This is a genomic window from Halobacteriovorax sp. JY17, from assembly GCF_002753895.1.
GTDB lineage: Bacteria > Bdellovibrionota > Bacteriovoracia > Bacteriovoracales > Bacteriovoracaceae > Halobacteriovorax.
In genome coordinates this window covers 1,672,471-1,772,297 of record NZ_NJER01000001.1, presented here as the reverse complement: position 1 = coordinate 1,772,297, position 99,827 = coordinate 1,672,471, and the positions used below count along the sequence as shown (strand labels likewise).

Below are 99,827 nucleotides of genomic sequence, written 5' to 3'. Positions count from 1 at the left end.
CCGATAGTTAGATTAATAAAGGAAGAATTTTATCATTTAGGAATGGTCTAAGCATAATCTTGATCGAAGGTTTTGAGCTCTTTCCACTGCCGCCCGAGGATAACCCATACACTTAAGTATGCTGGTAAAACAGTAGGACTTACTTGCACTACAGGAATTGAAATCGATGGTACTTCTATTCTTGCGGGTGATTATAGCGGACCTGAAGGTGCGGGGATTGTCATTAGAGAAGCTACAATTGATCATGTCGTGTTGGAAGTTGCTAGAGGTGGCATACAAAGAAGAGGACTTGGAGTTGAAAAGGTTGATATCGGAGTCTTACTAAATATCGGAAATGATCACCTAGGAACTGATTGGATTGAAACACAGCACGATTTGAATCTTGTTAAATCAACGGTGGTAGAAGCTGTTAAGGAATCTGGAACGTCCGTTTTAAATGCTGATGATTTAGAAACGATGAAAGTTCTAGACCGAGCTCGCGGAAATATTATTCTGTTTTCTCTTAATTCTAAAAATAAAATTATAAAAGAGCATATTTCTAATAAAAATAGCGTTGTAATAATAGAAGATAGGAATGTCATCATTAGAAGTCTGGGAATGGATATTACTATTTGTACTCTTGAGGAAATCCCCATCACTTTTGGTGGACGAGTTGAATTTAATATTTCCAATGCACTTGCTGGAATCGCCGCACTTCATGGATTGGGTCTTACAAAAGAACAAATACGTAATGGAGTTATGACATTCTATCCTTCTCCAAATCAAAATCCTGGAAGGATGAATTTATTTGATTTTCAAGGTTACAAAGTATTACTTGATTACGGTCATAATGCAGACTCAGCTCGTGCATTTTCCAAACTTCTCCCCAAACTTTCTCCTGGACGCAAGATCGCTTTATGTCACGGAACTGGAAGCCGAACAAATGATCAGATAATTGAATATGGTCATGCCCTCGCTGACGTATACGACTTTATTGTATTAACTGACTTTGATCCCCGCGGCCGTCCAGCGGGAGAAACCATAAAACTCATGCAGCAAGGATTGCTTAAAGCTGGCTTTGATGAAGATCAAATAGAAATATCGAACCAATCAGAAAATGCTGTTGACCATATCTTTTCAAAAGTTAATTCTGGAGATTTACTTGTAATTCATCCAGATTCACTTGAACCCACTATGTCTCAAGTAATAAACCGGTATAGAGAAACATTATTGATAAATTAAAGTCTTAGATATGTAGTTCTTATGCCCGCCTAGGGGTATGAAAAAGAATGAAACACTCGAACCACGTAACTGTTTGATAAAATAAAAAAAGCCACTCCGAAAAGTGGCTTTTTATCGTCTTCAAAAGAATGGTGCCCCGAAGTGGGCGATTATCGAACTGCTATATTAAATTTCAAAAGTCCTTGATCCACCTACAGATCAAGAGAATTTTTCAATCCCCTGTCAACTTGGCTAAGCTCTACTGAAGTTATAGTAGATAAAAGACTTCTTAAATTTTTTTTTAAAGTTGTGTATATTGCAGCAGTTTGTATAACACTTGGATTTTTCAACTGAACAATAACATCATAGTATTGATTTACATACCTCTGACTTCCATCAGACTTCATCAAGCTTGTCACCTTCACTACTACAATATCTTGCCCATTACTTTTATTGATTGCATCGTTACTCACAATAAGTAATGGTCTGGTCTTTCCTGATCTATCGTTAGGGTAAACACCCCACCAGATTTCTCCCCGCAACATCCCTAAAACCAACCTTCTGGAATATCATCGTCTTCATCTTGCTTATGAAATCCTGTGGCAATTACCTGACCATCACTTTCACGCTCATTCCAATCAGACTGACTCATACTAGCTGCTTGTTTATTACATTCAAGAAGCATCTTTTCCTTTTTCTCCATTTCTAATGCCTTTTTCAGTAGTTCATTTAACCTCTCCGACCGCTGTCGCTGAGGGATTCTTTCCAGCTCGTCTACAACAACTGGCTCCTTCACATAAAATAAACATCTTTCTGATTTCATGGTATACTCCTTCTCCTATATTAACACGTGTCGGCATAAAAGTACACCACTTTGAGAACTAACTTGTACACAAGACTTAAATTCCCTATAACATACTGATTTTAAATAACATGAGTGAGCTTAGTTCGATAATGGGAAAAAAGAGTATAAAAAAAGCCCTGTAATTAGTTAAAACTACAGAGCTTTTTAAATGGTGCCCCGACGCGGATTCGAACCACGGACACAAGGATTTTCAGTCCTTTGCTCTACCGACTGAGCTATCAGGGCATAAATTCGTTTGAGTGAGATTAAAAATAAAGGAATGTGGCTATTTCGTCAAATTAAATCTTAAATTAATTTGAATAATTTAGTATGTTAATTCCATGACAATAAAGATAACTAAATCCAAAATAACTTATTTAGATCAAGAACTTAACGCAATGATCTTTCTTCCTGATGAAAATACCAGGCCAGCAAAGGCCCTCGCTATTTTTACTCATGGATACACCTCTCACAAATCGAGTATTCTTAGCTGGGCCACACGCTTGGCCGAGGAAGGTATTCCCGCAATGATTTTTGACCAACCAGGTCATTATTTAGGAACATTTAGTGAAGTTGAAAGCTTTGAACAATATAAGAAGCATGCTCCAGAGCTCTTTAAACAGGCCTATGAGAAACTCAAAGATATTTCTACTAATAAGGATTACAAAAATCTGAGAGTTATCCTAGGAGGTCACTCTCTAGGCGCTCTACTCTCTCTTCTCGCTCTTGAGTCCGACGATTTTATAGGACTCGACACCATGTCCCTATGTGTTGGACTTGGAATGCCACCAAAGGGAGTAACGCATATTTTTGATACGCCTTTTTATAAATCAACTTTGAATGTAAGGAGACAACTCGTCTCTCCAGCGATTTCTCCCGATGTGATTTTTCCTTGGATAAAGGAGCGCAAAGAACAATTGGAACTTGAAGGAAAAAGAGTTCATTTTATAACTGGTGCTGACGACGCTGTTGTTGGAAAAGATGGTACACAAATAATGGTTGATTATCTGAGTGAAAGAAATCAAGTGAGCTATGATCGTCCAACCAAACTTCCTCATCACATGCCAGAGATGGCCGCTCCTCATATTAAGAAGTTTTTAAAAGACGAAGGAATTATATAGAACTAATCACTTCTAATAATTCTTCCATATTTATTGGTTTTAAAAGTACTTCTTCAATATTATATGAAGAGATATCATTTTCAGATAGAACTTTTTCCTCATGTCCAGTTAGAAGAATAATAGGACACTGTCCCCCATTATCCGTATAGGCCTTAGCAAACTCAAAGCCAGTCATCTCAGGCATTGATAAGTCAGTTAAAATAACATCAACTTCCAATCCTTGTTTTAAGGCCCCTAGTGCAGCCGATGGGGAAATATAACAGAAAACTTCTGCCCCTTGCTCTTCAATAAAGTCTTTATGCATATTCGCAATAATCTCTTCATCATCTAAAATAAGAACTCTCTTTCCATGAAGGCTTATTTCACCAAGTCTCTGTAATGGATCATAGTTCATAGCGATGAGGTCTTCTCCTTCTGTATAAACAGGAAGAAAAATAATAAACTTCGCCCCTTCTCCTATCTCACTAATTAATTCAATTCTTCCATTCATTTGTTCAATAATTGAATGAATAATTGAAAGCCCCATTCCTGTACCTTTATTAATAGGCTTAGTCGAAAAGTAAGGTTCGTAAATTTTGGCCTTTACTTCTTCAGGAATACCTACTCCATTATCAGAGATAATTAATTGAACTTCATTCTTTATATGATTCACTTGAGACTTTACTTTAATATGTCCACTCTTCTTTCCAATTGAGTCTCTAGAGTTAGTACAGAAGTTCATAATGATTTGTTGCATTTGTGTAATGTCGCCTAAGATATCTACTTCTTGATCAAAGCTAAAATCAATTTCAATATTAGCAGGAAGAGTAGAGCGCATCATTTCTAAACTGCTCTTAATAACATCAATCAAATTAGTTTTAGCATACTCAACTTTCTTTTGATGAGTGTAAGTAAGAATTTGGCGAATGAGCTTATCACCACGATCAGCAAACTCTACAATATTTCCAAGATACTTCTTTATCTTATCCTGCTTATTGCTCTCTAAGTAATAAAGACACTGCTCAGCTGACCCTGAAATTAAGTGAAGAATATTATTAAAATCGTGGGCAATTCCACCAGACAATCTCCCTAGTGCTTCCATTTTTTGAGATTGATTTAATTTAACAATGAGTTCTTCTTTCTCTTCCCTATCTGTTTCCATTCTCTCAATATCGTGAATCAAGTTACTCTTCATTTTATTCACTGAATAGAGAACGATATCAAGCTCATCAATAGTATCACTTGGCTTTCTATTTAAATTAATATCTTCTTTGTCCAAATTATCGAGATTAAAATCTTTTAACTTTGTAGACAAGAGATTAAGAGGAATCATCACATGACCGCGAAGAATGTAAATCATCACAAAGGCCACAATAAATGTCTTAATAAAGTTTGCTGTTAAAATAAATAGTGCAGTATTAAGAACATGTTCAATATAAGGCTCTAAATCTGTTACAACTCTTAATGTTCCAAGCTCTCTCTCTTCACCTTTATAAGAGTACATCAGAGGCCAAGTTTTTTCTTTCTTTTGAATAAACTCATCATCTTTTCCTGAGATCAAAGTTTTTCCATCATAATTAATTTCAACGTAAGTAAACTCACCCGTTGATGAAAGAGAGTGGAGTTGCATCTTCAGAGCTTTAACATCTAAGTGCCAAAGGTTATAGGAAAGTTCTGGAACAATTAAATTTGAAACACGCTTAATATCATTATCAACTTTAGAGACATTTTGAGAGTAATCTCTATATAGTTGAATACCTGTTGAGATCACTGTAACGAGTGAGCTTATCGCTATAATTTTTAATATGATTATTTTACTAAGTGATGAAAATGATTTCTTTTCATTACTATGTTGATTATTCTCATTCATGTAAATTACCCTATCTATTGCATCTACACATTATATCGCCATTTAAAAAAATAAAGAAATTAAGTTTGTGGTGTTACCTTTTTCCCGAGAAAAAGCGTATGTTTTTCAGAAGCCCTACTCTCCCCGTTCTCTCTATCGGAGTACTTTTGAATAATCTCTGAAATCCTCTATTTGATAACGATTTCAAATCACTTAAAACCTCTAAAATAGGACGTTCAAGAAAGAAGCTTCTTATTTGAAGCTCTCTCTCACTTATTAAGGTTTCGTTAAGGTCTACTTTACCGACTCTTAAGAGACGCTTATTCCAAGGGCAAACTTCTTGGCAAATATCACAGCCAAATATTTCACCGTTTGAATTTTCCATCCCCTCAGGGGCCTCTCCTAAATCTTTAAAGAGCTCAATCGTATAAGTACTTATACACTTATTTGATATTAGAGTTCTACTTTCTAAGTCTATGGCATCGGTTGGACAGGCATCAGCACATCTCGTGCATTGTCCACAATGATCCGTTTCAGGTTCTTTCTCCGCAAGTGAATAATTCTTTGAAAGAAGAAGCGATCCTAAAATAAAGAAGCTTCCCTCCTTCTTACTTATGAACATACTATTCTTACCAAACCATCCAAGTCCCGCTCTATAGGCAAGATCTCTTTCTAAGATAGGTTGTGTGTCTAATGATAATTTAAATTGAAGAGCTGGGTCGAGCTCTCTTAATTGTTCACCAATTGAATCTAAAGCATCTCTGAGCTTAAAATGATAGTCCACCCCATCAAAGCCAAGAACATAACTCGCGATTTTCAGACCATTACTCTTTTCGCTTTCATAGAATTTATCGAGTTCAAACTTCTTTTTGGCATAGGAAAACTGAAAGACAATAGCAGATTCAAACTCAGGAAAGTAATTCCTTATATCTTCTCTCTTATCTCTTCTCTCACCTTCTAGATATTTTAAGATTCCATTTAGCCCTTTATTTACCCAATCAAAGTAATACTTCCAAGTAATAGGCCTTGGGTCAGAGGTTACTCCCCAGTCAACGATTCCAAACTTCTTTAAGTTTTCTGAGTTTAAAACTTTTTCTAAAATCTCTTCTTTCATTTGCTAAAATTAGGAATTATTTCAATTGCGCCCGTTGGACACACCTTAATACATTGAAGGTCCATATTACAGTAGTGAATCTGATCTTTATTTAAGTAGGTATCTTTTGTTATTGGATTAATTTTCCAAATAGCGTGTGGACAAATCTCCACACACCTTTGACAGCTAGCGCAGATATTATGGTCTAGAAGGATTTTTTTTTTATCATCAGAAGCTTCTTCTAATGTATCTCCCCCACTTCCAAGAACTTTTGGAACGTCTTTTATTATATCGACCTTCACCGAGTTTGAACTACCCGCTCTGAAGAACTTTCCATCTCCTCTTGTTATGACAAGTTTATCACCATTAACAAGTTTTAATTTCTTCTTCACTTTATTGATGACATGATATTGAAAGTTGAATGAATCTTCTCTGTAGTTCTTTAAAAGAAATGGTTCAATCCCCCAATACAAACACATTCTTCGAGCTGTTCTCTCTGTTGTTGTTACACCTAAACATGGAGTTGTTGGTCTAAATTTAGCAAGTTTTAAACAAGAAATTCCAGATTCTGTAACAGCAAGAATTCTCTTTGCGTAGACTTTCTCTCCAATGAGTGATGCTGCCACCATCACAGAGGCCTGAACACTTGAAAGATCCACATGCCTAAGGAGCGGTCTCTCTTTTGGAGTCTGCTCTGCATCTTCAATAATTTTTACCATTGTTTTAACAGTTTCTATTGGGTAATCCCCGGAGGCAGTTTCGCCAGAAAGCATTACAGCATCAGTCCCATCCCAAATAGCATTGGCCACATCACTGGCCTCTGCTCTTGTAGGCGTTGGATTATGAGTCATGCTCTCAAGCATTTGAGTTGCCGTAATAACAGGTATTCCTCTTTCATTACAAAGTTTAATCAACTTCTTTTGGATTGAAGGTACTAAGTGGTTTCCAACTTCAACACCCATATCTCCTCTCGCAACCATAATCACATCAGTAACGTCTAAGATACTTTCGATATTATCGATAGCTTGAGGTTTTTCAATTTTTGAAATGATAGGAATATCAACTTTTAAATCATGAAGAAGAACTTTTACTTGTTGAATGTCTTCACCTTTTCTAACAAATGAAAGGGCGATATAGTCAATGTTTTGAGTCAGAGCAAACATTAAGTCTTCTCTGTCTTTATCTGTAAAGCTTGGTGCTGAAACATCACAGTCAGGAAGGTTGATTCCCTTGTTGGACTTTAAAATTCCACCCACGTTAACTTTTATTTTATAAACATCTCTATCTCTTTTTACTGACTCCGCAAGTATTAGACCATCATCAAAGAGAATACGTGCACCATCGAAGCAATCATCTACGAGATTTTCATAGATTGTTGGAATATACTTTCCTTCATACTCTGGATACTCTCCCATTAATTTAGAAGGACCAATAACCCATTCTTCATTTTCTTTTAGTATTAAATTTTCAGGTAATTTATCAACACGAATCTTAGGACCTTGAAGATCTGCTAGAATCGCAACTTGTTTATCAACATTAACAGAAGCCTGTCTTATATTTGCAATAAGCTCTTTATGAGACTCATGTGTTCCATGGCTCATATTCACTCTACAAACATTCATTCCTGCTTGAATTAATTTTGAAATTTGTTCGACTGTATTAGATGATGGGCCAAGGGTGGCCACTATTTTTGCCCTTCTCATTCAAGTGCGTCCTATGTATAAATTGTGATTTATACTAGTATAGCACTTGCTTTGAAGCGGCGACAAACTGTATTTTATGCTAACGAGTTTTTCTCTCTAGACATCTCATCTAATTGCATTTGATTGACCTTCTGCATCTCTTCAATTCTTCGCTCAAATTGATTTCTGATAAGGTCTTTCTCTAACTCACTCTGATCGGCAAGTCTTTGATAGTTAGATTCGAGTTCCTTAATTTTAGTCTTAAAATTCCTTCTGGTCTCGTTTCTTTCCATATCAAGTTGAGTTTCATATTTTTGAACGACTTCATTAAGCTTCACATCACTCTTATGTTTTTCATTCAAAAATTTTCTATCAAGCTCATCTTTTAGGGCCACTTTTTCTTTTGTAAATGAATCTGACATAGTTCTCATCTGCCTTTTAAATTCTCTAGTATCTTCAATTCTACGCTCTTCTTCAAAGCTCTTAATTTTAGATATTTCCGCTTGAGACTCATTTTCAAGTTTAGTCAATTTTTCTTCATATCTAGTAATCGTTTGATCTAGTTCTTTATTCTTCATATCAAGTCTTTGATTAAGACTTCCTTCCCTCTTTGAAAGACGAGTATTGAAATCATCTTTCAAGTTTTCAACTTCATTATGATGGGCCATTCGCGAGTCATTAATAAACTTAGTTTTCTCTGTAGCATGTTCATCTTGAAGTTCAGAAATTGCTTCTAAGTTCATCTCACTCATCTGATTTACTACTCGACCAAATTCTTGACGTTGATTTTGAATTCTATTGTTAGAAACTTGACGATCTTTCATCGCCCTTTGTTCATTATCTAGTTCAGATTTAGTTAATCTAGACTTATAGTCTCCAATAACCTTATCCGTTCTCTCGAGATTTTCTTTCATTGTTTTATTTTTAAAATCGCGGGATTCTTTCTCAAGGTTATCAATCTGCTTTGCTTGAGCTAGATTTCTCTCTTTTGTACTATTTTGAAATTGCGTGGCCATTCTCTCTTTATCGAGTTGGTCTTTGTATCTCATATTATCAATATTCTCATTAATATTTTTTAACTTAGTATCAAACTTCTGAGTCAGCTGAGCAGACTTTAACTCATCTTTATCAAGATCAGAGCCACCCTTAAGCTTCTCTTGCATCTCTCTCTTATTTTGATAATTAGTCTGAGCATATTGTCTTTCAAGCTCTGAGATACGATCTCTACTAACCTTGGCCATCTGCTCATTATTATTTGTATTTCTATCATTAATGTCATCAGTTAATTTTCTAAAACTTGAAGACATTTCTTCTGCTTCATTATTTTTCTGAGCATAGATTGAGTTAATAGTCTTTGCGTGGTGATCACCTCTATTTCGAAGTTCATCAGCCTGAGTATTCCTTAGATTTTGAAGATCTCTTTGTTGCTTATCAACCATCTTCGCTCTCGAAGAATTTCCACTTTCAACAAAGTCTGCTATTTCATTCTTATGTCTAAGCTCTTGTGATTTCTTTTCAATATCTAAATCAATTTTTTGACTTCTAACCGCTTCTTTTGTTGAGTCATCAATCTTAGTGATTTTATTTTGAAAATCCTTTGTGGCTGAGTCAATTCTCTCGTCGTATCTCTTCTCCGTTGATTCAGAGCGAGCATTATAATTTTGTTCTCTTGATGAAATATCTTTATTATATGAATCTTTCAGGTAATTTAATCTATCGTCAAAGCCTCTTTTTATATCTTCTCTGTCGTGTTCAAAACCTTCTTGCTGAGCTGCAGTTTGATTTCTAAACTGCTCAGTCCTCTGCATCATTGTTTCTTTAACTTCTTTATTCTTATTTTCAATGGTAGCTGCAACATCTTGTTCAAAGTTGGCCTTACTCTTATCGTAAATATTTCTTTGTTTCTCTTGAACTGCTTCGTGATTTTTTGAAAGATCATCCACTTCAGTGTTGTAATGATCTTTTAATTCATCCGCAGCATCTCTAAAGTTGCTTCTTGCCTGTGAAAGTCTTGTACTATAGTCGTTGATATCCATTGAGCCTCTACCTTCCTGGTTTTTTGGCGGTGAACGTGACCTTAATATTATACATGATAAAAGAAAATAAAAAGGCCTAGAAACATTTTTCCAGGCCTTTTATATCTAAAGATTATTTTTTATAAAATTAACTACTTAGCGAGTTCTTGATCAATAAGCTCAGAGAAAACTTCCACAGGATGAGCTCCATTAATCATCATTCCGTTAACAAAGAAAGTCGGAGTTGATTTTACACCTATAGTTTTCCCCTCTTCCATAGTTGATTCAACTTTCGCAGTGAATTTTCCAGAGTCTAAACATTTAGTAAATTTATCAACATCAATTTTTAAAGCTTTAGCAGAATTTACTAACCCTTCACGGTCAAGCTTTGTTTGATCTGCAAACATCGCATCGTGCATAGTCCAGAACTTTGCCTTATCTTGCTCATGTACGCAAAGTCCTGCCTCTGCAGCTTTCTTAGCGTGGTTGTGAAACGGAAGAGGAAAGTTCTTAAAAACAACTTTAACTTTATTTCCATACTTCTTCTTAAGATCGTGAACGACTCCCGCCCCTTTTGAACAGAATGGACACTGAAAATCAGAGAATTCTACAATTTCAACTTTAGCATCTGCAGCTCCCATAAATGGTGCATCACCAGCAGTTACATTGAACATTGGACGAGTTGGTTCTTTGAAGTAAATTTCAACAGGTGTCTTCTTTGTTTTCTTAGCTAGCCAAGTATCGATTGCAATTTTCTTCTCTTCTATCAGAAGGTATTGCTGGATTCTCTGCTTCATTTGATCGTTTAAATGTTCCTTAGGAATGTTTTTCTCTTTAACAAAAGCATCTATCTTTTCTTTTGAAATTTTAATTCCTGAAGTTATATATTTTTCAAGGTATTGATCATTTGTAAGATCTTTCTTATTTGTGTCTTGCTCCATGAACACTTCTAGAACTCTTGCTTTCATTTTATTCATTTTGAGTTCAAAGACTTTCATTTCAGCTTCATATAATTCACTCTCAATCCCTTTAAAGAGATCATCTTTTGAAATTACTTTATCGCCAATTTTTACCCCTGCACTCATATCTGGAGCAGCTTTAAATAAAAATGTTGGCTTAGACTCTACTGATTTTGTACAAGAGTAAAATAGGACCCCTGCTAAGACTGCAATAGATACAGTTGTAAAAATATTTCTCTTCATTATGCGCTCCTTGCACTTATGTATTTACGATAAATATTCTATCTCAGTTAAGCTAATGGCTCAACTCATTCAAAAACTCTTTATAAATTTCGCACCCACTCAACAAGCTCTCATGGGTTCCAGAGGAAACTAAATTTCCTTTGTCTAAGACAAGAATCTTATTAGACTCAATGACGGTCTCTAGCCTATGGGCCACGATAAACGTCAAAGACTGCTCTTGAATAAGAAGAATCACCTTCCTAAGCGCCATTTCAAGTCTAGAATCTAGCCCTGAAGAAACTTCATCAAAGAGAACAATTGGCTTCTTTAAGTAGCAAGACCTAATTGCTGCAAGGAGTTGTTTTTGTCCGATAGAAATTGATTTCTGATCCAATTTCGTTTCGGGACTTACTCCCCAAATTTCAGAAATATAAGGAATTCTATCTTCCACCCACTTCCAGAAAGTATAGAAGCTTTCAGGAATTTCTTCACTTAGACAAATATTGAACGCAACACTTTCTGAGAAAATATGAGAATCCTGTGACACAATTCCAACCAACTCCCTGTAGCGAGTAACATCTTTAAATGATTCTCCAGGGAAAATCACTCTTTCACCGTCACTACCTGAGACAATAATCTCAGCTTTTTGAGGAATTAAATTACCACTTAGAATTTTTAGGAGCGTTGATTTTCCACAACCTGAAATCCCCACAATTCCAACTAACTCTCCTCTAGAGGCGCTGAATGAAATTTGATTTAAAGCAAAGGCAGGCTCCCCCTCTCTTCTTATTGGATAAGAAAACTCTTCAATCTCAATCGAAACTTGATCTAAACTCTCTTCTCTCTTTGTATGGCTTCTTGGTGAAGAGATCGTTTGGTCAAGGTCATACATAAATTCACTAATTCTATCTACTCCACTGGCCGCTCTTTGCACGTTAGCAATTTTTCCTGCAATATCTTTCACTGGTCCAATGGACCTTTGAATTAAATCTACAATAACGAGAATCACTGCCGCTTGAGTAATATGACTATACGGAAAAATAAGAACGACAAGAGCAAGGAGAAGTGGATAGAGAGATTCAGCAATTGAATAATAACCAGAGTCCCAAACATTAGATTTTAAAATTTTCCCTAGGTAATCATCGAAGACCATCTCAGATTTCTTTGAAGCATAATTTTCATGATTAGTGAAATAGGTCTCTCCTACTCCCCCTACAAGATTAGCAACCGTTTTATAAACGTTCCCTCTTGAATGCCTCACAGACAAGAAGATCTTTCTCATATACTTACTTCCGTAAATGAGTAGAGATGCTGCTAAGACTTCCGCTACAACAAGAGTAACACCCGTAACAGTATTAATTGTAATAAAGCTCAACATACAAGAAACAACAAAGAAGAGGTCAATGAAGATTCCAAATGTTCCAGAAGTCACAAGTTCTCTAATACTCTCCGTATCGTTTACAATCCGAGAGAGAACTTCCCCTTGAGGATATTTCTCTTCGTGTCCAGTATCGCCTTCTTGAATTTCATAACTTAGTATCCACTTTTCAAAGCACCAGCTTCTAACATTTTGAACTAAGTACTTCACATACTTATTAATGCATAATTGATAAAGTGCTCTATTTACGTAGACACCCATGAAGAGATAGAGAAGATTTCTAATACTATTATAGAAAATATCTTCGTTATTATAACTCTCCGCAAGCTTTGCAACGAGCTTTGGAACCAATGCCCCAAGTCCCGATGAAAGAATTAAGCAAATAATAATTAAGACTACATATCTTGAAGAGCCTTTAAAAAAGAATATGCTAGACCATTTGATTTTCGAAGTATTCATAAGTTTTTGTCTCTTTAGCTAGTAATATACTCTGCTCACCGTATTCCATTAATCCGTGATCTTTATCTAAGTAGAGTATGTAATCTGAAAGTTTAACTGTTGTTAATCTGTGAGAACTAAGAATAAATGTTCTCCCCACTGCAAATTCACTTTCTTTTAATTTATTAAATATTTGTTTTTCTAGAATGAGATCCACTGATGAAAATGGGTCGTCCCAAATAATGATTTCCCCATTAGAGAGTAAACTTCTAATCAAACATAGCCTCTTGCATTGTCCGCCAGATAGTCGCTTTCCGTTCTCACCAACTTCAAGTTCCAAGAGTTTTTCCATACTTGTTTCAAGATAATCTAGACCAAATAACCTTAAGAGATCATGGGCCTTCTTTATTCTCTCAGGGGTAATATCAGTTCCAAGAAAAATATTTGCACTGATCGTATCGTTATACAGATAAGGCTCCTGTGCAACGTAAGAAATTTTCTTACCTTTATTTAGAAGAACATTGGCCATTTGCTTAATGACTTCAGTTTTTCCACAGCCAGTGGTTCCAATTAACACATTCCACTTATCTTTTACGACTTCAAGGTCAATCTTCTCATCCCAGAGTTTGACTTTAAAAAATCCTTCTTCATCAATACAATGATTATCTTCTCGTAACTCAATCTCCTCAGGGCACTCATCTTTAATTGCAACGATTAATTCTTTAATTCTTGCCCAAGCACCAGCTGAACGAGCAAAGACCACACCAATCCATGAAAGAAACATCATCGGTTCTAAAAATAGAAAAACAAATCCAGAAAATAAAACAAGTGATGAAGCTCCAAGTTGCTCTACACGAATAATGTGAGCTCCCCAAAGAAGTGAAACCCCTACACCAAATGGAACGAGGGGAATAGAGAGCGCAATATTATTTCCTGCTTTGTAGAAGTTATAAAGCTCTGCCATCGAATGCTTCTTAAAGAGATTTATAAATGAATCTTCTACGTGATAGTTCTTTATTGTTTTCTTACCTGCATATGATTCCATAATGAAATTTTGAACTTCACCTTGCAGGTCCTGAGTCTTACGGTAGTACTTCTTATTTCGACTCACAATTATAGTGAATATAACAAAACCAACAAAGACTGGCGTGAGGGCCAAAAGAAGTCTTGGACTAAAACCAGATAATTTTGGGATAAGAACACTCATGGCAATAACAATATTAGCGACCTGTAAGAGTGCAAAACCTATAAGGGCCCTAACCTCTTCGAGATCATTTCCTACCACTTGAAAAAGTTGTCCCGCAGAAAATTTCTTGTACCTAATTGGATTAGAACTCTCAATTCTCTCTATGGCCTCTACTCTTAAATACTTTTGAAGAATTCTTGCAGGATAAAAGAATAAGAGTCTCGATGAAGTTCTAAAGACGATGATACCAAGCGCAAGGTAGGCAAACTTAATCGTATTAAAATCGTGAGTTTCACTTATTACAAAGTCAGCAAGCTCCTTTGCCATAAAAGGAAGCTCACTTTGAATATAATGGGTACAGTATAGAGCAATAAAGGCTCCAATATACCAAGGAAAGAATTCAATAAACTGATTTTTCAACAGTTGAAACAGGGTGACATCTAAACGTTTTTTCATAGAGATATTTATAGCTTATTTAATACTTATGGATAAGTTATATTCTTAATTTTCTAGAATATAATCAACTACTCGCCGCTACGCAAGGTAATCATAGATTGACACTTTTTTAAATCTCTCCTATATTTTTTGAACAATTCCACGCACCCGTAGCTCAGTGGGAGAGCATTCCGTTGACATCGGAAAGGTCACAAGTTCAATCCTTGTCGGGTGCACCATTTATCAGTACAATCTCCAAATGAATTTATTTATTACGCTAATTTTTGCAATCCTACTTAATCTCTCTTGCTACGCAACCTCTGAGCTTCAATTCTATAAAAGTGAAAATCTTCTTAAGTCTTTAAGCTTTGAAGAATTAAAGAGCTCTTTCAAGATTCATAAAGTAACCGTTTTCAATCCCTATACTTTAAAGCCAGAAACCTATAATGCCTTTTCTATGCGAAGGATTCTCCAAAGTATTTACAAAGACGAATGGAAGGATCAATTCGCCCTCACAGTAAGAACAAAAGACCGCTACACCCCTATTGTTGAAACTTATAAATTTAAAGAGCGTGAAGCTTATCTAGCCTTTTCTCGCGCAGACAATAAGAAGTTTGTCTCTCTAACCATGTATAAAGAAAAAGTCGTTGACCTCTCCCCTTATTACTTAATTTGGGAGGAGGACAAGAATAAAGTTCCTTCTAGAAGAAAAACTCACTGGCCCTATAAAGTAACTGGGTTTGAGTTGGTTTCAAAAATTCCAACCTTTATTATTCCTCCAGAAAAAGATCAGAAACTCAACTGGGGATATGAGAATGTGAGAAAGAATTGTCTCTCATGTCATACTGTCTATGGTTACGGCTCTACTAAAGTAAGTGAGCTAATCACAAATGGTACCACCAAGAGATATAGTGATAAGAAGCTGGCGAAATTTATTCACAACCCTAGAGGTATTAACCCTAAGAGTAAGATGCCGATGTTTTCTCCAAAAATAGATAAGAGAATTGATAGAATAAAGAATATCGTTCTCTATCTACGATATCTTGAAGATAAGAAGAAAATTAAGAGAGAGAAGTCGACAAAAAATCTCATTAAGACAATTGAAAAGCAGATGGATTAGAAAGATCCACCTATGCTAAACTTCATTTCCTTGGTTCCAATATCATTTGAAAGAGATGACATACCGAATGAAACTCTATCAATTATATATAACTTCTTTTCATCAAAGTAATATCCAAAACCATAAGATAGAGTGTTCGCATTTTCAGCTTCTTCGTGATTCCATTTCTGTAATCCAAGACCAAGCTCAAAGAAAATATTTGTGAATTTATAAACACCAAAAAGACCCAAGTCATAAATAAGAAATGACTCCGATGCTACGAGCTCTGTTTCTGGTGTTGAATAAGAATGAAAACCAATATTCCCTCTCACTCCAAAGTGACTAGAAAACCATAAGTGTGGAGTCCAGCTTAATCCAAACGTAGAAAGAGAAGTCTCTTCATCGTCTGAAATCATAATATAACTCAAGTCAAAGCTGGCCCACTGTGTTTTTAGATTAGACTTAGATTCTTTTTTCTTTTCTTTCTTTATTTCTGAGAAATCAATCTTGTCATCTTTGGCCACACTTTCTGACTCTATTGGCGCAGAGACTTCTTCTTCCTCAATTAATTCTTCTTGCTTAATTAACTTATCAACTTCATCATCTTTTAAAAAAGCAATCTCTTCAAGCTCACGCTCAGACACACTCTTCTTTTTAGTTGGTACAACAGATTTTTTCAATGGAGCTTTTTGAACTCTAGTCCCTCTTACTTTCTTTTTGCGACTTACACTCTTTGAAGCAGCTAACTTTTGAGGAGCAAAGGGAGCGGGCATTTTCTTTATGGAGCGACTCATCTGAGCGGCTCCTCCCAACTCTTCTAAAACTTCTTTCTTGTCTTTATAGAAAAGTGATATTGAATACTTTGTTTTTAAATGAGGAATGTCTTTTAATTTTGCTCTAAGTCTTCGCGATTCACTAAGTCTATTAAATTTCTTATTCACAAAGTGGCACTTATATTCCAAAACGCAGTGACTAAGTCTTGGAGCCGTATTCTTACAACTCCACTCCCCAATCGCCTTCGGCATCTTTGAGCCACGACAAAACTTCGTACTTCTTGCCATTGTTAATTCGGATCGAGCTTTAATGTAATTCAGTCCGCTTCTATTACCTTCAACAACAACACTAAAGCTTTCTTTTGCATTTTGAGCAAAAGTAGAAAGAGACAAACCAAGTGAGAAAACTATAATTTTAAATAACATATGAGATAATTTTACATCCAAATTTCAAGAGTTTATAGACCCTACAAAATTACCCTCCTATATTTAAACTACTAATATTATTAGAAAATATTCCAACTTTCCTCTAACTTTTAACTTAGCGCTTCATTACGTTTGGAACATTTGATGCTATAGTGCCAAAAATTCACACTATCAAGGTAGATTATATATGACTTTAAATGTAGATCCGAAGGCACTAGAAGCCCTTAATAATTTCAAACTCCCTGAAGATATCGGTTTTGGAAGAACTATGGTTCCAATTATGGCCGTTTGTGATTTTGAAAATGGAAAATGGGGAGAGCTTCAACTTCTTCCTTACGGACCTCTAGAGCTTGATCCTACAGCAAAAGTTCTCCACTACGGACAAGAGATTTTTGAAGGAATGAAGGCCTACCACTATGAAGGGCACGGTCCATATCTTTTCAGGGCCGATCAAAATGCGAAGAGATTTAACGAGTCGGCCAAGAGAATGGCCATGGCTGAAGTGCCAGAAGAAATTTATCTAGAAGCAGTCAGAGCTATCGTTGGCTATTCAAATGACTTCATCCCTGTACAATCGGGAGAATCCCTTTATATAAGACCATTTATGATTTCTACTGAAGAACATCTAGGGATAAAGCCAAGTGAGAAATTTAAATTTCTCGTTATCGCCTCCCCTTCAGGAGCCTACTTCTCGACAGGATTTTTAAAAGTATTGATTGAAAGAGAATTCATTAGAGCATGTCCAGGGGGAATGGGAGCAGCAAAGACAGGTGGAAATTACGCCGGAAGTTTAATTTCTGCACAAAAAGCAAAATCACTTGGTTTCCAACAAACTCTTTGGCTAGATGCACTTGAAAAAACTTATATTGAAGAAATGTCAGGAATGAATTTCTTCTCTGTAATCAATGGAAAACTTCACACACCAGAAATTCAAGACACAATACTTGATGGAATAACGAGGAACTCTCTTATTCAACTGGCGAAAGACCTTGGATATGAAGTTGTTGAAGAAAAAATGAATATTAATGATCTGCTTACTGCCATAGAAAATGGATCATGTAGTGAATGCTTTGCTTGCGGTACTGCCGCTATTATTACACCTATTGGAATGCTTGGTGATGCTGGGGGAAATGAATGGAATATAAAAAACCCTGAAGGACCTATCGCTAAAGAACTAAGAGAAACACTACTCTCTCTTCAAGAGGGAAGAATCGAAGATATCCATGGCTGGAGAGAAACTGTTAAAGTTATTTGTCACTAATAATAAAGGCCGCTTTTGCGGCCTCTATCTTTTCTAAATTTTAAAGTATTTTCTAATGCCCAGAACTCATTATAATTGAAGGGAATAATTCTAAACAGGCCATAGCAATTAGCGTTGGGCCAATCGCCGCAAGTAAAAGACCTAGAGGCTTAATACCGTCTTGACCAAATGAACCTTTAAGAATTCCAAAACCTGCTGGGTTTGGAGCATTGGCAATAACAGTAAGACCACCACCTGCGACGGCACCAGCAACAAGGTTATATTTAGCTGAATCAGTAAGCTCTACTAATGAACCTAAGTAAGTAAGTGCAGCATTATCAGTAATGGCAGTTAGAGCTGTCGCCCCAAAGAATAATGCTAGATCATCCATCTTTCCTAAAACTGGTTGTAACCACCAAGCTTGTTGTGCTCCAAGAGTAACAAGACCAGCTAGGAAGAAGCCAACAAGAAGTGACTCTTTTAATTTAATTTCGTCTTGATACTCTTTAGTAACTGTCGCAAATCCTAAGAAGAATAAGAATAGTCCAAGAAAGAAAACCATATGGTGAGCAGTGTAAACAACTAACCCCATAAAGATTAAGTGAGCAAGAGTCATCCACCAAGTAGGAACCATTTCATTATCATGTGCTTGTTTAACTTTTAACTTACCTGACAATTCATTCTTAAACATGAAGACAATAATCAAAGTCGAGATAATAATTGCAATTGCTGACTTATAACCAAAATGTGTAATCATATGCATGAATCCCCAATGCCACTTACCTGCAACCATTAAAACAGGAGGTGCTGCAAAGTGAGAAAGAGTTCCACCAATTGAAATGTTTACAAATAGAAGACCTAGAGTTGCATACTTAAATTTACTACTCATATTTTCATCTGAGTAGAAGTAATCAAGAAGGATTAGTGCTGTAACAGTCATTGCTGCAGGTTCAGTAATAAAAGAACCAAGAAGCGGACCAATAACTAGAGCTGAAAAATAAAATGCCATCTTACCAGGAAGTGGGATTAATTTTGAAAGGGCCAAAATTATTTTTTCTGCAAATAGAATCACAGGTCTTGTCCCCGCCATACACATAATGACAAAAACAAATGCTGGTTCAGTAAAATTTAACCCTTCGAGGTACTTCATTGCACCACCAACAACAGTGTGCCCATCTTCACCAAAAACCATTAGCCCCTGAGTAGACGCCATATAACCAATAAGAATAGCTGCCCACATTCCAAAAACGGCTTCAACTTCCCCTAGGAAGTGAAAAATATTTTCGCCGATAGATCCTTTTGGATATTTATGAGCGAGGTGCTCAAATTTTGAAACAAGAAAAGTGTGGAGAACAGCGCACACGAAAAGTATTGTCCCCACTAATTGAACGTTAGTTGGATTCACTTAACACTCCTAGTTGTTAAACCGAGTTCCAAACTCGGAGAATTGGATAAAAAAAATGATAACTAGCTAAATTTTAACCCAGTATCCAAAACTTAGAAATGTATTTTTTCAGAAAGATTGGGCCAAGAAATTTGGCCCAGAGAATTATTTAACCGTCATTTCCAATTGATGCTACTGGACAAGCTTCCATCTGCTCAACACAGAGTTCAACTTCTTCATCAGTAGTTGGTTGCTTCATTATATAAGCATTACCATCTTCATCTTCAGCAAAGAATTCTGGAGCGCCCGTATAACACACATTACATGCAATACACCCTTCTCCGTTATCATCATCTGGATCTGTACAATACCAAGCACCAGCAATATTCTTTTCGTGCTTCATGTCCTTATTGGCCATCTCGTTCTCCTTAATCTTTTCAGTTTACTAACTATTATATCAATATTTAGTGAAAGACTATACTTAGTAGGTCTAAAATATAGCTAAAGTCTTAATCATTTCAAGTATATGCTATACGTCATTCTTGTCACTTTTCTTTAATAATGGCAAAATGCACCTTCGACTTGAAGTGAACCCAATGGCAAATGGAGACCAAAATGGAGCAGAATGCACTAGAGAGAGCTAAGGCTTGGGCAGAGAATTCATACTTTGATGAAGAATTTAGAAAAGAGATACAGAATCTTATTGATATTGGTGACGAAAAAGAAATTATTGAGAGATTCTACAAAGACCTCGAATTTGGAACTGGTGGAATGAGAAGCATCATTGGTGCCGGAACAAATAGAATTAATACATACACAATTAGAAAGGCCACTCAAGCGCTGGCTAATGAAATAATTAGATCAGGCAAAGAAGAAGGTCTATCTGAATTAAAAATAGCCATCTCTTATGACAATAGAAGATTCTCTTTTGAATTTGCAAAAGAAGTCGCTAGTGTCATGGCCGCAAATAATGTCCACGCTTATATTTATAAGAGATTAAATCCAGTCCCTCTTCTAAGCTTTAGTGTTAGACATCATAAAGCTCAAGCAGGAGTTATGGTAACAGCTTCTCATAATCCTCCAGAGTATAATGGATATAAAGTATTTTGGAATGATGGAGCTCAGGTTACTCCACCAAATGATTCAAATATTATTAACAACTATAATTCAATGACTGATTTCTCTAACGTTAAAACAATGAACTTTGAAGATGGTCTTGAAAAAAATCTTATTCACTGGGTTGGTGAAGATGTTGAGAATTTATACTTTGAAGCGATTAACTCAAAAGCTGTTAATGCCAAAATGTGTAAAGAAGAAGGAAGTAAATTAAAAATAGTTTATACACCAATTCACGGAACAGGATTTATTCCTTGCTCAACCGCCCTAAAGAATCTTGGATTCACAAATGTTCAAATTGTAGAAGAGCAAAAACTTCCAGATGAGGATTTCCCGACTGTAAGTTCTCCTAATCCAGAAAACCCAGAAGCCCTCGCTCTCGCGGTAAAGCTAATGGAAGAGACAAATGCTGATGTGGCCTTTGGTACAGACCCCGACACTGACCGAGTAGGTATTGCTTTCAAGAAAAATGGTGAAATCATTTATTTAAATGGAAATCAAATTGGTGTTCTTATGGTTCACTATATGATGAGTGGACTTAAGAAATCTGGAGCGATGCCAAGTAACCCATACTTTGTAAAAACAATTGTTACGACGCCATTACAAGATTTAATAGCTGAGAGCTTTGGAGTAGAAACATTCAACACTCTTACAGGATTTAAGTGGATTTGTGGGAAAATGAATCAACTCGAAAAAACAAATCCAGAAAAGAATTTCGTCTTTGCAACTGAAGAGTCTTTTGGATATCTCAATCATGAATTCGTAAGAGATAAAGATGGAGTAAGTTCAATTACCCTACTTAGTGAGATTTGCTTACACCATAAATTACAGGGAATGGATTTAGTAGACGCTCTCGATAAAATTTACGAAGAGTATGGGTTCTCATCAGAGACACTTCTCAATTTAAATTATTTTGGAAAAGAAGGTTCCGAGAAAATAGCTCGGATCATGGAAAACTTTAGAGCCTATTCAGACAAGACTTTTTGCGGCGAAGAAATCAGCTACTTAGAAGATTACTCTACTGGTGAGTCTAAATCTTTTACAGAGTCTAAGCTATCGAAACTTGACCTACCTACTAGTAATGTTCTAGGTTTCAATTTTACAAATGGAACTAAAGTTTACATGAGACCATCTGGAACTGAACCTAAGATTAAGTTCTATATAATGATTCAGGAAAAAGAAGGCTCACTAGACGAAAAGAAGAAAAAGGCCCTTGCTAAGACTGATGAGTTCTTAAGCTACATCAAGGAGCAAGCTGATAAGGCCTAAATAGAGGTTAGAAATGTCGAATAAGTCCAAAGAATTAGCAGTAGTTTTAGTTAGCGGTGGAATGGACTCTCTCGTAACAGCGGCTATGGCCAATGAAGAACATGAGAATATGGCATTTCTCCACTTAAACTACGGACAGAAGACTCAAGACCGTGAGCTTGAGTGTTTTACAAAAATTGCAGACTTTTATAATGTTCCAAAATCTCTTAGAAAAATAATTGATATAAGCTTCCTCACTCAAATTGGAGGAAGCTCACTTACAGATGATTCAATTGACGTAAAGAACTATCAAGGCGAGAGCGAAGAGATCCCTGATAGCTACGTTCCTTTTAGAAATACTCATATCGTTGCCATGGCCGTTTCATGGTCAGAAGTTGTCGGTGGAAAGAAAATTTATATTGGAGCAGTTTACGAAGATTCATCAGGATACCCAGATTGTAGACCTTCATACTATAAGGCCTTAAATAACCTTATAAAAGAAGGTACGAAAGATGGGGATATCGAAGTTGTCACTCCTGTTATTCACATGAAGAAAGAAGAAATTGTTAAAAAGGCCATTTCTCTAAACGCTCCTCTATCTTCTTCGTACTCATGCTATGCTCGCGGCGATAAGGCCTGTGGGATCTGTGACTCTTGCGCTCTAAGGCTTAGAGGCTTTCAAATTGCTGGACTTGAAGACCCTATTGAGTACGACCAAAGACCAAATTACCTTTAGTCTTTTGCAAGCCTTCTTGTCACAATTGTTAAAGCGTGTTGAGCTTGATTGATAAGCTCTAGGTCTCCACTAATAATTCGAATCTCAAGAGCATCAGTTAGCAATTCCTCGGCCTTAGAAATACTATGTTGCTCAAACTTACACTTTCCATAATACTCAAGAATAGTCACTTCAAATTTTTGAACTTTTTTTTCATTTGAACTTCTGCAAACTTCTAAGGCGTGATGAAAGAAACTATCTGCCTTAGCAAACTTCCCCATCCATTGATAAGTTACAGCAAGTCTAATCTTTACAGAGAAAGCGGAGAGCTTCTTCTTATGCTTTTCATAGAGAGCAATAGACTGCTCGTAGAAGTCATGTGACTGATTAAGTTCAAATACAATTCTTGAATAGAATCCAATGTGAGAGAAAATCTTTGCTTTAATAAGTTCTTCACTTTCTTCACTAGCAGCTTCTTTTAAAAAATTTATTCCTCGGTGCATTTGATCTGTATCAACTGGCACTTCCCTAAGGTCGTCCGCAATTTCAATATTCATATTAAATGGAATTTCAGAAATATCCATAGACTAGTGACAATCCTTAATATTCTTAAACAACTCTTCAAGATTATTTAAATCATTCACTTTCAATTTCTCATCAATGCCAGACTTAATATCTTGAAGAACACTCGGCCCCTGAAAAATAAAAGATGAATAAATCTGACAGGCCTTTCCACCACTCTTCCAAAAATCCCAAACATCTGAAAAATTTGAAATTCCACCGACTCCAATAAAATCTAGCTCAGGAGTGTCTTTCATAATTTCTAGAAGTCTTTCTCTAACAAGACGCCCCTTCTCAGTTAAGAGCTTACCAGAAACTCCACCAATACCTCTATCTTCCATAATTGTTGTATTAGTTGCAATAATTCCACTTAGCTTAAACTCGCTAGCAAGACTCACAATCCCCTCTAGAGAATCCAGAGGAAGGTCTGGTGAAATTTTAATAAAAAGTGGTGTTCTACAAGTCTTTCTCTCGTCTTCTAATGACTCAAAGATTTCTCTCATGCTCTCATGTCTTTGAAGATCTCTAAGACCTGGAGTATTTGGAGAAGAAACATTAATTACGAGATAGTCGCAGTGGTCTTTAAAGGTTTTAAATAATTTTAGGTAATCGAGATGAGCTTCCTCTGCACTGGTGGTCTTATTCTTACCAAGGTTAACCCCTAGAATTTTTCCTACTCGGTCACTCGCTTGTATATTTCGAAGTATCTTCTCTGCTCCGTCATTATTGAACCCCATGCAATTTCTTAGAGATTCTTCTTCAATATATCGAAATAATCTAGGTCTATCATTTCCTATTTGAGCAAGGGGTGTAACCGTTCCAACTTCTACAGCACCAAAAGGAATCCTCGAAAAGAAGTTTATGGCCTTCGCATTCTTATCAAGTCCTGCAGCAAGCCCTACCGGGAAGCTCCAATTCATAGAATTAAGCTTCACTTGATACTTCTTTAAGTCTTCGATGTCTCCGCCAAAGGCATCGGCCATGGCCAAAGGAAAATTTGAGAGTGCTTTTATTGAAAGTTCATGGGCCTTTTCAGCATCCATCTTGAAGGCCATAAACTTAAAGAAATCATAAAGCATTACTTATGCCTTTAGTAGAGTTGAACAAAGTCATTCTCGTGAACAGAGCCTCCGGAGTGCAAGACAGCAATTGAGCCGTCGGCACCAAAGTAATCGATGACTTCAATTGTTCCTTTAACCGTTCCCTTAGAAACACCTATTAAAGCGCCTGTTTCAGGATCAAAAATTTCCTCTCCCTCCGACATGACTTTTAGAATATCTCCAATATTAAGTCCTGAATTTCTTCCTGCATTTATATAGATTTTAGTTCCAACAATTTTAGCCACTCTTCCAACCCAGTCGAGTTTTGAAGAGACTGCTAGAATTCTAGGGATTGCTTTTCTTACCGCTATCTTTACAACATAGCGAAGAAGATCTCTTCTATACTGAAGCTTCGTCTCTCTATCTCCCTGAAAGAATCTGAAACTACTATCATCAGCAAAACCTCTAAGAGTTTCTGAGTAAATTTCTTTATTACCATTTACATCAAAGATCCGAACTTCAACTTTAGACTCTGTATAAGACTTTGTTTCACGAACAACACCAATCTCATCAACTTTCTCTCTAATTCTGGCGTCGATAATTCTTCCAAAGAGAACAAAGTTTAATCCTGCAACTTTTGCTTTTCGAGATAGCTGAACTAGCTTTACCCCACCACCGGCGTAAATTTCTTTAGAAGAGCCAAATAATTTCTTCGCCATTGGGTCTACGACAAATTGTCCTGTTCTTGATAATTCTCTTCTAAACTCTTCCGTGGCAGTAACACCTAAGTCTTCTCCACCATAAGGAGATTCATTAAAGAAAGTAAGGAGAGCAACTCTCTTTTTAACCCCGTTAAAAAAAGTTCGAGGCTCCGTTCGAGGTCTATTCCCATGCGCGCTTCTATCAATTGTTCCAAAGCTACATGAAGTTAAAATTAAAGATATACTTATTAGAGAAACAACTTTCTTATTCAAGTCTTTCACTGGATTACCCCTGACCATTTTCTTTCTTCTCTGGCGTTGATATTTCTTTATCTACTAGATTAATTGTAAATGGACTTTCTTCATTTTGAAAAAATATTTTCTTCTGCCCATCTACTTCTAAATTCTTCGTTCTTAGAAGTGTTCCCTTTAGGTCATCAATTGTTCCCTTAAAGAAAATTCTAAGTTGTGCTCTATCTCTATTGAAAGATTCTACTTTAACTTTCAAGCTATGAGTTAGCCCCATAGATGAGAGATACTTATCCACTTCATCAATCTGCTTAACTGAGTTAGCTCCTATGACATCAATTCTAAAACTCTTTCTTCCAAGAGGAAAGTGAGAGATATCTCTAATAAGGCTCTCCCACTTCGCCACAGGTAGACGATAAACAAGGCTTGCAGAATTACTAGAAAGGTCTTTAGCTGTAGAGAATGTTGCCTCTTCACTTATGAAGTCATAATGAGAAGCTAGGCGATTAGACTTCAGATCAAAGAGTAAGTACTCACCACCAAAGAGAAATGTTCTCTTTTTAAAAGTTTCATCTTCTGCAACTTTTTGAACGTTCACTTTTACTTTCATCCAAAGAGAATCTTTTAGCTGATCATCCACAGAGATGAGTGCATTTTGTTGCTCTTTTGCAAGATCATTTTCAATACTTGAAATTTGATTGAGAGATGAACTTGCCTCTGAGAGCATTTTTAAATGTGAATCAAGCTTCTCTTCTTCATATGAAGTTGTAACGATAACATTATTTACTTTTCCTTGAAATTTATCTTCAAACCATCTCTTCCAATGCTCTTTTAAAACACTAGTGAAATCATTTTCAAGCTCTACTCCAAGATCTTGCCAAGACATTTCTCGCATTGAAAACTCAACAGTGACAAATAGATTCTTATATATTCTCTTTTCTCCACCTCGAGTGTAGCCGTAGAACATATCATTTAATAACTTTCGATTAACCTTCGCTTGAATATTCATGTAGCGACTATTTGGAAATTGAGGAGAACGAGACATTTTTTTTACGGAATACGAGGCGAGAATTTTTTGAAGTTTTCCATATCTTGCTTTAAGAGTTAGCTTCTTTGATCTAAGAGAATCCTCATACTGCTCTTTCTTTCTTCCACTAAGCTTTGTCTCGGAAGATGTTATTCCGTAAGACTTATCGAGGTTTTCTTTTATAGGAGAAAAGTATGAATCAAACTTTTCATTATACTTTGCCCAGAAAACCTCCGAGCTATGACCCATTTTTGAAAGCTCTTTAGTAATTATATCCTTAACGGCAGCATAAAGTAATTGCTTCTTAACAAATGTGAGAGAGTCTCCATCTCTAGAAACAAACCTTCCTTCACCATTTGTTAGGTCGTCTTTTGCACTAACATTAACTGTTAGTACTAAAGCTAGTACTAACGTGATCATTCCCTTCATCACTTATTCTCCATCCTTGAAGTCTATTGCATTGCTGGATCTTCAACTCTCCCATCAACAATAAACTGAACTGAATTACCATTAAAAAGTTCATTCACACGCGCGGCCATTTGTGGTGTTGGATTAACTAGAAACTCTTCTCCTAGTGGCAATCTTGCCCGTCCATCATTTGCACTAAAAATAACATGCGCAGGAACACTTCCTCTATAGCTCAAGAGTACCTGCTTGAATCGATCAAGTTTAGTCTCCGAAAGCTCTTCCATTTTAACATTAATTCGAATTGAAGTAACCCTATCCTCGGCCTGATCTTTCAATAATTTCACATTATTAGGAAAAAACTTGCGTGGCTCTTCCGCTAAATTCACATTTCCACTTATAAGTACTGGCTCATCACCACTTAGCAGTTCTCCGAATTCGGCAAAAACTTTCGGAAAGACAATACATTCAATCTTTCCAGAGAGGTCTTCAAGCTGAGCGAAGCACATTTTATCGCCCTTTTTGGTCATGATATCTCTCTTTTCAGAGATCAATCCAGCGAGCATCATATCTCTCTTATCACCACCAGTAATATCATGAGCAGTTGCTATATTCATTGATGCAAGTTTATCCATAATATCGCTATAGCGATCTAGTGGATGACCTGAAACATAGATTCCCATCAACTGAGCCTCGTAAGCAAGCTTCTCTCTATCATCAAAGTCATTCGTGATTTGAATATCTAACATCTTCATTGGATCGTTAGAGTCGTCATCTTCTTCAACAGGGGCCATATCGAAAAGACTAACCTGTCCAAGTTCTTTAGCGTGCTGAAGTTTCTTAGCGTAAGTAATAATCAGCTCTGCATTTTCAAGCATAGTCTTTCTATTGAGCTTTTGCTCGCTCTCATCAAAAGCCCCTACCTTAATTAACGATTCAATAACTCTACCGTTAACAATTTTTAAAGAAACTCTAGTACAGAAGTCGATGAATCCTTTAAATGGACCATTTTCAGATCGCTCTCTAATTAATTCTTCAACAGCATTCTCACCAACATTCTTAATTGCTCCCATACCAAAGCGAATATTTTCCCCAATGACGTTAAAGAGCCAAAGAGACTCGTTCACATCAGGAGGGAGAACTTCAACGCCATGGTTTTTAGCATCGTTAATGTAGATAGTAACTTTATCAGTATTAGAAAGTTCAGTCGAAAGAAGTCCCGCAAAGAAACATGATGGATAGTAGTACTTTAAGAAAGCAGTTTGGAATGAGATGTATGAATAAGCAACAGCGTGAGATTTGTTAAAACCATATTCCGCAAAACTTGCCATTAACTGATAGAGATCTCCGGCCTTTTCAACATCGAACCCTCTCTCAGCTGCACCTTTTAGAAAGATCTCCCTATGTTCTTCAATAAGAGAAATCTTTTTCTTTCCCATCGCCTTTCTAAGAATATCTGCTTGCCCTAGAGTATAGCCAGCCAGAACTCTGGCAATATTCATCACCTGTTCCTGATAAACAATAATTCCATAAGTATCTTTTAGCAGTGGTCTTAGCTCTTCAAATGGATAATGCTCTTTCTGCCTACCATGCTTGATTTCCACAAATTGATCATGCATCCCAGACCCCATAGGACCTGGTCTGTAGAGAGCATTAATCGCCGTAATATCATCAATACTATCAGGCATAATTCTCTTACAAAGGTCAATCATCCCTGATGATTCAAGCTGGAATACACCAATAGTATTCCCATCACCAATGAAGTCATAAACTTTAGAATCTTCATAATCAATTTCTTCAATATCAAAATCTTTAACATGATCTCTTTGAACAAATTTAGAAGCATGATCAATTACTGTGAGAGTTTTAAGTCCAAGAAAGTCGAATTTAACAAGACCAATTTCTTCTGAAAAGTCCTTATCAAATTGAACAACCTTCTCGCCCTTGGCACCTTTAAAAAGAGGGCAATACTCAACAAGGGGCTTACTCGTAATAATTACACCAGCGGCGTGAATCCCCGCGTGACGATATAAACCTTCAAGTCTTCTAGAGATGGTAAAGATCTGTCTAATCTTTGGATCGGTATCGATGAGTTCTTGAATCTTAGGCTCCATCTCAATGGCCTTCTCAAGATTTATTCCAAGTTCATCTGGAATAAGTTTAGACAACATATTCGCTTCTGCAAAAGATAGATCAAAAACTCTTGAAACATCTTTCACAACCGCTTTCGCCTGCAGTTTACCAAAAGTAATAATCTGCCCTACTTTATCTTCTCCATATTTTTCAGTTACATATTCAATAACTCTTTGACGACCAGCTTGACAAAAATCAACGTCAAAATCGGGCATGGAAATACGTTCAGGATTTATAAATCTTTCAAAGAGAAGGTTATATGGAAGTGGATCAATATTTGTAATCGTCATCGCGTAAGCCGCAAGAGAGCCCGCACCAGAACCACGTCCAGGACCTACAGGGATTCCATTATTCTTTGACCATTGAATAAAGTCAGCAACAATTAGGAAGTAACCAGGAAATCCCATCTCGATAATCATATCGACTTCATATTTAAGTCTGTCCCAATACTTAGGCTCTTCTTCAGTCTTCCAATTATCTTGAGCGACTAATTTAGTAAAGTGGGGACCTCTAAACCTTTCTTCAAGTCCTTCCTTACAAGATCTTCTAAAATATTCATCAGGAGTTTCACCCGTATCAATTGGATAGTCAGGAAGATGATAAATTTGATTTCCCTTCTCATCTGTCCAAGAAAGTTCAACATTACACTTATCCGCAATTTCTAAAGTGGCATCGCACGCCTCAGGGGCGTAGTGAAATTGTTCACGCATTTTCTCAGGAGATTTGTAATAAAACTCCTGAGAAGTCATCTTCATTCTATTTTCATCAGCAAAAGACTTCCCTGTCTGAATACAAAGAAGAACTTCTTGTGCTGTCGCATCTTCAGGAGTCATGTAGTGAGCATCATTTGTTGCTACAACTTTTACTTTATTGTTCTTGGCATATTCCAAAACTTTTCTATTAACATCGGCCTGTTCTGGAATTCCATTTTCCTGAATTTCTAAGTAGAAGTCTTCATAACCAAAAACTTCTTGTAATTTCTCAATTGCTCTAACGGCCTTATCATCTTGCCCTGTAAAGAAGTTATAACCTACTTCTCCCTTTAAACAGGCCGTCGTACAAATTAGACCTTCGGAATATTCTTTTAAAAGTTCTACGTCGGCCCTTGGCTTATAATAGAAACCTTCTAGGTATGCTCTCGAGAGAAGCTTACAAAGATTTTGATAACCAGTATTATTCTTTGCGAGTAGTATAAGGTGATGAATGTGGTGATTTGATTCCTCTTCATCTTGATTGGAAACACGGGCCGATCTTCTTGCAGATTTTCGATCAAATCTCGAACCAGGAGTGAAATAAATTTCAGATCCTAGAATCGGCTTGATACCTTCGCTCTTACAACGCTTATAAAAATCAATTGCTCCGAACATATTTCCATGATCAGTTTGAGCAATAGCAGGAACACCCATTTCTTTAGCAGCAGGAATTAAATCCTTTAATCTAATTGCACCATCTAGCAGTGAATACTGCGTATGCAAGTGAAGATGAACAAAGCTATTTGGATGTGTCTCTAGAAGCGATGAAGATTCGTTTTCACTCATATTGAATGCCTCGTGATTCATGCGTCGTGTGTGTGGTGTCGCATATATTTTCTATACTCAGATTAAAGCAAATTAAGCACAAAATGTCAGTCGATTTCCCTCATACTGCACTCTCCCATTCGGCTGAATAGTTCATGAATACATATTACGGCGCAACGCAGCAATTCAAGACTTTCTCTTGCCCAATTTTATATTTTAGTTATTATAGGAACTTACAAATGTTTAAAATATCACTTATAACTCTATTCATCTCATTTCAATGCTTTGGAAATCTTGTAGAATTCCCAAAACTCTACACGCGCGCGGAAATGAAGCGCTTATCAAAGACAGAATTCAAACAAATCCTAGATGAAGCGGGCGCTGCACTTCCACTAAAACAGAACTATCCTCCTCAAAAACCGGGGGAAGTCGCTTTTATTCATCATGAATGGAAGGATGCTGGAGCAGCTCTTCATGAAATAGCTCAAATTATAAAGATAAATAAGTCTCACACCTCAAAGGGTCTAGCTTTCCTAAAGAGGTGCGCCATGAATAAAAACATTCTCACTGAGTTTGCGGCCATCTGCCTCACTCACTACAGTGTATTTTACAAAGTCTATAAAAAGGTTAAAATTAATAAGAGAGATTTCCCACAGGAAGTGATTAACCTCTCCTCTTTCATCGTCGATTAACTGAGAAATAATCCACACACAAATTGATCTAGTAGTATTTTTAATTAGTTGGCACAATTTCCACTAGTTAAATATTACATACTCACTTGATTACACTAGGTAAATGGATATAGGTTAAATCACCATGGCTAAAAGAAAGAAGAAAATCCCATTAAGTACCTCTCAACTAGAGCTCTTTGCAGATCGGCCAGTTGAAATGGACAGAAATTTTCACTTAGGTGGTAAGAGTTTCTACTTCTTCGACTTCGATGACAATGTTGCAACACTCGCAACAACAATAATCATTTTCCATAAGAAAACAGGACAAGAGCTTCAACTCTCGAGTGCGGCCTTTGCTGGTCACCATAGAGAAATTGGAATCACTGGCCTCTATCAAGATTACTTTATTGATTTCAATGATGAAAAAGGAAGTTTTAGAAACTTCCGCGATCAAAAATATTCTTTAAAAGACAAGAAGCAAAGATTCATTGAAGATGTTGAAGAAGCTCTTTCAAAGAAAGACTTTAATTGGAAAGCTCCTTCTTGGAATTGCTTTTTCCACGCAGCTCATAACCAGAGACCTGTATCAGTTATTACAGCAAGAGGTCACGAACCAGAAACAATTAAGAAAGGAATCGATCTTCTCGTACAAGACGGACATCTTACAAAATCACCTAATTACTTAAGTATTTACCCTGTAAGTAACCCTGAAGTTAGGGATCATCTTTCAGGTGGTCAAGAAGCTGCCTCTATTGCTGATTTAAAAAGAGGGGCCATCAGAGAGTCTGTTGAGATGGCCATAGAAAAATATGGTTATAGTGATCACCACAGATTTGGAATGAGTGACGATGACCCTCATAATGTTGAACTCATCACTGAAGAGATGAAGTCTCTTAAACAAGATTACCCGCAAATGAGTTTCTTTGTAATTCAAACCTTTAGCGATTCCTTCACCAAGACCGAAGTTCTTCAGCATAGAACTCGAGATATTATTACTCAGAAAGAGTCTATTGCTGATCAAATGCACTTATTTCTTTAGAGTAATTACCGTATCTTATGGCCGTCTACTTTATTGACGGCCCTTGAAAATCCTACAATCATCCTCATTCATCTCTACTTAGAATATATAATTACCTCAATTTAATTCAATTGAGAAAGAGGTTACTATGCTTAAGTCACTACTAATACTTCCAATACTATTAGCTTCCATGAGCTCATTTGCAAACTCAACAGACGAAGTAAAGCTAGACGATTGGATGTTTAATCCTCTTTCTAGATTTGTCACTGAAAAAGAATGGAATAAAATTACAGATGATATGCACGACGAGCGTGTAAAGAAAGAAAAACAAGCTCGAATGTTTGGAGAAGGAAAGATAATAACAGTTGATACAAGAAATCAAGTAGAGTGTAAGTCCCTTCAAGCAACACTTATAAGAAATACTGCCGCTCCTGTTGATCAACTAGAGAGCATTTGTATTCAAAATGAAGAAAAACCATTTACATCATTTGTAGTCGTTGGTGATCAATATAGAACTCCAATTTCATTTAATAATCTTTCTGAAAGACAAAAGAAACTAGCGAAACAAACTCGAAACTTCACAGCTCTTGGAGCTGCTGCGATTGGCCTACTATGGGTAATGCCAGAATCGGTTACGAAGTGGGATAAAGAAGAAATTTCAGGAGCAGGATTAGGAAATAAGTGGAAGGAAAATGTAAAAGAAGGTCCAGTAGTAGATAAAGATGATTGGATGATTAACTATATAGGACACCCTATTTCGGGAGCAGCTTATTACACTGTAGCTCGTCACGCAGGTTTTAATAAAATGGAATCATTCGGATACAGTGTTGTTATGTCTACATTCTTTTGGGAATACGGATTTGAAGCTTTTGCTGAAACTCCTTCAATTCAAGACTTACTTATTACTCCGATTATTGGTTCACTAATGGGAGAAGCTATGTTTACGATGGAGCAAAAGATTAAAGATAATGGTGGAAAATTATTTGGCTCTGAAAAAGTTGGTGGATTTGCAATGGCATTAATGAATCCTGCCGGAGCAATGCTTGATGGTATTAATGGATTTTTTGAAAATGATATTATTAAAAGCTCTAGAACATACCTTTATACTCAAGGTTCTACTACACATCAATTTGGATCAAGTGAAGTTGAAATTCAAGACTCGGTTATTGGGATTGGAATTGAGTTAAAATTCTAAAAATAAAAAGGAAGACGTTTGTCTTCCTTTTCTTTATTCCCACTCAATTGTTCCTGGTGGCTTAGAAGTTATATCGTAGACGACTCTTGTCACCCCACGCACTTCATTTGTAATTCGACTTGAAACCTTTGTTAGAAAATCTCTCGGCATTTCAGACCATGTGGCGGTCATACCATCAGAGCTATTAACCATTCTTAAACAAATAACTTCTTCGTAGGCCCTTGCATCTCCCTTCACTCCGACAGTTTTAATAGGAAGAAGAACAGTTAAGGCCTGCCAGGTTGCTTCATATAATCCAGAGCGATGAAGTTCTTCAAAGAGAATTTGATCAGACTCCTGGACCTTTCGAATAGATTCTGGAAAAATTTCTCCAAGAATTCTAATTCCTAATCCAGGACCAGGAAAAGGATGTCTATAAACCCAATCGTGATTTAAACTAAGTTCCTCTCCAAGTCGTCTAACTTCATCTTTAAATAAATGTCTCAATGGTTCAAGTAATTTAAGTTTCATTCTCTCAGGTAACCCACCCACATTATGATGAGACTTAATCGTTGCAGATTTTCCATCTTCTAAATGTGGTGAAAAAGATTCAATCACATCAGGATAGAGAGTTCCTTGCAGGAGATAATCAAATTTAATTCCTTTCTTATCTTCAAACTCATGAACTTTCTCTTCAAAAACTTCAATGAAAGTATTACCAATCATCTTTCTCTTCTCTTCAGGATCAGAAAGACCTTTTAATTTAGAAAGAAATAATTCTTTTACATCTATGATTTCGATATTAAGAGGAAGCTTCTCTTGAAGTAACTTTATGTGTCCTAAGTCTTGCGGACGAAGAAGTCCATGATCAACGAAGAAGCAATATAGATTCTCTCCTAGAACGTGATGTGATAACATCGCTGCAACGAGAGAGTCGACACCACCAGAGAATGCGCAGAGAACTTTCTTATCTCCAATGGCCTTCACCATTGCTGTCGCTTCTTTTAACATTTCACTCGCTGACCAATCAGGCTCAAGTTCTGCAATATTTTTAAAGAAGTGATTTAGAATATCTTTGCCATGATCGCTATGCTCAACTTCAGGATGAAACTGAAGCCCTAGAATTTTTCTCGACTTATGAACAATCCCTGCAATCAATCCATTTCCACTTTTAATAGCAAGTTCAAAGTCATTTGGAAGTTTTGATATATGATCAGAATGACTCATCCATACGCTAATATTACTTGGGCAATTCTCAAACTTTTGAGACCCAGAGAATTCAATGGTCGCATGTCCATACTCCCCAATTGTTCCTCTCTCTACATTTCCACCAAAGTATTTTCCAAGAATTTGCATTCCATAACAAATCCCAAGAATTGGAAGATCTTCATTATCAAAAATAAAGGAATAATCATACGTATCTTCAAATACTGACTGAGGGCCACCACTTAGAACAAGCGCATCTGGTCTTTCATTCTTATCAAAGAGTTCTCTACATTCTTTTAATGTAATGATCTCACTTGAATAACCAAGCTCCCGAGACTTTCTTGTTATTAATTGTGTGTATTGAGAACCGAAGTCAACGATCCAAATTTTTCTATCTACTAACTTTTCGCTTTTCATAATATTCCTAAGACTTTTGATAATTAGGTGCTTCTTTAGTAATCATCACATCATGAGGATGTGACTCCTTTAATGAAGCTTGTGTAATTTGAATAAACTCTGCTTTCTCTTGAAGTGCAGAAATATTTTCGGCGCCAACATAACCCATCCCAGCTCTAAGTCCTCCGAGCATCTGATAAATATTAGAAGCAAGTGATCCTCTATAAGGAACTTGTCCTTCAATTCCCTCTGGAACAAGTTTTTGGATTTCATCAACTTCCGCTTGTCCATAACGGTCTTTTGAACCAAGTGCCATAGCACCAAGTGAGCCCATTCCTCGGTAAACTTTATAATGTCTTCCCTGATAGAGAATCATCTCACCTGGAGATTCGTCACAACCAGCAAAGAGAGAACCTAGCATCACACAACTTGCTCCTGCAGCAATTGCTTTTACAATATCTCCAGAGTATTTAATTCCCCCATCAGCGATCATTGGAATATTTAGCTTCTTACAAGCAATCCCGCACTCAAAAATTGCTCCCAGCTGTGGAACTCCAATTCCTGCGACAACTCTCGTAGTACAAATTGACCCGGGACCAATTCCAACCTTTACTCCATCAGCTCCGGCCTTCGCTAAATCTTCACAGGCCTTCGCAGTAGCAACATTACCTGCAATAATATCAACCTCAGCAAAAGTTTCTTTTAATTTCTTTACCATATTCAAAACACCTTTTGAGTGTCCATGAGCTGTATCGACAACAAGAGCATCGATACCTGCCTCAACAAGTCTAATGGCCCTATCAAACTCCTTATCACCTACCCCCATAGCTCCGGCGACTCGAAGTCTTCCAAATCTATCTTTATTGGAGTTTGGAAAGTCATTTTTCTTCATAATATCTTTGATCGTAATAAGGCCAGCAAGTCTTCCTTTCTCATCTAGAACTGGAAGCTTTTCAATACGATGCTTATGTAAGAGAGATTGAGCTTCTCCTGGGTCAATCCCTTTCTTTGCTGTAACTAAATTATCACCTGTAGTCATAATATCCTTAACTTTTACAGAGAGATCTGTTTCAAATTGAGTATCTCGACTTGTGATAATTCCAACACAGAGATTATCTCTATCGACGACTGGCATCCCTGTAACTTTTCTCTCTCTAGAAAGTGCAAATACATCTGAAAGAGTGGCCTCTGGAGAAACTGTAACAGGATCTAAAACCATACCTGCTTCAAACTTCTTAACCTTTCGAACTTCATTCGCCTGTTCTTCAGGAGACATATTCTTATGGATGACTCCTATTCCCCCTTGCTGAGCAAGAACAATTGCAGCTCTCCCCTCAGTGACAGTATCCATTGCTGCGGAGACAATTGGAACATTCAATTCAATATTCTTTGAGAATCTAGATTTCAAAATTGCATCTGCGGGTAGAATTTCAGAGTAACCGGGTTTGAGTAAAACATCGTCGTAAGTCAAAGCAAGCTTTGGAGTTAAATTGCTCATGATTTTCCTCTTTCATAATTTATTTAAGATGTTGAAATTATAACTTAAATGTCTATAGAAAACGATGAGGAAGCTATTTCACATAGCTATTTTAGAGAAGCTAATCAGCGTTTATCTGAGATAAACGCTAGACTAATAAATGTTTTTTTTGGAATTAATAAGATTGCTTATAGTCTTGATCGTAACTTTTCAATTCATTAATAAGTGAGTTCACTTCTTTATCATGTCTAAGTTGTTTCTTATACTCTCGAGTAAGTGAAGATTCAAAAGCGTCTTTCTTAATTCTAACTACTGGCTCCATACCAATTGAAGCGGGCTTTCTTGTCGATTTAACAGAGGCAATTGATCTCTCTTTTTTGCTCTTTTGACCAAAAATATAGACCTTTACTCCCGACTTCTTAACATAGCTTGGGCTAAACTTCTTCTTCGTTTTTGTAGCCTTCATGTTAGATAACTTCTTTTCATAGTAGTTAGTCAGAACAGTATCTAGAGATTCGTCTCTCTTGTGTTTCTTTCTATAAATAATTTCAGCATCGCTCTTACTATCAAGCTCTACTATTGATGCAATCGACCTCTTTTTAGGAGTTTCTTTCACAAGCATTCTAGTATCTTGAGCAGTTAATATATCAGCAACAGGAGTAATCTCTCTTTGCTCAACACTTGATCTATCAAATAATGCCTGAAGTTTAGAAAATGTATTCTTCCCCACAGGGGTTGGATTTCTTGGTGCTCCATTTTCATAGTCTTTTGAAATAAATGAAAACTTTCCAGAAGTTACATCTAAATTTAAGTAATTTTCAAATAAATTTGAAAACGAAAATTGACCATTTAAAACAAGAAGCTGAGTTTTAACAATATTATTATCAAAATCTATGATGGCCTCACCTTCACTAAATGAAATAATACTATTTGGTGTTTGAATTTTATAAATCTGAGATTTTTTTTCATGAGACTGAACCCATAAGTATCCATTCTGTAACTCTAAGAAATTCTTTAAAACTTTGGCACTACTTCCACCTGAGAAGTGGAAGACTTGATCTTTAAAATTCTTTGTTGTTAGTTGTCCACCAACTTCAGTGAAGATTTCTTGAAAATCATAAATATGATCGCCAGGCTTCAAGGTTACAGTCTTTCCCTTACTAACAAGGAAAGCATTACCTTTAACAGAGGTAACCATCATCTCCGGCGAGTTTGCCAGAGATAGGTTCATAAAGAAGAATGTGAAAAAGAAAGAGATTAAACTAATTCTTTTTGTGTCTTTGAACGATTTTTTCATAGTGAGTACTCAGTATTTTCCATTCAGGAGTGTTTCTATATTTCTTTCTAAACTCTTCAGCAGCTATAAAGAACTCTTCTTCATTACCCACTTTTAGATTAGCTAAGGCCATCCATAGTTTAGAACCTCTATAAAATTTTGAAGTTGGATAAGCTTCTACTAACTTTGAAAAATTAGTAATTGCCCAGTCATAGTGTTTTCCAGATTCAAAGGATGCAACACCTGCTTGAAAGAGAAATTGATCATCCATTTTCTTATCACCAGGAAATTGCTTCTTGTATGTGTAAAAAAATTGTGCGGACTTTTCAAAATTCTTAGCAGAGAATTCCTTCTTCGCCACAGCTAATACTTGATCAGGCTTCCACTTATAAACATCAAACTTCACAAGATCAGTTGCATCTTCTAGTGGAGCTACAGAGGCAATACCTCTCGCTCTTGCAGGGCTTTCCCCCATTGATTCTTTTAACTGAACAGTGAGATATTGATTCTTAGTTTCTAGAGCTGCAATTTCAGTTTTCAATTTTGAAATTTGATACTGCAAATCTCTCGTCTCTTTAGATAATTGTAAAATCGTATCTTCTTGATGGTTGATCTGTGCAGATCTCTCTTCAATATGATTTACGAATCCACAAGAAACAAAACTTGTTAAGAACGTTGTTAGTAGTGTTAATTTAATGGCCTTCTGCATAGGTTAATCCTCTTAAAAACCTTAATCTTCTCTTACCTAATCGGACAAATTGCTAAAATATTTAGCAGACTCTTTGAAAAAGCATGATTAAAATGAATTTTTATTTAGGTTTGCTGATAATTCTCAAAGATTTCGAGAAGTTGATCAATTCCAGAGACTATTGGAGCGGGCCCTGGCTGAAGAAATATAGCAGGATCAAGCTCGAATACCTGAGAATTTTTGACGGCAGGAAGACTAGAGAACCCTGCTCTTTCATAGATATGATTAAAGACAACTTTCTTTCCACACCAACAAGCAAGTATTATATCAGGACAAGCCGCTACAATTTCTTCATTTGTCACAATTCTTCCTGTAGCAAGTGATGATAGGCTCTTCTCTTTATGTATAATCTCACCTCCACAAATTTCGACGATTTCAGAAAACCACTGAATTCCACATATAAGAGGATTATCCCACTCCTCCACATAGACCTTTGGTCTTATCTTGAAAGTCTTAGCTTTAGATTTAGCGTAAGATATTTTCTCTTCTAGTTCTTGAATATATGAGGAAGCCTTCTCATTCTCACCAACTAGGTTACCAAGCATTTGGATATAATTTAAGATGCCTTCGATACTTCTATGATTAGCAATAAAGACATTTAATCCCTCTGCGATTAAGTCTTTTGCAATGTCTTTTTGAATATCTGAAAAACCTAGGACTAAATCAGGCTTCATTTCAATAATTCTCTTTAAATTAGCGTGAGTAAAAGCAGAAATAGTTCTCTTCTTCTTCGCTTCAGGTGGACGCTCAACATATGCAGAGACTCCTACAATCAATTCACTTCTTCCGAGAGCGTAGAGAACCTCTACACTTTCTTCAGTCATGCAAATAATAGATTTTGGAAATCTTTTCATTATCGAGCCTCTTATATTCGTCAATTTTTAAATCATATCACTTTATTTGTTAACTTTTGGTAATTTTTCAGTCAGATCCCTCAACTTTAATAGGCATATAACGATAATTTGATAATATATAATATCTATAGAAGATAGAAAAGTTCACATGGAGCCTCCTAAAATGAGTAAGAATACTCTTTTGTTCATTATCACAGTATTACTCACCCTTTCTATAAACTCAGGCGCGAGTAATGGCAAAGAAGAAAAAGTTCCAGATATACCTGTGAAATTTACAGCGTCAACTCTAAGCACTGAAACTGATCACTTCCTTGTTTTGAATTATCAGAACCATCCCCATTGGCACACCTACTGGAAAAATCCAGGAGATGCAGGTCTTCCAATAAAATATGAATTTGAAATTAACGGAAAGAGCACCGTCCTTGAAGAACTTGAATGGCCAGAGCCTCAAAAGTATATTGAAGAGGGGGATATGCTCGCCTTTGGGTATGAGAATGATTATTCTCTATTCTTTAAACTTCCTACCTCTGCTGCAAACGCTCATTTCAATATAAAGTCCAATTGGCTAGTTTGTAAGAATATCTGTATTCCAGGAAAGGGAGAAGTTAGCGGAGAATTAAAGAATTACTCCATAACAAGTATTGTTGGAAATACACTTGAAGTATCTCCAGAAAGTACTCAAGACATTTTTAAAAAATTACCTCGAGCGATCGAATTTCCAAATCAACTTGATCTTGTCCTAGCGAAAGCTCCTGGAAATGAAGATAATAAACTAACCCTCTACTACAACCTTACGTCACTACAGGGGAAGGAAGTAGATTTAAAGAAGAATATTTTAACGCCCTTTCCTCATGAGCCTTTTAACTTTATCAGAGAAAAGCTTTTCAAAGACAAGAAAGGTAACTTCTATGCGAAGTATACGATTGAATGGGACGGCGAGTACATGGATCCTGAACTTCCTCTTCCAAAAGATGGAAAGTTTGAATCCCCTTATGAGTTAAAATTTCTCTATGCCGACCCTGTTTCAGGAGAAACAAATACCATTAAGAAATCTTTTCACACATACTCTCTAACTGCCGCAGAAAGATTTGAAAAATTCACGGAGCTTCTCACTCCTGTGATCACCAATGAAAAGTCCAAAGTCGCAGCGAAAGAAAATCAGACACAAACAGACTCCTCAGAAAATTCATTCTTTACCTACCTCTTTCTAGCTTTTATCGGCGGTCTCATTTTAAATTTCATGCCGTGTGTACTGCCTGTAATCTCTATAAAACTCTTTGGTCTCATTCAGCATAGAGCTGAAAGTAAGAAGAGAATTTTAAAACATAACCTAAGTTATACTCTTGGTATCTTAACGACCTTCTCTCTATTAACGCTAGCTATTGTTCTTCTAAAACAGGCCGGCGAACAAGTGGGATGGGGATTTCAACTTCAATCTCCTTTATTTGTACTTGCAATGATTTTTGTACTCTTCATCTTCGCTCTAAATCTATTCGGACTTTTTGAGTTTAGAACTCCTGGAGGAACGAAGTTAGGGGGCCTAGAAACAAATGATAGCTTCTTTGGTGATTTCACATCAGGGGTACTCGCAACAATTCTATCAACTCCATGTTCTGCCCCCTTTTTAGGAACAGCACTTACTTTTGCTTTTACATCTTCTAATCTAACTATTTTAGCTATTTTTCTATCTGTAGGAATTGGGTTAGCATTTCCATTTCTAGTAACGGGAATTTTTCCTGCTACGATTTCATTTCTCCCTAAGCCTGGAATGTGGATGGAGAATTTAAAGAAATTCCTAGGATTAACACTACTTCTTACAACTATTTGGTTAATAGATGTCTATTCTTCTCTAACTGATAATATGGCCGGTGTAATGATTAAACTCAACACTGCTCTTCTTCTTTGTTTCTTTGCTTTCTACTTATCAAAGAAGATTACTAAATCTAAAGTTTGGAGAATAACTTTTCATCTTCTCTATATAGCCCTAGTAGTAAATATTATTTCAGCTCCAGTAGGAACATCTACAACGGTAAATGGATCTATGTTACTAAAAGAGAAGAATGCAAAAGGACTGCAGTGGGAAAAATGGTCAGAAGAGAAAATGAATTCTTACTCTAAAGAAGGAAAGAAGGTCTTTATCGATTTTACTGCGAAGTGGTGCTTTACCTGTAAAGTAAACGAAAGACTAGTTATTGAAACTGACTCTTTTAGAGACCTTGTTGAGCAAGAGAATATTCATCTGCTTCTTGCTGATTGGACAAAGAGAGATGAAGTTATTGGAAGCTGGCTTAGAAAGAATGGTTTTGTTGGTGTTCCTGCCTACTTTGTTATCAACAAGGATGGAAAATTAATAAATCTTGGAGAAACTATTTCAATAAATGAAATTAAAGAGAGCTTGAATTAATCAAGCTCAAATTTACTGGGTTGTTTCATTAATTTCTTTAGTACTTCTCCAGGAATAGCTTCTTCATAGAGAACTTGATAAACGCCTTGGAAAATATTTGCGCGAATTCCATATTTTTCACAGATTAAATGAACAGCTTTTGCTGTTTTAAATCCTTCAACAACGGTTCTTTGTGAATTAATGATTTCAAGAGCGCTTCTTCCCTTTGCTATTTCTAACCCAAAAGTTTTATTTCTTGAAAGCTCCCCAGTAGTCGTAAGAATTAAATCACCCATTCCACTTAGACCATAGAATGTCTCAGGTCTTGCATTAAAAACTTTTCCAAAGCGGAGCATTTCAGCAATTCCTCTAGTAATCATGGCGGCCCTAGTATTATGGTTATACCCTAGTCCCTCAATAATTCCCCCAGCAATGGCCAAAATATTCTTAAGAGCTCCACCTAAAAGAACTCCTTTCACATCGTAACTTGGTAAAACTTTAAAATATGATGTATCAAGCATGGAAGAAACACTTTCTAAAACATGCTTTGATCTCCCTGCAGCAGTCACAAGAGTTACCTGCTCCTCTAAAATTTCTTTCGCAAAACTTGGCCCCGACAAGAAAGTAAATAACTCTTTATGCTCATTCCAAAGATCAAAAAATAGATCATCGGCCATTTCTAATGTTATTGGATCAATCCCTTTAGAGAGGGAAACAAGGGGTACACCAGCTTCAAAATACTTTGAAAAACGATCACGGTTTTCTTTAAAGAAGTCACTTATTCCTGCAGTAGGAAGCCCTGAAACAATAATTTCAATTTTTCCACTTGTCTTACTATCGACTTCTTCCCAAGTGAGTGCAGGTACAATATTATCGGCCAGCTCAATGCCTGGAAGATAAACTTCATTGGTTCCTCTTAAGAGGCTTTCATAAACATCTTCAGATCTAACCTTTAAAATAACTTTCTTAAAATTATTTGCGAGAACAGATGCTATAGAAGTCCCAAAGGCTCCAGCGCCCACAACAAGTGCGTAATCATATTTCATTTCTTCTCCTAAAATTAAACTACTAATAGTTTACTACAGAGATAGAATTCCTGGAATTGCAGAAACCTTTGCATACATATCCAGAACTTCTTTAGAGGAATTACAGAGTTTAGTGAAGCTTACAGCAATATATTTTCCATGCTTTGATGGCTTTTCTGTTATTTGATTCCCTTCAACTAAGGACTCCAGAGTCTCTAACTCTGTTTTAGGGACAATGAACTTGAATAAGTAGGGAGCTGGCCAAGTATACTCCTCATCTAAAAGGGCCTGAAATTTATCTAATTCTGACATTCTTAATCCTAAACTCTGAATATTACCTCTCATAATTAAAACAACCTAGAGCTTGAGTCAAGTTTTAGAGAAGAACTTTAGTAAAATCAAGCTCTTCCGATAAGTAGTTATATTTAAAGGATATAAATTGAAGATTATATGCGCTGCTCTATTATTGGTTATCTCTTTTACTACATCATCGGATGAGTATTGGCATTATCAAGATTATTTAAATAAATATCCTCACCAGATTAGTATTCTAAGAAGTTTTAAAGAATTAGTCGAAAACGCTGCTCAAGAAATTTCAATTAAACAAGTGAAGAAAACAAAAATTGTGATGATCTATCCAGAAGATCAAGTATCTGATTACTGGAGGAGAAATATAATGGCGCTCAAAAAGAGACTTATTGAAAGTAAAGTTGCTTTTGAGCTTGAAGTTATTCCTACTCCTACAGGTGGAAATATTAAGAAAGAATCTGCAAAAATACTAGAGGCAATAAAGAAGAAGCCTGATTACCTAATTTTCACTCTAAACGTCAAAGAGCATTCAAAGTTGATTAATCAAACTCTCGCCTACTCTCCTATTAAGTTAATTTTACTAAATATAACAACACCTTTGAAGTCTTGGGAAAAGAACCAACCCTTCTTTTATGTGGGTTTTGATCATGAAGAAGGAACACAGAAACTAATTGAAGAAGTAGGAAGAAGACTACCTAACGGTGGAAGCTACGCTGTGCTTTATCACTCTAAGGGCTATGTTAGTAAAATGCGGGGAGATTACGCTATAAAGGAACTCTCAAAAGATAGAAAATGGAAACTTGTAAGCAGATATTATACAGATGCAAACCCAAAGAAAGTGGAAATTGCACTTAAGGACCTTTTTAGTCGCAATAAGAAAATAGATTTAATCATATCTTGTGCTACAGACATAAGTCTTAAGGCGCAAATGTTTAAGGCTGACCATAAATTTCTCTTAAATGGCTGGGGAGGAGGAAGTGCTGAAATAGATAGCCTTCTAAGAACTAAAAATGGAATTGATTTCTCTGTCATGCGTATGAATGACGATAGTGCCATTGCTATAGCAGAAGCGATAAAACTAGACCTCCAAGGTAATGCGAAGAAAGTACCTCAAATTTTCTCAGGCAGTATGACTCTCATAACTAAAGAAACAAGTAGCCCAGAAATAAGCTCACTTATAGAAAAAGCTTTTAGGTATTCAAATGAAAGAAACTAAAGACTATAAGATTTCAGTACTCCTTGGAATGATTATTATCATCATTGTCATTCTTGTCACGATCCCTCTCTTTTATAATCAGTTTAATTCATCAATGCTACTTCTTAGAGACAAGACTATTGATGATTTTAAAGACGAAGAAAAGATCACTCAAATTTTCATAAACTCACAGTTAAATATAAGAAGTAACAAACTGTCTCAATACGTAAATAATTCATCTCTAATTCAAAGTCTAGAAAGAGGAGATAAAAAAGAAATAGAAAATACATTATATAAAGGCATACATGAATCATTAGATGCTGATTTTCTTTTTCTAACCTATGATGGTGAAGAAAGTATTATTGATGTCAGCCTCAACATACTTAATAGTAGAGAGATAGTAAGAAACTACATTACAAACAACCCTCTGCCAAAAGAACTAAACCTATATATTACCGAGAATAAAAATGTCATTATCTTTGCAAAAGAAGAAATTATCTCAAAAGTCACTGGCCGTGTTTTAGCAACAATACATAGTGGTTATATAATTAATAATAAAAATAAATTCATTAGTGGACTCTCTGAAAAGATAAATAATCACAACGTTTTCTTTCTTGTAAATAATACTTTCGTATCTGGAACTCAGGAACTCAGTCAAGAAGAGATTCACAAGATAAGTACTGCAGATTTTAATCAGCTTATACAAGTGAAGAGTAAACTATTTTTCATAGGGAGTATTCCCATTGATGGAAACAATCGGCTCAAAGTTGTTCTTCAAACAAGCTCCGACTATATTAAAAATCTAAAGAGTTCATATATTATAAATTTTATTTTAACTCTCTTCATATCTATTTTTCTATGTATCCTCACAATATATCTTGCCAATAGAACTATAACACCTCCCCTTGAAGGATTGCTAAGTACCATTAATCTTCTGATGATTCGAAATATACCAACTGTTCCAAGAAAAAGTATCATTCGAGAGTTTAATGTCATTGAAGAAAACTTCATTGAAGTTTTTAATAACTTTCAAAAGAAGAAATCTCAGCTAGCGAAGTTCATTGACTCCTCACCTATTTCACTTTTAATACTAGACTATAAGGGAAATATTATTCAAACAAATAAAGCCGCAATAGAGCTTTTTCAAATTAAACAGAAAAATGGAAATATTCTACTTGATACTGTGTTAACAGAAAATTCACAATTTAATAAGGTTTTCACCTCATTAAAAGAAAGATCCGAGCATTTTGAACTGGAGATGAACTTTAAAAGTACTGAAGTATGGAAGAATACCATCTGGACCTTTATACAAGATAAGAAAGAAGATTATATCTTCATACAATGTATAGATAATACAGAGAAAGTAGAAACCCAGGCTCAAATAGAAGCAGAGAGATCAAAGTCAATTCACAATCAAAAGCTAGCTGCAATTGGTGAGGTAGCAAGTAGTATTGCACATGAAATCAACAACCCAATGGGTATCATTTCACTCTCTCTAACAATGTTAGAACACGAGCTCAGCTTCATTGAAATACAAAGCGAAGAAAAGAAAAACAAGATTTCTACAACCATGAGAAATATTGAAAGCTCAGTAAATAGAACTTCAAAGATTATTTCGAATCTCTTAGATTTCTCAAGGGAAGGAAGTAAAGATAAACTTGAATCAAAGAATTTGAACACTATTCTTTCTAAAACTCTTATCTTTATTGAAGAAAAAATGAAGAAGAATAAAATCAAATTAGATATTTCTTCTCTTGATACAACTCTTAATATTATAACGAAAGAAACTCAATTCTCCCAAGTCCTTGTAAACTTAATTAACAATTCAATTGATGCTTTAAAAGATTCAAGTATTAAAGAAATTAAAATTTCAACAGAAGTCAAAGAAGATATATGTGTTATACACTTCATCGACTCAGGCCCAGGAATTCCTAAAGTAATAGAAGAAGAAGTATTCTCTCCTTTTTATACAACAAAGGGAATGGGGAGTGGAACAGGACTTGGTCTAAGCATTTCCAGACAGCTCATGAGAGAGATGTCTGGTGATTTAATTTTAGTAAGTGAAGCACAAGAAAGTGGTGCTCACTTCGAAGTAAGCATCCCTATTGGAAAACCTACTCAAAGTTAATAATATTACCGTCTAAGTCTAAAACTTCAGGGTAAAGCCCATGAGCATACCTTAAAATATCGATAACTTCTCTGGCAGAACCAATTCCTGAAACAGAAGTGACATAGTCAGCTTTTCTTCGAACTTCTTCAGAAGCAACAGGAACTGTTGCTGAAAATCCACTTGCAATCATCAGTGGAACATCGAAGAACTCATCCCCGACATAGAGAATTTCATCCTGGCGATACCCTTCTGCAAGAAGTAATTTGTAAGACTCTCTCTTGTCTTCATTTCCGTAGTAAACAAAATCAAGACCTAGATTTTCTTTGAATCTCTTAATCACACTAAGAGAATCTCCCCCAGTAATTATTCCAACTTTAAAACCAAAGTTCTTTAGCATCTTGAGACCGTAACCATCACGCGTATCTGTAAAACGATTCCATCCCATCTCATCGCCACTATACCAAACTCTGCCATCAGTTAATATTCCATCAACATCAAACGCGACAACTTTAATTTTTAAAAGCTTATCTTTAAATTTTTCTGCAACATCTCTTAGGTTAACTTGCATTAACAACGTCCTTGATCTGAATTAATTTCCTGACGATTTCTTTAACTTTTTCAATTTGCAGAGCAGTTGCCGAATCAGATAGAGCTTTTTCAGGATTTGGATGACACTCCATAAAAATACCATCTGCACCTGCTGCAACAGCGGCCTTTGCTAGAGTAAAGATCTGTTCTCTTTTTCCACCAGTAATTGTTCCAAGACCTCCAGGTCTTTGAACACAGTGAGTGGCATCGTGAATAGTTCTAACTCCAAAACTCTTCATGATCTGAAAGCTGGCCATATCAACGACGAGGTTATTATAACCAAAGCTCGTCCCACGCTCAGTTAATAGAATTTGATCCTTAGTTAAGAAGTTTAAGGCCTTATCCACTATATTCTTAGTTTCTTCAGGACTTAAAAATTGTCCCTTCTTAACTTTTAATTGACCACTATACTTAGCACACGCCTCGGCTCCAGCTAAAATCATATCAGTCTGACGGCAGAGAAAAGCCGGAACCTGTAATGTCTTAACCACTGATGCTATCTGCTCGGCCTGTTCAGGGTGATGAAAGTCAGTAATAGTAGGTAGAGAGTAAGTCTTTCCTACTTTTTCTAAAATCTTAAGACCTGCTTCAATTCCGGGGCCTCTATAGGAATCAATCGATGACCTATTGGCCTTATCAAAACTTCCTTTGAAATGTAATTGAATCTTATCTTCAAACTCTTTTAGATCTTCAACTAATTTGCCTGCAATATCCATTGCAAGCGTTTCACTTTCTAAAACACAAGGACCTATAAAAAAGTCCATTTTCTTATTTTCCATATTGATCTGCCTTTTCTATAAATGATTTAAATAATGGGTGTGGAGTATACGGACGAGATTTAAATTCAGGATGATACTGGCAAGCAATAAAGTGAGGATGATCTGAAAGCTCTACAACTTCAACTAAATCAAGTTCTTTATTCACTCCAGAAATAATCATTCCAGCATCACTAATTTTCGACGTATATAAATTATTAACTTCAAGCCTATGTCTATGTCTCTCACTAATTTTAGTGCTTCCATAAATTTTCTTCGCGTACGATTTATCAGCAAGGTCACACTCGTAGGCACCAAGCCTCATGGAACCACCTTTAGTTCCCTCTTGACTCTGACCTTCCATAAAGTGAACGACCAGGTCCCCTGCACTGCCAAATTCTTCACTCGTTGCTTGCTCTAGACCTACTATATTTCTAGCAAACTCAATCATAGCAAGCTGCATTCCAAGACAAATTCCAAAGAATGGAATTTTATTTTCTCTTGCAAATTTTATTGCCTGAATTTTTCCTTCCGTCCCTCTTTGACCAAAACCACCAGGAACGAGAATACCTTGAACCTCTGAAAGAATTGAATCCTTTCCTTTTTCCAAGTCTTCCGCGTCTATATAAACAGGGTCTAGCTCTAGCTGACATGAATTGGCCGCATGATTTAAGGCTTCGTCCAATGACTTATAAGATTCTACAAGCTCAGTATATTTTCCAACTATTCCAATTTTTACTTTTCTAAGAGGATGCTTAAAGTTGTAAACAACTTTCTCAAGATCATCAATTTTTGGAGCTGCGGCCCAGATACCAAGAAGATTTGCAATTCTCTGATCAAGACCTTGGGCATGTAAACTCAGTGGTACTTGATAAATTGTATCGACATCAATAGATTGGAAAACATTTTCCTTTTGCACATTACAAAATAGAGAAATTTTATCAATTAGAGACTGTTCAATTTCTCTATCCGATCTACAAATAACAATGTGAGGAAAAAGCCCCATCGATCTAAGTTCTTTCACTGAATGTTGCGCCGGCTTTGTTTTCAACTCACCTGCCGCACCAAGATACGGAACAAGCACTAAGTGAACAAAAAGTACATTTTCAGGGCCAACATCTTGAGCAAGTTGTCTAATGGATTCAACAAAAGGCTGTGACTCAATGTCTCCTACTGTTCCACCAATCTCACCAAGAAGAACTTCAGTATCTTCAGCAGCTATATGAATTCTTCTCTTTATTTCTTCTGTGATATGGGGAACAACTTGAACAGTTTTTCCAAGATACTTTCCCTCTCTCTCATTCTCAATGACTTGTAAATAAACCTGACCTGTTGTGAAATTACTTGTTCGGCTCAAAGTCAGCGAAGTAAATCTCTCGTAGTGACCTAAATCTAAATCTGTTTCAGCACCATCGTCAGTCACAAAAACTTCTCCGTGCTGAGTTGGGCTCATCGTTCCTGGATCAACATTTATATAAGGATCCATTTTAAGCATATTAACTTTGAGTCCTCTTCTTTCTAGAAGACCTGCAATACTTGCAGCAGCAAGGCCTTTCCCTAAAGAACTTGCCACTCCTCCAGTAATAAAAATAAATTTCTTAGGACTCGATTTCCCTTTCACGGAGTACTCCTTCAAGTTTTTTAATATCATCAGGGACATCTACGCCCATTAATGTCATTTCTGTTTTTATGGCGCCAATAGTATAACCATTCTCTAGCGCTCTTAATTGTTCTAATTTTTCTATATTCTCATAGTGCGAGAGCGGAAGCTTACAAAAAGCTTTTAGAATATTTGGTTTAAATGAATAAATTCCAATATGAAGAAACCAATCCTGCGCTTCTACTTGATCTCTATAATATGGAAGACGCGCTCTTGAAAAATAGAGGCATTGTCCGCGTACAGGACTGTAAATTGCTTTTACTTTATTTACATCTGAATGCTCACCTTCATTTCCAGAAAATGGTTTTACGACAGTGGCCATATCAAAGTCACTTTCAGAATGATACTTAGCAAGCCTCGACAGAAGATCGCTCTCAATAAGTGGCTCATCTCCTTGTACATTGATCACAAAGTCCCATTCTCTATCTGAATAAAACCTCTCAAGGGCAAGTGCGATTCGTTCTGAGCCAGAAGCTACATCATCATCTACACGAACAACTTCACCACCAAAGCTCTTAATATGATCTTCGATTCTTGAATCGTCTGTAACAACACTAACAACTGAGTTTTTAAGTTGGTTTTTTATTCCCAAACAATTTTCATAAACTCTTTGGATCATTGATTTTTTAGAGATTTTTGCCAGAGGTTTGCCAGGAAACCTCGACGACGCATAGCGAGCAGGAATGAGTACGAGAACTCTTAATTCATTCAAAAATCGACTCCGTGATCTTAAGGGTAGAATTTAACACTTTAGATTAAATCTTCCAAGCTATGTTATTATAATTAATGAAAATGATAACTAGAAAATTACTTTTTATTATATTTACGCTTTGCTTCCTGTTCGAACTCTCTTCGATTCAGGCCCAAGACTATGAAAATACTGTTATTACTGATCCGAGTATCTCTAGAAGATGCGAAGAGTTATTAGACAAGAGAAACCAGAAGGTTGCTCATAAGCAAAAACTCATGGAATTAATCACTAGAAACAGAAAGCTTCTAAAGTATGTTCCCAAAGAAAAGAAAACGGTAAAGGTTAAGTTAATAGAAAATTACGGTAAATTAAAAAATGAACTTCGCCTCTCTCTCATTAAAATTACTCACCTTGAAGAAAGTATTGTTCGTACCGGCTGCCCCGGACTCACACTATAAATAATCTTTAAAAACTTCCCTTTTCAGGCCCTGTTTTTTTTCGTATCATTTCTTACACACACACGAAAAAAGAGACATTTAAATGAACGGATTCATTAAGAAAACAGGGATAGCAGTGACTGCACTTCTTGCAGGAGCCACTTTTGCTCAACCCACACCAAAACAATTAAACTCCGAGAGTTACATTCAAACAATTGATGAGACGTCTCAGGACAGACTCAATGTTAAGGCCTTACACTTAAATGATGTAATTGAACAAGGTCTAAGAAAGAACCACGGTCAACAAATCAGAAAATATAGCTCTCAAATTCTAGATTTGCAGTGGGACGATACTTGGGAAGATTTCTGGATTCCCAGAGTCAACATAACTCTTATTAGTCCTGAACACCGCCTTGGTACAGTTAAGAGTGGAAGTAATAACTCTATTCCTAGAAATAAGAGACCCGATGGAGCTCTGGCCCTAAACTTTGGAGACTATACTCTCTTCAACTGGGGAAAAGACTATCTTCCTTATCTAAATACTAAAGCAGATATAAAGAGATCTAAGGAAAATATTAGTGAGGCGACGAGAGAGTTAAAGCACGACTTAATTATTTCTTATTTCAAGCTCTATTTTCTAAATGAGAAGGAAAGAATTAAGAGAGATCAACTTCGTCACGCTTCTTTTATTTATAGATTAAATAGAGAGAAAATTTCTTTAAAGAAAATCACAAAACAAGACTACTATCTAGCAAGATCCGAATATCTTAGGGCACAGAACGAATTTCAAGAAGCTAGAAACGAAGTTCAACTACAAAATGAAACAATAGCTAATCTAATAAATGATGAAGTGGGTACAAAGTACATTCTTCAGCAGAGTCTGAAGTATGAACTCTTAACAACTCCATTAAGTGAAATTCTAAGTCTAGCAGCAAAGAATAATCCAGATACGCTCGATGCTCTAAAAGACGTGGAGAATGCCAAGAGAAGTTACGAACTAGCACTTAAGAATAATCTTCCTCTACCAAAAATCAGTATGAAGCTAGGTGCTTACGACTACCGCTTTAGTCCAAATACAAATAGAACGACCTATTCAACTGGAGAAGGAAATTCAAATATTGATATTGTGGCTTCAATCAATGCAACGTGGACACTCACCGGAACAGGTGGACTCTTAAATGGTCGTACGACAAAGAGTTCTGTACTTTCAAAACACAGAGCATTTGCAAGAAAGGCCCAAGCAGAAAGAGATACTCAAGCTCTTGCCAAGTCTCAGTACTTCACTGTTAAGCACCTTCAAAATCAGATTAATATTCTAGATGCTAGAATCCCTACTCTACAGAAATCATTTGATACTATTTTAGAAAATTATATGAATAAGAAAGCTCGCTATATTGATTTCAAAAATACACTTATTGAATTAACTGATGCGCAAATCCTACTCGAACAAAGTAAGTTTCTACACCTATATAATAAAGTCGAGCTTGCGACCACTGCAGGTCTAGAAGACTTTCCGGGACAAATTTTCGAAAACCTGACACAAGACTTTAAGAAAGGTAAAAAGTAATGAAAAAGATATTAGAAACTCTGTTGATATTACTAATCACGATGAGTACGAGTTTTGCGCAATCAAATATTCCACCAACTGATGACGAACTTGAAGGAGATCTGAAATATCTCAGGTCAGGAAAATCAACGGAAGAAAAAAGTCTTGATGAAGAATTAAGAATTAAGAACTACGATATCGAAGCGGGTCTTTCATTAGACAGTTACTCAACCAGTAAAGATAACTCACGCGTCTCCTTACTTTATAATGTTAATACAAACCCAATGCAGGCAATGGATGTCACTGGCCTAGAGTTTCAATATGCTAAAAAGCTTGACCGAGCTTGGTGGGAATTTTATGGAGCTCAAAGTACTGCTACGTTTAAAGCAGTTGCAGATGATAACGCTCAATTTCCAGGTTTTACAAGCGATGAGATAGCTGAACAGTCTCTCAAAACAATTACACTTGGAACAGGACTTTCCTACAGAACAAGTCTTATTCAAACTTTATTCTCCAGTGATAACCTATTTGAAACGATGGGAGCCTTCATTAATTATAATAAGACCTCTACAGACCTAGGTGAATCCTATAGCGGTCCTGGGATGAAAGCAGATCTAGGTGTACACTTTAGAACAAGTAATACTTTTCACTGGGGTGCGAGATTTAATTATAATATCGCACATGTGAAAAGGGCCCAGGCTTCTGATACAGAAACGACAAGTGCTAGATCTCTTCTCTTGCAGTGGACTTCTTTTGCTTTAGATTTTTCTTTTTACTTTTAAACTTTATCGGTTAAAGAATACCGAATAATACTTGGAGCCTATTAAATGATCTCTCGCTACGATAAGAAAGAAATTTCTAATATTTGGACTGAAGAAAATAAGTTTCAAACTTATCTAGATGTTGAATTAGCTATCTTAAAATCACTTGAAGGAACAAGAGTTCCAAAAGGTACGAGCGAGACAATAAGAAAGACTGCAGTTATAAATGTTCCAAGAATATTAGAAATAGAAAAAGAAACAAGGCACGACATCATCGCCTTTTGCACTTCCATTACAGAGAATCTTGAACCTGAAATTGGAAAGTTCTTCCACTTCGGTGTCACCTCAAGCGACATTATCGACTCAGGCCTCACTCTCCAGATTAAGCAATCTCTAGAGCAAATTCTTCCTGAGTTCAAAAAACTCTTGCAGGCCCTCTATAATAGATCAGAGGAAACAAAGGACCTAGTAACGATTGGCCGCTCACATGGAATGTACGCAGAGCCAATGAGTTTTGGACAAAAGCTTCTAGGTCACTACTGCGAATTTAGTCGTAGATATGAAGAACTAGAAAACTTTTATAAGAACGATCTGCGCGTTCAATTTTCTGGAGCAGTTGGAAATTACACTATCTTGACTCCAGAGCTCGAAGCTATTGCAGCGAAAGAACTCGGCGTTTTCCCGGAAGAGCATAGTACACAAGTTATTCCTAGAGATAGGATAGCAAAACTTATTTCAATAATTGCCCTCATCGGTTCTGCCATTGAAAGAATTTCCGTTGAAATTAGACACCTTCACAGGTCCGATGTGGGAGAACTCAACGAAGGCTTTGCGAAAGGCCAAAAGGGCTCTTCAACTATGCCCCACAAGAAGAATCCTATTAGTGGAGAAAACCTAACCGGAATGGCCAGAATGCTCCGTTCTCACATGAGTATCGCCTTGGATAATATTGTACTTTGGCACGAGAGAGATATTTCCCACTCTTCAACCGAAAGAATGTATCTTCCAGATGCTTTTGGAATTCTTCAATATTCCCTAACAAGACTCAAGTCCACAGTTGAAAATTTAGTTTTCAATGAAGAAGCTATAACAAATAGAGTTTTCGAAAACTGTACCTACCTATCGAGCTACTATCTACATCACTTAATTGAAAGTACTAACTTTAAAAGAGATGATCTCTACACCCTTGTTCAACAAGCAAGCTTTGAAGCCAGCAAAACGCAAAGTGCGGAGGTCTTTCATCAAAGTATGCAAAGGTTACTAAAAGAGAAGGGTACAACGCTTGAGCTTGCGACACCAAGTAAACAAGAAATTAAGAATATTTTCTTAAAGACAACCGATAAAGTTTTTGAAAGAGTTACTACAGCATATCCTTGCGGAAAAAATCTATAAGAGATCTTTTCCGTAATCTTTATCTTTTAAATAAGTAACGATATTTTTCACTTTCTGAGAATCACTCTTAGGAAGAACAACTACAGATTTCCCATTTGCAATAACAATTAAGTCCTCTACACCAATTAGTCCAACGAACTGATCAGGTGTATAAATAACATTGCCTTTAGCCTCTTCAAAATAGTGGTTCTTAGCACTGACGAGAGTATTTCCCTCCGTCTCATCGACTACAGTTGAAAGAGCATCCCATGAGCCTAGATCATTCCAATCGAAATTGGCCTTACATAGACCCATCTTTTTAGATTTCTCCATTATGGCGTAGTCAATAGAAACTGATGGTAATTTGGAGTAAGTCCTCGCGACTTCGCTATCATTTCCAATCGCTGCATATAGCTCGTCATAGAATGAGTAAATTTCTGGACTATGCTCTTTAAATTCTCCTAGAAGAACTCCTATTTCTGCGACAAACATTCCAGCATTCCACAAATACTTTCCAGATTCAAGATAGCTTATCGCCGTTTCTAAATTTGGTTTCTCTTTGAACGTTATTACATCCAATGCATTCTCACTAAGCTCGGCACCAGTTTGAATATATCCAAAGCCTGTATGAGGAAAGTGAGGAGGAATCCCAATAGTAATAATTCTCTTCTTCTCTGTGGCAACACTTGCTGCGGATTGGATTGATTGTTGAAACCCATTTTTATTTAAAATAACATGATCAGAAGGAAGAATTGCCACAACATCACTCTCACTCGCTCCGTTCTTCAAAAGAGTTGCTAAAGAAAGTAGAATGCAGGGTGCGGTATTTCTTCCACTTGGTTCAAAGACAACTTGCCCTGCACCAATTTTACTTGCAGAGTCTTCAAGAACCAAAGACTCTTGCTCCTTAACTGTAACAATATACCTTTGCTCTTTCCCTACAAGTCCATCTAAGCGATCTAAAGTATCCGCTAGTAGACTTTGATTTGAAACAAGTGATAGGTACTGCTTAGGTTTTCTAGATGTCGACTCTGGCCAAAAGCGTGTCCCCTGTCCTCCGGCCATAATTAAGCTATATATATTTCCCATAAAATTACCTTTGTAAGTTATGGGATTATTATAACAATAAATTTAAAGAATTGAAATTAATCAAATTGAACGAAACGATACTCAGAAGAACTAAAGAGAGATTTATGCTCAATGACATAATCTTTTGCTGCGCTGATATTATCAAAAACACCAATACTAACTCTAAACCATGTTCCTTTATGCTCTAAATCTTTCTCATTAATAATTGTAGTATAGCCTCTTGCCTTAAAACCCTTAGCAAAGAGTTCAGCCTCGCTAATTGAAGGAAATGAACCAACTTGAATAGTGTGTTTTCCACTCAACTTATCTTTCACTGGTGCTGAATTGACTTCCAACTGAGGAAGGTCCGAAGATCTTGCCTCCTCAACAGTTGCCGCCGGTTGCGACTGTGTTTTTGACCCTGTAGAAAACTCTTCGTCGACTTTCTTCTCTAGTGCCATATCCGTTTTTTCTTTTAAGGCCTTATAAGTTTCTTCATCACTAGTATGAGCTGACTTTTCAAGTTCCTCGACTTTCTCTTCAGCAGGAGAGAGAATTTCGACCTTCCTCATGTCGTCCTGGCTATAGCCCGACTTCTCAAAAGAGTTATTCACTCCAATCTTAACTCCAAGTAGAAATGAGGTTATAGATATGAGAATCATAAACACAAAGATTAAGAACACTTCTTTTTTAGCAAATACGTATAATTTAGTTTTATCTTCCATTCCCCTATTTTAATCTGCTCTAATTTTGCATGCAATCGTAATTACGAGTAGTTATTTTTACCTACTAGTACAATTTCTGAACCTAATTCTTTCTAAGTTCTCAACATCAGGCACTCAACTTTGGCAAAGCCTGTGCAGCCTTTAATCATCGAAGATTAATAAAGGAGAACTCATGTCTATAGCAAAGAAAATCTTAAGAAATGAAAAAGGACAAGGTCTTATGGAGTACATCATCATTTCATCATTGGTGGGTATATTTTGCCTAGTCGCGATGAAACAATTTGGCGAAAGCGTGCATACGAGAGTTGAGAAGATGAGAAAGGATATTGTGAAGCACATTCCAGCGAGATAGATTTGGAGATTTTAAAGACTACACTTATTTTTAAAATCTCTCTTCTCGCTCTTTATGGCTCGTGGGGTGTTGCTCAAGAATCAAGGTGTCAGAGTGAAAAGCATCACCTTCTTCTCAAGAAGATAACCTCCGCAATAGTTAAGAACCGAAATCAAACACTATTTAAATGTAATCAAATATTAAAAGTCCAAGTCAACGAAGAATTTATCACTATTGATAAAGTAATAGGCTTAAAGAAATGAAGCTAAATCAAAGAGGTTCTACCCAAATTTTTCTATGCCTTACTCTTTTAATGGCATTAAGTGGAATAAGTACAGTGACTCTAACAAAGTTAATTTCTTTAAAGAATAATAGAGTTAGACTCAAATCTCTTCTATGTATGAGGAAATCACACTTTTACCAAAGTAAATTTATAGGTGATATCAACCAAACCAATAGACTTATTCAAATCTCCTACTATGCTTCAAAAGCTCCACTCCCTCAAATATCGACGCCAGCAAAAGCGGCGCTGACTTCTTTAAAGTCTTTACAGCAATTCAAATTGATTAAGTTTTATAAGGATATTTACAAAATTAATGAATGCGCAAAGACGACTAAGGTCAATATTCTTCTAAATTCTCCTTATAAAATGAGAGCGAAAGTCTCCTTTCAAAGAAGCTTTGATCAAACCACAATAATAGAGAGAACAAAGAAGGGATACTTCTATTCCATTAATGAAAAAAATGTCTCTCTTAATAACGTTCTTATTCTCAAATCATCAATCAAAGTCGATAACAAGTTTAGTAAAGAAGTAAAAATCTTCACTAAGGTCTATGAAATATGAATGAAAAAGGATTTGCAGAAATAGAATTGGCAATATTTCTCTTTATGTTAACTTGCTGTCTAGCTAGTTTCGTAAAGATTGACTCCCATTTAAAAATTGTAGAAAAGAGAGATTTATATGAATTCGAAAGAAAGTGGAATGAGTTCACCCCTTCAAATGTACAAAGAGTCTACCAAGAAAAAAAGTAAGCAAGATCGAAAGAAACTTCTCTTTCAATTTCTTATCATTTTTCTTTTATCACATATAGCGAGAACACTTGTTCAAGACTCTCCTACGCAGGAGATAACACAAGTCACGAAAGAGCTAAGTATAAATCATACCATTATTAAATTAGAAGTTGACTCAATAGTTCCCGAAGATCAAGAAAAGGCGAATTTAATCAATCAAAAATCTCTTCAAGAAATAGAAAGTGTTCAAATAGTGTTACGAGAAAAGACTCCAGATGGAGCTCTTCTCGTAACACTTGAAATTCCAAAAGATAAATCCTCCTGGATAATAAATAAGCCAAATAACTGGAAATTAATCCCGCTAAGAAAAGTGATTACTAGCGAAAGGAAAAATTATGAAATTAGTTTTTAGTCTATTCATGCTCCTCTCTTTAAACTCTTTTTCTAAGGACACTCCTTTCGTTTTAATTACATATGAAGGAAGTGATAAGGAGTCGATGCAACAGATTGAGAAAGTTATGAATGAGCGCTTTAAAGTCAGTAAGGACATATACAAGATCGAGTATGGACCATGTCAAAAACAAGAAGTAATAGCAACTCACATCTGCTTAGATAGAAATAAGGAAGTCAAACTGGTTTATAGAAACGAGGAAGTAATGGAAGAAATGCTTGGAGTTTACTGGAAATAAAAAAAGCCCACTATATGGCGGGCTAAATTTATCAGGGCAATCGAGTTGCCCTTAAATCAAAAAAGCGATTACTTGTCTTGGTGGATCGCGAACTTAGGAGTTGTACCCTTGTTTCTATTCGCAGCCTTTCTTCTAGAACCAGCTTTAACTTTCTTATTTGATCTTCTAGTTTTTGTAATTCTTGTATTAGATACCATGATTACTCTCCTATATCTTAAAAACTTAAATTTCTCTATTAATTCTACGCGAAGTAGAACCAAGTTTTTACCTAGATCTGGCCAAGTTGTCAAAGTATTAATAGTTAACTGCTTAATTCTCCTGGCACCAAATGCCGTAAGTAGCTGTAATCAAGAAAATACTGACATTCAATTTATTCACTTAGCAATTGGTGAGTACAGAAAAATCCCCGTTAGCGGGCTTGTTAACTATGCCACCAGTAATAAAGAACTCATTTCAATAAAACACTATGCAGCAAAAGAAAGTCTTATGATCAGAGCAAAACAGCAAGGTCATAGCTCCCTAAAGGTCTGGAGAAAAGGAGGAGTAACGCAAGAATTTAATATTTTCATACATACGAAAGTGCAAATATCAAAGGCACGAATGACACTCCTTACTCTAAATTCAATCGGTCTCAAAGCAAGCCTTGTTAATTCGACGATCATGGCCTGCGGAGAAATTAAAACTCTACAAGAGTTAATAGCTTTTTCAAGAGAGCTAGAAAAAGTAAATAAGAACTTCGAAATTAATAATCAAACTCAACTTTCTGAAAACTTACAAAAAGAAATAGCAAATCTCATCTATGGGAATTTTATTAAAAATAAGATCACCAATGTTTCTTGTAAATTTGATTCAATTCCCATTAAGTGTAAGCTCCCGAAGTCAAATTATGACTTAAAATCTATAACTGACTATTGGTTAAGTGATATTCCAATCATATTTATTCAAACCGATGAGGCACTTCTTCTCCCAAATTATAAATTAAAAACGCGTCTTATCTTACTTGAGTCCGCAAGTAGTGAAGTACTTTCCTTAGGTCTTAATAAAATTTCTAATAATCTCTATGCTCTCTTAAAGAAAGACTTAAATTCCTTTATTGGTGAAAATTTAATAAATTTTGAAAACAAGAATATTAAGCTCTCTTCTATTGCTACTCCAGAACTTATGACAAGAATTAATAATGAAGGTGAAATTAGTATTGGAAGTGAAATACCTTTTACTCAAGGGTCGAACGATGAGTTTACAACAAATTGGAAATTTGCCGGTCTTAAATTAAAGACAAAAATTGAAAAGGAGAATGATCAATTCTTTTTAAACATAGAAACCGAGTTATCTAGACCTATTTCTAATGGCGCCAATGCAACGATTAGTTCAAATAGAACAAAATCCAGAGTGAGGTTACAACTAAATGAATCCTTGCAGATTGTTGACATTGGCCATCAAGGAATTCAGAGTGAGGATAGCTCTCTTCCCTATCTATCAAGAATACCAATCCTTGGAAGATTATTCTCCTCAACATCAGAAATAGAAACTTTTAAGAATATTAAACTCTTTGTACAACTGGAGAGATTCCCATGAATATAGCAGAAGATATCTATAAGATTTCAAGAAAATACATAAATGATTCCATTAGCCGAAGCCACTATCCAAGTCTTTCAAATATTCATACAAACCTAACAATAGAGTTTGGAGAGGATTGGCATATACTTCTACCTAAGGAAAAATTAAATAATTGGTTTGAAACAATTTGTCACTTTAGTTTTTTAAAAATGAGAGATGGGCTTGAGGAAATTATTATTCACAATGAAGAAAGTATTCAATATTTCCAAAAAGAGAGAACAACTAATTTCTCTACAGACTTAGATTTTAAGGATATTACTTTAAGCTATAAGCTTCTCTGTTTAGAATATAAAGTTGACTGGAATATCTCTAGCCCATTTGTAAGCTTCAAGGCCAGTAAACTTGGTCGAAACATTCGTGTGACTCTAACTCATGCCTCTCTTTCAGAAGAACATTCTCATAAGTGCTCTATAAGATTCCATAGTCAAGAGTCCTACTCAATAGAAAGTTTCTTTAATAACTCTCAAGATAAGGAGATTATTTTAGAGAAGTTTAATGAGAAGAAAAATATTATTGTTTGTGGATCAACGGGCTCAGGAAAAACATCTTTTCTATCTTCCCTTCTTACTTACTCAGAGGAAAATCAGCACATTTTTATAATTGAAGATACACTAGAGCTAAAATCTCCAGGGCCTACAACAACAAGGCTTGTAGCGAGTGAAAAGCCTCGTCACTCTTTAAGTGACTATTGTTCCTACGCCCTTAGAATGCGCCCAGAAAGGATTGTTCTCGGAGAAATAAGATCCCACGAGGTCGTGCCACTTATCTTAAGTACAAATACTGGTCATAAGGGAATACTCACAACTCTTCATGCAAGTAGTGCAATGGATTGTCCAAAGAGAATTTCCACCCTTCTTTGCCTTTACTCCGGAATTGGTGGAATGAATAATGAAATTGCTCTAGAACTAATATCGACAGGAATTGACATCATCATTTTCATGGAAAATAAGAAAGTTAAAAGTGCAATTGAATTGCTTGGTCATGAAGCTGGAAAAATTAATTATGAAGATATTCTAGAATCCAAGGATGTATTTTCTCCGCAAAAACTTCAATATCTTCGTTAAGAATTTTTAAACTGATATATTCATCAGTCTGCTTATAGATTTCAAACTCAGAAAGTTCTTTCAGAGGAAGAATAATATCCTTTGCTAATAATTTTTCACCAACAATAGTTAGAATATCCTTATCAATAGCAAGGCCTATTGGACCGCTTTTAATCGGAAGTTCATGAATTCGAGTTCCAGACTCAGCAGGAGAGAGAGTTGACTTAACTAGTACTGGAAATTTCTTTCTAATCGCTGGCTCTAATGTCCTCTCAAAGAGAACTTTAGCTCCAAAATGGGCCAAGAGGGCCGCGTGCTTATAGTTCAGCAGAGGGATAAATCTTGCACTACTTAAAACTCGTGGGTCACATGTAGCAACCCCTGCGACATCAGTCCAAATAGTAACTTCACTTGCATCTAGAACTTCTCCTAGAATCGTCGCACTAAAGTCAGATCCTTCTCGTCCTAAAGTTGTCGTCTCCCCAGTCATTGTTGAGCCAATAAATCCTTGAGTTATAATTAAGTCACTCTCAGAAATCTCACCCCATTTAGCAATATTTTTCAATGTCTCTCCAATTAAAGGAGAGGCTAAATTCCATTGATCGTTTGTTCTTAAAACTTCTCGAATATCTTTTAGTATGACATTCTTTGAAGAAACTCTCTGTAGATACCTTGAAAGAATTAAACTAGATAACCTCTCTCCAATACTGTAGAGAGAATCCATTTTCTTTGAAATAACTTTTCCGTCACCATTCATACTTTTAGAGATTTCAAAAAGTTCACTTTCAATTTCAAATAGTGATAACTCAATATCTAATTCAAGCTCTCTAGTGATATCTCTATGTCTATTCATTAATTTTTGAATGAGTTTTTCTGTAAGATTTACTTCCGAAAGAGTTGAAGCATTTGCAATAACTTCCAATTCATTAGTAGTACTCTTCGTTGCACTAACAACAACGACACGACACTTCTCGTGACTTGAAATAATATTTGCAACTCGCTTCATGGCAGTAGCATCTTTTACGCTACTGCCACCAAATTTAAAAATTCTCAAGACTAATCTCTCGTAAGCTTCTTGTAAGTATGTCTCTTAGGATTGACAGCTGCATCTCCAAGACGTTTACGCTTATCTTCTTCGTAATCAGCAAAGTTACCTTCAAACCAAATTGACTCTCCATCACCTTCAAACGCTAGAATATGTGTCGCAAGTCTATCTAAGAAAGCTCTATCATGGGAAATAATAACCGCGCACCCCGGAAAGTCCACAAGAGCCTTCTCTAGGGCCTGAAGTGTATTTACATCTAGATCGTTGGTAGGCTCATCCAGTAGAAGAACGTTACCACCAGTTAGAAGAGTAGAAGCAAGGTGAACTCTATTTCTCTCCCCACCTGACAGCTCTCCGACTTTCTTTTTCTGATCTTCGCCAGAGAAGTTAAACTTCGCAATATAAGCTCTAGCATTAACCTCTTGCTCTCCAAGCTTTAAAAACTCAGTACCACCAGAAACGGTTTCATAAATTGTTTTATTAGCGTCAAGAGCACGTCCCTGATCCACATAACTAAGTTTTACAGTTTCCCCTACTTTAAATGTTCCTGAAGTTGGTTCTTGCTCTCCTGTAATCATTCTAAATAATGTTGTCTTACCAGCACCGTTAGCACCAATAATACCAACAACTCCACCAGGAGGAAGTTGGAAATTTAAATTATCATAGAGAACTCTATCGTCAAATGCTTTGGCCACACTAGTCGCTTCAATAACGGAGTTACCAAGCCTAGGTCCAGTAGGGATAAAGAGTTCATTTGTTTCATTTCTCTTTTCCTGTGAATCTCTATATCTATCTTCATAGCTTTTGATTCTTGCTTTTGATTTAGCCTGACGAGCTTTAGGAGAACTTCTAATCCACTCAAGCTCTTCTTTCATAGCTTTTTGCTTTTTAGATTCAGTCTTCTCTTCTTGTGCTAGTCTCTTCGACTTTTGATCTAACCAATCAGTGTAGTTACCTTCAAATGGAATTCCCTGTCCTCTATCAAGTTCAAGTATCCAACCTGCAACATTATCTAAGAAGTATCTATCGTGGGTAACTGCAATTACTGTTCCCTTATATTGTTGAAGATGTCTTTCAAGCCACCATACAGTTTCTGCATCAAGGTGGTTAGTCGGCTCATCTAATAATAGAATATCTGGTTTTTGAAGAAGCAATCTACATAGAGCGACTCTTCTTTTTTCCCCACCAGAAAGAACACCACACTTTTGATCGCTCGGTGGACATCTAAGTGCTTCCATTGCAAGGTCAAGCTTACTGTCAAGCTCCCAAGCTTCTGCATGATCAAGAGCATCTTGAAGCTTAGCTTGTTTATCTAAGAGATCGTTCATTTCATCATCGCTCATTGGCTCAGAGAACTTCATCGACATCTCATCAAATTTTGCGAGCATATCAACAACTTCCTGACATCCTTCTTGAACAATTTCCTTAACTGTTTTTTCAGGATCAAGCGCTGGCTCTTGTTCTAAGTAACCAACAGTATAACCCTTGGCCATATGAGTTTCCCCAAGATGATCCTCATCAATCCCCGCAAGAATTTTTAAAAGTGTCGACTTACCAGAGCCGTTAAGACCTAGAACACCAATCTTCGCGCCATAGAAGTAGGAAAGAGAAATATTCTTTAGGATATGTTTACTCTTAATTACTTTCCCCACTCTATTCATTGAGTAGATGATTTGCTTGTCGTTTGGCTGGGCCATTTGTTACCTCTGCTTTGTGTCATAAGTATTGAAAATTTAAATACTAAACTATTACAGCTAGGCCCAAAATACAATCTCTTGAAGCGTCAATTTAGCTAAGTTAGAAGCTTTCCCACAAAACTAAAGAGGTAGACGAAATAGCCTAGGAAACCACCTATTAGTAGGGCAAAGAATTTGGCTCCATTCATATAATCATGAAATTTCTTATCTCCAAATGAACGAAGAAACTCCAATTCCTCTTCTAATTCATCTAAATTAGCAACAAGGCCTCGCCCAGTTTCTTGCCACTTAGATAGAATTGAGAAAAAGAGTTCATCCCACTTAGACAGACGCTTCGATGAGCTCTCCTTCATTCCCTCCCAGTCTATATTCTTAAGCACTCGGCTCACAGAGAGGCCACTCTGAGATAAGGACTTCACAATAAGAAGATTCTTAAGCCTAATAACTCCTCCTCTAATATAGAGCTTTTCTAGGAGATAATTTGCTCCAAGCAGGAATAAGATCGCTAAGACTTGAAGAAGAAAAATGATTATGTAGGTTGTAGGAGAGCTCTCAAACATAGAGTTTGTAATAAAAATCATAACGAGTATTAAAAGGGCCATAATTAGCTGCTGAAAGTAGGCGCCATAGAGAATTCCCTTAAGCTTCTTCCTCTCCCTATCCGATTTATATGCCTCCTTCTTTAAAATCATTAAAGATTCAAAAGCCTTGGCTCCATAGATTTTTCTTACTTCGAGGAGAAGTTTTGCTACTCGGTAAAGGTCACTCTCTTTTTTTGGAGGAGTAATTTCTAACCCCTCGATAAGTTCAATAACATCTTTATAGCTACTTGAACGGAATTTTAGTAGCTTCCTCGGTTTTAACAATAAAATAAAAGGGAGAAAAACTACGAGATATTCCATACTTATGAACTCCAAAGAAGATTGACGATTGACGTTAAAAGGATTTTTTGAAATAAACAACTCACATGAAAACAACGAACGAAGAAAATTCACAACTGAAGAATCCCGAGCTCTACACGCCTAGCGTGGAGATTATGAATCTAGAAATTCTCATCTCAAAGCTAAAAGGGATTTGTCATGAAATCGACCCTTATACAGAGTTAACACTTAGTATGAAAGAGAGATTAATTGATGTAGGGATCGAAGAATTCAATGATCCGTTTGCTCTTACAAATCTACTACTATTTACGACAGAAAATGCCATTGAAAAATTGGCTATCTTAAAAGACGAGCTTTAATTCCATGGTAAAAAAACATAAACTCTCAAGGGTCAAACTTCACCCTGCGACACTTAAGCATGCAAAGAAAGGCCATCCTTGGGTAACAGAAGATTCTTTCACAAAAGAATTTCCGAGAAAGGAAAACCTCCTCATTGGAAAAAATCCAAATAGTGATGAGAGGCTACTACTACTGCACGATCCAAATCATAAGAAAGTAAAAGCTAGAATTTGGGAAATTGGAACAGAACTGCCAGAGTCTCCAAATGGGTTTATTAGAGCATTTGGAATAAGACTAGAAGAATCTTTCCTTAGACGTAAGTCTGTTCTAGAAAAACTTCAAAGAGATAATTTCTATCTTTGCTTCGCAGAGGCAGATGGAATCCCAGGGCTCATGATTCAAAAGTTTGGAAATGTTGCCCTTATTCAAATTTACTCTGACTTTTGGTTCTTTTTTAAAAATGATATCAGACGTCTTGTTAAGGCCCATTGTAGAACACACTTTCCAGAGGTTGATAAATTTATTTTTCAACAGAGAAAAACTTCAGACTCTGTAAATTTTGAGAACCTTGAAAATAAGTTAACTGAAATTACAATACAAGAGTTTGGAATCAACTACCATCTTCGCTTTGATTATAGATACGATATTGGAATCTATAGTGATATGTCTTCAATTAGAAAGAAGCTCACAAATGAATTTAGAAATGCTGATTCAGTATTAAATCTCTATTCTTATACTGGTGCTTTTAGTCTCTTTGCTCTCGCCCATGGAGCAACTGATGTTCATAGTGTTGACCTATCTAATGACTATATCAAATGGCTTGAAAAAAACCTTGAAATAAACCCTGAATTAAAATCTGAAAATCATCATAGTAAGATTATGTCAGTGGAGAAAGCCCTTAAGCAATATATCGCAGAAGGAAAGAAATTTGACCTTATCGTTTGTGATCCTCCAAGCTTTTCGAGCGATGGGAAAAAGAGTCAAAGCGCACTTAAGAGCTACGATAAATTAATCCCTATGATGGAAGAGTGCTTAAGTGAGAAAGGTAGAATTGTTGCCTTTATCAATACTCATCATGTTCTAAGAAGAAAGTTCAATGAAAGAATTGAACAACTTGCTCATGCAAGCTCTTTAAAAGTTTGTAAAGGGCTTAGAATGGAAGAAGATTGTATTTCACTTGGAGGATTTCCCGAGGGAGATTATCTAAAGGGAATACTTCTAGAGAGAAAATAAGACAGTAGTTCACTTTTGCAATACAAGAGATGTTGCAGGGACCATTAATCCAGAAACGGGACTTACTGATGCAGAAGAAGATGACATCATTGCATTCTTGCACACTTTGACTAATGAAAAGTACGAGCATCTTAATCAATAGAATTTAATACAAAATACAAATTCCTTAAAGGAGCTTTTAAAGCTCCTTTTTTATCTACAAGTAACGCTTGCGTTAGCTCCAATAAGTGGATCCATATAAGGATTATTCGCAAAAACAAACCCTCTCATACATTGACCAGGCATAATCACACCATGCTGAACACCGCTAAAATTATAACCGTAACTCGTTCTTCCGTTGATATTTAAAGAACAACGAAGTGGTCTATATGAAGCGAAATTACAAGCCTCACACTGTGCCTTTGCACCACTTATTAAAAAGCAATTTGCTCTTGAAGTATAATACGCATTTGCGTTAATACTAATTACTGACAGTACTATTAGAAGCAAAGTTCTCATATAATTTCCCCTTTTCTTTGGTCATATCAAGACCTATAAAAAAAAGTCAAAACTCTAGTTCATATTAGTAATTTTTTTAGGATTAGGGCCCCTTATAAAAGGGGCTTAGGAACTTAACTATTTAAAATTTAATTAATCACAAAGAATGTGCCCTTCAATCGATTCGATATCAGTCCACTTAACTGTTGGATTTGATCCTGCGTACTTAGCACTTCTAACTACTACCCTCGTGCTATTTGGGTGATAATCATAAGTATAATTTACAGAAAAAGTCGTTGTGTAGTAATAGTCAACAACACCTTGGTCAACACGATCAACTTCAACTACCGTCTCAACTTCTTTAATTCCGTATGGATTAATGCAATTAAACTTATCAGTTAATGCCTGTGCAACTTCAACTTTTAAAAGCGGGTGAAGAGCAGAATCTACTTGGTAAATTGATTCCACAGTATTAGCGCTAACAGCTAGAGTTGATAATAAGAAAAGTGCTACTAGAAATTTCATAGAGTCTCCTTAGGACAAAATTATTGATTGAGACTTAATTACCACTCACTCTTTCATCATTACAGTTATGGTTCTGTTAGGAATAATTAGGATTATTTAACGAAGAAAGTTTACACAAAAAAGGCCTTCAAATTTGAAGGCCTTAGATTCTATTTTAAATTTTATACTAAACTTATTTCACAATTCTATCACGCCAAGCTCTAATATCCGTAGCAAGGTAGTCATACTTCATTGAATCAAGCGTGTATTGGGCGAATTCATAATCAGTTGTATGTGTTAGACACTCAGTAGGACAAACTGTCGTACAAAGTCCGCAGTAACAACAAAGTGCTGTATCAATTGTATATTGATGAAGATCTAATCTAATTGGATTACCATTTGATGCCTTAAGCTTTGGTGCGTCCTTATCTCTCTTCGTTGCTGTAATATAAATACAATCAACAGGACAGGCTACCGCACACTGGTAACAACTAATACAATTTTCAGCATCATTAAAGAGTCTTGATCTTGAGTTTTCAGGAAGAATTTCTCTAACTTCTGGATACTCAATAGTCACAGGCTTTACACCATAAACATACTTAAGAGTAATTCCCATACCAGCTGATACAGTTCTCACAGCATTGTAAATATTTAAGAACCACTTCTTAAAAGTAAGAGGCTCCGGTTGTCTTGTTGTAGTAAATGTTGTTGTATTCATCGGTCAACCTCTCCAAGAACGATATCAATTGAACCAATTGAAGCAACAAAGTCAGCAATCATCTGACCAGGGGCCATTACAGGTAGCATTGATACGTGAGTAAAACATGATGACTTAACTTTAACCCTATAAGGATTCTTAGTTCCATCTGCAACAATGTGGTAACCAAGCTCACCTCTTGGGCACTCAGTTCTCATGTAGACTTCACCTTTTGGTACTTTTAGAACTTTTGGAACTTTCCCCATAATAGGACCTTCCTCAATTCCTTCAAGACACTGGCGAACAATTTTAATTGATTCAAAGATTTCCATTATTCTTACGTAATAACGATCCCAGCAGTCCCCAACTTGACCCTTAATACCTTCACCAACAACTGTATTAAAATCAAATTCTTCATAGATCGAGTATGGTCTCTTCTTTCTTAGATCCCAGTCAATTCCAGAACCTCTCAGAACAGGACCTGTAGCTCCAAATTCGTAAGCAGTTTCTTTTGAGATCACGCCTACATTTGCAGTTCTTCCAATGAAGATTGAGTTCTCACCTACTAGAGCGTGGTACTTTTTAACATTCTCTTCAAGCTCTACTAAGAAGTCTTCAATTCTCTTTAATTGAGAATCATTGATGTCAGTCCAAACTCCACCAATCCAGATATAGTTATAAAGAAGCCTCGCTCCTGAAAGTTCTTCAAAAATTCTAAGGATAAATTCTCTATCTTGGAAAGCGTATAGGAATGGAGAAAAGGCTCCAAGGTCAATGGCATATGTTCCAAAGAACATTAAGTGAGAGGCAATTCTCTGCATCTCGGCCATCATAACTCTTATATACTCTGCTCTCTTAGGAACTTCAGTTCCAAGCATTTTTTCAATAGCTAGACAGTAACCATGCTCCATATTCATTGCAGCAAGATAATCCATTCTATCTGTATAAGGAATGATTCCTCTATAATCTAGAAATTCAGAATGCTTCTCTTTACATCTGTGAAGATATCCAAGATGTGGAATAGCATCTGCAATTATTTCTGAATCCGTTTTAATTTCAACTCTAAGAACCCCGTGGGTCGCCGGATGCTGAGGACCCATATTAAGAGTTAGAAGATCAGTGTGAAGTTTTTCTTGTTTAGAAATATCCATCTTACTCTCCCTTCTCTTCGGCTGAGTCTGCTGAATCAGTCTTAGCTTTCTTTGCTGCCTTAATTTCAGCAACTCTATCCTTAGCTTTATTGGCTAAGTCTTGATCGATCCATGCATGATCATCAACCCATGAACCAGAAACTTGTGTTGGATCTTCGTGATTGATTCTCATCTTTGCAAAGAATTCAATATCATCTCTATTAATTTTCTCTGGAGGATTAACAAGCATATCCATATATTTTTCTTGAACGACATAATCTTTTCTTAGTGGATAACCTTCCCAATCATCAGGGCAGAGAATTCTTCTATGATCAGGATGGTTTTCAAAAACTACACCAAGCATGTCATAAGTTTCACGCTCTAGGTAATTTGCAGATTTCCATATATCGCAAACGCTCTCAACAGAAGGAAGATTATTGTCATCCCCTCTTGGAACTCGGGCCTTTAAAATTAGCTCTGTATTTTCGATGAAGCTCGCCATGATGTAATTGATTTCAATTTCTTTTTCTTCAAGGTAATCAACACCTGAGATAACTTGAAGAACATTCATTTTAAACTTATCGCTATTTTTAAGAGCAGAACAAGCTTGCTTAATATGAGTTGAAGCTATTGTTACTGAGCTATCACCAACTTCTGCAATATTAGCAACGGCATTACAACCTGCAACTTCAGCATTTAAAAATGTGACAATTTCATTATGCATGCTTCACCCACTTATCTCTAAGAAGTCTTTCGTTTGCTATTTTCTTTTGAAGAGTCATTAAACCTTCGATTAAAGCTTCCGGTCTCGGAGGACATCCTGGAACGTAAACATCAACCGGAACGATTTCATCAACACCCTTAAGAACGTGATAACCGTGCTGCCAATAAGGTCCCCCCTTATTTGCACAAGATCCCATTGAGATTACATATCTTGGCTCTGCCATTTGCTCATAGAGAGTTTTAATTCTTGGGGCCATCTTAAGAGTTACAGTTCCTGCAACAATCATTAAGTCAGCTCTTCTTGGTGTGGCCATAAAAGCTCCACAACCAAATCTTTCCAAGTCGTACTTAGAAGCACCTGTTGCCATCATTTCGATTGCACAACATGCTAAACCAAATGTCATAGGCCATAGAGAATTCTTACGACCCCAATTAAAGAAGTCATCCAACTTCATCAAAACGACGCTGTCTTGCATTAGCGTTTTCCTTTCTTTGTTCAATTTTAGATTTTTGAAATTATCTCATAATTTTTACCTTTAGGACACGTTTTAGTCAATGTAAGGGCGTGAAAAAATACCGATTTACTCAGACAAATGCTGTGCAATATGAGACGACGAGATTAGTCAAAATAAGATTTAAGGACGAAACTGTGAACAACGCGACTTGTAAGAAGCATAGAGATTTTTGAATTGCCCATGCGCTGCTGAGGCTGGCTGACGTGTATTTGATGATATTCCATCACGCATCATGGCCAGACGATTATAATCATTTTCACAAGCTTTCCCCATAATTGTTGTAAATTCACTAAGTGCTGCCACAGGGTAAGGCAGCCCATAGGCCGAAGAAATATAAAGAGCTTCTCCGTTGCCGATTTTAGGGAAGCGAGATTTTTTCCAACCATATTTATTGATGATTTCATCAAAGTTGCCAGAAAATTGTCCCACATCATAGAATCTTTCAATTCCGAGGGCCTTTGAGAATTTACCTGTTGTTGAGTCCACAACATTCTTACAATTTGAATTAACGCTGAAACTACTTGGTCTTAATTCTTTTAGAACTCTACATTCAATTAAATAAGCATCAACCTCTCCACCTCTTCCTTCAATAACAGAGCTCACAAATTGGTCTACTGTAAAGTTTGAGATATAAGGGTTAAATGGCTCGCGGTATGAGTAATGAGTCAGTTCATGAGCCAGATCTAAAACCGCATCTTTAAAAGAAAGTCCTTTGTTTAAATAAACTTTAGACTTTGTTTGATAGTGAATCTCACTAGGGTTTTCTGGGGAAAATTTTCTGATAAGTGTCGTATCAGTTAGAGAACTATTGCCAGCATCAATAACATCACGCAGAGTCGAACCAACACTTCTTGCTTTTAAAGAAGCTTTTTCTAAAACAAGCTTTCCAGTGCGGGAAGTTTTAAGTGTTTCAATAACCTTATCCAAAGACTTTTCTTTACCTACTCTAGAATTAAACCAGCTAGACTTCCAATTTACCTCTGAATCAATATGAATTACTCTTTGACGTCGCTCAAATGATTTCGCCTCTACAACTTGAAGTAGAAGTAAAAAAGAAAATAGAATCAATGATTTAGATAAAGCAGTCATTGATCTATTTTCGGAATTTTACTTTGATGTCTTTAGAGCTTTAATCTTTTTTGAATGAAGTACTTTTTCTTCTTATTTTCTACAATTACCTGACCAATTGACTTAGTACTATTTTCCTTACCATCGACTCTAACTTTGAAGTTATAAGTTCCAGGCTTGAGGCTGAGTTCTGTCATTCGAATACTCGCAGGAATAGTTGTCCACTGTCTTGTATCCGCTTGTTCAGAAGCCTCAATTCCTTTACTTGAAGCAATATACTGTAAAACAGCACCACTCTTCGCTAGAAATTCATTCTTCTCTTTCAAGGCCTTATAAGTTGCGTAGGCGGCTAAGATTGCAATCACATGCTTTGTCGCAAGCCTTGCACCAAGCTTTGGATATAACCAACCAGATTGCTCAATGACGGCTTGATCTGCAATATCCCCCATAGGGTTTACAAGAGGAACAATAACTTCTTTTACCTTGGATTCCTTATCCCATACTTCCAGAACAAGGGGACCTTCAACAGTATGCTTTTCGATAATTGGTAACTCAAATGAAATAGCTGCTTGGCTTGCAGCCACATATCCTACCGCCATACCTACATTTGCGCCTACAGGATCATACTTTCCAGCGGGAGGCATAAGGCCTAAAATATCTGCAGCAAAACTACCAAGAATAATAGCGAGAGCTGGACTCTCTTTTGCTAAACTATCTCCAAGACCGAAGAACTGCTTTGATGGAACTTTTGCAGGTATGAGACCTTCTTCAATAAGAATTGCAACATTACCAACACCCATTGGCCTAATCACTTTAGTATCTATATCAAAAGGAGCAATTTCTCTCTTCCAAGTTCTTGGTCTAAGCTTCTTAGATAATCCTAAAATTTTTCCACCTAAATAGCTTCTAAGATCACTTTGATGTTTAGTAGTTGTAACATAGTCTTTTTCAACTTTCTTTATACCGAGTTTTGGAAATTTATCGAAGTCTTTAACGAAGTCATTACTTTTTAAATTAAATGTTTTATAAGCATTGTAATTTTTAACCAGTAAGTCATGGGCGTCTTTATAGAGTTGAAAAGCAATTTCTAAATCTTTTGAGCCTCCAATTGTTTCGTGAATTCTTCCGCCCAAAATTTTTGCTGCAAGGTCATTTTTAAAAATAGCCTCACCAGATCTTTCATTCTTTAAGTCTTTTAAAAATGAATCCCAAGCTAGAAGCTCCGCTCTTGCTCTATAAAGTTCCTGCCTTCTCTCACTTGCACTTTGATCTTTCCAAGTAAGAGAGAGCTTTCCACCTTCTTCAATTTTCTGCTCGTCAATTTTGTCTTTATAAGACAAAAGAAAGTGATTGAGCGCTTGATAATAGAAGAGCGTTGAGAGTTCATATTTTTCACCGTAGTAAATATCAGAACTCTCATTTCCAATATAAGTTTTTAACTTCTTTGAATAACGAACTGTATACTGCTTTCTCGCCAATTCCTTCGCTTCTTCTAAGGCCTTAATAGACTGTCCGTAATGACCTAGACCATGTAGAATAAGACCTTTCTCCATAAGATAAAGTAGTCTTGACTCTTCATTCTTCTTAAAGAACTCCGAAGCCTCCAAAGACGCTAGCGCCTTGGAGTAGTCACCGGATTCAACGTCTGTTCTCAACTGCTTAGATATCTTTCTCCCCCCTGTTGCACAAGAGGCCAACAGAGAGAGAGTTATTAGAAAAGTAAGAAGTTTATGAATTTTTACCATCCACTTCCACTTTGCTCAGAAAATTTTGAAAGCTTAGCTCTAGTTCTTAGAACTTCAAGACCTGTTTCAATATTAGTCATACGAACATTGATCGAGTATTGCTTAATTGTCTTCCCTTTTCTAGTTGCCGGCTTCATGTAAACATTTCCAAAAATCATTACATCCGCACCAACTTGCTTACCAATATTCTTTGCAGTATTTGGATCAACCATCCCATCATTTTGATAAGTAATTTCTTTTAAAATATTTTCTCTTGCTGAAGCATCAACAAGAATAAAATCTCCACTTGAAGAAATTTCATTTAAAAATTCATCATTGATATCATTAATTGGAAAGTACGCCTCCGAAGTTAAGTTCTTAACTTCTCCGATAAATACAGTTGGCGTTTTCCCACTCTTTTGTAAGTATCTCTTAAAGCCTTTGTGAGTAGAAATATTTTCTAAAATTTCTTTTACGACTCTTTCAGTATCACCTTGTACCCATTGATCAGTAATCTCCATTGCTTTTTCATCAGATTCTGCAGAGTCGACTCTCTTGGCCTGAAAACTTCCACAACTAGTAACAAGTAAGAGTGTTAAAAGTGTTGCTAATATTTTCTTCATTATATTCTCCTAATATTAAATTTCGCCTTTCTTGGCCTTAGTAAAGTTTTCTGCAGCATTATCTAATGCTTTCTTAACGTTAGATTTCGTCGCCTCATCCCCTGCTTGATTAGCAACAAAGTTAGCCGCTTGATCAACAGCATCAGCAAGACGCTTACTATCCATTCTTATAAATACAGCACAGGTGTAAGCACTAAAATCTTTCTTGGCCCCAAGCTCTGCTTTATAAGCGCGCTTTTCCCAATATGTCTTCACAATAGCCGCACCATTTATTAAGGCTTGGATTTTTTCAGCAAGAGTACTTTCAACATATTGTCTTAAAGGCTGAAGATTTGGGTTATTCTCATCAACAGAGGCATTTCCCTCCGTTGATGTAGCAAGTTGCTTATCAATGAAAGTCGCAATCTCACCACCAATATCTGCTTTCACATTGGCCTTAGCAATGTCACAGGCAATTCTTCTAGAAACCTTAGGCTCTGTTTCAAAAGAAAAGTATCTATACTTAGCTATATCTTTACCTTTATCCCTCGCCCATACTTCAGGATCTTCAATCCAACCTGGCTTATAGTTAGAACTTGCATCTTTTACAACATAATCTCTTTGAATCTCAGTGTTCTCACGTTCTTCAACTACTCTTTCCTTGTCAGACGATCCACAAGAGGCCAGTAGTAAAAGAGATGAAACGACTAATAGCGATTTTTTCATTAGAAACTCCTTAATCTATATTTAATTCATCAAACTTTTCATTTATAAAATTCTTAATTCCCGGAACTGCGTTTTCGTATGCTTGTTCCACACTTCTTCCCGTTTGGATAATTTCATATTTTAGGGCACCAATTTCGTTACCAGTTTTATCAAAGCTCTTCGCGTTTAAAATAAATTTATTCTTAACAAAGCCCTTTACCTTTATATATTGTGATTCCTGAGTAAGAGAAACAGCTACTTTATAATCCCCATTTTCTTTTGTTATAATGAAATCATTATCTGACAAGTTCAGCTTCACAGACTTTAAAACTTCTCTTGTCTTACTTATTTCTTTAACTGTTAAGGAAACTTTAACCCCTAGGGCCTTCTTTGCTCTTTTTAGAGTCAAGATTTCTGAAACTTTAACTGGTCCGGGGTAATCTATATTTCTTAGGATTCTATATCTATCGTGAATTGCCGATCGAATCTTTAATTTCTTCAGTGCTTTATTTAAAGAACTTCTTCTTCCGTCAGCAATAAAAGACTTTACCTCTGAATCTATAGTCTTCATTCTATCTTCAAAGATACTAGAAGTTTTTCTCTTATGAAGAGCAACTAAAGCAAAGAAGCTCTCAGAATTTTCAAAGCGCTCTTTTATATAGGCTCCTTCAATCACCTCTTCTGTGAACTCCTGAATATTCTTATAAGTGTCTTCGCTCACATCTCCAGAAATAACTCCATCTCCGTCTGTTTTAGACTCAGAAGTTGTGACGATTGAACTACTACTTTTCACTTTTGTACTGAAGATTTTCGCTAAAGATTCTCTCGCCGCAACCTCAGCCCCTAAGGCTCCCGCGGCTTCACCAACTGCACATAATTCAGTGGGAGGACAGAAAGTCATTGGAGAATTTACCCAAGCTGGAAGAGCGAAGACATTAAATTGCATAAAGAAGAGAAGAATACTTACTTTCATCATATATAAAAATCCAAGAATATTTTGATAAATGCTAACGAATTGAATTCAGAAATACAATTCATAATATTGAGTTATTTATTTATATTTCACATTACTCCCACTTGACCAACTAAATATTTTCAACAACTTAGACATCACAAAGGCCCTAAATAACCGACAAAAACGCTAAAGATTCCAAAAAAGCTTCCGATAAATCAAAGAGTAACTTAAGTTAAGGGAAGAAGAATGAATTCTAAGAATGTATCAAAATTGTATCTTATCACCACTCTTTTCAGTTTAGGTCCAGACTATGCTCTCGCCAAAACGCAATCCCACTCAGAAATGAGCAGTCTTCAAACTTTCAACTCTAGTATTGATGGTATAAAGGCCTTGAGCGCTAAGCTAAGCCCACACGACGAATCAATGAAAACGCTACTTCTTACTCATGAAGAAAAGAACGCTGTCCTTAAGAATATTGATAGTGTCTTAGATAAGAAAAATAAAGCTATCTTTGAATACATGAAACTCACAAAGTCTCTCAATTCTAAGATTGAAAAACTTTCTTTCTCTCAAAGAGTCAAAGGCGAATTTCAAAAAAGAGAATTGAGCAGCAATATTGATGACCAAGAGCAAGAGGTCTCAGAGCTTAAGGGTCTTATTGTTCAAAAAGATTTAAAAATTCAATTTCTAAAAAAATCAATTAAGAATCAAACGATTCAGTTGTCACAGAAAATTCAAAAACTAAATTTTAAAATTAAAAACCTTACAGATTCATTCAATGAAATGCCAAAAGAAATGGAAAAGGTGGCACTACTAACTCAAAGTAAACATATTGAGGAAATTAGAGGTCTTCAAAACCAATTGCACATGAAGAATATGACAATAGTTAGCTATCAAGATCAGTTAAAAAAATATCAAGATTTAGAGGATGTTGCGACAGGAAATAATCAGCTAGCACAGCAATTAAAAAAGTCTAATCAACAATTAGAGAACTACAAAGTATCTTATAAAGAGTTAGAAAAAAAGCTAGAAGCGGAAATAGGAAAAAATTCTCAACTAAAGACTTACGCTGAAAATATAAAAGCAGAATATAGCAACCATATCAACCTACTTCAGCAAAAATATGGAGCTGCAATAGAGAAAGTGAACTCAATTGAATCGAAGTACCTTGCACAGGGAAGTAGAATGCCTGCAAGTGTTGTTAACTACGAACCAGTAAAGAGCAATGTCGATCTTGGTTACTTAGTTGAAGTAGACCCTAGCCATTTGAAAATTATTCTAGACGAAAGCTTCTTCTTTAAAACTGGAGAATCTGAATTAAGTGAAGAATCTAAAATGAAACTTCAAACTATTATGAGTGCCTATAGTGAACAAATATTCACAAAAGATAAATTAAGAGAGAGATTAGAAAATATTCACATCATTGGTCACTCCTCCCCTCTATTTGAAGGAAAGTATGTCGATCCAACTCTAGCCTCAAAAAGGGCCTATCAATTCAACATGGAAATAAGTCTACAAAGAGCAAAATCTATTGTGGCCATAATGATTGATGAGAATACAAACCTACCTCATAAGAACGAAATCAGATCGAAGCTTATTATCTCTGGAAAATCATTCTCAGAGCCTAGACCTCTTCCAAGAGGACCTGCTAGCCTTTCACAAATGAAGTGCGGTGATTTTGATTGTCCATCTTCACAGAGAGTTGAGATCATTTTCGAGTTACAAAAAGCCGATTAAAGGCCTACTGACAACGTTTATTGCTAACAAAAATTTGACCTTGCCCACTACTATGGGCAAGTCAATTCCTACCTCCCCTTTAGTATCCATTACTTATCACTTTTTAATAAAGTTCCCCCCTTAAATTGCCTCCAAAGCCAGTTCCTATATGCTAGAGACATATAAGACTGGGGTAAAGCAGCATGAAGAAACTTTCAATTTCCACATTTGGAATATTTGTTTTTTGTCTATGCTTAAGGACATATTCCTACATGTCCTATCGAGAGCTTAAAGATAAAGTTAGCTCGAATGAATCTCTATTGAATGACGACAAGAAGAAAACGATTGCTCTATTAAACACTCTAAATGATCTATCGGAGAAGAGCTCTTCCGCTCCTAATTTTCGAGAACTTTCCTCTGCCGATATAAACCTTCAAAGAAGCAAGGACTCTCTTATTATTACTTTCATTGAAGACTTCTACGCAGCTAAAGAAAATCTATCCGCACTTAAATCTATTCAAAAAGAAATAACCAATCTAAATAAAGAACTAGACCTCGAAAATTCTCCTTTAGAATATCTCGATATAAAACTTCTCTACTACTTTGTCATAAGAGAAAACTTTGACTTAAGAGACTTTAAAGGCAGTATTATTTTTGAAGACTTAGGATTTAGTCCTGAGCAAATGGAGAAGATTAGAAAGTTCTCTCATACTAAAGAGTTTAAAAAAGAAATATATAAGTTTAAAAATATTTTCATTGAAGAGAGTTATGAGTCTAAAGATGAAACTCTTGCTCGGCTAGAGACGCTTGATAAACAAGAAACTGAAAAAAAGCCGCTAGAGTTTGAAGATTTACCAGAAGATGCTCAGATAGAATTTCTACAAGCAGCAGAAGATCAAGAAGTCGATCTTGAAAAGAAACTTCTTGAAATGGATTATACTCCTGAAGAAATTGAGGAAATGCTCACTGGATTTGAATTATAATTGGAGATATATATGAAAAGTAATTTTGAAAGAAGTAAAGTCTATAGACTCCTATTCCAAGGTAAGAAGTTTCTTATAAATCCTCCTTTTCAAAAGAAGTTTATGGGGTTTATTCTTGCTTCAGTTATCGTCTCCATGGGAGTTATGCACGGGGCGAACTGGGTATTCTTCAATCGATTTATGAATTATGGAGAAACACTCAATCTTCCAAGTAATCATCCTTTCTATCGCCTCTTACTTGAGCAGCAAGAGTTTATGACGCTCGTCTTTATTGTCAGCTCATCAATTCTTTCAATCATTTTATGTACTTTCGGCCTTTTCTTCTCACACAGAATTGCTGGACCAATCTTTCGTATTCAAAAAGTATTTACAGAGGCAAGTCAAGAAAAACAAAGAATTGATAACATTCACTTTAGACATGATGATTTCTTTCAAGAAATCCCCACAGCTATGAATGAGTACTTTCATCAACAGAAGAAAAGTGAGAATATAAAGAAAGTTTCTTAAATTCATCTGTAGACCAAAATTCTCTTTTGAGGAATAATAGAACTCATAGGAGAATTTAATGATTCAAGAAGATGGGTCAATTACTGACGAATTCGAAATACATTCTTTCTTTAGAGTACTTAATCAAAATAAAGGTCGTATTTGGCTATGGCAGCGCGATGAAGAAAATAGAATAGTTCAATATGCTGTTATTAGAAAAGTTGATCTCATTAAGCAAATAATTCATATCTCTCCTTGTAGTTCTAAAGGCTTTAAATTCAAATCCATTGATGAGTTCTTCTTCTATTGCGCAGATATATCTCTAGCATTTAAGTTTAAGGCCAGAGATATATCCAAAGAAATGATGATTTTCCCAATACCAAAGAAAATTCAAAAAGTGTCCAAAGCATTTCTAAAAGACGTCGAGCTCATAGAAAAAGAGAATGAAGATAAGTTTAAACACCTAAGAAACTCTCCAAGAGTTCAGGCCAGTAGTGATCAATCTGTCTCTCTTCGAAGAGTCGATTCATATGGAGAACTCTCTCATCAACAAAGTTTTCTTCTCTATGATATCTCTGGAGGTGGTATGGGGTTTCAAGTAGACGATCCTTCCGAGTTTGATATCGGAGAGAAAATTCAAGTGGTAGCAATTAACTCCAAAGAAGTTCCTAAAAAGATGTCTGGAGAAGTGGTGAGTATTAGACAAAATAGTGAGAAATTAGATGGATTTAAAGTTGGAGTAAAATTTACAAGTTAATCCCAACTCTGCTCTACACCTACACTTGTAGAAACAGATATTGGAGAATAGGCCCTCGCTTGTTTCCAAGAAGTCACATTCGTTTCATCTTCAACATCATATTCATAGTACATAAAGAAGTTCGCATCACCCGTAACTCTCGCACCGTCTTGAAAAGTTACAACAGTGGCGCTACCAAAGGAAATCATTCCCGGATTATTTCCACCACTTGGAATACACACTCCCGAATCATCATTTCCACCCGGATCTGTTAAAGTGAGATTAACTGTCTCGGTACAAACTATGACAACATATTGAGAGTTTGCTGGAACGATATAATCATTATCCATTTCATCTGTTGGCCAAAAAGATGCAGAATCGGATCCATCAGAGTCTGCCTGACTAACTGCTGTGACTCCCTTATTAGAGATGATTCGAATTCCATAAGGCGCATTCTGACTTCCCCCACCAGAAAAATCAATAGTATCTCCTTTATCACCAGAAAAGGCTTGAGTTGCTCCTGTAGAAAAATATATTGTTCCACTAGTTCCATTCTCAACAATTCCAACAGAACCTGTCGTTGCGGCAGGACCTATAATATCAGTTGATGGCCTCATCATCACAACACCATCACTTACATCCGAATGATAGTAAAGTCCCAGTATAGGAATATCACTTTCAATTAGCCCCATTTTAGAAACATCATAATTAATATGCTGAGTAGTTCCAGGCGCCAAAACATAAGAGTTAGAGTTAACCTGATTTCCTGCGCTATCATAATTAGTTATAGAGAAATTTGCAGCGACAGAATTAGGATTATAAATATCCCAATCATCGGTCCCTCGAGATTTAGGATAATTAAGTACTGTTGAAGAAAATGAAAGAGGAGCTACAGTATCTGAACCGTCATTAAAAGTCAGAAAACGACCGGAAATTGGACCGTCAACACCTATCAGGCCATTAACCACATTATTAAAAGTTGTCGCCAAACTTGGGGAAAGAGATTGCGACGTATAACCCGAATTTGTTAAAATACTCACGTTATTATTACTTGTATATGAAGAAACATTATAACTTCTTGGACCAGCTACAGTTGAGAGCTCATAATAGACATCTTTATTTACATCATAACTAAAAACAGCTTCTTTATTAGAGCCTGTAGGAATGGAATCATTTCCATACACAAGAATTAACTTACTTACCCCTGAGTTTTGAACTTTTACCCAAAGAGTAGAATCTCCCGCAGGATCCCACTTTTCAATCCAGAAATCTTGCTCATTATAGTTCTCATCAAAGAAGCGAATATCCTCACCATTTGCCTCTGCCTTACTATAGTCAAAATTTAAAGTAGTTAAATTTACTTTTACTTGATATTCATCCTGATCAGTAGCAGAGCTTAAGTCTATTTCTCTAAAGAAATCTCCACTGACAACATGTAACCCATAAGGATTTATTTGAAGAATCGTACTTCCTTCAACTACAACACGAATAGTATTTTCTGATCCAAAGTTAACACCTGTTAAAGTTGCTTTATAAACCCCATCTCCAGAGTCTACTGTTGCAGAGAATGATCCTGTAGAAGTTCCATCTCCAACAAGAGAGAAGTCCACATCCAGACCACCTTCACTTATGGCAACGCCATTTATATCTCTAGCCGTGAAAGTGACAATTGCCTGCTCACCAGGGAAGAGCCTCTCTTTTGTAATTGTGACGAGAGAATTAATGAGGGAAATATCGTCATTCGTTGGACCATCAGGAGAGCTTACAGGAGGACGATTAAATCGTCCTTGATCTACAACTTCAACAGACTCCTTCGCAGCATTACATGATACAAGTAATACCATGAGAAGACATAGAGTAAATATAAATTGAAAACCTCTAAACATTAAAACTATTCCTAATTCCCTTAGATTGATTTCTAAGGAAAGTATTAATAGCTGTATCGGAAGATTAACTTTATTTAAGAAAAATTGATTCTAAAATGAGTAAAAACTGTAGAAAATGCCGGTTTCAAATGAAAATACACCGAATTCCATCGTTCTATGGAAGTAGTTGACATCAACACTCCATCTTAAATCAGGAATAAATAGCTGACCATGAACCCCTCCTCCAATATATACACTCAGAGAGCTTCCTGTGATTGAGCTAGAATTAAGAGCGGCAGAAGAGTTTGTCGTATACTCTACATCAACACTATGACTTACGAGTCCAAAGTTAAAATGAGAGAATTGATTTAAATCATATCTTAGACCAAGATTTAATACTTGATTTGAAATTTCAATATTGTAGGTTCCACTTGCCGTTGAGTGAATATTTTCAAAGGCAAAAGATCTATAAGAAAGTTCAACAGCAAGTTTTGTAAAGTGAACTCCCATAGTCAGAACGGGAGAGGAACCATCCCCACCATTCCAAAAATCGCTTTCAGCAGTCACCACTCCATAACTATAACCAAGACCTCCATAAACACTTGCGGCTCCAATATTTATGGAAAATAACATTAAGAATATTGAGTAAATTAAACACGCTTTCTTCATAGGCTTAGGGCTGTAATCTCTCTACTTTCCAATTTCTATTTATATCTCTTTTAAACAAAATCCTATCATTTAATCGATGCTCCCCATAGATGAAAAATTCTATCTCCTGGGCATCTATCAAATACCCTCCCCAATTTGTAGGATAAGGAATTTCCTTTCCTTCAAACTCTAGAGAAGTGTCTGCGTGAATTTGCAATAAATCCTCTCGACTTGAAATACTTTCACTTTGATTAGAAATATAGGAAGCGATTTGGCTATCTCTTGCTCTGCTATTAAAATAGCCCCTCGACTGCTCCATCGTCATTTTAGACACAGAACCAGTTATTCGAACTTGCCTTCCAAAGTTTCTCCAGAAAAAGGCCATGGACGCTTTAGGGTTCTCATCCAACTGTTTAGCTTTCTTACTATTATAATTCGTATAAAAACTAAACTTATCTTCAATTATCCCCTTATAGAGAAGATAACGAACAGAAACATTTCCCAAATTATCCGCAGTGGCCAGAGAAAAAGCGTCAGGATAAGAATCTAGCTCTTTCGCTTTAGTAAACCAGTCGCTAAAAGTTTCTATTGGATTTTCTGATATATCAAATTTCTTTAAGTTTTCCATGGCTAAAATATGCCATTTTTAAATCTCTTGGACAAATAAAAAAGGCCCTATAGGGCCTTTCGATTATTCATTTAAAAGAAGGGACTCTTCTTCAGGAGTTAAGTCTTGATCAGTAGCGATCCTCAAGTCCCAAGAGCGATCATTAATTGCCCCGTGAGCAAATCTAAGTTCATCATAGATTTTAGAGAACTTCTGATCTCCAAATTTCAGCGTAACTTCTTCAGTGCTTAGAGCATGTAACTTTAAAGTGATAAATAGATTATCTTTTAGTGTTTCTTTAGGAAGTAAACTTACAAGAAACCCTACACCTACTTTTTCAAAGAGATTATTTTCTCGTAGAGAAAGTAGTTTTCTAACTCTCTCCTTTGCGCCGAGTTCTATATTAGTCATAGCTGAGTGAAGAGCTTTAGAAACTTTCTTTAAAGACATTCTCTCAGTTACTCCAAGAATTGTAACAGTTCTCCAAATTCTCCTCCATACTCCGTGGACAGGCCCAGCAGTAAGTAGTTTTCTTTCTTTATAAAAATCAACTAATTTGTCATAAAGTTCTTGTTCAGTAATATTTTTTAGGGACTCAAAAGCTTGTGCTTTAAAAATAACTTGAAAGAAACCTCTCGCAGACCTATGGGCCTGTGTTTCATCAAACTCGGCCCAATCAATAGATTCGTAAATATCTCCAGGAATATTATCTCTAATCAATTGCTTTAATTTTACCTGTTCTGATTGCCTAAAGTATTTATCTTTTAAATCATAAGTAAAACCATAATCAGAATAAGTACTTCCCAGATCTTCTTTCTTCTTAACTGGCACTAAACCAAAGTAAGAGATTCTTGTGTTTTCTTTGTATTTAAATGGACTGATTCCAATTTTCTGACTCTTTGACTTTGTATGTATTGGATAGAAGAAGTAATGCTTTTCACCATTAGTAGCGTCGTAAGAAACAAGGTTTTCTGTGTAAGAAACATCTCTATCAAAACTTGCTAATAATAAACCTAATTTAAGTCTATTATTATTATAATCATAGTTATTAGCACCTTTAAAAACTCTCTCAACTCTCTTCTCTTTTAAATCTACATCTTCCTTTGAAATATTATCGGCCATTTCATAACTTGATAGTAAACGAATATCGAGCTCTCTCTCATTTGCAAACTCTCTAAAAATTTCAAGATCTTTAAATTTATAAGTGGATGAAAGAATACTATTGTAAGCTTCCCTCGCCTTTTCATCATCTAAATCAAAAATATAATCAATAAGAAATTGAGAACCTTTTCCTTTTCCCATTCCAATTTCAAGTGCATCTAATTCAAAGATTTTCTTTATTTGCTTATCAAGAATTGAAATACCAAAGAACTCTAACTCTGCACCAATAGAAGTATTTGCCCCAATACCATTAGACTTCTGGGCAATAAGCTTAACTCTTACTTTATTGTCTTTCATTCTAAAGACGTGAATAAGAAATTTCCCCTTTAGCATATAGAAGAGGTTTGCATCGGCCTCTATTCCATCAACTCTATCTAAAAAACCTGTTGAAGCTCCAAATGCGACAGTCATATCCGAAGGGATACTTACAAAATCTCCAGGAGAGAGATACTTTAGCGCTCTCTCAGCATTTATTGGAAGCCTATTCAATAAATAAGGTAATGCCTTAGAGGCTTCCCACTTAGATTCAAATTGTCTAACAAAGTAAATACTAGCGTCTCTATCAATATTTAAATAAATTGGGGAATCAATGACATCCTTAAGAATGTCTCCCGCTCTAATATCTGTCTTCATTTCCCAACGATCAACTCTCGTATGGTAATTTGCAATATAAGAAGGCTCTACTTCATATCTATAACGAGAAGAAATCCCGAGTCCCTCAAAGAGATCAATATCAAAGAGCTCTAAGCGAAATGAGATATCGAGATCTGCAACTTCCTCTCTTACTCTTTCTTGAATATGTGAGGGCTTTAATACATCACCTAGCCCAGCAAAAGCTGTGCTATGAACTACAGATGAGATTAATAGCGGAAGTATCCACTTTTTCATATTGACTCCATTTTAAGATCGTTCTTTTAGACTATATAATAATTATTTTAAAAAGAAGCGATCATTGGAGATTTTACAGACCCTGTCAACTATCTAAACTACTAAAATAACAGACACTAGGCAGCGTAAATAATACATATCTTGTTGCTCCAAAGTTATCTCACTGCTATATAGAACTATGAAGAAAATTTTACTCCTCCTCTCCCTCATGATCACACAGGCGTCCTTTGCAAAAATTGTAAGGCTAGAAGTGAGAAAAGAGTCCAGAACACTTGAGCTTATTGACCATCGAAATGATGTCGTTAAGACCTATGACATAATGCTTGGAAAAAATCCACTCGGACCTAAAGAAATGCGCGGAGATAATAAAACTCCCGAAGGAAAGTACCGAATTGACTGGAGAAACCCTAAGAGTTCATACTACTTAAGCTTACACATCTCTTATCCTAATCAAAGTGATTTAAGAAATGCGAAGGAGCTCGGAGTTGACCCCGGCGACAATATCTTTATTCATGGCCTACCAAATAAAATACAAAGACTAACGGGAACAGAAAGAAGAATCGCTGAATCAATACTTTTGAGTATGGACTGGACCAATGGATGTATTGCCGTTTCAAACAGTGATATGAAAGAAATTTGGGACCTCGTTCCCAATGGTGTGGAGCTAGAAATTCTCCCGTGAAGACTCTCCTCTTAATCATATTCATTCTATCTTGTGGTAAGCCTTTCGCTCAGGTATGGGACTCCAATACGAAATGGAGCGAAGAAACGTCACAAGACTTTTCTAGTTGGATCTCTTCCGATGCCTATTCCACTGCTATTTTTCAAAGTCCTTCTTCACCATGGTACGGTATAAGAACTGATTGCGCTGACGCCATTATTGCGGCTCAAGTAATCTATGCCTTTGAAACAAAAACCGAGTTCACTTTAAAGTTAGACTCTAGCAATAGAAATAATCTAACAAATAAAACAACGCAATTTGACTCTATCTCTGATCCTATTCAAAGAGTGAAAGCCTTTATTCACCTTATTGGAGACACTATTGGAACCGAAGGACTTGCGAGGTTTAACTCCTACCCAATAAACCCTGGTCAATTAAGGCCGGGTGATTTCTACGTGGCAAGATGGGAAACCAATGGCGAATTCGTAAGACACGCTTCCATGATTAAAGAAATTCTCCCTACAGGACATCTCGTTCTTTATAGCTCCACAACACCAGTAAAAGTGAGAGAGCTTGAAACTAGAGAAGGTATGCCTCTTCATATACTTAGTGGCCAACCTTGGGGATTCAAGAGAGTTCAACCCTTTTTGGGAAAATCTTCCGAACTTGAGGACTATTCCCTCTCTCAATATGAATTATTAGATACCGCTGGAAGTGATTACTTCTTCCCAAGGGTTCTCGACCTTCTAAAGGTAAGAGAAGACACTTTAGAAGAAAATCTCCTTCGAAGAGTTAAGAACCTATGCTCACAACTCAAGCTTAGAAAGAAAGAAGTTTACGCGACCCAGAATTATTTAGCATCAATCAACAACCGCTGTATGAACTATTCAGAATATGATGAACACTCGACTCCCTCTCGAGACAAATCCCTACTAAATGGAATAAAAAGACTTCTCTATGGCTGGAAGAAAATCAGACAATCAGAGTCTTCCGGTGAATTAAGCTCAACTCTGAGAAATGGGCTAGACTCCCTACTCAGAAAGAATCAAAGCGAACAAGCTAGGGATGACTTAAAAAACTTATGCCAAATTCAGCTTAACCTTAATAACCAAGAAGTCTCCTACGATCTCAAGAACTTCTTTGACCTAAGTCTTAAGCAGAGAATTTCATCCCATCCAAATGATTCACTGGATATGAGGTGGGGAGCACCGGGTCAAAAGACCTCCTGCAAGAGTTTCTATTAACAATTCTCAATAAAAAACCGAATTCTAAAGAAAAATACTCGATTTTATCAAATTTTATTTGTACGATACCTCTGCATTCCACAGAAGGATTGACAAAATGGAAAATAAAACACAATGCATCAAAAACAAGAAGATTAACACCTTTACTCTCGAAAACTTTGAGAATCTTGGAAGTATCAACAATTGTCACTTAACAAAGTCGACTTTCCAAAATTCCAAAATGGATAGAATAAGAGTGAAGCACTCACATCTTACCAAAGCAAATTTACAGAAATGTAATATCAAGAAAGCATCTTTTCAAAACACGAATTTAGAAAAGTCTTCTTTTGCCTGGTCTAACTTACAATCGAACAACTTTGTTAGTAACAACATTTCTAATGTTAACTTTCAATTCGTTGACCTTTCAAACTCTAAACTTATTAGCTGTAAGGCCCAGAAATCCGATTTCAGATGGTCAAAACTATTAAATAGTACGTTTGTAGATTGTAACTTAAAAGATGCGAATTTCTCTAATACAGATCTTCGAAATGTTACTTTTGAAAAATGTAACTTGAAGGGAGCAAAGTATAATATAAATACATTACTTCCTTTCTCTAGAGAAATAGCGAATAGCCTTGGAATGAATTTCATGGGTGTTAACTAGGAATCCTTTGGAATCTTAATAGTGAACTCAGCGAATTCACCGGCTTCACTTTGAATATCAAGCTCACCTTGATGTACGCCTACAATGATCTCATGACTTAAGGAGAGACCTAGCCCTGTTCCCTCTCCTGTTGGTTTTGTTGTAAAAAATGGATCAAAGATATCCTTCAGCTTATCCTTCTCTATACCCACACCATTATCACGAATCTTTATGACGACATGATTATTTTCTTCTAAAGAAGTAATCCCCATAATTGGCTCGAAGCTCTCCTTCATTTCCTCTTTTTTTAAATTCATCGAGTAGAATGAATTTGTAAACATATTCAAGAGAACGCGTCCGAACTCTCCTTTAGCAACAGTAACTCTTGGAAGATCATCAGATAAATTTAATTCTATTTTTGCATTAAAGCCGTGATACTTTGCCTTAATTGCATGAAAGGCAAAGTTAACATTCTCCTCAATTAGAACATTCAAATTTTCTGCCGATCTTTCAGATTCTTTTGATCTCGAATGATCAAGCATAGAGCGAATAATCACTTCCGCTCTCTTACCGTGCATGTGAATAATATCACTGAAACTTTTTAGCTCGTCTAAGGACTCTTTAATTTCTATAATATTTGGTGAATCAGAATTTAAATCACTCACCAAGTCTGTACACATTTCCTTACCAGCTTCTGCAAAATTTATAATAAAGTTAAGAGGATTATTAAGCTCGTGAGCAATTCCCGATGTTAAACTCCCAAGAGAGGCTAGTTTCTCCTGAGCAATTAAGCGAGTTTGCATAGTCTTAAGCTCGCTAATATTTTCATTGAGCTCAGAATTCTTTTGCTCTACTTCCGCTGTTCTCTTTTCCACTAAAACTTCTAGTTGTTGCTGATACTTTTTCAATTCTTTCTCGGCAACATGCTTCTGTGTAATATCTGAACCAAAACCAATAATTTCAATAATCTCTCCCTCAACATTACGTCTTAAGAGAGTCGACCAATTAATTACAATTTCAGTTCCACGCTTAGAAAGTAGAGGCAAAATAAAATCCTTAACTTCTGTAAATCGACTCTCATCTAAAAACTCTTTTACCAACCTTTCATTTCCAGAAACACCTAGAGTTTTAAAGAAGTCTCTTCCAATAATTTCATTTCTCTTTACGCCAGTGATATTTAAACCTACTGGATTTAAAAAATTAACAACACCTTTCGGAGAAAGACCACAAATAATATAGGGACTACCATTGATTAGCCCATTAGAATAATCTCTTTCTTCAATGATATTTTTCTCACTTCGCTTCATCTTATCAACTGATAACTTCAAGTGAACACGCATTTGATTCATAGATTTTGCAAGCTCATCAATCTCATCGAGCTTACTACCCTCTCGATCTATTATAATAGGGGAATCAAGATTTTTAATTCTTAATTGCTTCGCAAATGAAACGAGAGTCATAATCTTCTTTGAAACAAGAACATGAATAATATAGAGAATACAAAATGAAACAATAAACGTTTTAACGGTTTGAGTAATTAGAATGATGAGAATCTTATCGAAAAGTCTTGAGAATAATCCATCCAGAGTTGCTTGCACCTGCAGAGTACCAATATTAATGACATTATCACCATTTCGATATTCAAGTTGATACTCTTGTTCAATTGTATTCTTTTTCTGATATTCCCCGACTTCAGAATACACTTTGAAGCCATTATTTCTCTTCTCCGAAATTTTAATATATTGTATATCTTTTAGCTTCTTAATCCCTACAACTTGAATAGAGATTTGTTCATCATCTAAATTCCATAAACTATTTGAAATTGATTGAACATAACTATCCTTTATCTGGCCAAGAGTTGCATTGATAACTTTTATACCTGACTTATAATCAGTATAAAGCTGAACCCCCGTTCCTAAGAACGTGAAGAAAGTTGAGCATATTAAGATCCACTTCAAAAGCTCGAAGGATAAGTGGGACTTTGGTTTTTCATTCATTGAATAACTATTCGGATTCTTTACTGAAGATTGAAGAAATAAATGATATTTTTTGGTTCTTTAGATAAAATTAATATGCATGTCCGACAAAAAGAGTCCAAATTACTTTTTAGCGAGAATCCAAACTCCCATCAAAATAAACGCACTCCCCGATGCATACTTCATTTTAATAGGATCAATATACTTCCCAAGTAAGCTTCCAAAGACCACCCCTAATGTTCCGGCCAAAGATAGAGCTAAAATAGTAGCAAATAAAACCGAGTAAGTGGATTTAGTTTCTGACGCTGCAGCAAGGGCAGCAAATTGAGTTTTATCACCAATTTCTGCAATAAAAATAGTTATAAATGTGGCGCTAAACACTGACCAGTCCATTAGCCTCTCCTTTCTTTAAAATATTTCTTATGAATTGATGTTAGTATAAATATCGTGAAGACTCCAATAAAAGAGCTCATCCCTAGTAATCCACCAAAACCAGTAAAGTAACGACTTAAAGTAGATAAGGCAAATAGATAAATTGATGTGGCCAACACAAGCTCAAATCTATTTATTCTATTGGAGCTACACATTCCAACAAAAGTTGCTCCGAATAAAACCTCTATATCTAAAGTTGAAAACTGTAGCCCTAGAAAGTAAATAAAAATCCCTAGGATAGACGATGCCCTAATTGCCCCTATCTTCTCAATTTTTGACAGCTCATAAGTGGCGATCGAGGCGACTACAGCAAAGATCATTTAAAGACTCCTCTAAATAATAAGAGAGAGAGTAAGCTTGAAAAGGCCACTGCACCAAGTTTCCCCCCAAGTCCAATAAGTTTCTTTCTTAAAAAGAAGAGAATTAATCCTCCCGCAAAACTAATAACGAGAAGCTCTGTCCAATCATAGAAGAGATTTGGATCACTCATACCAGCAAAGCTTCCACAGAAAATTGCCGCTTGAGCTTCTTTATTCTTAAAGAAAGCCAGAGACCCAACAAGACCTACGAGCGAAGAACTGAGAACCATATTGAGATCAAAATAGATAAAGAGAAAATTACAAAGCGTGCACCCCAGGAGAAATGAAAGAGAGTAGCCGAGAATATAGTGAAGTAGATTTGATTTAAACATAGTTTTTGATTTAAAAGTGGCGGGGCGTGAGGGATTCGAACCCCCGACCAAGAGGTTCGAAGCCTCCTACTCTATCCAGCTGAGCTAACGCCCCTTGCAACTTTTATGTATTTGATACTTTCTTACTACCTTGTTTTTCCATTACTAGAATAGCAATAAAGCATACTACTATTAAAGCAAGGGCAAGTGCAGTTTGTGAATTAAATTCTGAAGGAAAAATATTTGCTTCTCTTAAGATACGAACCTTTCCTCTAACTATCTTTGTTTCTAGAACTTCTTTCCAAGGCCAAACTTTCTTCATTGACCCGATTAAAATACCAGTTAATACCGCCATCGTTTGAGTGCGATAATTCTTCATAAAGTAATTAAGTATTTTTGAAAAGCCAAGAAGTCCGGAAATTGTTCCACACAGAAATACTCCAAGCGTAATCATATTCTCAACAAGAAAGGGATTCTTCACAGCTCCTGTTATATACTCGTACTTCCCAAGAATTAAGAGAAGAAAAGATCCGCTCAGTCCCGGAAGAATCATAGCCGTAATTCCAATTACCCCACAGAGGTAAATGAACCACCAATCAAATGGAGTCGTCACAGGAATTAAACTCACCATAATCCAAGCGACAACTGCCCCAATAAAAATGAAGCCTATATTAGCAGGCTTTGTTGGTCCATCAATATCTTTCCAGATAACAATAATAGAAGCTGCAATTAGCCCAAAGAATGCTGCCCAAGTTGGAACAGGTTGCTCATTAATTAGATAGTGCATTAATCTTGCCAGCGAAAGAATGGCAAAAATCATCCCAAAGGCAAGTGGTATGAGAAATCTTAAATGAACTGAAGACAAGGCTTCTTTCCATCTAAGAGTAATAAGATTTACAAAGAAGTCCTTTTTAATAGAAGCAACGGCCTCCAAAAGAGGCTCATAGATTCCAGTGATAAAAGCGACTGTTCCCCCTGATACCCCAGGAATAAGATCAGCAGTTCCCATGCAAAATCCCTTTGCACTAAGTTTTATGTACTCAGCTCTAGTTCTAGGGCCAGGAGAATTATTCCAGGCTTCTTTCCAAGAGTTCATTAATCATTTCCCTTTAAGGCCTCTTCTTCTGCTCTTTGCTTTTCTAGCTCTTCTTTACCGTACTTAGTTTGCTCCCATTCAAGCTTGAACTTACACTTCGCACACTCAAGATGCTTTCCATCTCTCTTAGTTTCTTTAAATCCCATAATTCCATATCCACATGAAGGACAATCTTGGACGTATGGTTTTGTCCATGAAGCATTTTCACAGTTTGGATAATTTGAGCATCCATAGAAAATCTTCCCGTAACGGCTTTTCTTTTCTGCAAATTTACCGACGTTACACTCTGGGCATTTAATATCTAAAGTATATGGAAGCGTTGTATCGCACTGAGGATAATCCTCGCATCGAACAAATCTTCCGTACTTACCTTTTTTAACCTCAAGCCTCTTCTGGCAAGTTGGGCAATTATCATGAAACCAATTTTTTGGTAGAATTTCATAACTTCCATCAAGGTGCTTTTTAAAATCTTGAGTTGAATTACAGTCGGGGTAATTTGAACAAGCAAAGAATTGCCCATTTCTTCCCCATTTAATATGGTACTCACCATCATCACACTTTACGCAATTAATTCCCGTTGGTATTAGCTGTTTTTTGAGGTTTTTCATTTCCTCTTTTGCTTTTTCAAGTGTGACTTCAAAGTCTTTCCAGAATTCTTTTAAAACTTTCTTATACTTAATTGTTCCGTCTTCAATCTGATCAAGTAACTCTTCTACTCCTGCAGTAAATTTAATATTCATTACATTTGGAAAACTTTCAACAAGCATTCTGCAGACGACAATTCCAAGCTCAGTTGGAAGAAATCTATTTTCTGTTTTCTCAACATATCCTCTATCTTGAATATTAGAAATGATGGCCGCATATGTAGATGGTCTACCAATCCCAAACTCTTCTAAAGATTTAACCAGCGACGCTTCATTGTATCTTGGCGGCGGAGATGTCCAATGCTCTTGATCTGTCGGCCCTTCAATTGGCTTAAAAGATTCCCCTTCAGAAATTTCAGGAAGGATACCACTTTTAACTTCCCCTGATTCATTTTCATTATCATCATCATCGTCCCCACCTTTTCTAGATCTCTTTTCCGCTGCTGCTTCTAAGTAGACTGTTCTAAAACCTGGAAACTTTATAATAGAACCATTTGCTTTGAAGAAATGTCCTTCTCTCTCCATCATAACTGTAGTTTGATCAATAACTGCCTGACTCATTTGAGAAGAAATAAATTTATTCCAAATGAGTTCATAGAGTTTTTGTTGATCAGGTTCAAGATCTCCGCGAACAGAGTCAGGAGTGAAAGCTAAATTGGTTGGACGGATGGCCTCGTGGGCATCTTGAACCTTAGAGCTTCCTTTTTTCTTATATTCAATTGGGTCTATAGATAAGTAATCCTTTCCATACTTATCAGTGATGAATTCTCTTAAAGAAGACATTGCTTCAGGAGCAGTTCTCACAGAGTCAGTTCTCATATAAGTAATAAGACCTTGCATTCCATGCTCGGTAAGCTGAATACCTTCATAGAGCTTCTGCGCAGTCATCATTGTTCTCTTTGCAGTATAGCCCAATTTATTCGCAGCCTCCTGTTGAAGCTTTGATGTTGTAAAAGGAGGTGTTGGGTTTTGCTTTCTTTCTTTCTTCTTAACATCGACAACTTTAAGGTCTTTACCTTGTACGTCTTTAAGAATTTTATCAACAAAGTCTTTATCAGTTAAATCAGTCTTCTTACTATCAGATTCTCCGTAATATTTTACTTCAAACTTCTGCGCATCTTTTTCACAAACACCGTGAATAGAAAACCATTGTTCAGGAATAAACGCATTTACCTCATCTTCTCTTTCTACGATGATTCTAAGAGCAACGGACTGTACACGTCCCGCAGATATTCCTCTTTGAACTTTATCCCAAAGGATTGGAGAAATTTTATATCCCACTAGACGATCAAGAATTCTTCTCGTCTGCTGTGATTCATACATAGACTTATTAAGTTCAGTTGGGTTTTCAATGGCATTATTTACAGCAGACTTAGTTACCGCGTTAAAAACAACTCGGTACATCTTCTTTTTTCCGCCAATTTCTTCTGCTAAATGGTGAGCGATCGCCTCTCCTTCGCGGTCCATATCGGGAGCGAGGTAGATAGCACTTGCATCTTTGGCCAATTCTTGAATTCTTTCGATCTTATCTTTCTTACCCGTAATTGGAACAAGATCAATTTGAAAATTATCTTTTATATCAACACCAAGTTTAGACTTTGGTAAATCTTTAATATGCCCGTTAGACGCTACGACTTGGTAACCTCTTCCAAGGTACTTCTTAATCGTTTTTGCCTTTGAAGGTGATTCCACAATAACGAGACTATAGTCGCCAAGATCTCTCTTGCCAGTTTTCTTCTTTGAGGTTTTCTTTTTAGAAGTTACTTTCTTCGCCGTTTTCTTAGCTGCTTTCTTGGCAACCTTTTTCTTAGCAGTCTTCTTCTTAGAAGTAGCTTTTTTTGCGGCGGTCTTTTTTGCTGTCTTCTTAGAAGATTTTTTCTCTTCTACAGCTTCTGAGCTGGCCATATAAATATCCTTATTAAAATGAAAGGGCGAAGCAAGCTTCACCCTATTTGACTATTAGCATAATTTTATTACTTATAGAGATCTCTATAATGTGTCAGTATTTAACAACTCGTCAATCTCTTCCAGATCAAATTCTGTAAGACCGTATGGGTTTTCTTTAGAATTTATATCTTCATCCATATACTTGAGTCCTGCCTCATTTTCAATATCATTTAATGACTCGAATGCGTCAGGATCTTTCTTCGCTTGGTTACCTTCGACAATGTCTAAGTTTTGCTGCTCCAAAAATTTATCCTCATCAACTCTTGCCTCGTTGAGAGCTGTTTCGGCCTCAACTATCTCAGACTCAAGTCTTTCAAGCTCTAAGAGATCTTTCTCATGATCTTTAATGATAGACTTCTCTCTCTCTTGTCTCTCAAGTTCTTCAAGCTCATCGTCAGTTAGTTGTACTCTGTCTGCTGCTTTGAGTAAATCTTCCGAGATATCATCTAAGTTCAACTCAACATCAAGTTCATCCAATGCATTTTGCTCTGTGACACTAACCTCGGCCAGCTCCGCTCCCTTTTTAAGCATTGAAGCTCTTGCTGCCTGCTCTTCTGTTTTTGATAGAGCAAGAGTGGCTACAGGAATATCAACCTTACTATTTGTAATTAGAACCGTTGAAAAATTATCAGTTAAAGTTATGACAACAGCCTCGCCAATTTTATATGTTGGATCTGGTGTAATCTTCTTTTCTGTTCCGTAATCCTTAAATGAATAAAGCTCAAAAACATTTCCAAGCTCAACTCCATCAGCACGCCCTCTATCAAGATAGACAACATCCCCAAAAGAGATCCCATTAATTGTGTCTTTAAATGTATCGATAATTGCGCCTTCAATATTTCTCTTATTAAAGGTCTTTGTGATTCTATTAATTTTAGGAGTATAGACAGTTAGTCTATCTTTTCTAGAAACAAGTCCAGATAAATCAAATACTTCACACTCCCACACATGATTTATTTTTCTAATGGCCCTTAGTTGCCCCGAAATATAGTACTTATAACCCTCTCTATCAGAGATAGGATGCTTACTCTTCCCTGCTGCAGAATAAACTGAAAACTTATCGCCTGGTTTAACCTTTACTGAATTATCGAACTTTACATAAACCTTATCAAATTTCTGAATAAAAATAGATTCTTTTTGGGTTGCCTCAATTTCACCGAGGTCCTGAACAACATTTGTAGTGATAAATGTATTTAGGTAGAACCCTTCTTTTATATCAAAATTAATAATTGAGCTTCTATCAAAGCCTGAACTGTCATACTCATCACCTGGCTCCTGAATCACAATATCTGGAACTGGTGGGTCGTACTTCTTGTATTCGTTTCGAAGCTGTAAATTTCCTATCTCAAATAAATCTTCATAAGTTTCAACTGAAGCGTATTGAAAATAAGCTCCACTTTCAATTAACTTATTTCTTTCTTTTATCCAATTCGGTTCAACATTTTCTCCGAAAGAAGAAAAGTCTAACTTCTTAGACTTAATCCCTTCATTGCCACCTTTTCTCGATGGATTCAATGCTTCATCAAATGCGCTAACTTCTATAGATGGCATTTCATCAGAACTACCTGTATCAAAGGCCAAGACCATGCCAGGCTCAATCTCGTGGGGATTTGTAATATGAGGATTTAGAGACCAGATTTTAGAGTAGTAAAATCCCGAGCCAAAAAGCTTTTGAGAAATTTTCCAAAGCCAATCCCCTTCTTGAACTACATACTTATCAAGCTTTGATCCAGTAGATATTTCATTCCATTCTTTAGCTGGAATTTTTGTTTCGACATACTTAGATAACTCTAAGAGCTTATGCTCTTCTGCACCAACATCGAAGATTTCAGGCTTGTCACCACTACCTCCAACTTTCTGCTCGCTCTCATTCGTTACAGTAACATTTTCTTTAACAATAACTTCAGGGTCTTCATCTAACGAAAAGAATTCTTCTTTTTTAGAAGAGTCTTTTTCCTCTTTCGCAAAAATATCTTCGCCAGCATCTTCTTTCAAAGATTCGAGGTCATCTATTTCTTCTATATCAGAAAGATCAATTGTTCTCGGGGCAGTGCTAGTCTCATCTTTTAATACTGAGATGTCAGCATCATCCATAAGATCAAGACCATCAAGATCTTGTCCAAAGGTTCCCTGACTAATCAGTATCCATAATAATAAATTTATTAATTTATTTCTTTTCATTAAGCCTGCTCAAAGAAATCGTGAAGAATAGAATAATATTTCTGTTTCTTCTTAGATAATTTTAACTTCTCACTACAAACAATCAACCTACCTAGAACTTTTAAAACAACTCCAGAAAACGCCTCTCTATGAATAATTTCCTCGAAGACTTGCATAGCAAGATCATACTCACCTTGAATGAAAAGTAATTCACCAATTTCGTACTTAGCTCTCACCTTAACTTGCCTAACGTTACTCTTTTCCAATTCTTTTAAAATCGTTAGGGATTGATCAAATTTATTTTGCGCTGTTAAAGCTTGAGCACGCTCAAGCTTAATAATTTGAGATTCAATTTCTGATGCAGGAACATTTACAGCGGCCACAACAGTACGCTTATCAATTGAATTCAATTTCTTCGGTACCATCTCTCCACCAAAGACATCAACAGTCTCAACTAGATCGCTATTTTCTTTAGCCTGGTTCAATTGATTCACAATATCCTCAGGGGCCATCTTCCCCTCTTCAGCTTGTGCTGGCATATTGTCTTTAGTTTTAGCTAGTAGTTCATTATACTTTCTTTGAAGCTGCTCATACTGCTCTTTAGGTACTGACTGAAGCTTTGCACTCCTCTGCTCGGCTTCGTTTGACTCTGTTTCGTCACCAAATAGACTTCTCTTGCTACTTATCCAAGAACATGAGGACACTGAAATCATGAGTGATAAACATAGAATATTTCGAAGAGTTAGCACACAAAAACGCCCTAACAAGAATTTTTCAGAAATACTTTTCACTTTTCGTCCTCCATGACATATAAGCTCTTAATAATATAGTAATGGAAAATGAAATCGGTGGCAACGCAATGACCTACAAAGATGCAAATAACCAAGTGATTCACTTAATAATCCGAGTCCCAAAGGCTGACGCAGCATTTACTTATTTTCAATTAGAAGCAAATGAGGGACTATCATTTTACTCAACTTTAGAAGAATCTTTAAAAGAAAGTTATAGAGACATAACAATAAAGGCACATACAGGACTTGAGCAAGAATTAAGACAAGTTCTGAACACATTGCACAAAACAGTCCCGTTCGAAATTCTAGAAGACGTGACTAAAGAGGACAGCTTATGAAAAAAATATTATCCTTGATATTTATTGCGGCATTTATTTCCGGGTGCGCCAGCACAACAAAGGGAATTGCCCCTGAATTAGAAATTATTCTTACTAAAAATGGTAAAAATATTGGTGGAACAGTAGTCTACAATCCTTATGGCATTGATCAGCTGACAAAAATGAGAAGAAATAAGGCCATTTCAAGAATGAGAGCTGTTTGCCACCCTGTTCCATTTAAAATCGTAAAAGAAGAAACCCTTCCTCCTGAAGAAAGAAAATCAAAGTACGGTGGAAATATGAAAGTTTTAATGGGATCTAAGATAAGATTTATTGATTTTGAATGTTTTTACCCATACTAAATTCATCTTTTTATATTAGTCTTGTGAAATGAAAATTTTTATTACACTTATTCTTCTGCTTCTTAATTTTTCAGTACTTTCTTTAGAAGCAAATTTGGCAGTTGAAGATAGCTGGCCACCCTATTCTGATAAATTAGGAAAAGGAATAGCCACTAATATTGTTGGTGCAGCTTTTAATGAAGTCTCTATCCCAGTAAAAATAACAGTCTTCCCGTATATTAGAGCGCTAAGAACTGTTAGCAATGGAGAATTAGATGGCTGCTACAGTGTTACCAAACAAGAATCAACTCAGAAGCAATATCACTTTGGGAATGAACCTATCTTAAAATCTCAAGCATCCTTCTTTCATCATGCTGACTATGATTTTAAATTTAAAAATATTTCAGAAATTCCAAATGGAACATCACTAGTGCTTATTAGGGGATATGAATACGGTAATAACTTTGAAAAGTATAAAAAGAATTTCAAAATTTTCTACGTCAACACACAAGAACAAATCATTAGTATGATCGTTACGAAGAGAGTTTCGCTGACAATTATGTTTGATGAAGTTGCAAAGTATTATTTAAGAAAAAATCCGCGGGCAAATGAAGTGAAAAAAGCGATACCAAATCATATGAGCGATATCTATGTCGCCTTCAATCTCCAAAGTCCCAAATCTAAATTACTTGCCTCCAAGCTAGACGAAGGAATTAGAAAGTTAAAAGCCTCTGGAAAATATGAAATGCTATTACGCTTCTAAGCTATCCCCAGTCTGAACATTCCATAAACCTTTATAAATGCCATCTAAACCAAGTAATTCCTCATGTGTGCCATTTTCTTTTACGCGCCCTTGTTCTAAAACATAAATCTGGTGAGCGTGTCGAATAGTTGAAAGCCTGTGAGCAATGACTATTGTCGTTTTTTCATTAGTTATTCTATCTAAAGATCTTTGAATCGCTGCTTCTGTTTCATTATCAACAGCAGAAGTTGCTTCATCAAATATAAAAATGGGAGAATCTTTCATTATAGCTCTAGCAATTGAAATCCTCTGCCTCTGCCCACCAGATAACTTCTGCCCTCTCTCCCCAACAATTGTTTCATATCCGTTTGGGAGTGCCATGATAAAATCATGGGCCTCGGCCATCTTCGCAGCCTCAATAATTAAATCAATTTTAGCATTAGTTATACCATAAGCGATATTTTCTCTAACAGTTCCATGGAAGAGATAATTGTCTTGTCCAACGTATGAGATACTCTTTCTAAGGTCTTCTTGAGAAATGTCTGTGACCTTATTTTGACCAAGTGAAATATATCCCTTTGTACAATCATAGAATCTAAGAAGAAGTTTTACCAAGGTACTTTTACCTGACCCAGTTGAGCCAACAATTGCAATTGTTTCCCCAGCTCCTACTTTGATATCAATATTCTTTAAAACTTCATAACCTTCTTCATAAGCAAAAGTTATATCGCTAAAATGAACTTCTCCACTTAGATCAGCCTTTGAAATTTCCCCATCTCTAATACCAAGAGGAGTTTGCATTAAATCAAATATTCTATTAGCAGAAGCCATCGCTCGCTGAAAGAGATCGTATGTCTGTCCAAGAGATGTTAAAGGCCAAAGAAGTCTCTGAGTCAAAAAGATTAGAACACTGTAAGAGCCTATTTCAAGGACACCACTTTGAACCTTATGAGCCCCTACAATCATAGTCATTAAAAAACCGCAAAGGATAACCATTCTAATCAAAGGAGAAAAGAGAGAGCTAATTTTTATGGCCGAAAAATTTGCTTCAGCGTAATTAGAACTCTGCTCTTTTATTCTGGATATTTCAAACTTCTCCGCGCAATAACTCTTGATGGTTGCAATACCTGAGAGATTATTATTAAGAATACTATTTAGAAGACCTGCATTATCTCTAACGTTTTTATACCTTCTCTCAATTTTCTTTTGAAAGAAGTAAGAACCAAAGAGAACGATTGGAACAGGAAGAAAAGAAAGTGCTGCAATAAGTGGAGAAAAGTAAAAGAAAATAATTCCAATGCTTATTACAGTTGTTCCGACTTGGATAAGTGAGTTTGCTCCATCATCTAAAAAACGTTCAAGTTGATTGACGTCATCATTCATAATAGAAATAAGGTTTCCCGTACTCTTATTTTCAAAGTAACTAAGTTCTAATTTTTGAACATGAGTATAAGTATCAAGTCTAAGATCATTTTGAACATTTTGAGCAAGCCCTCTCCATTTTACCTTTAGTAGATATTCAAAGAAAGATTCCAAGACCCAAACGGCAATAGTTAGAACAGCGATGGCATAAATTTGCTCCATCATTGTTTTAAATCCAAAGCTCGCAACAAAAGATTCCTGCTTCTTTACAACAACATCAACAGTCATACCAATGAGAAGAGGTGGAGCAATATCAAAGACTTTATTTAAGATTGAGTAAATAGAAGCGAGCCAGACATCTCTGTGTCTAGTTCGCATATAGGCAAGTAATCTTTTAAGGGGTGTTGTTTCTTCTTTCAATTTAATACTTCAAGTTTACAATTAATGGAAAGTGATCTGAATATCCCGCTCTGCTATTTGACGTTGAATTGTGTTCAGCTCTAAAGGGAGTTCCTTTAACTGTTGAACCGTAGAGATATTTCCCCTTGCTTCTATACTCGTATGTCTTAGTAATAAAAGATGGTGAATAGATTCTATAAGACGGTACATCAATTTCAAGCCCTGACTTGTTCAGAAGATTTTTAGAGAAAAATATTCTGTCGAGAAGATTCCATGTCATTTCTCTTCCGTAGAAGTATGTTCCTGGAGCCATTTGATTTTTGATATTCCAACTTATCGACTTATCGTCACTAAATGTTGTGTGTAGATCTGCGTAAAGCTCTCCCTTATAAAGAACCGTTTTAAAAGGATGAGGAAAATTCTTATCGATTGTATTAAAATCCCCTACTGCCATTATATTTTGATTCTTATTCTTTTTTAGGATAGCTTGCGTTCTCTTTCGAAGCGTATTAGCCGCAATAATTCTCGTTTCTGTTGGGTTAGAAAGAGATGGCCAGTGATTTACGAATACCGTTAGCTTTTCTTTCTTACCAATTAGAAATTCAACTTCGAGAATATTTCGACTTGGTCTCTCTTTAAAAAACTCTCCCTTTAAAACAAGCTCTTTCTTAGAAAGAAACTTTACTTCATCAGACTCTTTCCAAAGAATAGCAAGATCAATCCCTCTCTTATCTGGAGAATCTGAAACAACAAACTTCTTGTAACCAAGAAATTTTGCTAATTGAGCAACGACGTTCTCATTTTCAATTTCAACGAGAGCTAAAATATCAGGAAGCTTATCATCCCTTCTAATAACTTTTGTGATATT

Annotated in this window: 93 protein-coding genes and 3 tRNA genes (1 of these 96 running past the window's edge); 35 read left to right on the top strand and 61 right to left on the bottom strand. The window is 36.2% G+C overall.

The features are described 5' to 3' along the window. Positions 1 to 72 precede the first annotated feature (72 nt). Positions 73 to 1,221 (top strand): Mur ligase family protein, encoded by a 1,149-nt coding sequence (locus tag CES88_RS08365; RefSeq protein WP_290733267.1) that lies wholly within the window; start codon positions 73 to 75, stop codon positions 1,219 to 1,221. Between the two features lie 191 nt (positions 1,222 to 1,412). On the opposite strand, the gene CES88_RS08360 is transcribed toward CES88_RS08365, so the two are convergent. From CES88_RS08360 to CES88_RS08350, 3 genes are all read right to left on the bottom strand, one after another. Continuing rightward, a complete protein-coding gene (locus CES88_RS08360; RefSeq protein ID WP_290733266.1) occupies positions 1,413 to 1,745 on the bottom strand; it encodes a type II toxin-antitoxin system PemK/MazF family toxin in 333 nt (110 codons plus the stop codon). 2 nt (positions 1,746 to 1,747) lie between these two features. Beyond that, positions 1,748 to 2,023 carry a hypothetical protein gene (locus tag CES88_RS08355; protein WP_290733265.1) on the bottom strand — a complete coding sequence of 92 codons (276 nt, stop codon included), beginning with the start codon at positions 2,021 to 2,023 and terminating at the stop codon, positions 1,748 to 1,750. 191 nt (positions 2,024 to 2,214) lie between these two features. Continuing rightward, a tRNA-Phe gene (locus tag CES88_RS08350) sits at positions 2,215 to 2,290 on the bottom strand. Positions 2,291 to 2,385: 95 nt separating this feature from the next. Here CES88_RS08350 and CES88_RS08345 point away from each other — a divergent pair. Continuing rightward, complete coding sequence (locus CES88_RS08345; RefSeq protein ID WP_290733264.1) at positions 2,386 to 3,165, top strand: alpha/beta fold hydrolase; 780 nt, start codon at positions 2,386 to 2,388, stop codon at positions 3,163 to 3,165. Here CES88_RS08345 and CES88_RS08340 read toward each other — a convergent pair. From CES88_RS08340 to CES88_RS08310, 7 genes are all read right to left on the bottom strand, one after another. Continuing rightward, positions 3,158 to 5,014 carry an ATP-binding protein gene (locus tag CES88_RS08340; protein ID WP_290733263.1) on the bottom strand — a complete coding sequence of 619 codons (1,857 nt, stop codon included), beginning with the start codon at positions 5,012 to 5,014 and terminating at the stop codon, positions 3,158 to 3,160. The two genes, CES88_RS08345 and CES88_RS08340, sit on opposite strands and share 8 nt — an antisense overlap. 73 nt (positions 5,015 to 5,087) lie before the next feature. Beyond that, positions 5,088 to 6,107 carry a QueG-associated DUF1730 domain-containing protein gene (locus tag CES88_RS08335; RefSeq protein WP_290733262.1) on the bottom strand — a complete coding sequence of 340 codons (1,020 nt, stop codon included), beginning with the start codon at positions 6,105 to 6,107 and terminating at the stop codon, positions 5,088 to 5,090. Continuing rightward, complete coding sequence (gene pyk / locus CES88_RS08330) at positions 6,104 to 7,789, bottom strand: pyruvate kinase (protein ID WP_290733261.1); 1,686 nt, start codon at positions 7,787 to 7,789, stop codon at positions 6,104 to 6,106. Before pyk ends, CES88_RS08335 begins: the two co-directional genes overlap by 4 nt. Before the next feature lie 74 nt (positions 7,790 to 7,863). Next, complete coding sequence (locus CES88_RS08325; protein ID WP_290733260.1) at positions 7,864 to 9,804, bottom strand: hypothetical protein; 1,941 nt, start codon at positions 9,802 to 9,804, stop codon at positions 7,864 to 7,866. A 131-nt stretch (positions 9,805 to 9,935) separates the two neighbouring features. Continuing rightward, positions 9,936 to 10,985: a thioredoxin domain-containing protein gene (locus tag CES88_RS08320; RefSeq protein ID WP_290733259.1), complete on the bottom strand. Its 1,050-nt coding sequence runs from the start codon at positions 10,983 to 10,985 to the stop codon at positions 9,936 to 9,938. A gap of 52 nt (positions 10,986 to 11,037) precedes the next feature. Further along, positions 11,038 to 12,801, bottom strand: a complete 1,764-nt coding sequence (locus CES88_RS08315; RefSeq protein ID WP_290733258.1) for an ABC transporter ATP-binding protein — start codon at positions 12,799 to 12,801, stop codon at positions 11,038 to 11,040. Next, positions 12,773 to 14,422, bottom strand: a complete 1,650-nt coding sequence (locus CES88_RS08310; RefSeq protein ID WP_290733257.1) for an ABC transporter ATP-binding protein — start codon at positions 14,420 to 14,422, stop codon at positions 12,773 to 12,775. Before CES88_RS08310 ends, CES88_RS08315 begins: the two co-directional genes overlap by 29 nt. 143 nt (positions 14,423 to 14,565) lie before the next feature. Between CES88_RS08310 and CES88_RS08305 the strand changes: the two genes are divergently transcribed. Then, a tRNA-Val gene (locus CES88_RS08305) sits at positions 14,566 to 14,640 on the top strand. Between the two features lie 20 nt (positions 14,641 to 14,660). Continuing rightward, on the top strand, positions 14,661 to 15,521 hold the full coding sequence (locus CES88_RS08300) for a hypothetical protein (protein ID WP_290733256.1): 861 nt from the start codon (positions 14,661 to 14,663) through the stop codon (positions 15,519 to 15,521). On the opposite strand, the gene CES88_RS08295 is transcribed toward CES88_RS08300, so the two are convergent. Further along, the gene (locus tag CES88_RS08295; protein WP_290733255.1) at positions 15,518 to 16,699 is read right to left on the bottom strand and encodes a hypothetical protein; all 1,182 of its coding nucleotides are present in this window, start codon (positions 16,697 to 16,699) and stop codon (positions 15,518 to 15,520) included. The genes CES88_RS08300 and CES88_RS08295 overlap by 4 nt on opposite strands. Positions 16,700 to 16,886: 187 nt before the next feature. Between CES88_RS08295 and CES88_RS08290 the strand changes: the two genes are divergently transcribed. Beyond that, positions 16,887 to 17,960: a branched-chain amino acid aminotransferase gene (locus tag CES88_RS08290; RefSeq protein ID WP_290733254.1), complete on the top strand. Its 1,074-nt coding sequence runs from the start codon at positions 16,887 to 16,889 to the stop codon at positions 17,958 to 17,960. Between the two features lie 52 nt (positions 17,961 to 18,012). On the opposite strand, the gene CES88_RS08285 is transcribed toward CES88_RS08290, so the two are convergent. Beyond that, entirely contained in the window at positions 18,013 to 19,344 is a 1,332-nt protein-coding gene (locus CES88_RS08285) for a putative Na+/H+ antiporter (protein WP_290733253.1), read from the bottom strand. Positions 19,345 to 19,492: 148 nt separating this feature from the next. Next, a complete protein-coding gene (locus CES88_RS08280; protein ID WP_290733252.1) occupies positions 19,493 to 19,741 on the bottom strand; it encodes a ferredoxin in 249 nt (82 codons plus the stop codon). Between the two features lie 197 nt (positions 19,742 to 19,938). On the opposite strand from CES88_RS08280, the gene CES88_RS08275 reads away from it, so the two are divergent. Both CES88_RS08275 and queC read left to right on the top strand, forming a co-directional pair. Then, entirely contained in the window at positions 19,939 to 21,708 is a 1,770-nt protein-coding gene (locus tag CES88_RS08275) for a phospho-sugar mutase (RefSeq protein WP_290733251.1), read from the top strand. Positions 21,709 to 21,721: 13 nt separating this feature from the next. Further along, positions 21,722 to 22,423, top strand: coding sequence for a 7-cyano-7-deazaguanine synthase QueC (queC, locus tag CES88_RS08270; RefSeq protein WP_290733250.1), 702 nt, complete (start codon positions 21,722 to 21,724; stop codon positions 22,421 to 22,423). Here the strand turns inward: queC and CES88_RS08265 are convergent. The 5 genes from CES88_RS08265 to dnaE are packed head-to-tail and all read right to left on the bottom strand — an operon-like array spanning position 22,420 to position 30,056. Further along, positions 22,420 to 22,986 carry a tetratricopeptide repeat protein gene (locus CES88_RS08265; RefSeq protein WP_290733249.1) on the bottom strand — a complete coding sequence of 189 codons (567 nt, stop codon included), beginning with the start codon at positions 22,984 to 22,986 and terminating at the stop codon, positions 22,420 to 22,422. The genes queC and CES88_RS08265 overlap by 4 nt on opposite strands. A 3-nt stretch (positions 22,987 to 22,989) precedes the next feature. Next, positions 22,990 to 24,042 (bottom strand): quinone-dependent dihydroorotate dehydrogenase, encoded by a 1,053-nt coding sequence (locus tag CES88_RS08260; RefSeq protein WP_290733248.1) that lies wholly within the window; start codon positions 24,040 to 24,042, stop codon positions 22,990 to 22,992. Positions 24,043 to 24,053: 11 nt separating this feature from the next. Then, the gene (locus CES88_RS08255) at positions 24,054 to 24,986 is read right to left on the bottom strand and encodes a hypothetical protein (protein ID WP_290733247.1); all 933 of its coding nucleotides are present in this window, start codon (positions 24,984 to 24,986) and stop codon (positions 24,054 to 24,056) included. A gap of 4 nt (positions 24,987 to 24,990) precedes the next feature. Beyond that, positions 24,991 to 26,409 carry a hypothetical protein gene (locus CES88_RS08250; RefSeq protein WP_290733246.1) on the bottom strand — a complete coding sequence of 473 codons (1,419 nt, stop codon included), beginning with the start codon at positions 26,407 to 26,409 and terminating at the stop codon, positions 24,991 to 24,993. Positions 26,410 to 26,432: 23 nt separating this feature from the next. Next, positions 26,433 to 30,056 (bottom strand): DNA polymerase III subunit alpha, encoded by a 3,624-nt coding sequence (gene dnaE / locus CES88_RS08245; protein WP_290733245.1) that lies wholly within the window; start codon positions 30,054 to 30,056, stop codon positions 26,433 to 26,435. A gap of 218 nt (positions 30,057 to 30,274) precedes the next feature. On the opposite strand from dnaE, the gene CES88_RS08240 reads away from it, so the two are divergent. From CES88_RS08240 to CES88_RS08230, 3 genes are all read left to right on the top strand, one after another. After that, positions 30,275 to 30,727, top strand: coding sequence for a hypothetical protein (locus CES88_RS08240; RefSeq protein WP_290733244.1), 453 nt, complete (start codon positions 30,275 to 30,277; stop codon positions 30,725 to 30,727). Between the two features lie 124 nt (positions 30,728 to 30,851). Beyond that, positions 30,852 to 31,745, top strand: coding sequence for a hypothetical protein (locus CES88_RS08235; protein WP_290733243.1), 894 nt, complete (start codon positions 30,852 to 30,854; stop codon positions 31,743 to 31,745). A 127-nt stretch (positions 31,746 to 31,872) separates the two neighbouring features. Then, on the top strand, positions 31,873 to 32,919 hold the full coding sequence (locus CES88_RS08230; protein WP_290733242.1) for a DUF3943 domain-containing protein: 1,047 nt from the start codon (positions 31,873 to 31,875) through the stop codon (positions 32,917 to 32,919). A 33-nt stretch (positions 32,920 to 32,952) separates the two neighbouring features. Here CES88_RS08230 and guaA read toward each other — a convergent pair whose 3' ends face one another. The 5 genes from guaA to CES88_RS08205 all read right to left on the bottom strand — a co-directional run bounded on the left by guaA (position 32,953) and on the right by CES88_RS08205 (position 38,855). Continuing rightward, positions 32,953 to 34,521, bottom strand: coding sequence for a glutamine-hydrolyzing GMP synthase (gene guaA, locus CES88_RS08225; protein WP_290733241.1), 1,569 nt, complete (start codon positions 34,519 to 34,521; stop codon positions 32,953 to 32,955). Between the two features lie 7 nt (positions 34,522 to 34,528). Next, positions 34,529 to 35,998, bottom strand: coding sequence for an IMP dehydrogenase (gene guaB, locus CES88_RS08220; protein ID WP_290733240.1), 1,470 nt, complete (start codon positions 35,996 to 35,998; stop codon positions 34,529 to 34,531). Between the two features lie 154 nt (positions 35,999 to 36,152). After that, the gene (locus CES88_RS08215) at positions 36,153 to 37,274 is read right to left on the bottom strand and encodes a hypothetical protein (RefSeq protein WP_290733239.1); all 1,122 of its coding nucleotides are present in this window, start codon (positions 37,272 to 37,274) and stop codon (positions 36,153 to 36,155) included. After that, a complete protein-coding gene (locus tag CES88_RS08210) occupies positions 37,240 to 37,962 on the bottom strand; it encodes a hypothetical protein (protein ID WP_290733238.1) in 723 nt (240 codons plus the stop codon). The genes CES88_RS08215 and CES88_RS08210 overlap by 35 nt, the downstream gene beginning before the upstream one ends. Before the next feature lie 104 nt (positions 37,963 to 38,066). Next, positions 38,067 to 38,855, bottom strand: coding sequence for an ABC transporter substrate-binding protein (locus CES88_RS08205; RefSeq protein ID WP_290733237.1), 789 nt, complete (start codon positions 38,853 to 38,855; stop codon positions 38,067 to 38,069). 163 nt (positions 38,856 to 39,018) lie between these two features. Between CES88_RS08205 and CES88_RS08200 the strand changes: the two genes are divergently transcribed. Then, the gene (locus CES88_RS08200) at positions 39,019 to 41,259 is read left to right on the top strand and encodes a thioredoxin family protein (RefSeq protein ID WP_290733236.1); all 2,241 of its coding nucleotides are present in this window, start codon (positions 39,019 to 39,021) and stop codon (positions 41,257 to 41,259) included. On the opposite strand, the gene CES88_RS08195 is transcribed toward CES88_RS08200, so the two are convergent. Both CES88_RS08195 and CES88_RS08190 read right to left on the bottom strand, forming a co-directional pair. Next, complete coding sequence (locus tag CES88_RS08195) at positions 41,256 to 42,284, bottom strand: NAD(P)H-dependent glycerol-3-phosphate dehydrogenase (RefSeq protein WP_290733235.1); 1,029 nt, start codon at positions 42,282 to 42,284, stop codon at positions 41,256 to 41,258. The genes CES88_RS08200 and CES88_RS08195 overlap by 4 nt on opposite strands. A gap of 33 nt (positions 42,285 to 42,317) precedes the next feature. Continuing rightward, positions 42,318 to 42,575, bottom strand: coding sequence for a DUF493 family protein (locus CES88_RS08190; protein ID WP_290733234.1), 258 nt, complete (start codon positions 42,573 to 42,575; stop codon positions 42,318 to 42,320). A gap of 127 nt (positions 42,576 to 42,702) precedes the next feature. Here CES88_RS08190 and CES88_RS08185 point away from each other — a divergent pair, with 127 nt between their 5' ends. Both CES88_RS08185 and CES88_RS08180 read left to right on the top strand, forming a co-directional pair. Then, positions 42,703 to 43,788 (top strand): substrate-binding domain-containing protein, encoded by a 1,086-nt coding sequence (locus CES88_RS08185; RefSeq protein ID WP_290733232.1) that lies wholly within the window; start codon positions 42,703 to 42,705, stop codon positions 43,786 to 43,788. Continuing rightward, on the top strand, positions 43,775 to 45,895 hold the full coding sequence (locus CES88_RS08180) for an ATP-binding protein (protein ID WP_290733230.1): 2,121 nt from the start codon (positions 43,775 to 43,777) through the stop codon (positions 45,893 to 45,895). Before CES88_RS08185 ends, CES88_RS08180 begins: the two co-directional genes overlap by 14 nt. On the opposite strand, the gene CES88_RS08175 is transcribed toward CES88_RS08180, so the two are convergent. From CES88_RS08175 to kdsB, 4 genes are read right to left on the bottom strand one after another with little or no spacing between them, the layout of a single operon-like run. Continuing rightward, on the bottom strand, positions 45,882 to 46,445 hold the full coding sequence (locus tag CES88_RS08175) for a hypothetical protein (protein WP_290733228.1): 564 nt from the start codon (positions 46,443 to 46,445) through the stop codon (positions 45,882 to 45,884). The two genes, CES88_RS08180 and CES88_RS08175, sit on opposite strands and share 14 nt — an antisense overlap. After that, on the bottom strand, positions 46,435 to 47,244 hold the full coding sequence (gene kdsA, locus CES88_RS08170; protein WP_290733226.1) for a 3-deoxy-8-phosphooctulonate synthase: 810 nt from the start codon (positions 47,242 to 47,244) through the stop codon (positions 46,435 to 46,437). Before kdsA ends, CES88_RS08175 begins: the two co-directional genes overlap by 11 nt. Then, entirely contained in the window at positions 47,234 to 48,871 is a 1,638-nt protein-coding gene (locus CES88_RS08165; RefSeq protein WP_365992752.1) for a CTP synthase, read from the bottom strand. Before CES88_RS08165 ends, kdsA begins: the two co-directional genes overlap by 11 nt. Then, a complete protein-coding gene (kdsB, locus tag CES88_RS08160) occupies positions 48,819 to 49,592 on the bottom strand; it encodes a 3-deoxy-manno-octulosonate cytidylyltransferase (protein WP_290733222.1) in 774 nt (257 codons plus the stop codon). The genes CES88_RS08165 and kdsB overlap by 53 nt, the downstream gene beginning before the upstream one ends. A 74-nt stretch (positions 49,593 to 49,666) precedes the next feature. On the opposite strand from kdsB, the gene CES88_RS08155 reads away from it, so the two are divergent. The 4 genes from CES88_RS08155 (at position 49,667) to purB (ending at position 53,707) form a co-directional block, all read left to right on the top strand. Further along, positions 49,667 to 50,029, top strand: a complete 363-nt coding sequence (locus tag CES88_RS08155; protein WP_290733220.1) for a hypothetical protein — start codon at positions 49,667 to 49,669, stop codon at positions 50,027 to 50,029. Positions 50,030 to 50,111: 82 nt separating this feature from the next. Then, positions 50,112 to 51,575, top strand: coding sequence for a TolC family protein (locus tag CES88_RS08150; RefSeq protein WP_290733218.1), 1,464 nt, complete (start codon positions 50,112 to 50,114; stop codon positions 51,573 to 51,575). Next, positions 51,575 to 52,336: a hypothetical protein gene (locus tag CES88_RS08145; RefSeq protein WP_290733216.1), complete on the top strand. Its 762-nt coding sequence runs from the start codon at positions 51,575 to 51,577 to the stop codon at positions 52,334 to 52,336. Before CES88_RS08150 ends, CES88_RS08145 begins: the two co-directional genes overlap by 1 nt. 45 nt (positions 52,337 to 52,381) lie before the next feature. Continuing rightward, on the top strand, positions 52,382 to 53,707 hold the full coding sequence (gene purB, locus CES88_RS08140; protein ID WP_290733214.1) for an adenylosuccinate lyase: 1,326 nt from the start codon (positions 52,382 to 52,384) through the stop codon (positions 53,705 to 53,707). Here purB and CES88_RS08135 read toward each other — a convergent pair. Together CES88_RS08135 and CES88_RS08130 are read right to left on the bottom strand one after the other, a co-directional pair. After that, positions 53,702 to 54,775, bottom strand: coding sequence for a mannose-1-phosphate guanylyltransferase (locus CES88_RS08135; protein ID WP_290733213.1), 1,074 nt, complete (start codon positions 54,773 to 54,775; stop codon positions 53,702 to 53,704). The genes purB and CES88_RS08135 overlap by 6 nt on opposite strands. 56 nt (positions 54,776 to 54,831) lie before the next feature. After that, positions 54,832 to 55,479: an SPOR domain-containing protein gene (locus CES88_RS08130; RefSeq protein WP_290733212.1), complete on the bottom strand. Its 648-nt coding sequence runs from the start codon at positions 55,477 to 55,479 to the stop codon at positions 54,832 to 54,834. A 172-nt stretch (positions 55,480 to 55,651) separates the two neighbouring features. On the opposite strand from CES88_RS08130, the gene CES88_RS08125 reads away from it, so the two are divergent. The 4 genes from CES88_RS08125 to CES88_RS08110 all read left to right on the top strand — a co-directional run bounded on the left by CES88_RS08125 (position 55,652) and on the right by CES88_RS08110 (position 57,510). After that, a complete protein-coding gene (locus tag CES88_RS08125) occupies positions 55,652 to 55,831 on the top strand; it encodes a hypothetical protein (RefSeq protein ID WP_290733210.1) in 180 nt (59 codons plus the stop codon). 238 nt (positions 55,832 to 56,069) lie between these two features. Next, positions 56,070 to 56,654, top strand: a complete 585-nt coding sequence (locus CES88_RS08120) for a hypothetical protein (protein ID WP_290733209.1) — start codon at positions 56,070 to 56,072, stop codon at positions 56,652 to 56,654. Positions 56,655 to 56,771: 117 nt separating this feature from the next. Continuing rightward, positions 56,772 to 57,233 carry a hypothetical protein gene (locus tag CES88_RS08115; RefSeq protein ID WP_290733208.1) on the top strand — a complete coding sequence of 154 codons (462 nt, stop codon included), beginning with the start codon at positions 56,772 to 56,774 and terminating at the stop codon, positions 57,231 to 57,233. Further along, on the top strand, positions 57,217 to 57,510 hold the full coding sequence (locus tag CES88_RS08110) for a hypothetical protein (protein ID WP_290733207.1): 294 nt from the start codon (positions 57,217 to 57,219) through the stop codon (positions 57,508 to 57,510). Before CES88_RS08115 ends, CES88_RS08110 begins: the two co-directional genes overlap by 17 nt. A gap of 68 nt (positions 57,511 to 57,578) precedes the next feature. Here CES88_RS08110 and CES88_RS08105 read toward each other — a convergent pair whose 3' ends face one another. Further along, positions 57,579 to 57,707, bottom strand: coding sequence for a hypothetical protein (locus CES88_RS08105; protein WP_290733205.1), 129 nt, complete (start codon positions 57,705 to 57,707; stop codon positions 57,579 to 57,581). On the opposite strand from CES88_RS08105, the gene CES88_RS08100 reads away from it, so the two are divergent. Further along, the gene (locus tag CES88_RS08100; RefSeq protein WP_290733204.1) at positions 57,706 to 59,085 is read left to right on the top strand and encodes a hypothetical protein; all 1,380 of its coding nucleotides are present in this window, start codon (positions 57,706 to 57,708) and stop codon (positions 59,083 to 59,085) included. The genes CES88_RS08105 and CES88_RS08100 overlap by 2 nt on opposite strands. Further along, complete coding sequence (locus CES88_RS08095; RefSeq protein ID WP_290733203.1) at positions 59,082 to 60,191, top strand: CpaF/VirB11 family protein; 1,110 nt, start codon at positions 59,082 to 59,084, stop codon at positions 60,189 to 60,191. Before CES88_RS08100 ends, CES88_RS08095 begins: the two co-directional genes overlap by 4 nt. Here CES88_RS08095 and CES88_RS08090 read toward each other — a convergent pair. The 3 genes from CES88_RS08090 to CES88_RS08080 form a co-directional block, all read right to left on the bottom strand. After that, a complete protein-coding gene (locus tag CES88_RS08090; protein WP_290733202.1) occupies positions 60,124 to 61,224 on the bottom strand; it encodes an aspartate kinase in 1,101 nt (366 codons plus the stop codon). The two genes, CES88_RS08095 and CES88_RS08090, sit on opposite strands and share 68 nt — an antisense overlap. Before the next feature lie 2 nt (positions 61,225 to 61,226). Next, complete coding sequence (gene ettA, locus CES88_RS08085; protein ID WP_290733201.1) at positions 61,227 to 62,912, bottom strand: energy-dependent translational throttle protein EttA; 1,686 nt, start codon at positions 62,910 to 62,912, stop codon at positions 61,227 to 61,229. 95 nt (positions 62,913 to 63,007) lie between these two features. Beyond that, the gene (locus CES88_RS08080) at positions 63,008 to 63,814 is read right to left on the bottom strand and encodes a hypothetical protein (RefSeq protein ID WP_290733199.1); all 807 of its coding nucleotides are present in this window, start codon (positions 63,812 to 63,814) and stop codon (positions 63,008 to 63,010) included. Positions 63,815 to 63,879: 65 nt separating this feature from the next. Between CES88_RS08080 and CES88_RS08075 the strand changes: the two genes are divergently transcribed. Both CES88_RS08075 and CES88_RS08070 read left to right on the top strand, forming a co-directional pair. Further along, a complete protein-coding gene (locus CES88_RS08075; protein WP_290733198.1) occupies positions 63,880 to 64,152 on the top strand; it encodes a hypothetical protein in 273 nt (90 codons plus the stop codon). Between the two features lie 4 nt (positions 64,153 to 64,156). Next, positions 64,157 to 65,365 (top strand): class I SAM-dependent methyltransferase, encoded by a 1,209-nt coding sequence (locus CES88_RS08070; protein WP_290733197.1) that lies wholly within the window; start codon positions 64,157 to 64,159, stop codon positions 65,363 to 65,365. 192 nt (positions 65,366 to 65,557) lie between these two features. Here the strand turns inward: CES88_RS08070 and CES88_RS08065 are convergent, their stop codons facing one another. The 11 genes from CES88_RS08065 to CES88_RS08015 all read right to left on the bottom strand — a co-directional run bounded on the left by CES88_RS08065 (position 65,558) and on the right by CES88_RS08015 (position 74,486). Then, positions 65,558 to 65,863: a hypothetical protein gene (locus CES88_RS08065; protein ID WP_290733195.1), complete on the bottom strand. Its 306-nt coding sequence runs from the start codon at positions 65,861 to 65,863 to the stop codon at positions 65,558 to 65,560. A gap of 132 nt (positions 65,864 to 65,995) precedes the next feature. Beyond that, a complete protein-coding gene (locus CES88_RS08060) occupies positions 65,996 to 66,367 on the bottom strand; it encodes a hypothetical protein (protein WP_290733194.1) in 372 nt (123 codons plus the stop codon). Positions 66,368 to 66,539: 172 nt separating this feature from the next. Continuing rightward, positions 66,540 to 67,064: a 4Fe-4S binding protein gene (locus CES88_RS08055; RefSeq protein WP_290733193.1), complete on the bottom strand. Its 525-nt coding sequence runs from the start codon at positions 67,062 to 67,064 to the stop codon at positions 66,540 to 66,542. Next, complete coding sequence (locus CES88_RS08050) at positions 67,061 to 68,194, bottom strand: NADH-quinone oxidoreductase subunit D (protein WP_290733192.1); 1,134 nt, start codon at positions 68,192 to 68,194, stop codon at positions 67,061 to 67,063. Before CES88_RS08050 ends, CES88_RS08055 begins: the two co-directional genes overlap by 4 nt. Position 68,195: 1 nt before the next feature. Then, on the bottom strand, positions 68,196 to 68,897 hold the full coding sequence (locus CES88_RS08045; RefSeq protein WP_290733191.1) for an NADH-quinone oxidoreductase subunit C: 702 nt from the start codon (positions 68,895 to 68,897) through the stop codon (positions 68,196 to 68,198). After that, on the bottom strand, positions 68,890 to 69,396 hold the full coding sequence (nuoB, locus tag CES88_RS08040; protein WP_290733190.1) for an NADH-quinone oxidoreductase subunit NuoB: 507 nt from the start codon (positions 69,394 to 69,396) through the stop codon (positions 68,890 to 68,892). The genes CES88_RS08045 and nuoB overlap by 8 nt, the downstream gene beginning before the upstream one ends. A gap of 135 nt (positions 69,397 to 69,531) precedes the next feature. Next, positions 69,532 to 70,500: a hypothetical protein gene (locus CES88_RS08035; RefSeq protein WP_290733188.1), complete on the bottom strand. Its 969-nt coding sequence runs from the start codon at positions 70,498 to 70,500 to the stop codon at positions 69,532 to 69,534. 32 nt (positions 70,501 to 70,532) lie between these two features. Next, entirely contained in the window at positions 70,533 to 72,224 is a 1,692-nt protein-coding gene (locus CES88_RS08030; RefSeq protein ID WP_290733187.1) for a hypothetical protein, read from the bottom strand. Then, the gene (locus CES88_RS08025) at positions 72,218 to 72,826 is read right to left on the bottom strand and encodes a hypothetical protein (protein WP_290733186.1); all 609 of its coding nucleotides are present in this window, start codon (positions 72,824 to 72,826) and stop codon (positions 72,218 to 72,220) included. The genes CES88_RS08030 and CES88_RS08025 overlap by 7 nt, the downstream gene beginning before the upstream one ends. A 15-nt stretch (positions 72,827 to 72,841) precedes the next feature. Next, the gene (locus CES88_RS08020; RefSeq protein WP_290733185.1) at positions 72,842 to 73,531 is read right to left on the bottom strand and encodes a hypothetical protein; all 690 of its coding nucleotides are present in this window, start codon (positions 73,529 to 73,531) and stop codon (positions 72,842 to 72,844) included. A 10-nt stretch (positions 73,532 to 73,541) separates the two neighbouring features. After that, positions 73,542 to 74,486 carry an LPP20 family lipoprotein gene (locus tag CES88_RS08015; protein ID WP_290733184.1) on the bottom strand — a complete coding sequence of 315 codons (945 nt, stop codon included), beginning with the start codon at positions 74,484 to 74,486 and terminating at the stop codon, positions 73,542 to 73,544. Positions 74,487 to 74,711: 225 nt separating this feature from the next. Between CES88_RS08015 and CES88_RS08010 the strand changes: the two genes are divergently transcribed. From CES88_RS08010 to CES88_RS07995, 4 genes are all read left to right on the top strand, one after another. After that, entirely contained in the window at positions 74,712 to 76,202 is a 1,491-nt protein-coding gene (locus CES88_RS08010) for an OmpA family protein (protein ID WP_290733183.1), read from the top strand. Between the two features lie 182 nt (positions 76,203 to 76,384). Then, the gene (locus CES88_RS08005; RefSeq protein WP_290733181.1) at positions 76,385 to 77,164 is read left to right on the top strand and encodes a hypothetical protein; all 780 of its coding nucleotides are present in this window, start codon (positions 76,385 to 76,387) and stop codon (positions 77,162 to 77,164) included. Between the two features lie 12 nt (positions 77,165 to 77,176). After that, positions 77,177 to 77,671 (top strand): hypothetical protein, encoded by a 495-nt coding sequence (locus CES88_RS08000; protein ID WP_290733180.1) that lies wholly within the window; start codon positions 77,177 to 77,179, stop codon positions 77,669 to 77,671. Positions 77,672 to 77,729: 58 nt separating this feature from the next. After that, on the top strand, positions 77,730 to 78,407 hold the full coding sequence (locus tag CES88_RS07995; RefSeq protein WP_290733179.1) for a PilZ domain-containing protein: 678 nt from the start codon (positions 77,730 to 77,732) through the stop codon (positions 78,405 to 78,407). On the opposite strand, the gene CES88_RS07990 is transcribed toward CES88_RS07995, so the two are convergent. The 4 genes from CES88_RS07990 to CES88_RS07975 all read right to left on the bottom strand — a co-directional run bounded on the left by CES88_RS07990 (position 78,404) and on the right by CES88_RS07975 (position 83,555). Further along, a complete protein-coding gene (locus CES88_RS07990; protein WP_290733178.1) occupies positions 78,404 to 80,272 on the bottom strand; it encodes a DUF2341 domain-containing protein in 1,869 nt (622 codons plus the stop codon). The genes CES88_RS07995 and CES88_RS07990 overlap by 4 nt on opposite strands. Before the next feature lie 90 nt (positions 80,273 to 80,362). Next, a complete protein-coding gene (locus CES88_RS07985; protein ID WP_290733177.1) occupies positions 80,363 to 80,884 on the bottom strand; it encodes a hypothetical protein in 522 nt (173 codons plus the stop codon). 40 nt (positions 80,885 to 80,924) lie between these two features. Further along, positions 80,925 to 81,527, bottom strand: a complete 603-nt coding sequence (gene pdxH / locus CES88_RS07980; protein WP_290733175.1) for a pyridoxamine 5'-phosphate oxidase — start codon at positions 81,525 to 81,527, stop codon at positions 80,925 to 80,927. A 63-nt stretch (positions 81,528 to 81,590) separates the two neighbouring features. Then, positions 81,591 to 83,555 (bottom strand): hypothetical protein, encoded by a 1,965-nt coding sequence (locus CES88_RS07975; RefSeq protein WP_290733174.1) that lies wholly within the window; start codon positions 83,553 to 83,555, stop codon positions 81,591 to 81,593. Between the two features lie 178 nt (positions 83,556 to 83,733). Here CES88_RS07975 and CES88_RS07970 point away from each other — a divergent pair, with 178 nt between their 5' ends. From CES88_RS07970 to CES88_RS07960, 3 genes are all read left to right on the top strand, one after another. Then, on the top strand, positions 83,734 to 84,237 hold the full coding sequence (locus CES88_RS07970) for a L,D-transpeptidase family protein (RefSeq protein WP_290733173.1): 504 nt from the start codon (positions 83,734 to 83,736) through the stop codon (positions 84,235 to 84,237). Further along, positions 84,234 to 85,460, top strand: a complete 1,227-nt coding sequence (locus tag CES88_RS07965) for a hypothetical protein (protein ID WP_290733172.1) — start codon at positions 84,234 to 84,236, stop codon at positions 85,458 to 85,460. The genes CES88_RS07970 and CES88_RS07965 overlap by 4 nt, the downstream gene beginning before the upstream one ends. A gap of 97 nt (positions 85,461 to 85,557) precedes the next feature. Next, complete coding sequence (locus tag CES88_RS07960; protein ID WP_290733171.1) at positions 85,558 to 86,103, top strand: pentapeptide repeat-containing protein; 546 nt, start codon at positions 85,558 to 85,560, stop codon at positions 86,101 to 86,103. On the opposite strand, the gene CES88_RS07955 is transcribed toward CES88_RS07960, so the two are convergent. The 9 genes from CES88_RS07955 to CES88_RS07915 form a co-directional block, all read right to left on the bottom strand. Further along, complete coding sequence (locus CES88_RS07955; protein ID WP_290733170.1) at positions 86,100 to 88,079, bottom strand: ATP-binding protein; 1,980 nt, start codon at positions 88,077 to 88,079, stop codon at positions 86,100 to 86,102. The two genes, CES88_RS07960 and CES88_RS07955, sit on opposite strands and share 4 nt — an antisense overlap. Positions 88,080 to 88,181: 102 nt before the next feature. Continuing rightward, entirely contained in the window at positions 88,182 to 88,451 is a 270-nt protein-coding gene (locus tag CES88_RS07950; protein WP_290733168.1) for a TMEM165/GDT1 family protein, read from the bottom strand. Next, a complete protein-coding gene (locus CES88_RS07945; protein WP_290733167.1) occupies positions 88,451 to 88,810 on the bottom strand; it encodes a hypothetical protein in 360 nt (119 codons plus the stop codon). The genes CES88_RS07950 and CES88_RS07945 overlap by 1 nt, the downstream gene beginning before the upstream one ends. Beyond that, positions 88,807 to 89,181: a hypothetical protein gene (locus CES88_RS07940; RefSeq protein WP_290733166.1), complete on the bottom strand. Its 375-nt coding sequence runs from the start codon at positions 89,179 to 89,181 to the stop codon at positions 88,807 to 88,809. Before CES88_RS07940 ends, CES88_RS07945 begins: the two co-directional genes overlap by 4 nt. 17 nt (positions 89,182 to 89,198) lie before the next feature. Next, a tRNA-Arg gene (locus CES88_RS07935) sits at positions 89,199 to 89,275 on the bottom strand. A gap of 9 nt (positions 89,276 to 89,284) precedes the next feature. After that, positions 89,285 to 90,256: a DUF368 domain-containing protein gene (locus CES88_RS07930; RefSeq protein WP_290733165.1), complete on the bottom strand. Its 972-nt coding sequence runs from the start codon at positions 90,254 to 90,256 to the stop codon at positions 89,285 to 89,287. Further along, entirely contained in the window at positions 90,256 to 92,805 is a 2,550-nt protein-coding gene (gene topA, locus CES88_RS07925; RefSeq protein ID WP_290733164.1) for a type I DNA topoisomerase, read from the bottom strand. The genes CES88_RS07930 and topA overlap by 1 nt, the downstream gene beginning before the upstream one ends. Before the next feature lie 84 nt (positions 92,806 to 92,889). After that, positions 92,890 to 95,028, bottom strand: a complete 2,139-nt coding sequence (locus tag CES88_RS07920) for a LysM peptidoglycan-binding domain-containing protein (protein WP_290733162.1) — start codon at positions 95,026 to 95,028, stop codon at positions 92,890 to 92,892. After that, positions 95,028 to 95,798, bottom strand: a complete 771-nt coding sequence (locus CES88_RS07915; protein WP_290733160.1) for a tetratricopeptide repeat protein — start codon at positions 95,796 to 95,798, stop codon at positions 95,028 to 95,030. Before CES88_RS07915 ends, CES88_RS07920 begins: the two co-directional genes overlap by 1 nt. A gap of 41 nt (positions 95,799 to 95,839) precedes the next feature. On the opposite strand from CES88_RS07915, the gene CES88_RS07910 reads away from it, so the two are divergent. From CES88_RS07910 to CES88_RS07900, 3 genes are read left to right on the top strand one after another with little or no spacing between them, the layout of a single operon-like run. Continuing rightward, positions 95,840 to 96,136, top strand: a complete 297-nt coding sequence (locus tag CES88_RS07910) for a hypothetical protein (protein ID WP_290733158.1) — start codon at positions 95,840 to 95,842, stop codon at positions 96,134 to 96,136. Beyond that, positions 96,133 to 96,477 (top strand): hypothetical protein, encoded by a 345-nt coding sequence (locus CES88_RS07905; protein ID WP_290733157.1) that lies wholly within the window; start codon positions 96,133 to 96,135, stop codon positions 96,475 to 96,477. Before CES88_RS07910 ends, CES88_RS07905 begins: the two co-directional genes overlap by 4 nt. Positions 96,478 to 96,505: 28 nt before the next feature. After that, complete coding sequence (locus tag CES88_RS07900) at positions 96,506 to 97,219, top strand: transporter substrate-binding domain-containing protein (RefSeq protein ID WP_290733156.1); 714 nt, start codon at positions 96,506 to 96,508, stop codon at positions 97,217 to 97,219. Here CES88_RS07900 and CES88_RS07895 read toward each other — a convergent pair. Both CES88_RS07895 and CES88_RS07890 read right to left on the bottom strand, forming a co-directional pair. After that, positions 97,208 to 98,980 carry an ABC transporter ATP-binding protein gene (locus CES88_RS07895; RefSeq protein WP_290733155.1) on the bottom strand — a complete coding sequence of 591 codons (1,773 nt, stop codon included), beginning with the start codon at positions 98,978 to 98,980 and terminating at the stop codon, positions 97,208 to 97,210. The two genes, CES88_RS07900 and CES88_RS07895, sit on opposite strands and share 12 nt — an antisense overlap. A gap of 1 nt (position 98,981) precedes the next feature. Next, positions 98,982 to 99,827: the 3' portion of a hypothetical protein gene (locus tag CES88_RS07890; RefSeq protein ID WP_290733153.1), read on the bottom strand. Its footprint extends 252 nt past the window's final position; the window shows 846 of its 1,098 coding nt (coding positions 253-1,098); the start codon falls outside the window, past its right edge; its stop codon occupies positions 98,982 to 98,984.

What these genes read in the sequence shown, in the direction of transcription:
- CES88_RS08360 (WP_290733266.1), bottom strand. Translation starts at nt 1,745, where the DNA reads ATGTTGCGGGGAGAAATCTGGTGGGGTGTTTACCCTAACGATAGATCA.
- CES88_RS08355 (WP_290733265.1), bottom strand. Translation starts at nt 2,023, where the DNA reads ATGAAATCAGAAAGATGTTTATTTTATGTGAAGGAGCCAGTTGTTGTA.
- CES88_RS08345 (WP_290733264.1), top strand. Translation starts at nt 2,386, where the DNA reads ATGACAATAAAGATAACTAAATCCAAAATAACTTATTTAGATCAAGAA.
- CES88_RS08340 (WP_290733263.1), bottom strand. Translation starts at nt 5,014, where the DNA reads ATGAATGAGAATAATCAACATAGTAATGAAAAGAAATCATTTTCATCA.
- CES88_RS08335 (WP_290733262.1), bottom strand. Translation starts at nt 6,107, where the DNA reads ATGAAAGAAGAGATTTTAGAAAAAGTTTTAAACTCAGAAAACTTAAAG.
- pyk (WP_290733261.1), bottom strand. Translation starts at nt 7,789, where the DNA reads ATGAGAAGGGCAAAAATAGTGGCCACCCTTGGCCCATCATCTAATACA.
- CES88_RS08325 (WP_290733260.1), bottom strand. Translation starts at nt 9,804, where the DNA reads ATGGATATCAACGACTATAGTACAAGACTTTCACAGGCAAGAAGCAAC.
- CES88_RS08320 (WP_290733259.1), bottom strand. Translation starts at nt 10,985, where the DNA reads ATGAAGAGAAATATTTTTACAACTGTATCTATTGCAGTCTTAGCAGGG.
- CES88_RS08315 (WP_290733258.1), bottom strand. Translation starts at nt 12,801, where the DNA reads ATGAATACTTCGAAAATCAAATGGTCTAGCATATTCTTTTTTAAAGGC.
- CES88_RS08310 (WP_290733257.1), bottom strand. Translation starts at nt 14,422, where the DNA reads ATGAAAAAACGTTTAGATGTCACCCTGTTTCAACTGTTGAAAAATCAG.
- CES88_RS08300 (WP_290733256.1), top strand. Translation starts at nt 14,661, where the DNA reads ATGAATTTATTTATTACGCTAATTTTTGCAATCCTACTTAATCTCTCT.
- CES88_RS08295 (WP_290733255.1), bottom strand. Translation starts at nt 16,699, where the DNA reads ATGTTATTTAAAATTATAGTTTTCTCACTTGGTTTGTCTCTTTCTACT.
- CES88_RS08290 (WP_290733254.1), top strand. Translation starts at nt 16,887, where the DNA reads ATGACTTTAAATGTAGATCCGAAGGCACTAGAAGCCCTTAATAATTTC.
- CES88_RS08280 (WP_290733252.1), bottom strand. Translation starts at nt 19,741, where the DNA reads ATGGCCAATAAGGACATGAAGCACGAAAAGAATATTGCTGGTGCTTGG.
- CES88_RS08275 (WP_290733251.1), top strand. Translation starts at nt 19,939, where the DNA reads ATGGAGCAGAATGCACTAGAGAGAGCTAAGGCTTGGGCAGAGAATTCA.
- queC (WP_290733250.1), top strand. Translation starts at nt 21,722, where the DNA reads ATGTCGAATAAGTCCAAAGAATTAGCAGTAGTTTTAGTTAGCGGTGGA.
- CES88_RS08265 (WP_290733249.1), bottom strand. Translation starts at nt 22,986, where the DNA reads ATGGATATTTCTGAAATTCCATTTAATATGAATATTGAAATTGCGGAC.
- CES88_RS08260 (WP_290733248.1), bottom strand. Translation starts at nt 24,042, where the DNA reads ATGCTTTATGATTTCTTTAAGTTTATGGCCTTCAAGATGGATGCTGAA.
- CES88_RS08250 (WP_290733246.1), bottom strand. Translation starts at nt 26,409, where the DNA reads ATGAAGGGAATGATCACGTTAGTACTAGCTTTAGTACTAACAGTTAAT.
- dnaE (WP_290733245.1), bottom strand. Translation starts at nt 30,056, where the DNA reads ATGAGTGAAAACGAATCTTCATCGCTTCTAGAGACACATCCAAATAGC.
- CES88_RS08240 (WP_290733244.1), top strand. Translation starts at nt 30,275, where the DNA reads ATGTTTAAAATATCACTTATAACTCTATTCATCTCATTTCAATGCTTT.
- CES88_RS08235 (WP_290733243.1), top strand. Translation starts at nt 30,852, where the DNA reads ATGGCTAAAAGAAAGAAGAAAATCCCATTAAGTACCTCTCAACTAGAG.
- CES88_RS08230 (WP_290733242.1), top strand. Translation starts at nt 31,873, where the DNA reads ATGCTTAAGTCACTACTAATACTTCCAATACTATTAGCTTCCATGAGC.
- guaA (WP_290733241.1), bottom strand. Translation starts at nt 34,521, where the DNA reads ATGAAAAGCGAAAAGTTAGTAGATAGAAAAATTTGGATCGTTGACTTC.
- guaB (WP_290733240.1), bottom strand. Translation starts at nt 35,998, where the DNA reads ATGAGCAATTTAACTCCAAAGCTTGCTTTGACTTACGACGATGTTTTA.
- CES88_RS08215 (WP_290733239.1), bottom strand. Translation starts at nt 37,274, where the DNA reads ATGAAAAAATCGTTCAAAGACACAAAAAGAATTAGTTTAATCTCTTTC.
- CES88_RS08210 (WP_290733238.1), bottom strand. Translation starts at nt 37,962, where the DNA reads ATGCAGAAGGCCATTAAATTAACACTACTAACAACGTTCTTAACAAGT.
- CES88_RS08205 (WP_290733237.1), bottom strand. Translation starts at nt 38,855, where the DNA reads ATGAAAAGATTTCCAAAATCTATTATTTGCATGACTGAAGAAAGTGTA.
- CES88_RS08200 (WP_290733236.1), top strand. Translation starts at nt 39,019, where the DNA reads ATGAGTAAGAATACTCTTTTGTTCATTATCACAGTATTACTCACCCTT.
- CES88_RS08195 (WP_290733235.1), bottom strand. Translation starts at nt 42,284, where the DNA reads ATGAAATATGATTACGCACTTGTTGTGGGCGCTGGAGCCTTTGGGACT.
- CES88_RS08190 (WP_290733234.1), bottom strand. Translation starts at nt 42,575, where the DNA reads ATGTCAGAATTAGATAAATTTCAGGCCCTTTTAGATGAGGAGTATACT.
- CES88_RS08180 (WP_290733230.1), top strand. Translation starts at nt 43,775, where the DNA reads ATGAAAGAAACTAAAGACTATAAGATTTCAGTACTCCTTGGAATGATT.
- CES88_RS08175 (WP_290733228.1), bottom strand. Translation starts at nt 46,445, where the DNA reads ATGCAAGTTAACCTAAGAGATGTTGCAGAAAAATTTAAAGATAAGCTT.
- kdsA (WP_290733226.1), bottom strand. Translation starts at nt 47,244, where the DNA reads ATGGAAAATAAGAAAATGGACTTTTTTATAGGTCCTTGTGTTTTAGAA.
- CES88_RS08165 (WP_365992752.1), bottom strand. Translation starts at nt 48,871, where the DNA reads ATGATATTAAAAAACTTGAAGGAGTACTCCGTGAAAGGGAAATCGAGT.
- CES88_RS08155 (WP_290733220.1), top strand. Translation starts at nt 49,667, where the DNA reads ATGAAAATGATAACTAGAAAATTACTTTTTATTATATTTACGCTTTGC.
- CES88_RS08150 (WP_290733218.1), top strand. Translation starts at nt 50,112, where the DNA reads ATGAACGGATTCATTAAGAAAACAGGGATAGCAGTGACTGCACTTCTT.
- CES88_RS08145 (WP_290733216.1), top strand. Translation starts at nt 51,575, where the DNA reads ATGAAAAAGATATTAGAAACTCTGTTGATATTACTAATCACGATGAGT.
- purB (WP_290733214.1), top strand. Translation starts at nt 52,382, where the DNA reads ATGATCTCTCGCTACGATAAGAAAGAAATTTCTAATATTTGGACTGAA.
- CES88_RS08135 (WP_290733213.1), bottom strand. Translation starts at nt 54,775, where the DNA reads ATGGGAAATATATATAGCTTAATTATGGCCGGAGGACAGGGGACACGC.
- CES88_RS08130 (WP_290733212.1), bottom strand. Translation starts at nt 55,479, where the DNA reads ATGGAAGATAAAACTAAATTATACGTATTTGCTAAAAAAGAAGTGTTC.
- CES88_RS08125 (WP_290733210.1), top strand. Translation starts at nt 55,652, where the DNA reads ATGTCTATAGCAAAGAAAATCTTAAGAAATGAAAAAGGACAAGGTCTT.
- CES88_RS08120 (WP_290733209.1), top strand. Translation starts at nt 56,070, where the DNA reads ATGAAGCTAAATCAAAGAGGTTCTACCCAAATTTTTCTATGCCTTACT.
- CES88_RS08115 (WP_290733208.1), top strand. Translation starts at nt 56,772, where the DNA reads ATGAATTCGAAAGAAAGTGGAATGAGTTCACCCCTTCAAATGTACAAA.
- CES88_RS08110 (WP_290733207.1), top strand. Translation starts at nt 57,217, where the DNA reads ATGAAATTAGTTTTTAGTCTATTCATGCTCCTCTCTTTAAACTCTTTT.
- CES88_RS08100 (WP_290733204.1), top strand. Translation starts at nt 57,706, where the DNA reads ATGATTACTCTCCTATATCTTAAAAACTTAAATTTCTCTATTAATTCT.
- CES88_RS08105 (WP_290733205.1), bottom strand. Translation starts at nt 57,707, where the DNA reads ATGGTATCTAATACAAGAATTACAAAAACTAGAAGATCAAATAAGAAA.
- CES88_RS08095 (WP_290733203.1), top strand. Translation starts at nt 59,082, where the DNA reads ATGAATATAGCAGAAGATATCTATAAGATTTCAAGAAAATACATAAAT.
- ettA (WP_290733201.1), bottom strand. Translation starts at nt 62,912, where the DNA reads ATGGCCCAGCCAAACGACAAGCAAATCATCTACTCAATGAATAGAGTG.
- CES88_RS08080 (WP_290733199.1), bottom strand. Translation starts at nt 63,814, where the DNA reads ATGGAATATCTCGTAGTTTTTCTCCCTTTTATTTTATTGTTAAAACCG.
- CES88_RS08075 (WP_290733198.1), top strand. Translation starts at nt 63,880, where the DNA reads ATGAAAACAACGAACGAAGAAAATTCACAACTGAAGAATCCCGAGCTC.
- CES88_RS08070 (WP_290733197.1), top strand. Translation starts at nt 64,157, where the DNA reads ATGGTAAAAAAACATAAACTCTCAAGGGTCAAACTTCACCCTGCGACA.
- CES88_RS08065 (WP_290733195.1), bottom strand. Translation starts at nt 65,863, where the DNA reads ATGAGAACTTTGCTTCTAATAGTACTGTCAGTAATTAGTATTAACGCA.
- CES88_RS08060 (WP_290733194.1), bottom strand. Translation starts at nt 66,367, where the DNA reads ATGAAATTTCTAGTAGCACTTTTCTTATTATCAACTCTAGCTGTTAGC.
- CES88_RS08055 (WP_290733193.1), bottom strand. Translation starts at nt 67,064, where the DNA reads ATGAATACAACAACATTTACTACAACAAGACAACCGGAGCCTCTTACT.
- CES88_RS08050 (WP_290733192.1), bottom strand. Translation starts at nt 68,194, where the DNA reads ATGGATATTTCTAAACAAGAAAAACTTCACACTGATCTTCTAACTCTT.
- CES88_RS08045 (WP_290733191.1), bottom strand. Translation starts at nt 68,897, where the DNA reads ATGCATAATGAAATTGTCACATTTTTAAATGCTGAAGTTGCAGGTTGT.
- CES88_RS08035 (WP_290733188.1), bottom strand. Translation starts at nt 70,500, where the DNA reads ATGACTGCTTTATCTAAATCATTGATTCTATTTTCTTTTTTACTTCTA.
- CES88_RS08030 (WP_290733187.1), bottom strand. Translation starts at nt 72,224, where the DNA reads ATGGTAAAAATTCATAAACTTCTTACTTTTCTAATAACTCTCTCTCTG.
- CES88_RS08025 (WP_290733186.1), bottom strand. Translation starts at nt 72,826, where the DNA reads ATGAAGAAAATATTAGCAACACTTTTAACACTCTTACTTGTTACTAGT.
- CES88_RS08020 (WP_290733185.1), bottom strand. Translation starts at nt 73,531, where the DNA reads ATGAAAAAATCGCTATTAGTCGTTTCATCTCTTTTACTACTGGCCTCT.
- CES88_RS08015 (WP_290733184.1), bottom strand. Translation starts at nt 74,486, where the DNA reads ATGATGAAAGTAAGTATTCTTCTCTTCTTTATGCAATTTAATGTCTTC.
- CES88_RS08010 (WP_290733183.1), top strand. Translation starts at nt 74,712, where the DNA reads ATGAATTCTAAGAATGTATCAAAATTGTATCTTATCACCACTCTTTTC.
- CES88_RS08005 (WP_290733181.1), top strand. Translation starts at nt 76,385, where the DNA reads ATGAAGAAACTTTCAATTTCCACATTTGGAATATTTGTTTTTTGTCTA.
- CES88_RS08000 (WP_290733180.1), top strand. Translation starts at nt 77,177, where the DNA reads ATGAAAAGTAATTTTGAAAGAAGTAAAGTCTATAGACTCCTATTCCAA.
- CES88_RS07995 (WP_290733179.1), top strand. Translation starts at nt 77,730, where the DNA reads ATGATTCAAGAAGATGGGTCAATTACTGACGAATTCGAAATACATTCT.
- CES88_RS07990 (WP_290733178.1), bottom strand. Translation starts at nt 80,272, where the DNA reads ATGTTTAGAGGTTTTCAATTTATATTTACTCTATGTCTTCTCATGGTA.
- CES88_RS07985 (WP_290733177.1), bottom strand. Translation starts at nt 80,884, where the DNA reads ATGTTATTTTCCATAAATATTGGAGCCGCAAGTGTTTATGGAGGTCTT.
- pdxH (WP_290733175.1), bottom strand. Translation starts at nt 81,527, where the DNA reads ATGGAAAACTTAAAGAAATTTGATATATCAGAAAATCCAATAGAAACT.
- CES88_RS07975 (WP_290733174.1), bottom strand. Translation starts at nt 83,555, where the DNA reads ATGAAAAAGTGGATACTTCCGCTATTAATCTCATCTGTAGTTCATAGC.
- CES88_RS07970 (WP_290733173.1), top strand. Translation starts at nt 83,734, where the DNA reads ATGAAGAAAATTTTACTCCTCCTCTCCCTCATGATCACACAGGCGTCC.
- CES88_RS07960 (WP_290733171.1), top strand. Translation starts at nt 85,558, where the DNA reads ATGGAAAATAAAACACAATGCATCAAAAACAAGAAGATTAACACCTTT.
- CES88_RS07955 (WP_290733170.1), bottom strand. Translation starts at nt 88,079, where the DNA reads ATGAATGAAAAACCAAAGTCCCACTTATCCTTCGAGCTTTTGAAGTGG.
- CES88_RS07950 (WP_290733168.1), bottom strand. Translation starts at nt 88,451, where the DNA reads ATGGACTGGTCAGTGTTTAGCGCCACATTTATAACTATTTTTATTGCA.
- CES88_RS07945 (WP_290733167.1), bottom strand. Translation starts at nt 88,810, where the DNA reads ATGATCTTTGCTGTAGTCGCCTCGATCGCCACTTATGAGCTGTCAAAA.
- CES88_RS07940 (WP_290733166.1), bottom strand. Translation starts at nt 89,181, where the DNA reads ATGTTTAAATCAAATCTACTTCACTATATTCTCGGCTACTCTCTTTCA.
- CES88_RS07930 (WP_290733165.1), bottom strand. Translation starts at nt 90,256, where the DNA reads ATGAACTCTTGGAAAGAAGCCTGGAATAATTCTCCTGGCCCTAGAACT.
- topA (WP_290733164.1), bottom strand. Translation starts at nt 92,805, where the DNA reads ATGGCCAGCTCAGAAGCTGTAGAAGAGAAAAAATCTTCTAAGAAGACA.
- CES88_RS07920 (WP_290733162.1), bottom strand. Translation starts at nt 95,028, where the DNA reads ATGAAAAGAAATAAATTAATAAATTTATTATTATGGATACTGATTAGT.
- CES88_RS07910 (WP_290733158.1), top strand. Translation starts at nt 95,840, where the DNA reads ATGGAAAATGAAATCGGTGGCAACGCAATGACCTACAAAGATGCAAAT.
- CES88_RS07905 (WP_290733157.1), top strand. Translation starts at nt 96,133, where the DNA reads ATGAAAAAAATATTATCCTTGATATTTATTGCGGCATTTATTTCCGGG.
- CES88_RS07900 (WP_290733156.1), top strand. Translation starts at nt 96,506, where the DNA reads ATGAAAATTTTTATTACACTTATTCTTCTGCTTCTTAATTTTTCAGTA.